This window comes from Mesorhizobium kowhaii, from assembly GCF_042431665.1.
GTDB lineage: Bacteria > Pseudomonadota > Alphaproteobacteria > Rhizobiales > Rhizobiaceae > Mesorhizobium > Mesorhizobium kowhaii.
In genome coordinates, this window is the sequence record NZ_JBHLYT010000053.1 from 965642 (window position 1) to 1080984 (window position 115343).

The following is a 115343-nucleotide window of genomic DNA, read 5'->3' on the forward strand; positions in this document are numbered from 1 at the left end:
GATCCTCGCCATGCCGGCCTGTTCGGCGCAGCATGGACGATCGGCTATGCCGCACGCGTCGCACCGACCGGTCTGGAGATGCTCACCCTCTCCAGCTTCACAGGGCCGTTCGGCGTGCTGGCGGGACCGGGCGAACCGGTCGAGGAAGGCGGACTGCGGCCGATTTTCCAGGCCATCAAGGGGCTTTGCGAACTGGCGGGCCTTACACACGTTGCAGCAAAGACGAGCGATGAGATCAAGGTGCTGGCGCTGGCCGGCCGCTCCGCCTCGGGTGAGACCGTCGTGTGGCTGGCGAACCTGACAGCTGGCGATATGCGGGTCGACATTCCAGCCCTTGGCCAAGGCAATCTCGTGATGACGCCTTACGCAACCGCCCGGATCGGCTGAAATCAGCTGCCGGAATTCATCACATAGAGGGCGCGCGAGCGTTCGAGATGCTTGATCATCGCCTTCTCGGCGCCGTCCGCATCCTTCTTCTCGATGCGCCCGATGATCTCTTCATGCTCGGTCAGCGTGAACTTTTCCTTGCCGGTCCAGATCAGCATTTCGGTGTGATATTCCTTCAGCCAGCCGAGCATGGCCTCGCTGACGGCGACATAGATCGGGTTGCCGGAGATCGCCGCGATCTGGGTATGGAACTTCATGTCGGCGGAGATGAAGGCTTCCGAGTCACCGCGAAAGCTGCGCTGTTCGGCAACGGTGGCTCTGAGCCGCTGCACATCCTCGGCAGTGGCCTTTTCGGCGGCTTCCCTGACCATACCGCGCTCGAAGAAGATGCGCGCGGTCTTCAGGTGCTCCAGCGTGTCCTTCGATGACGACAGGATCATCTTGGCCGCGCCATCGACCTGTTTGATGATCGACTTGGCGGTCAGCTGCAGCACCTTGGCGCGCTCGCCATGCGAGATGGCGACGAGGCCCATATTGCTCAGCGCCTGCATCGCCTCGCGGATCGCCGGCCGGCCGACCTCGAAGCGCTCCATCAGCTCGCGCTCCGAGGGCATATCGTCGCCCGGCATCAATTCGCCGCTGGTGATCAGGCGCTTCAGCCTCAAGAAGACCTCGTCGGAAAGCTTGCGCCGGACAATCGGTTCCGAACGGTTCATCGTCGCGAATCACTCCCTTGATCCAGCCCTATCTAACACTGCCGCCACAATTCCCGGAAATTGCCGTCGGCCGACTCGCCCAAAACTTCCAGCCGGATATGTCTTGCAATACTTATGTACTCATTATACCAGATTTCGAGCATCGGTGAACCTTTTTCGAACGCCTGGGCTTGAGACAGCGGACCATGATCACCCTCACCTATCGCATCGAAACGTCTGAAAGCATCGAGGCACTGGCAGCCAAGATCGCCAGCGACCAGTCGACCGGCACCTTCGTCGCGCTGCCCGGCGAGACCGAGGAGTTGAAGGCCCGGGTGGCGGCGCGCGTCCTGGCGATCCGGCATCTGCCCGATGCCGAGCGGCCGTCGCTTCCCGAGGACGGCGACGGGCCGTTCAAGCGCGCCGATGTCGATATCGCCTTTCCCTTCGATGCCATCGGCACCGACCTGTCAGCGCTGATGACCATCGCCATCGGCGGCACCTATTCGATCAGGGGCCTGTCGGGCATTCGCATCGTCGACTTGAAGCTGCCTGATGACTATCGCGGCGCCCATCCCGGCCCGCAGTTCGGCGTCGCCGGCAGCCGCCGGCTGACCGGCGTCGAGGGTCGCCCGATCATCGGCACCATCGTCAAGCCGGCGCTGGGGCTGAGGCCGCACGAGACGGCGGCGATGGTCGGCGAGCTGATCGCCGCCGGTGTCGATTTCATCAAGGACGACGAGAAGCTGATGAGCCCGGCCTATTCGCCGCTGGCCGAGCGGGTGAAGGCGATCATGCCGCTCATCCTCGACCACGAGCAGAAGACCGGCAAGAAGGTGATGTATGCCTTCGGCATCTCGCACGCCGATCCGGACGAGATGATGCGCAACCACGATCTGGTGGCGAAGGCCGGCGGCAATTGCGCGGTGGTCAACATCAATTCCGTAGGCTTCGGCGGCATGGCCTACTTAAGAAAGCGCTCCAGCCTGGTGCTGCATGCCCATCGCAATGGCTGGGACATCCTCACCCGCCATCCCGGCCTTGGCATGGACTTCAAGGTCTGGCAGCAATTCTGGCGGCTGCTCGGCGTCGATCAGTTCCAGATCAACGGCATCGCCTCGAAATATTGGGAGCCGGATGCATCCTTCATCGATTCCTTCAAGGCGGTGACCACGCCGATCTTCTCGCCCGATGATTGCGCCCTGCCGGTCGCCGGCTCCGGCCAGTGGGGCGGACAGGCGGCCGAGACTTACGAACGAACCGGCCGCACGGTCGATCTGCTCTATCTGTGCGGCGGCGGCATCGTCAGCCATCCGGGCGGGCCGGGCGCCGGCGTGCGCGCCGTGCAGCAAGCCTGGCAAGCGGCCGTCGACGGTATTCCGCTGGCGGACTTTGCCCTGAACCACCCCGAACTGGCACGATCGATCGAAAAGTTCGGCGACGGCAAGGCGGCCTGACGCCATGCAGAACCTGCTGCTCAGCTATTATGGCGACGACCTCACCGGCTCGACCGATGTCATGGAAGCGCTCGAACTCGGCGGCGTGCCGACGGTGCTGTTCATGAGGCAGCCGGACGGAGCTCTGCTTGGGCAGTTCAAGCATTGCCAGGCGGTCGGATTGGCCGGCACCAGCCGCAGCGAGACGCCACAGTGGATAGACACGCATCTGCGCGACGCCTTCGCCTGGCTGAAAACGCTGAACGCCGATATCTGCCACTACAAGGTCTGTTCAACCTTCGATTCCAGCCCGACGATCGGCAGCATCGGCCGGGCAATCGAGATTGGCCGCAAGGTCTTCAAGCAGGACAGCGTGCCGCTGCTGGTCGGCGCGCCGCAGCTCAAGCGCTACACCGCCTTTGGCCATCTGTTCGCCGCCTATCGCGACCAGTATTTCCGCATCGACCGCCATCCGGTGATGAGCCGCCACCCGACGACGCCGATGGATGAATCCGACCTGCTGATCCATCTGTCGCGACAGACCGGGCTTGCCTCGGGATTGCTTGACCTGGCGACGCTGCAGTCCGCCTCGCGGTCGCAAGCATTCGATCGCCTGATGGAGAATGGCGCGGCCATTGTGCTTGTCGACGTCGATAGCCGGGAGACCCAAGCCCTGGCCGGCAAAGAGATCTGGCGCGTCCGCAAGCCGGGCGGCTCTTTTGTCGTCGGCTCGTCCGGCATCGAGTATGCGTTGCTGGCCGAATGGGCGTCGAATGACATCGTCAGCGCTGGACCAGGCTTCACGCCGCCGGGCGCCGCCGACCGGATCGCCGTCGTGTCGGGCAGCTGTTCACCAACCACTGAACGTCAGATTCGGCATGCCCTGACCGACGGTTTCGACGGCATTGAGGTCGATCCTGTCGAACTGGTTTCGGAGGCTTCGGAGCAGGCGATCGCGCATGCGGCGGCAAGCGCTCGCACCAGTCTGCAAGCCGGGCGCAGCGTCATCCTCTACACCGCGCTTGGCCCCGCCGCCGACCGGGGCGCCGAAATCGACCGGCAGGAAGGCGCCCGCCACAAGCTTGGCCGCGGTCTCGGCGAGCTCCTTCGCGCGTTGACAATCGAACAGAAGCTGCGGCGCGTGGTCATCGCCGGCGGCGACACCTCAAGCCACGCGCTCGGCCAGATGGGCATCGACGCGCTGACGGTGCGCATGCCGCTGCCTGCCTCGCCAGGTTCCCCGCTGTGCGTCGCCCATTCTCGCATCAAGGCGATCAATGGACTGGAGGTTGCCCTTAAAGGCGGCCAGGTCGGAACGGATCGCTATTTTAGCGCCATTCGCGACGGCCTCGGAGGTTGATAGGATTGCCTAGTGCAGGTTTCCGTTTGATCGAATCGCTAGGTGTGGAGCCTCAACAGGTTGTCCTGGTGGTGGCTTAGCTTTCGTCTTCCTAGCCGCCAAATCACCATTTGTGCTACACACTGTAACACCTATTGTGATACAAATTTTGCCGCCAAAGACAAAATTTCATATCAAATTCAATCGCTTAATGAAAGCCGATGGTACCGTTGGCTGGGATCGAACCAGCGACCTCCGGATCCACAATCCGGCGCTCTAACCATCTGAGCTACAACGGCACGTTTGCTGAGCCAGACCAAGGTGGAAAGTTCACTTTCCGTGATCCGCTCTGTCGTTCGGCGATGCGTCCTTACGGGCTAACGGATCTTAATTCAAGACTTTTGCTAGGCAAAGGTCGCTTCCCCACAAACAGCATCGACTTTTCGCCGGGCAAAGAAAAAGGCCGGCGGGAGGAGGTGCCGGCCTTTTCCTGTTACGAGCCAGCGGGAGGAGGTGCTGGCTGGTCACCCCGAGGAGCAGAGGGAGGAGGTTCCGCTCGCCGGGTATTCCTTGATGGCTGCCATTATACGCCTGATCGTTTTTAAGAAAATGCGACCTTTTGTTGCATCTTCAGATCATGCGTAAATGTTAGGCAACCTTGATTTCCTTCATCGCCTTCTCGAAGGCGGTCTTGATCGGCTTGGAGACGTCCTCTGCCGCCTTGGAGGCGACGGTCTGGAAGTCCTTGGCCTGCTCGACGGTCATTTCGACGCGCTTGCGCAGGAAGGCGGTCTGCAGCTCGACGACTTCCGACAGCGACTTGGCGCCGATCAGGGCTTCGAGATGCGAGAAACCAGCCTCGGCATTGGCGCGGAGAGCGGAAATGGTCTTGAGCGACAGGTCGCTGGAAACGGTCTTGGCGGTCTCGTAGGTCGACTCCAGAGCCTTCTGGGTCTCCTCGGCACCGGTCTTCAGCTTGGCATAGGCTTCCTTCGACTGCTCAACGCCCTTTTCGGCGAAAGCGCGCATCTGGTCAGTGGCCTTGGAAGCGTCGAAGCTCGGGAATTCAACGTTTTCGATCGTGTCGGCAGTTTTGGTCCTGGACATTTTCCATCCTTTTCAGCAGCGGCTTTGACAGAAAGCCGTCTCGTTCATGTATGATGGCAATATAAAGGCAAATTTTGTGCATTGCAATATCTTTGTTGCAGTGCACCATAAATTTCTTTGGGCCGTTAACCAAGAGCCCAAATTCCAGCCTTTGCACGTTCTGGCTTGTGGACCTTCGCGCCGCCGGCTTTTATTAACAAAGCGTTAACCGCAATTTGCCGCTCCGTGAGGGTTCGCCAAGCGCATGCCGTCCGAATATTCCTTCCTTGACGTCGCCGTGCTCGACGCGGTCCGCCAGCGCTTTGCCGCCGGCGACGCGATCGCGATTCTTTCGACGGATCTGGAGCAGGTGATCTGGGCCAATGGGCCAGGAGCCGCAGTGTTCGGCTACCCCGATATCGAGGCGATCATCGGCGCCTCCGCGCAGCTGCCGCTGATCGCCAGACGCCAGATCATGGCGACCAGCGGATTTCCAGAGATCGGCCGCGACCGCGCCATCATGGTGCGGCTGGCAACCGGCATGACCAGCCGTGCCGTCGGCTTCCTGGCCTGTGCCGTGACCATGCCGGACGACGAAAAGGCGATCATGCTGACCGTGCCGGCGGCACAGACGGGCTCGCGCAGCGCCAGCGAAATTGCCGCTCGTGCCATCGGCGGCCTTACCGAAGACGGCCATTTCATTGCCTTTGTCGATGCCGCAGGCAACGTCGAGGCCGCCTCGGAAGGATTTTCGGCACTGGGCATCTTGCCGGAGACGCTGGCGGCGCTGGTTGCCGACGTCGCGGATGGGAGCGAGCGGATCGTCAAGCGCCTCGTTCCCGGCGGCGCGACCTCCTATCCGGCAGGGCTGGCAAGATTGACCGAGGAACGGCATCTGCTGGTGGTGATCGACGAGGACCAACTTGACGGCAAGGCTCCTGCCGAAGACAGCGTCGTGGAAGCGCAAGCGCCAGCCCAAGTAGAAACCGCGGCTGCGGAAAGCACGATTGCCCAGCCGGAACCGTCCCAGGACAACAGACCGGCAATCGACATCGAACACCCGGCCGTGGACGAACCTAGCGTTCCGGAAGCCGCCGAGATTATCCCGATGCCGACAGCGCCTGAGAATGCCGATCCAGCCGGGCAGCCGGCGGAGGCGGCGGATAACGACCCGGGGACTGCCGGCGCTACGCCAGCGCAGCACGATCATTGGTACTTCAATGCCGGTGAGGAGGATGCGCAACAGACCGACCGGGCCGCTGCAGCCGAGACTGTTGAGCCCCCTGCCGCCGTCGCGGAGGGTGCGGCGGAAAATCCGACGCAGCACGATACCAAGGCCACCCCGGTCGAACGCCCGGCCGTGCGATCGATCGACCGCACGGCTGCGCCGCTGCGCTTCGTCTGGCGCACCGATGCCGAAGGCAAGTTCAGCACGCTGTCTCCGGAATTCGCCAACATTGTCGGCAAGCCGGCCGCCGATGTCATCGGCCGGCGCTTCAGGGATGTGGCGGCCACCTTCGGCCTCGATCCCTCCGGTGAGATCGCCGGCTTGCTGGAACGACGCGATACCTGGTCCGGCCGCTCCGTGCTGTGGCCCGTCGCCGGCACCGATCTGAAGATCCCTGTCGACCTGGCGGCGCTGCCTGTCTATGGCCGCAGCCGTGCCTTTGAAGGCTTCCGCGGCTTCGGCGTTGCCCGGGCCAGTGACGCGGTCGTCGATCCGGAAGCCATCGGCATGGCGCTGGTGCCCAACGGCAAGGCCCCGGCGACACCCGAGCCGCAAGCCGTCGAACCCGTACCTGAACAGCCGAAGGCTGAAGAGCCGACGGCCGAGGAGCCGATGGCATCGGACCCGTTCAAGGGCGAGGTGCCGGCGCTAACCATCGTGCCGAAACCGGAGCGGCGCTTTGCTGACAAGGTGATCCGGCTGGCCGAACATCGCCAGCCAGCCAACGACAAGGGCCTGTCGACGCTGGAGCGCAGCGCGTTCCGCGAGATCGGCGAGCGGCTGAAGAAGGACAGTTCGCCCGCCGAGCCGCCAGAGGCCGAGAAGCCCAGCCTCGACAATCCCAGGGAACAGGCGACCGAGACACCTGCCGAAGCTGTGGCGGACGTGCCGACGGCGGAGACGGAAGCTCCGGCAGTCGGCGAGATTCAGTCAACACTCGATGCCGCCTCCGAGACCGATGTCGATGCCGAGGACGAAGCGGACCTGGCGCGGCTTGACGGCGGTCACCCGGACGAAGCAGGTCATGAGGAACCCTCCGACACTCTGCCGGGCTCGTTGCTCGGCTATGCCGACCGTGATGACGAACGCGGTCCTGTCGCGGACAACAGTGACCGGGCCTCGGTTTCCGAACCGGTGACGGCGAAACCAGAAGTGACCGAGCCCATCGCCACCGGCGAAGAGCCTGAAGCCACTGACGCGACACATGACTCCGTCGATGACGACAGCATGACATCGGCAGATTTTCGCGACGCCGAGGACAGTGAAGATTGGGTGCAGCCCGACGAGGAAGCCGCGGCCCCTGACGAACCGGCGGTTGCCTCCGCCGAGGCACGCGTCGAGCGCCCACGCCTTAAAGTGCCGCCGCTCAAGGTCGAAGGGTTCGTGCCATCGGCCTTTTCGGCCGGAGATGAGCACAAGGCTCCCGATACCTCGCTTCTGAGCAAGCTGCCGGTGCCGCTGCTCATCCATTCCGGCGACCAGTTGCACTATGCGAACGAGGAATTCCTCAACCTGACCGGCTATGAGGCGCTCGACGACCTGGCGGATGCCGGCGGCCTCGGCGCGCTGTTTGGCGACCCCTACGCCGACGATGGCACCTCCGACGGCACCGATCGCGCGTTGCGACTGAAGACGCGTGATAGGCAGGAATTCCCGATCGAGGCTATTTTGCGCTCTGTCCCCTGGCGTGACGGCAAGGCATTGATGCTGGTCGTGCGCCGCTCCGGCGAGGATGACGCGCCGGCGACCCTGCATGTGGTTGGCGACGAGCAGACGCAGCCCGACATTCCCGAGCTGAAGGCACGCATCGCCGAGATGCGCACCATCATCGACACCGCCACCGACGGCGTCGTGCTGATCGGCCGTGACGGCAGCATCCGCTCGATCAGCCGGCCGGCCGAGGCGCTGTTCGGCTTCGACAGCGACGAAGTGACCGGCAAGCCGTTCGCTTCGCTGTTCGCGATCGAAAGCCAGCGCGCGGCGCGCGACTATCTCAACGGACTGTCCGAGCCCGGTGTGGCGAGCGTGATGAATGACGGCCGCGAGGTGATCGGGCGCGAGGCGCAGGGGCGCTTCATCCCGTTGTTCATGACCATCGGCCGGCTGCCCAACGACAGCGGCTTCTGTGCCGTCGTGCGCGACATCACACAATGGAAACGGGCCGAAGAGGACCTGACGCAAGCACGCGCGGTGGCCGAGCGCGCGTCCTCGCAAAAGACCGATTTCCTCGCGCGCATCAGCCACGAGATCCGCACCCCGCTCAATGCCATCATCGGCTTTTCCGAATTGATGGTCGACGAGAAATTCGGTCCGGTCGCCAATGACCGCTACCGCGACTATCTGCGCGACATCAACCGCTCTGGCAACCATGTGCTCGACCTCGTCAACGACCTGCTCGACATTTCGAAAATCGAGGCTGGCCAGCAGGAGATGGCCTACGAGGCGGTGTCGCTCAACGACACGCTGGCCGAGACCGTGGCGATGATGCAGCCGCAGGCCAACCGCGAGCGCGTCATCATCCGCTCCAGCTTCGCTTCGCGGCTGCCGGAAGTGGTGGCCGACCTGCGCAGCGTGCGCCAGATCGCACTCAACATCCTGTCGAACGCCATTCGTTACACGCAGGCCGGCGGCCAGGTGATCGTCTCGACCGCCTATGAGACATCGGGCGACGTCGTCATGCGGGTGCGCGACACCGGCATCGGCATGAGCCAGGCCGAGATCGAGCAGGCACTGAAGCCGTTCAAGCAGATCAACGCGCTGAAGCGCGGGCGCGGCGACGGCACGGGGCTTGGATTGCCTTTGACCAAGGCGATGGTGGAAGCCAACCGCGCCCGGTTCACCATCAACTCGACACCGGGTGAAGGCACCCTGGTCGAGGTCGCGTTTCCGTCGACCCGCGTGCTCGCGGAATAGGCCGTGGACCCATGAATATGGTCGAGGAGCGCAAAGGTCGCCTCCGGCTGAGCGGCTTGACGTGGCAACTCGCAGCCGTTTCGGCGTCCTTCGGATATAGCGTATCTGCTCGGATCGGTTGCCTGGCGCCATAACCAGACTTTGCGGTTCCAGATCATAGGCACAGTAGCCGATTCAGGCTCGATGCCGTGATCGTCTCGACCTGACGGTCAGAATGGCAACAAGCAGGCAAACGGCCAGAACCATAAAGGGCGGCATTGCATGAGCGTACTCGCCATGGAGTATCACCGTCCCCGCAGCGGCCAGCATGACGGCACTCCCGAGCAGCGATCCGTAGAGGCGGAGAGGCCTGAAGATCAGCATGACAGCAGTCGTGAATTCGAAGATTGCCGTTAGATAGTGGAAGCTTTGCGGATAACCCACCGGGCGTAGTCCGCGGCAATCTCGGCAGTGACGAAGGTGTTCCCGTAGGCTCCAACCAGGAAGAACGCCGCAAGCAGCCAAGCGGCTCTGTTTCCCCAACGAATTTCAGGCATGGACGGCCATTCTCCGCAGGATTTTGGTCATCAACAGGCTGACCGCAGACATGCCGCGCTTTTCAAGGCGACGCGGGTTGAAGAGCGAGTACGCGACTCGCCAAACGCCAGCCATCCGGCGTCCGCTGGAGCCGATCCGTGTAGGTAACGCTCGCTACCGAGCCGTCCAACAGCAAGCCAAGGCCTTTCGACATCGCGTCGATCTCGTCGTTTGGGCCCTCCTGAACATATACGTTTGTCGTGTGATGGGCCTTGGCGTGGCCGTCCTGGCTTGCCATATGGCGGATCGCTTCAATTCCGGTGACGGGAGCAAATCCGAAAACGCTCGAGTCAAAGTGGGCATCCTCGGTGAAGACTTCGCCGAACCGGTCCCACGCGCGCTTGTCGACAAGGTGTCCCCAGAGCGACAGAATTTGATTGACCTCAATGATGTCGCTGATGGACGGTTTCACCGTTCATACTCCTTGAGTTGGGATGAGAGTCAAAATCCGGAACCTCTGGCCGTCACCAGTTGATCAGTCCGTTAGTGTTGAAGAATTGGCCAGTCGGTCCAGCATCATCCAGCAAGGCGTATTTGACAGATGCCCGAACGCCGTCCTCGATCGTGACGTAGCCGCCACCTCTATTTAAATCCGTCATGACGTAGCCGGGGCAGACCGAGTTCACCTTGATCGGTGTATCGCGCAGTTCGAAGGCCAACTGTACGGTCAGCATGTTGAGCGCCGCCTTGGAGGCAGCATAGCCAAGCCATTTGATATCGGGCGATGGATTGGCGGGATCGCCATTCCACCAAAGAGACCCGACGCTGCTCGACAGGTTGACGATGCGGCCGCTGGCCGCCTTGCGGATGAGCGGCAACAGTTTCTGCGTCACGAGCACGGTGCCGATGAAATTGACCTCATACGTTTCACGCAGGGTCTGCGTTGGGGCCACGCTTGGAAAATCGTCGGTGTCGAGCAGCAGAATTCCGGCGTTGTTGATCAGGATGTCGAGCCTGCCGAATTGTTCATCGATTGTTGATGCGGCTGCGTCGATGGTTTCCGGTCGATTGAGGTCGATCTCGATTGCCTCGACCGCCAACCCTTCCGCGCGTAGTGCTTCAGCCCTCTCCTGGCCAGTTGCAAGATCGCGTGCGCCCAGCAGGACAAACACTCCGTTTCGCGCAAGTTGGCGAACCGTTTCAAAGCCAAGACCGCGGGTCGCGCCCGTTACGAGCGCAATCTTTTCGTATGTGGACATCCATATCTCCAACGAGCGTGCCCCTCATGGGCAGCGCCTTTTCGCAAGCTGCCTAGCAGCGGGCGCTGGATCGCATGGAATATTATGTCTGTCAACGACAAATGTCATTCAGTGCCATTTGTCTCGAAATGCACGACGGTGGCGGCCTGGTCGAAGATATCGGGGAGTGACATTCCCTCTCGTCCTTCTACCCAGCTGCTGATTGTCGCCCGAATGAGCGCGAAAACGGTTCCTGATACCGTATAGGCGACAACACCGGGGAGCCGACACGGTCTGTCCGGTGAGGCCAGAATTCGAGCGACTTCGTCGATCAGCTCAGCGATCATCTGTTCCTTGCGCGCGGAAATGCTCCTGTTGGAACGGATCGCAGTCTCGATGGCGAGGAAGAAACGAGATTTCTCCTCGAAAACCGCGAGCATCGCCCGCGCTGAGGCGAGAAGCGCGACAACCGGCGGCTCCGACTTGAGCCGCTCCTCGAGTTCCTCCCGGATGATCGTCATACCGTCCTGCACCCAGCTGACGATCACATCTTCCTTGGTCGGGAAATAGCGCAACAGGGTACGAGGCGAAACGCCGACAGCGGCAGCGATATCGGCAACAGTAGTCGCCTCAAACCCGCGCTTGTGGATCAAGTCCAGCCCAGCCTCAAGCAACTGAGTCCGCGTGCGATCCTTCTTGTCTTCCCGAAGACCCAAGATTTTCTCCACACCGAAATGAGTAGAATTTCTTTTTGACACGCAATGCCATTTGTCGTCCAGAGACAGAAAATTGGAGGTGATTGCGGGCAACACTCAAGCAATTGCGGCATAGTCAAACCTTGGCCTGGAAACCAGCCCTGGAATCATAAAGAATTTCCAAGGGAGGTCTGACTTGATTCACAAGGCCCTTGCGGGGCCTTCGATGACCTATCGCCAGTCACCTGACTGATTTCCAATGAAGGATCATCCAGCCCTTTATCGCCGGACAAGCTACTTGGTGTTGCACGTGTTCCGTCCTGTTCGATGTGGTTGGAGCACAAAGAAAAGGCGCCCAAGAGGACGCCTTAAGAGATGGGATTGCTGTCACAACGGGGCTTGAGCGAATTCAGATCCTCGGGGGCTGAGGAACGGGATTTCTCCCTCAAGTTACGTGCGACTATCGACGCCGGGCCTTAACAACTCCTTACCGGGCTGCCAAAAAATTTACGAATGTGTACCACTCGTGAAATCTAGGTAAATTCTCGCGACATATTTGGTTAACCATGCCTGCCCGGTCACTCGGCCAGCTGCGGCAGGTTCTTGAACAGCTCCAGCGCCTCGGGGTTGGCGAGCGCTTCCTTGTTCTTGATGGCGCGGCCGTGCACCACGTCGCGCACCGCAAGCTCGGTGATCTTGCCGGACTTGGTGCGCGGGATGTCGGTGACGGCGACGATCTTGGCAGGCACGTGACGCGGGCTCGCCCCGCTGCGGATCTTGGAGCGGATGCGTTTTTCCAGATCGTCATCCAGTTTGACGCCCGTAGCTAGCCGAACGAACAGCACGACGCGCACGTCATTGTCGAAATCCTGGCCGATGCACAGTGCTTCCAGAATCTCGGGCATCTGTTCGACCTGGTTGTAGATCTCCGCCGTGCCGATGCGCACGCCGCCCGGGTTGAGCGTCGCGTCGGAACGGCCATGGATGATCATGCCGCCATGCGCGGTCCATTCGGCGAAATCGCCGTGACACCAGATATTGTCGAAACGCTCGAAATAGGCCGCCTGGTATTTCTTGCCCTCGGGATCGTTCCAGAAGCCGATCGGCATCGACGGAAACGCCTTGGTGCAGACCAACTCGCCCTTCTCCTTGCGGATCGGACTGCCATCGTCGTCCCAGACGTCGACGGCAAGGCCGAGGCCAGGCCCCTGGATTTCGCCGGTCCACACCGGCTGCGTCGGCACGCCGAGCACGAAGCAGGAGACGATGTCGGTGCCGCCGGAGACCGAGGCCAGGTGCACATCCTTCTTGATGCCGTCATAGACGAAGCGGAAATCCTCCGGCGACAGCGGCGACCCGGTGGAAGAAATCGCCCTCACGCTCGACAGATCATGCGTGCGGATCGGCTTGAGACCGGCCTTGCGCACGGAATCGATGAACTTGGCCGAGGTGCCGAAGAAGGTCATCTTCTCGGCATCGGCGAAGTCGAACAGCACATTGCCGTCGGGGTAAAAGGGCGAGCCGTCATAGAGCAGCAGCGTCGCGCCTGAAGCGAGCCCCGAAACCAGCCAGTTCCACATCATCCAGCCGCAGGTGGTGAAGTAGAAGAAGCGGTCGCCGTCGGTGAGACCGGCATGCAGCCGATGTTCCTTGACATGCTGGATCAGCGTGCCGCCGGCCGAATGGACGATGCATTTGGGGATGCCGGTCGTTCCCGACGAGAACAGGATGTAGAGCGGATGCGCGAACGGCAGCCGCTCGAAGGTGACGGGCTTGACGGCGAAGGGCGAAAGCGCCTCTTCCAGCGCCACCGCCTTGTCGATGATATCAGCGACATCGCCCGAGGTGCCGAGATAGTCGACGACCAGAACCTTGCGGACCGTGCCGAGCTTGGCCGCAACCGCCGCTATCTTGTCGGCGACCTCGATCGCCTTGCCATTGTACCAGTAGCCATCGGGCGCGATGAAGACGACCGGCTCGATCTGGCCGAAGCGGTCGAGCACGCCCTGCTCGCCGAAATCGGGAGAGCAGGACGACCAGACGGCACCTATCGAGGCGGCAGCCAGCATGGCGGCAACGGTCTCCGGCATGTTGGGCATCATCGCAGCGATGCGGTCGCCCTTCTTCACCTTGAGCGACAGGAAAAGCTGCTGCAGGCGCGAGGTCAGCGCATGCAACTCGTTCCAGGACAGCCGGCGCTCGACCTTGTCCTCGCCGCGAAAGACGATTGCCTCGCCCGAGCCGGTCTTCTTCAGGAGATTCTCGGCGAAGTTCAGCGTCGCTTCGGGAAAGAACGATGCGCCGGGCATCCTGTCGCCATCGACAAGCACGGGCTCGCCCCCATCGGTCCCCTTGTCGCCGACGATGCCGGAGAAATCCCAGACCAGGCTCCAGAACCCCTCGCGGTCCTCGACGGACCAGCGGTGAAGCTCCGAATACGAAGAAAACGCTTCGCCGGCTTTCACTGCCGCGGCCTTCATGAAAGCGGTCAACGGCACGGCGTCAATCTGGTCTTGCGTCGGGGTCCAGAGCGGTACTTCGGCAGCCATGATCGTTCCTCCACGGTCGCCACCGCTTATGCATATCGCAGCGCAGCAGAGCAAGATTTTGTTCGGTCGGTGCGACCAGATGTGCGCAAATGCCATCGCCGGGCCATAAAGACTTGAAATGCCTCAGCCCTAAGTCGTAGTGACGACTGGGAGTTACACCCGTCGGGCGATTTTTGTCGGAATGGAAGCATACGGAGCGATATGCCATCATCTTTGATCCGGCGCGGGATATGGGCGATCGGCGCTGCCGTGATCGTCATCGCGCTGGTCGTTGCCGCCCTGCCGCTGATCGCCTCCACCCGCATCGTGCGCGACCGCATCGCCTGGGAAATGAGCGCGTGGAGCGGCTTTCGGGTCGCCATCGACGGCTCGCCCCGCATCGAGGTCTGGCCGAAATTCCGCGCGATCCTAACCGATGTGACGCTTTCGCAATGGACCGACACCGAGGCGCCGCCGGTAGTCGAGGCCGAACGGGTCGAGATTGACCTTTCCGCCATGGCGGCCTTGCGCGGCGACGTAGAGTTTTCGACGGCGCGGCTGGTGCGGCCGACGATCCGGGTTCAGCGAACGCCGGCCGGCTTTTTCCTGCCCGCCGTCCCGACCGGCGGGCGCATCACGCGTTCCATCGACACGGCGAGGGGCGTGGTCAATGCCGACCCCGCCAAGCCCGACCTCGACAAGCTGCCGGCCGACACCTTCGGCACGGTGGAGTTTCGCGACGGCCGCATGGTGGCGTCCATCGCCGGCAAGGACGTCGAGATCCTGAGCAGCTTGTCCGGCCAGGCGAATTGGGCCGCGATGAACAGCAATGCGACGCTGTCGGCAACAGGGATCTGGCGCGGCGAAAGCGTCGCCCTCGACGTCGCCTCGCCGAAACCGCTTGTGCTGTTTGCCGGCGGTACGGCGCCGATCACGCTGTCCTTCAAGGCGGCGCCCGCCACCTTCTCGTTCGACGGCACGGCCAGCATGTCCGAAAACGCTTATTTCGACGGCCAAGCGAAATTCTCGGCACCTTCGCTGCGGCGTGTCCTGGAATGGTCGCAGGCCGGTATCGCTCCAGGTGCTGCGATCGGCTCGGTCAGCATTTCGAGCAAGATCACGGCGACGGCAGGGCGCGTCAAGTTCGACAACACCGCGATCGCGCTGGACAACAATCCGGGAATGGGCGCGCTGGACCTCTCGCTTGGCGAGGCGCAGCCGGTGATCTCCGGCACGCTCGCCTTCGACACACTCGACCTCAGATCGTTTCTGTCGGCCTTCACGCCGCTGGCGCCGACCGGAGACGCGGGACCCGGCGACATCGACACAAGCTTTGCCGACAGGATCAACCTCGATCTCAGGCTGTCGGCAGCGCACGCCACGGCAGGGCCTATCCAGTTGGCCGACGTCGCCGCCACCGCCCAGGTCAAGGATGGTCTTTCCGTCTTCGATATCTCCGATGCCTCGGCCTTTGGCGGCAACATCCAGAGCAGCCTTCGCTTCGACCGCAAGCCGGAAGGCTCGCAGGTCGAGATCCGGCTGCTGGCGTCCGACATCGACAGCGGTGCTTTCGCCACGGCGGCCGGGATGACGCGGCTGGTGCCGGTCGGCACGGGGACCATCTCGGTGATCCTCAAGGGACCGGGCAGAACCTGGGATTCCATCTTCGACAATGCCGACGGGTCGGTCTCTGCGACCTTCGGACCGGGTGCGTTGAGCAAGCTCAACCTGCCAGCCTTCCTCAAGCATACCGAACAAGGCGGCTTCTTCGCGCTCGATGACGTTTCCGACGGAACGCTGCCGATCGACGGTGCCGAGATCAAGGCCAGCATTTCGAAGGGCGTGGCGCGGATAGACAAGGCCGAAGCCAATTCGGCGAAGTACAAGCTCTGGCTGTCCGGGATCGCGTCCTACGCCGGACGAGGACTGGCCTTGTCCGGCGGAGTCATTCAGGCGGACCAGGCGGCAACGCAGACCAATGGCCAGGTAGGCCCCAACCAGTCATCGTTCTTCGTCGGCGGGACGTGGAGCACACCGTTCATTTCCCCGATCAGCCGTGGCGTTTCGGGGGAATAGGCCTCAGAGCCTCTTTGTCTTGACGCAATTCCCTAGGGAAAGCGCTATGCGCTTTTCCCGGGAAAACCGCTTCACACTTTTCCTGGAATTGCTTCAGCCGCGTTGTGCGGCCCGTTCGTCGAGTTGGCGCTGCACCTCACGCCGCTTGTTGGCGACCGAAGCGATGATGACGCCGACCGTGACGATCGCGATCAGAAGGGTGCAGGCCGCGTTGATCTCCGGCGTCACGCCAAGGCGGACCTGGCTGTAAATTTTCATCGGCAGCGTCGTGGCACCGGGGCCGGAGGCAAAACTGGCGACAACCAAATCGTCGAGCGACAGGGTGAAGGCAAGCATCCACCCCGAGACGATGGCCGGCAGGATGACAGGCAAGGTGATCTGGAAGAATGTCTTCACCGGCGACGCGCCCAGATCCATCGCCGCTTCTTCCAGCGAGCGATCGAAAGTGACCAGGCGCGACTGCACGACGACCGCGACAAAGCACATGGTGAAGGTGATATGCGCCAGGATCACCGTCGTCAGGCCCCGGTCCATGCCGACGGCGACAAACAGCAAGAGCAGCGACAGACCCGTGATGACGTCCGGCATCACCAACGGCGCGAAGATCATGCCGGAGAACAGAACCCTGCCTCGGAAACGGGTGTAGCGGGTCAGCGCCAAGGCGCCCATCGTGCCAAGAACAGTCGCCACGGTAGCCGAGACGAGGCCGACGCGGATAGTCACCCACGCGGCATCCATGAGGCCCTGGTTTTGGAACAGTGACACGTACCATTTGGTAGAGAAGCCGCCCCAGACCGTGACCAGCTTGGACTCGTTGAAGGAGAAGACGATGAGCAGCACGATCGGCAGGTAGAGAAAGGCAAAGCCGAGCGTGATCGATGTGATGTTGAAGCGGCTCCAGCTCGTGTTCATTTGTCCTGCTCCTGAGCGCGGGCCTGAGCCCTCTGGAACAACATGATCGGGACGGTCAGCAGCAGCAGCAGGACAACGGCAACAGCCGAGGACACCGGCCAGTCACGGTTGGCGAAGAACTCGTTCCACAACGTCTTTCCGATCATCAGCGTCTGCGAACCGCCGAGCAGATCGGGGATGACGAACTCGCCGACGGCAGGGATGAACACCAGCAGGCAGCCGGCAATGACCCCGGGCAGCGACAGCGGAAAGGTGATCTTCCAGAACGCGCTGGTCGGCGGGCAGCCAAGATCCTTGGCGGCCTCGATCAGCGAATAATCCATCTTTTCCAGCGACGAATAGAGCGGCAGCACCATGAACGGCAGATAGGAATAGACGATGCCGATGAAGATGGCCGTGTAGGTGTTGAGGATGATCAGCGGCTGGTTGATGATGTGCAGCGACAGCAGCAACTGGTTGAGCAAGCCTTCGGGCTTGAGGATACCGATCCAAGCATAGACGCGGATCAGGAACGAGGTCCAGAATGGCAGGATGACCAGCATCAGCAGCGTCGGCCTGATCGTTGCCGGCGCACGAGCCATGCCATAGGCAATTGGATAGCCGACCAGCAAGGTCAGCATGGTCGAGATGGCGGCGATGATGACGCTGGTGACATAGGCGTTGAAATACAGCGCGTCCTGCGTCAGCCAGACATAGTTGTCGAAATTGAGCTCCCTGAAGCCGGAGAAGAACCCTGAGACGCCGTCTTTGAAGTCGAGCACCGGCGTATAGGGCGGCATGGCGGTCGCCGTCTGTGACAGCGAAATCTTGAAGACGATGATGAAGGGGACGAGGAAGAAAAAAAGCAGCCAGACATAGGGGATGATGATGACCAGGCGGCTGACGAAACCGGCGCCCAGCCGCGCAAGGAATGGTTTGGCCGCTGCGGCAGACGGGCCGGCGGCATCGGTGATGACGGCGTTCGACATGGCTGCCCCCTACCGCGTCAGCACGACACCGGCATCAGGCCGGAAGGAAACCCAGGCACGGTCGTTCCAGGTCAGCGGATCCTCGGTCACACGCACCGCGTTCAAGGCGCTTGCCCGCACGATCTGCCCATCGTCCAATCTGACGTGATAGACCGTCATGTCGCCGAGATAGGCGATATCGTAGACTTCGCCTTCGAGTGCATTGACGGCGTCGGCCGGCTTCTTCGATGAAACCTTGATCTTCTCCGGCCTGATCGCAAACACGATATCGGCATTGGCGGCTGCGTGACCGCCATTCTCGACGACGATCTGGGCTCCACTCGGCCCGGTGATGCGGGTCGTGTTCGCCGACTGTTCAGCAACCTTGCCCTCGAACATGTTCACGTTGCCGACGAAATGCGCGACGAAGCGCGACGCCGGGGCTTCATAGACCTCCTCGGGCGTCGCAACCTGCACGACCTCGCCCTTGTCCATGATGGCGATGCGATCGGCCATGGTCATCGCCTCCTCCTGGTCATGGGTGACGACGACGAAGGTCAGTCCGAGCTCCTGCTGCAAATCCATCAGCTCGAACTGGGTCTCCTCACGAAGCTTCTTATCAAGAGCGCCAAGCGGTTCGTCGAGCAGCAACACTTTTGGCCGCTTGGCGACCGAGCGGGCCAGCGCGACACGCTGGCGCTGGCCACCTGAAAGCTGATGTGGCTTGCGCTTGGCGAACTGTTCGAGCTTGACCAGCTTCAGCATCTCGGCGACGCGCTTTTCGATGTCGGGGCCCGGCATGCCTTCCTGCTTGAGGCCGAAGGCGATGTTCTTCTCGACCGTCATATGCGGGAACAGGGCATAAGACTGGAACATCATGTTGACCGGCCGCCGGTAGGGCGGAATGCCGCGTAGATCCTGGCCGTCAAGCAGGATACGGCCGGCTGTCGGCTCCTCGAAGCCGGCCAACATCCTGAGCAGGGTCGACTTCCCGCAGCCTGAGGCGCCAAGCAGCGCGAAGAACTCGCGCTCGAAGATGGCCAGCGACAAATTGTTGACGGCGGTGAAGTCACCGAATTTCTTGGTGACGTTGTCGAACTGAATATAGGGCTTGGCGTTCGGGTCGTTCCATGGCGCGAAATCCCTGCGGATGCTGCCAAGCGATTTCATGTCCCACTCCGTCCCCTGATCTTGCTCAAAGAGCGCGACCCCGGCGGCAAGCTATCGCCGGGGTCGCGTCCGATTGCTATTGTCCCGTGACGACCTTGGTCCACGCCCTGGTGACGAGACGTTGCGTCTTGGGGTCGTATGGGCCCACGGTAAAGAGTTTACCCAGCATCGCTTCGTCCGGATAAACGGTCGGATCGTCAAGGATTTCCTTGTTGATCAACGGCTGAGACGCCTTGTTGCCATTGGCGTAGAAGACAAAGTTGGTGGATTTGGCGATGACTTCAGGTTTCATCATGTAGTTGATAAATTCATGCGCCTCGGCGGCATGCGGCGCATCAGCCGGGATCGCCATTTCGTCAAACCACATTTCCGCGCCTTCTTTCGGAATTGCGTAGGCGATATCGACCCCCTTCTTCGCTTCCGCGGCCCGGTCACGGGCCTGGAAGACGTCGCCCGAAAATCCGACGGCCACGCAGATGTCACCATTGGCGAGTGCGTTTATATATTCCGACGAATGGAATTTGCGGATCGAAGGCCGAATGCTCAACATGAGATCAGTGGCCTTGTTAAGGTCGTCCGGCGAGGTCGAGTCAGGCTTGAGCCCAAGATAATTCAGCACCGTCGGAAAAATGTCGGTAGGTGAATCCAGGAAGTAGACACCACAATTGGCGAGCTTGGCGATGTTTTCCGGCTTCAGAAGTGAATCCCAGCTGTCGATCTTGTCGACGCCTAGCGCTTCCTTGACCTTGGCGGTGTTGTAGCCGATGCCGGTGGTTCCCCACATGTAGTTGACCGAGTATTCGTTACCGGGATCGAACTTCGCGACCCGCTCCATCACTATGTTCCACATATTGGGAAGGTTGGGCAGCTTCGATTTGTCCAGCTTCTGATAGACCCCGGCTTGAATCTGACGGGCTAGGAACGGACTGGCCGTCGGCACCACGACATCATAACCGCTGCCACCGGCGAGCAGCTTGGTTTCGAGAATTTCATTGGAATCGTAGGTGTCGTAGACGACCTTGATGCCGGTTTGCTTGGTGAAATCATCGATGATCGAACTGTCGATATAATCCGACCAGTTAAAGACGTTGACGACGCGGTCTTCGGCATGGCCGCCGGCGGTGAAAAGCGTCAGAAATACCGAGGTCGCCGAAAGCCAGAGCGCTTTGCGGATCATGCTATTCTCCTTTGATGAGTGTTCCTTCGCCGGCTCGTCGCGGACCCCACGCGGCCGGGCATTTGTTTCAGACTATTGAGCTTTCCAGCAAGCAACAAGCACGAACTGCCGACACCATGCAGGCGGTCCGATAGGCGGCGGGTGGTGGCTTTGTGTCCCTGTCGCGGCCTGGGAGGCGTGCGGGTGCCATCAGAGGCTTTCGCCGTGGCGGGGGCAGAGATACGACGATGTGGTCCGGTCTCGATCTGACCGGCAGGGAGACTTGGCAAGATACGCCTGTCTTGTTGTTGCCGTAGTCTCAGCCTGCCCGCGCGGCAGCGAATTTGTCAATGGCAAAGCTGCACGCCGCATCAATTAGGCGATGGCACCCCGGTAACCCCTGCGCGCTCGGGCCGTGTCTGGCGCTTGAATTCGAGCCCGATATGGACGAGCAGCGCCGTCACCACCACCGCACCACCGATGATGGTACGCCCCGACGGCACTTCGGAATGGACAAGCCAAACCCATATCGGGCCGAGGATCGGCTCGAACGTGCCGAGCAGTGCGGCGACTGCCGCCGGGATCAGCCGCGCGCCGGTGGCGAAGAAGGCAAGGCCAAGGCCGAGATTGACCACGCCGAAGGCAAAGAGAAAGCCCATGTCACTGGCCGACACGGCGAATGTCGAAGCCTGCGAAGCAGCAAAGCCCGCCGCAAGCATGGTGCCGAGCCAGGTTGCCGGCGTCATGCGCACGCCGGAAAACCGCCGGGTGATGACAGTGGCGATCGAGAACATGACCGCAATCAAGAGCGCCAGCCCGTCGCCTATCGGTGAGACAGCGCCATCAAGCGATTCCGACACCATGATGGCGACACCGGTGATGACGGCGGCAATCGCCAGCCAGGTCGCGACAGTCACCCTCTCGCGAAACAACGTCCAGGCAAACAGCGCCGCCAGAAGCGGCACGCCGGCCTGCATCAGCAGGATGTTGGCGACGGTGGTGTAGGCAAGCGCGACGACGAATGCGGTCGATGCGGTGGCGAAGCAGACCCCGACGGCCAGGCCCGGCAGACCCATGTCGCGGAACAGTTTCAGCATGCCGCGCCAGCCGTCGCGCCAGGCCATGAAGCAGATCAGGAAGGCCGCTGCCCAGACGGAGCGCCAGAAAATAACCGTCCAGCTGTCACCGACGGCGATGAAGCGGGCAATGGTGCCGCCGAAACTCCACATCAGCGCCGAAAGGAACACCAAGAGCATGCCGACGCGTTCCTGACGCGGCGAGATGGTCGATAAAACAACGCTCGGCGATGATGCTGTGTCGGTCATGGGCGCGACTGTCGGGCTTTTGTGGACGGGACGATGCGCAAGGGACGACAAAAAGATACTCCGTTCGCGTAACGCAAAGGTGGGGCCCGGGGGTGCGCCAGAGACCGACGACAATTGTGGCACCCAGCCCGGCGTCACTGGGGCATGGCGTCACTGGGGCATGGCGTCACTGGAAGTCGAAGGCACTCAAGCCCGTCACCATCTCGTCGAGGCCGAGCGGACGCGTCACCGGCGGTTCGGCGCGCGCCAGACAGCCGACGCGTTCGCAAAGCCGGCAGGCGGGTCCGACCGGCGTTGCCGTAACGGTGCCCGCCTTGGTGGTTGTTGCCGCACCGGGAAGTGCCGCGCCATAGACGATGTCTTCGCGAAAGCCGATGTCGCACCCAAGCAGCAGCGCCGTGCGGCGCGGACGCTCCGAGAAGGCGCCTTGCGGTCCTTCCAGCGTGCGGGCGATGCACAGGAACTCGGCGCCGTCGGGCATTTCCACCGCCTCGACGAAGATCTGCCCGGGCTGGGTGAAAGCGACATGCACGGGCAGCTTGGGACAGCCGCCGCCGAAGCGGCTTTGCGGAAAGCCCTGGCTGCCGGCCTTGCGGAAGCGGTTGCCGGCATTGTCGACCTCCAGCATGAAGAACGGCACGCCCAGTGCGCCCTGCCGCTGCAGCATGGTCAGCCGGTTCGCCGCCTGTTCGAAAGAGACGCCGAAGCGCGAACGCAGAACGTCGATATCATAGCGGGCGCGCATGGCAGCCGCGTGAAAGGCCTGGTAGGGCATCATCAGCGCATGCGCGGCATAGCGGCCGAGCTCAAAGCGGGCGAGACGGCGGGCCTCGTCCGTGGTCAATTTGAGTGCCTGGATCTCGCCGGCAACCGCGACCGTCATGCGGATCAGGCAAGCCTCCATCGCCACTTCGCGCAGCTGGTCGAACGGTGACAGCCGTTCGGACAGGAACAGGCGCTGCGAATGGCGATCATAGCGGCGGCGCCAGTTCGGCATGGTGGCGACCGGCAGCACCTTGACCACGATGCCGTATTCGCGCTTCAGCCAGGCCTTCAACGCGCCGAACAGATCGTCGCCGGGATCGAGCACCGAGGTGAACGCCGCGGCCTCTTCCTCGAGTGCCGCAAAATGGTTGGGCCGGCGCTCGAAGATCTCGTGCACCTCGTCGATCGGCAGGCGGGCGCCGGAAAGTGCCGTCGCCCGACCTTCGCGCGCCAGGAGCTCGTTGAGGTCGGACAGGCGCTCGGCCTGCTCGCGATAGGCGCGGAACAGTTTTATCACCGCCGCGGACGCGTTGGGCGCCGCCTCGGCAAGGTCGATCAATTCCTGATCTCCCGGCAACTCGCCGACCAGCAGTGGATCGGTGAACACTTCCTTCAAGGCAGCGACGGACCCTCGTGCCTCGCCCTGCAGTTCGTGCGGATCGACCTTGTAGACGGACGCCAGCTTGAGGATCAGCTGCACCGTCAGCGGCCGCTGGTTGCGCTCGATCAGGTTGAGATAGGAGGGCGAGATACCGAGCCCCTCGGCCATCGCCGTCTGGGTCAGGCCCTTGGCGTTGCGGATGCGGCGGATGCGCGGCCCGGCGAAGATTTTCTGCTCAGCCATCGACTGTCCTTGACAAGAGTTTACATAACTTTCGCGGGCAACCTCGTTGCGTTGCCTTTTACAATCATAACAGATTTACAACGGCCCCCTGTCAAACACAACACAGGTTTTCCCTTATGTTCGGTCGATTTTCTTGATTTTTCTGGCCCATTTTGCACCGCAATGTAAATTCAGTCATATTCCGGCGCGCAGATGATTGGTGCCCGGACACGGTGCAGCAATCCTTCGGAGTGACCCATGACTAATTTTTACAACCTCGTCCCATCGGCGCCGGAAGGCCGCTTCGACGGCATCGAACGGCCCTATTCTCCGGAGGATGTGAAGCGGCTGCGCGGTTCGGTGCAGATCCGCCAGAGCCTCGCCGAAATGGGCGCCAACCGGTTGTGGAAGCTCATCCACGAGGAGGACTTCGTCAACGCGCTCGGCGCCATGTCCGGCAACCAGGCGATGCAGCAGGTGCGCGCCGGGCTGAAGGCGATCTACCTGTCGGGCTGGCAGGTTGCCGCTGACGCCAACACGGCTGGCGCGATGTATCCGGACCAGTCGCTTTATCCGGCCAATGCGGCGCCCGAACTGGTCAAGCGCATCAACCGCACGCTGCAGCGCGCCGACCAGATCGAGACCTCCGAAGGCAACGGGCTTTCGGTCGAAACCTGGTTCGCGCCGATCGTCGCCGATGCGGAAGCCGGTTTCGGCGGGCCGCTCAACGCCTTCGAAATCATGAAGGCCTTCATCGAGGCGGGCGCGGCCGGCGTTCACTATGAGGACCAGCTGGCTTCGGAAAAGAAGTGCGGCCATCTCGGCGGCAAGGTGCTGATCCCGACTGCAGCGCACATCCGCAACCTCAACGCCGCGCGCCTGGCGGCGGACGTGATGGGCACGCCGACCCTGGTCGTCGCGCGCACCGATGCGGAAGCCGCCAAGCTGCTGACGTCCGACATCGACGAACGCGACCAGCCTTTCGTCGACTACGGCGCCGGGCGCACGGTGGAAGGCTTCTATCACGTCAGGAACGGCATCGAACCCTGCATCGCCCGCGCCATCGCCTATGCGCCTCACGCGGATCTGATCTGGTGCGAGACCTCGAAGCCCGACCTGGCGCAGGCCAAGAAATTCGCCGAGGGGGTGCGCAAGCATCACCCCGACAAGCTGCTCGCCTACAATTGCTCGCCATCGTTCAACTGGAAAAAGAACCTCGACGACGCGACGATCGCCAGGTTCCAGAAGGAGCTCGGCGCGATGGGCTACAAGTTCCAGTTCATCACGCTCGCCGGCTTCCACCAGCTCAACTACGGCATGTTCGAACTGGCTCGCGGCTACAAGGCACGGCAGATGGCGGCCTATTCCGAGTTGCAGGAGGCGGAGTTCGCGGCTGAGGCCAATGGCTACACCGCGACCAAGCACCAGCGCGAGGTCGGCACCGGCTATTTCGACGCCGTGTCGATGGCGATCACCGGCGGCCAGTCGTCGACCACCGCCATGCATGAATCGACCGAGCACGCGCAATTCAAGCCGGCCGCCGAATAGCGAAAGAAAACACAGAGGAAACGCCCAACAGGGCTTGGAACACAAGGAGAAGACCAATGGCATCGATAAGCCGTGTCAAGGAACGCGCCGAAGAACAGTCCACCACGATGACCGTCGACCAGCAAGCGACGATCCGCATGCTGGCCAACGATCTGCACCGCCTCAACCAGTCGGTGATGAAAGCGGTCGAGGCAGGCGTCTCGGTCGAGCTCGTGCGCTCGGCACGGCACCACGGCGGCGACGGCAACTGGGGCGATCTTTTGATCCCGGTGATCGTCACGCAGCAGAGCCACGGCTGATCGAACTTACACAACCGACCCCTCACCTGCGCAGTCTCTGCGCAGGTGAATTTTCTTTTTATGAAACGCGCCCGTGGACAGTTCAGTACAGTAGCGTTGCTTGAAATTCACTGCTGCCGGAGATGATTTCGGGCCCTTTTATTTCAACTTGACATGGGCCGCGATCTCACGCCAATTGCTCCTGAGATTCAACTCTGCATTGAAATAGGGGCGAGCTTCTTGGCCGACTTGTGTGCCCAGTGAACCGCGAAGGCGAGACTCCAAGACACCTGAATTTTGTTGCCCGCGACTCGAACACCGAGATGATCCGCGATCCGTCGCGAGTGCTCGTCGTCTGCAGATCGCCAATCAATCGCGTGGTGATTTCGAAGATCGTCGAGCGATCCGGGCTCAAGCCAATCTCGGAATCTCCCGACATGGCGGCAAAGATCTTGCGGTCCCTCATTCCCGGTGCGGTTGTCCTTGATGGCGGCGCCGACAACAAGGACTGCGACAATCTGATGTCCAGCATCGACGCGTTGCGGCGGGCCTCCGGCAAATCGCTCCCGGCGGTGATCCTGCTTTCGACCAAGAATGGCACGCCGGAGAGCCTGGGCCTGTCGAGCGTCATCGACGTGGTGGTCGCCAAGCCGATTACACCCGAACGGCTGCAGCCGGTGATCGATCGCCTGATCAGCCGCTAGCGCGGTTCATCGTTTCATGGAAACGCAGAGCCGCTCTATCTCTTTGTTCTGACGCAATTCCGGACAGAGAACCGCTTCACACTTTTCCTGGAATTGCTTGAGATCTTGTTCTGACGCAATTCCGGACGCAAAACCGCTTCACACTTTTCCTGTAATTGCTTGAGATCAGCCCGGATTGGCGATGCTTTCGACCAGTCCGGGCAGTTGTCCGAGATCGGATATCTGACGGAACCTGGGTTCGGCCACCGGAGCCTCGACATGCTCCAGCACCCAGGTCAGTTCATGCGGCACGTGGACACCCCAACCGCCGGCCTCGATGGCCGGCACCACGTCCGACTTCAGCGAATTGCCGACCATCATGCTTTTTGCCGGACCATCGCCGTGGCGGCTGAACAGGCGGGCATAGGTGGCGGCACTCTTGTCGCTGACGATCTCGACCGCGTCGAACAGATCTCCGAGGCCTGATCCAGCCAGCTTGCGCTCCTGGTCGAAGAGGTCGCCCTTGGTGATCAGCACAAGGCGGAATGCGCCGGCAAGCTTCTCGACAGTCTCGCGCGCATGCGGCAGGGCCTCGATCGGATGACTCAGCATCTCGCGGCCGGCATCGAGAATCTCTGATATGACCGAAGCCGGCACGCGGCCTTGCGTGACCTCGATCGCCGTTTCGATCATCGATAGCGTAAATCCCTTTATGCCGAAGCCATAGACGGCAAGGTTGCGCCTTTCGGCCTCCAGCAATCGTGCCGAGATGCGCTCGGCTTCGCCGTGATCGGCAAGCATGTCGGCAAAGCGCTGCTCCGTCATGCGGAAGAACTGCTCGTTCTGCCAGAGCGTGTCGTCGGCATCGAAGCCGATCGTCGTCAGTTTGCTGTCGTGTGGCATTCAACGTCTCGATTGGATTGGGGCGGCCGAAACTAATCCGATTGGCGTGATTTTCAACCGTGTCGGCCAACGCCCGATGCGGCTCCCCTTCCCTTCCATAGTGGGGCACGGCTATACTCCACAATCCGCAACCCAATCTGGTGAATGATGCCGCCTGCAAAAAAGGAAGTCCGTCCGTCGAGCCGCGGAGGACGGGCTCGCACGCCTGCCTTCGTGAAAAACCAACGTGGCGTCAAGAACTGGAAGGAAGTCAGCGCCTGGCTGGAATGGCGCGGCATCGAGGACATCGAGTGCATCACACCTGATCAGGCCGGCGTTGCGCGCGGCAAGATGATGCCATCGAAGAAATTCACCTCCAACACCTCGCTGGCACTGCCGTCGGCTGTCTTCATGACGACGATTTCCGGCGGCTACCCCGAGGATGGCAACGGCTTCCATTATCCCGAGGACGACGGCGACCTCAAACTGATGCCGGACCTGTCGACGCTGACGGTGGTGCCCTGGGAAGAAGACCCGACGGCCGCGGTCATCTGCGACCTCGTCCACCAGGACGGACGTTCAGTCGAGTTCACGCCGCGCAATGTGTTGAAGCGCGTTGTGGCTGCCTATGACAAGCTCGGCCTGAAGCCGGTGGTGGCGCCCGAGATCGAATTCTATCTGGTGCGCAAGAATCCCGATCCGGACTATCCGCTGACGCCGCCTGTCGGCCGCTCGGGGCGCGCGATCGGCGGCGGCGCCGGCTATTCGATCGCCGGCGTCAACGAATTCGACGAACTGATCGACGACATCTACCATTTCTCCGAGAGCCAGGGCCTGGAGATCGATACGCTGATCCATGAGGAGGGCGCCGGGCAGCTCGAGATCAATCTGCGCCACGGCGACCCGATCGAACTGGCCGACCAGGTGTTCATGTTCAAGCGCACCATTCGCGAGGCGGCGCTCAAGCATGAGATCTATGCCACGTTCATGGCCAAGCCCATCCAGGGACAGCCTGGCTCGGCCATGCATATCCATCAATCGATCATCGACAAGAAGACCGGACAGAACATCTTTTCGGCTGCTGACGGCTCGGAAACCGAAGACTTCTTCCATTTCATCGGCGGCATGCAGAAGCATGTGCCGAACGCGCTGGTGATGTTCGCGCCCTATGTGAATTCCTACCGCCGGCTGACACAGGCGGCGTCGGCTCCGGTCAACAACAAATGGGGCTACGACAACCGCACCACGGCGTTCCGTGTGCCGCGCTCGGATCCGGCGGCACGGCGCGTCGAAAACCGCATCCCGTCCTCAGATGCCAACCCCTATCTGGCGCTGGCGGCATCGCTTGCTTGCGGGCTGATCGGCATCACCAACAAGATCAAGGCCGAGCCTCCGGTCCTGACCACAGCCAACGCCGACGAGATCGACCTGCCGCGTGGCCTGCTCGAAGCCGTCGACCTGTTCGAGGGCGATGAGGAACTCTGCGCGCATCTGGGCAAGTCCTTCGCCGCGACCTATGCGGCGATCAAGCGGGCGGAATTCGAGACGTTCATGGAAGTGATCAGTCCTTGGGAGAGGGAATATCTGTTGCTGAACGTTTAGGGCAGTAAGGCAGTAGGGCAGTAGGGGCGACCGACGATGGCGAAGATCGAGTCGTACAGGGATCTGATCGTCTGGCAGCAGGCAATGGACTTGGCGGTATCGATCTACGAGACGACAAAAGCCCGGCCGAAAGAAGAACTCTACGGAATGACAACTCAGCTGCGTCGGGCAGCTACCTCCGTGCCCGCCAACATCGCTGAGGGTTATGGTCGAGAGAGCCGAGCTTCCTATCGACAATTTCTGAGGATCGCGCAGGGATCCCTCAAGGAGCTGGAGACTCATCTGCTGATTGCGCAACGCGTCGGAATCGCCTCGCATGAGGCAGTTGAACCCTTGATGATCCGTAGCGAGAGCGTGGGAACGCTCTTGCGGCTTCTGATCCGCAAATTGTCACCTGAATAGTCCTACCTACTGCCCTACTGCCCTACTGCCCTACTGCCCTACTGCCCTACTGCCCTACTGCCCTACTGCCCTACTGCCCTACTGCCCTACTGCCCTACTGCCCTACTGCCATTGAGCATCATGCCCTACCAATCCCCGATCTCCCCCGGCCGTTCCTGGTATGAGGACACCGCCGGCCCACGGCCGGAATATTCGGCGCTCGACGGCGACCGGACATGCGACGTCGTCATCATCGGCGGCGGTTTCACCGGCCTGTCGGCGGCTGCTCACCTTGCCAAGGCGGGAACCAATGTCGCTTTGATCGAGGCGCATCGCTTCGGCGATGGTGCCTCTGGGCGCAATGGCGGCCAGCTCGGTACCGGCCAGCGCGCCTGGGTCGAGGACCTGGAAGCCGAGTATGGTTTCTCCCGCGCCAAGGCGCTGTTCGACCTTGCCGAAGAGGCGAAGGCGCATCTCCTTGAGTTCGCCGCCGCCAACCAGATCGATATCGACTATATGCCGGGCCAGCTCTCGGTGGCGCACAAGCCGCGCTTTGTTGACGACTACAAGGCGCATGCCGAGATCATGGCGAGCCGTTTTTCCTACCCGCATATTTCCTTCATGGATGCCAAGGAAACGGCGGAGCGGCTGGGCTCGACCGCCTATTTCGGCGGCACGCGCGACACCGGCACCGGCCACATCCACCCGATGAAGCTGGTGATCGGCACGGCGCAGGTGGCGGCGCAAGCCGGCGCGCAGCTGTTCGAAGAGACGCCATCGACCGGCATCATTTCCAGTGGCGGCAAGGTCAAGATTTCGACACCGAGGGGCACTGTGACAGCGCAGAAATGCCTGATCGCGGTCAACGCCTATGGCGGCACGCTCGAACCGGTGAGTGCTGCGCACATCATGCCGATCGGTTCGTTCATCGGCGCGACGGTGCCGCTGGGCGCGGACTCGCCAGTGCTGCCAGGTGGCGAGGCGGTCGACGATTCCCGCTTCGTCGTGCGCTACTTCCGCAGATCGAAGGACGGCCGGCTGCTGTTCGGCGGACGCGAGGTCTATGGCGTCAACGATCCGAAGGATATCCACATCCACATCCGCCGCCAGATCGTAGAACTCTATCCGGCACTCAGGGATGTCGAGATCACGCATGGCTGGGGCGGCTATGTCGGCATCACGGTGCCGCGAAAGCCGTTCGTGCGCGAAGTGATGCCCAATGTGATCTCGGCCGGTGGGTATTCCGGCCACGGCGTCATGCTGTCGAACTTCTTCGGCAAGCTCTATGCCGAAACCGTCGCCGGCAACCGGGACCGGCTGAAGCTGATCGAGGATCTGAAAATCCCGCCATTCCCCGGCGGCCGGCGCTTCCGCGCGCCGCTGCTGTTCCTGGCGCTCAACTGGTTCGCGCTGCGGGACAGGATCTAGAAGCCGTTCTGTCTCGATCGAATCGGGACGGGGCTCCATCTGATTTGTTGGAACATGATCTCCAGCGAAAACCGGATGCCACTTTTCGGGATCGTGCCCCAGGCGGACAGGATCGCTCTCATCTATGTAATATTGTTGTAATATTTGTTGCCGTAACGGCACATTGCAGAATCCCCGGCAAAGGAGCAGAATCCCTCACGAGGGCGCAGTGATGCCACAATTGCCGATATAAAGATGCCGGTTGTGGGTGACTGACGGGGAATTCTGCGGGCTTGCCCGCTTCGGTTCTTGGGACTGATGCAGATCTGGCGCCAAGTTCTTGGCATTCGATCGAAAGAACATCGGCCCGCTTATGGAGGTGGCAAGATTGAGAGAGCCCTTCAGTTTCGGTGCGCCGGGACGTCGGCGCTTTGCCATGCAGTTCGGATATGACATGCGGCCGTCCTTCTGGCAGGAGGTTCGCTCGAATTCGCATCTGGTGATCGCCGCGATCGGCACCGCCGCACTGCTTGGCGTCGCCGCGGTGGCGCTGTGGCTGGCATTGCCGGCCAATGACAGGCAGGCGGCGGCGAGCCCTGAGCAGACCATTCCAACCATTCCCGTGAAAACGACGAAAATCGCTCCGGTGGGAGCAGCTGTGGCTGCAGCAGCCGTGCCCCAGGCGGCGCGCAAGTCGGACAAGATTTTACCGACCGTGGCGGCCGCGCAAGCCACCATTCCGGCGCTGCCCGCCAATGATCCCCGTTGGACCGGTTCGCAGTCGAAGGCCGCGTCCGCTGCCGGTACGCCTGCTCCCGGCCAGGTGGCGAACCAGGCTGAACAAGCGCCGGACAAAGCCGCTGCAGCATTCGCGCAACCGGCAGCCGATACTGATGCCAGCACCGAACTTGACAAGGTTGCCACACCTACTGCGCCGGCGGGTAGCCATACCGATGGCGCGAAAACCGCCGCCATCCCCGCGGTTGAGCCGCAAGTGCCGTCAGAACAGCCCGCAGCGGCGGAAGGCGACGACAGCCAGGCCAAGGTGAAGCCACGCAAAGTCGCGGCAGCCGGCACCGGACGGATCCTGCGGGCCGTGACCATGCGCAGCGGCCCGAAGAAAAATGCCGCCGCCATCGTCACGGTGCCAGCCAAGACCTCGGTGCAGGTGATGAGTTGCAAGAAGTGGTGCCAGATCACCTACAACGGCAAGACCGGCTGGATATACAAGAGCTACATCAAGACCGGCGCCTGACGCCTGTCGCGACCCGCCGTCGAAACGCTGCCACCGTGGCGCACTTTGATTTGCCCATGATCCTTTCCGAAAATCGGTACCGATTTTCGGGGCATTGGCGCTTTCAGATGCAGCGTCCGCCGTCCACTTCCAGCGCCACACCGGTGATGAAGGCGGCTTCGTCCGACGCCAGCCAGAGTGCGGCGTTGGCGATATCGAGCGGTGTCGAAAGCCGGCCGAGCGGGATCGATGCGCGGAACTTCTCGCGGATCTCGGGTGTGTCGGCGCCCATGAACTTCTCCAGCATGCCGGTCTCGCCGGCAACCGGGCAGAGGCAGTTGACGCGGATGTTCTTCGGCGCCAGCTCCACCGCCATCGACTTGGTGGCGGTGATCGCCCAGCCCTTCGAGGCATTGTACCAGGTGAGGCCGGGCCGCGGCCGCAGACCTGCGGTGGAAGCCGTGGTCAGGATGACGCCGCCGCCTTGCCGATCCATGATCGGCACCACGGCGAGTGCGGCGTGGTAGATCGCCTTCATGTTGACGGCGGTGATCAGGTCGAAGGTTTCCTCGTCGACGTTGAGCATGTCGCCGTTGCGATGGGTGTAACCGGCATTGTTGACCATGATGTCGATGCGGCCGAAGGCGCTCTTTGCGGCATAGACCATCTCGTCGAATTCGGACCGCAGCGAAACATCGGTCTGGGTCCAGATCGCCGCCGCGCCGATTTCGCTGGCGACACGCTCGGCGCCCTTGGCGTTGAGGTCGGCGACGACGACCCTGGCGCCTTCCGCGGCAAAGCGCCTGGCGATGCCCTCGCCAAAGCCCGCCGCCGCACCGGTGATAACGGCAACCTTGTTTTCCAGACGCATGCTTTTCCCGCTCATGATTGGTGACGATCGACAGGTGTGCCTGCAGCACATGCAAAGCCACGACTTCTAACCGGGCCACGACTTCTAACCGGGTTGGTCGAAAGATGTGCGGCCATCGCCGATTTCTCCTTTGGCTTTCGCTTCGATCCCGCTCTATGCTGCAACTGCGAAGGCTTCCGGAGCCGCGCCTGTCGACAAGCCTCCGAGGTATCGGGCTGTCAAGAGGCAGGCGCAACACTCAGATGTGACACCATGGCACTGGAAAATTTAAATCGATTAGATTATATCAGCCGCGTCACAGCGACCGGCGTCAGAGCGGACAGACCATGACCAGCCAGATCATCCCAGTCGATCCTTTCGACTTCATCATTTTCGGCGGCACCGGCGATCTGTCGGAGCGCAAGCTTCTGCCGTCGCTCTACTATCGCCAGCGCGACCATCAGTTCTCCGAGCCGACGCGCATCATCGGCACGTCGCGCTCGAAGATGACCGACGAGGAATTCCAGGCCTTCGCCAAACAGGCGATCTCCGACCACGTCAAAGCGGCCGATATCGACGCCAAGGAACTGAAGACCTTCCTTGCCCGCCTTTCCTACGTTTCGGCCGATGCAACGACCGGCGCCGGCTTCGACAAGCTGAAGAAGGCGATCGGCGACAGCGACCGCATCCGCGCTTTCTACCTGGCGGTGGCGCCGGCGCTGTTCGGCGATATCTCGCACAAGCTGAAAGAGCACAAGCTGATCACGCCGAACTCGCGCATCGTGCTGGAGAAGCCGATCGGCCGCGACCTCGCCTCGGCGCGAGCACTCAACGACCTGGTCGGCGACGATTTCCACGAAAGCCAGATCTTCCGCATCGACCACTATCTCGGCAAGGAGACGGTGCAGAACCTGATGGCGCTGCGCTTTGCCAACGCGCTCTACGAGCCGCTGTGGAACTCCGCCCATATCGATCACGTGCAGATCACCGTGGCCGAAACCGTGGGGCTGGAAGACCGCGTCACCTATTACGACAAGGCCGGCGCGCTGCGCGACATGGTGCAGAACCATATGCTGCAGCTGTTGTGCCTCGTCGCCATGGAAGCGCCGTCGTCGATGGACGCCGACGCCGTGCGCGACGAGAAGCTGAAGGTGCTCAGGGCACTGAAGCGCATCAACGGCAACGAGGCGCCGAAACATACAGTGCGCGGACAATACCGTGCCGGCGCCTCGGCCAGCGGAGCTGTAAAGGGCTATGTCGAGGAGCTTGCCCACGACAGCAACACCGAGACCTTCGTCGCCATCAAGGCCGAGATCGGCACCTGGCGCTGGGCAGGCGTTCCGTTTTATCTGCGGACCGGCAAGCGGCTGGCGACGCGGGTTTCGGAGATCGTCATCGAATTCAAGCCGATCCCGCATTCGATCTTCGGCGACAGCGCCGGGCCGATCTTCGCCAACCAGCTGGTCATCCGGCTGCAGCCGGACGAAGGCGTCAAGCAGTTCATCATGATCAAGGATCCGGGTCCGGGCGGCATGCGGCTGCGCCAGATCTCGCTCGACATGAGCTTCGCGCAATCCTTCGACGGCCGCGCGCCGGACGCCTACGAACGGCTGATCATGGATGTCATCCGTGGCAACCAGACCCTGTTCATGCGTCGCGACGAAGTCGAGGCGGCGTGGAAATGGATCGACCCGATCCAGAACGCCTGGGAAAGCGCCAGACAGGAAGTGCAGGGCTACACAGCGGGCACCTGGGGACCCTCGGCCTCCATTGCGCTGATCGAACGTGACGGGCGGACATGGCACGAGAGCAATTGAACAGCGCCGCCTACAGCTGGAACGGCTTCGCCGAGCGCCAGGAGTTGGCGGCCGCCCTTGCCGGTCATGTCGCCGGCCGCCTGACCAAGGCGATCGCCGAGCGCGGCACAGGGCTGCTCGCCGTCTCCGGCGGCACCACACCGGCAAAATTCTTCGCCGCCCTTTCGGCGATGCCCATCGCCTGGGACAAGGTGATTGTGACGCTTGTCGACGAACGCTTCGTGCCGGCCTCCTCGCCGCGCTCCAATGCCGGGCTGGTGGCCGCCAATCTCTTGCAGAACGCGGCAAAAGCGGCACGGTTCGTGCCGCTCTATCACGAAGCCGTCGGCATCGAGGATGCGGCGGCGTCCGACAATGCGGCGCTGCAGTCATTGCCCTGGCCGCTCGATGTCGTCGTGCTCGGCATGGGACCGGACGGCCACACCGCCTCGTTCTTTCCGGATGCCGACGATCTGGCAAAGCTGCTTGACCCGTCGTCCGACAGGATCGTGCTGCCGGTTCATGCGGCCAGCGCCGGCGAGCCGCGGCTGACCTTGTCGCTGGCGCGCATCGTCGATGCCGGCTTCATCGCGCTGCACATCGAGGGCGAGGACAAGCGCACCGCCTTCGACAGCGCGGTTGCGCCTGGACCGCGAAAGCCAATCCGCGCCGTGCTCGACGCCGCAGCGAAGCCCGTAGAGGTTTTCTGGGCGCCCTGATTTGAACTTGCTGAGGGTCCCGGCAGACAGCCGGAGGGTGTTCCGGGACCTCGCCTGAAAGGACCGAGACCATGACCGCCAGACGCGACATCGAAGCCATCACCGAGCGCATCCGCCAGCGTTCCAGACCAGGCCGCGAGCGCTACCTCGGCCGTATCGCCGAAGCGTCGAACCGCACCGCCAACCGGGCCGTGCTGTCCTGCGGCAACCTCGCTCACGGCTTTGCGGTGTGCAGCCCCTCGGAAAAACTGGCGCTGGGCGCCGACAAGGTGCCGAACCTCGGCATCATCACCTCCTACAACGACATGCTGTCGGCGCATCAGCCGTTCGAGACCTTTCCGGCACTGATCAAGGACGCGGCGCGCGAGGCCGGCGGCATCGCCCAGGTGGCCGGCGGCGTGCCGGCAATGTGCGATGGCGTCACGCAGGGCCAGCCCGGCATGGAGCTGTCGCTGTTTTCGCGCGATGTGATCGCCATGGCCGCGGCGATCGGCCTGTCGCACAACATGTTCGACGCCGCCGTCTATCTCGGCGTCTGCGACAAGATCGTGCCGGGGCTGGTGATCGCGGCACTGACCTTCGGCCATCTGCCGGCGGTGTTCATTCCGGCCGGGCCGATGACGACCGGCCTGCCGAACGACGAAAAGGCCAAGGTCCGCCAGCTCTATGCCGAAGGCAAGGCAGGACGGGCCGAACTGCTGGAAGCCGAATCCAAGTCCTATCACGGCCCGGGAACCTGCACCTTCTATGGTACGGCGAACTCCAACCAGATGCTGATGGAGATCATGGGCCTGCACACGCCCGGCGCCTCCTTCGTCAATCCCGGCACGCCGCTGCGCGAGGCCTTGACCCGCGAGGCGACGAAACGGGCGCTGGCGATCACCGCGCTCGGCAATGCCTATACGCCGGTCGGCCGGATGATAGACGAGCGTTCGATCGTCAACGGTGTCGTCGGCCTGCATGCCACCGGCGGCTCGACCAATCACACCATCCACCTGATCGCCATGGCGGCGGCGGCCGGCATCGCCATCACCTGGCAGGACATTTCCGACCTGTCGGAAGCCGTGCCGCTGCTGGCTCGGGTCTATCCGAATGGTCTCGCCGACGTGAACCATTTCCACGCCGCGGGCGGGCTCGGCTTCCTGATCCGGGAACTGCTCGACGAAGGCATCCTGCACGAGGATGTGCAGACTGTGTGGGGCGAAGGCCTGCGGCCCTATGCGGTCGAGGCAAAGCTCGGCGCCGACGGCGGCGTGGTGCGCGAAGCCTCGCCGCGCGAAAGTGGCGACGAGAAGGTGCTGGCGCCGTTCAACAAGGCGTTCCAGGCAACCGGCGGTCTGAAAGTGCTTTCGGGCAATCTCGGCCATGCCGTCATCAAGACCTCGGCGGTAAAGCCGGAGCGGCGCCTCATAGAGGCGCCGGCCAAGGTTTTCGACAGCCAGCAAGGACTGAACGAGGCGTTCAAGGCAGGCACGCTGACCGGTGATTTCATCGCTGTCATCCGCTTCCAGGGGCCGAAGGCCAACGGCATGCCGGAACTGCACAAGCTGACCACGGTGCTCGGCATCCTGCAGGATCGCGGCCAGCGCGTGGCGCTGGTCACCGACGGCCGCATGTCGGGCGCCTCCGGCAAGGTGCCGGCGGCGATCCATGTCACGCCAGAAGCGGTCGAGGACGGGCCGATCGCCAGGATCCATGAAGGCGACATCATCCGGCTCGACGCCGACGCCGGAACGCTGGAAGTGCTGGTGCCGGCCGGCGACTTCGCATTGCGCCGGACGGCGGATGCCGACCTCATCGGCAATGAGTTCGGTTTCGGTCGCGAGCTGTTTGCTGGCTTCCGCCAGTTGGTCGGTCGTGCCGACCATGGCGCCGGCGCCTTCGGCACGGCGTGACGGTATCACTCTAAACTGGAAGGGCGGCTGATGGCCGCCCTTTTTTGCCACCGGTCAGATGGCGGTCACGGCGTAACGGTGATCTCTGTCCGCTCGCCAGCCTTCACCGTCACCGGCATTTCCTTGTCATGGCCTTCATCGGACATGTGCCGGACGACCACATAATCGCCGGCCGGAATGGCCTGCTGCCAGGTGTCGCCATAGTTCAGGCCAAGCGCCTTGCGGTTGCCCTCGATGTCCTTTTTCGGCGACAGGATCTCGATCGAGTAGGCGCCGGGGGCCGACATGGCCAGAACGCCGGCATTGAGCGGCACCTTGATGTCCTGATTGTCGCCGACCTTGATGCTGAACGGCTCCTCGACGGTCGCGAGATCAAGCGTGGTGACCGCGACATATTCGTCCGGCGGCAGCCAGAACTTGCTGTCCGGTCCATAGGAATGCTCGACATCGTCGCGTGAACCATCGATCTTCTTCTTCGCCTTGACGATTTCGAAGCCGAGGCCGGAACTGTCGGCCCTGTCGCCGCCGGCGATATAGTAGGCGTTGAACACGACATGCCCGACGCCGACGATGACGTCCTTTTCGATCTTCTGGCCGGCGGTGAGTTGGATGGTCTCGGTCACCGAGCCGCTGCCGATCTGGACCGTGACCTTCTGCTCACCCGCCGGCACGATGATTTTCGTGTCGCCATAGTGGGTGGTGTTGCCGCCCGGATAGGTGAAATCGACATGGGCCTCGTCACTGATGTCGGCGCCCTGGCTCGACCGCGGATGAATGAGCATGGTGCCTGCGTTCAGTGTGAACAGCGGCTTGTAGACCTGGCCGGCCTCGATCTTGAATTTCTGCTCCACCTTGGCCTCGTCGTCGCGTGCGACGACGATATAGTCGCCGGGCTCGAGATTGCCGTTGTAGGTGCCATATTCAGTGGTGACGGAATCGCCGCGTGAGCCGTCGGAGTTCGCCTTGTAGATCTCCCAGGCGTTGCCGTCGGTGATCGGCTCGCCACCTTCGGCCATCACCACCGTCGGCTGGAAATTGAATTCCGGTTTCGCGGGCTCAGGCGCCGGGGCGGGAGCGGGAGCCGGTTCAGGAGCGGGTGCTGGCGCCGGTGCCGCCACGGTCTCGACAAGCGCCTCCTGCAACGCCTTCTCGTCGGAGGCCTGGATGTATTTGCCGCCGGTGTTGTCGGCGAGGCAGGCGATCTGCTTGCCTTCGTCGGCGGTGAGGCCAAAGCCAACGACGTCGGCGGTGAAATCGACGCCGGACGCTTCGAGTTCCTTGCCAAGCGCGCAAGGGTCGCCGCCGCATGTTTCGAGCCCGTCGGTGATGAGGACGACGGTCGCCTTGTCCTCGGTGTATTTCAACGCTTCGGCCGCCTGCTTGACGGCAGCCGTCAGCGGTGTCTTGCCGAGGAATTTCAGGCTGTCGGCGGCGGCCGAGATGGCGCTTGCCGAGCCTGCCTGTGGCGGCACGATCAACTGGATGTCGTCGCAGCTGCCTTTTTCGCGATGGCCATAGGCCATGAAGCCGATCTCGTCGGCGGCGGGGACCGATTGAAGCACGGTTCTCAGCGATTCACGGGCGATTTCAAGCTTGGGCTTGCCGTCGATCTGCGCCCACATCGAGCCGGAAGCATCGAGAATGATGATGACCTTGTTTGCGGCGAAGCCGAATGTGGTCATCGACAAAAGGAGGATCGCCGCAGCGACGCTCCGTGCTAGTCCCGCCATCGAAATCTCCTCAAGTCCGCCCCGGTCCGGGCGGGAAAGCTATTTGACGCCACGTCACGACACAAGTCCGGGTGCGGGTGTGAGGCGGCGGAATGTCAAACTTTTGAGCGGAAGCGAAAATCCGCTCAGTAGGTCGTGCGCCGCTCTTCAGAAGGCGGCCTGCCGAATTGCAGCCGGTAGCTCTGGGCAAAATAGGAATGCGAGGTGAAGCCCGTGGCGATCGCCACATCGAGGATCGGCATGTTGGTCTGGCGCAGCAATTCGCGCGCCCGCTCCAGCCGCAGCCGCATGTAATAGCGGCCAGGCGTGACGCTGAGGTGGCGCAGGAACAGGCGCTCGACCTGACGCACCGACAGGCCGGCGGATTTGGCCAGCTGCACCGCCGACAGCGGCTCGTCGAGGTGGTCGGCCATTAGTTCGACGATGCGCCTGAGCTTCTCCGACTTGCCGGTGAGATCGCGTTCGGGCCCGACACGCTGGCGGTCGCCGGCCGAGCGGATGCGTTCGTGCTGGAACTGATTGGCGACGCCATTGGCGAGATTGGAGCCGAAATCGCCGCGCACGATCTCCAGCATCAGGTCGATCGAGGTGGTGCCGCCCGCGCATGTGTAGCGCTTGCGATCGATTTCGAAGACATTGCCCGTGCAGTTGATGTCGGGGAACCGTTCGACAAAGCCGGCGCGGTTTTCCCAATGGATGGTGCAGCGATAGCCTTCGAGCTGGCCGGCCTCGGCAAGCAGGTAGGAGCCGACCGACAGCGCGCCGAGCGCGTTGCCGCGCCGGCCCCAGCTGCGCAGCGCCGCAAGCACCTTGCTCTTGCCGGGAAATTCCGTCGTCAGTCCGACCGAAACGAAGAGGATGTCGACCGGCGGCAGGTCGGCAACGGCATAGTCGATCTTGAGCGGCAGGCCATTGGAGGCCATCACCGGATCGCCATCTGCCGACACCGTCGTCCAGCCGTAGAAGTCGCGGCCAAGCAAACGGTTCGCCGACCGGAACGTATCGATCGCCGCGGCCAGCGAGAACATGGAGAACTTGTCGACCAGCAGGAAAGCGAACTGCCGGCCACCTTGAACGGGATCAGTCATGACCGGCCGTTCTACAGGAACAGTTGGGTTCGGCAAAGCTGCGGCTTTCTGGTGGGTCAGAAGGACGGCCGTTTCAATCCGGCCGCAAGGTAGGCAGAGGCTAACGTATTGGCCATCAGCATGGCAATGGTCATCGGCCCGACACCACCGGGCACCGGTGTGATGGCGCCGGCGGCCTTCGCCGCTTCGGCATAGGCGACATCGCCGACGAGGCGCGACTTGCCCTCGCCCCTTTCCGGCGCCGGAATGCGGTTGATGCCGACATCGATGACGGTGGCGCCGGGCTTGACCCAATCACCCCTGATCATCTCCGGCCGACCGACGGCCGCGACGAGGATATCGGCGGTGCGGGCGAGCGCCGGCAGATCCCTGGTGCGGCTGTGGGCTATGGTGACGGTGCAGTTGGCGGCAAGCAGGAGGTTGGCCATCGGCTTGCCGACAATGTTGGAGCGACCGACGACGACCGCGTTGAGGCCGGACAGGTCCTTGCCGCGCACGCGCTCAATCAAAAGCATCGAGCCGGCCGGCGTGCAAGGCACGAAGGCGGTCTCGAGTTCGCCGGTGCCGAGCTTGCCGACATTGATGAAATGGAAGCCGTCGACATCCTTTTCCGGCGCGATGGTCTGGATGATCTTGCCGGCATCGATGTGGGCAGGCAGCGGAAGCTGCACCAGGATGCCGTTGATGGCCGGATCGGCGTTGAGATCGCCGATGATCTTCAGCAATGCCGGTTCGGAGGTCTCGGCCGGCAGCGTGTGCTGGACGGAGTGAAAGCCGCATTCCTTGGCCGTGCGCGACTTGGAAGCGACATAGACCTGGCTGGCCGGATCCTCGCCAACGATGACCACGGCAAGACCGGGCTTGGCCTTGCCCTTGGCGGCAAGTTCGGCCGTCAGAGTCTTGACCGTCCGCACCACGTCTTCGGCGACGCTCTTACCATCAATCACTTCGGCCATGGACCACCCTCAACACCGTTCCGCCCAAAGCGGCCGCATCCGAAAACATGAATGCGTCGCCCTGGATCCTTGTCTGACGCAGGCCGCGAAACCCGCGCCCCCGGATCAAGCCCAGGAGCGTGCCTTCGGCAACATGCAGCGCGGCATTTTCACGAAAATTCCAACACGCAATCCCGTCAAAGCGCCGTCCCATGCCGTTTACGCGAAACCGGCATGTTTTTGTTCGGCATCGCGACGTATTTTGTAGCTCAGAAGTAACGGCGACGCGTGCGGGTCTCGGTAAGTTCGCGGACCGCTTCGCGGAATTCGCGCAGGCTGGCGCGGATTTCGTCGATTGGGGCGTGCTGTTCGACATCCTCGGCGGCCCGCGGCGCCTCCACCGACGGCTCATGAGGCTGAGCTGCCTGCTGTGGCGAGGTGGGCTGTTGCGGATAAGGCGCGGAAGCGGGCTGGGGCGGATAAGGCAGCTGCCCGGCATGGGGACCCGGCTGCGGATAGGGATAGCCCGGCTGCTGCGGCACCTGCCAGGGCTGCGCCTGCGGATAGCCTATCGGCTGCCCATAGGGATAGGCCTGCGGACCCGAATACGGTCGCTGCGGCACCATGTGAGGAGGCAATGGCGGCTGCGCCGTCTGTTGCGGATAGGGGACATGGCCACCGGGCCGGAAAGGCGGCGGAGGATAGGCTGCCGCAGCCGGCTGCCGAGGCGCAAAGGCCTCTGTCGACTGGGAATAGGCGGGGTGCGTCAAATCTTCCGTTGGTTTCCCATCGGCAAAGGGCGAGACCCACTCACCGGTATCGACGGTGTCCTCAGGGGACTGCTTGCGGGACATGGCCTTGCGCAGCATCGACAGCAGCGCACTGATCCGACCGGGACCTTCGTCCGGCGTGATCTCAGCCTGCTGAACAGGCGGGGGTGGTGCAGGAGGTGCAGGTGGTGGCGGTGCCGCCGGCTGCGGTGCCGGTGGTTTTGGTGGCGTTGGGGGTGCTGCCTGATATGGCTTGTCTTCGTAAGGCATCCGGCGTTCGTCCATGCCGCGTTCGCGGCGCGATCGTGATGTCGCGGTGTCACGCAAGCTCTCATAGGCGCCACGCATGACGCCGAGGCCAACGCCGGAGGCAAAGCCCAGCAACAGGCCGGCAAGCGCCACCACGACCCGCGATGGCCCGTTCGGCTCGAGCGGCGCGAAGGCCTTCGAGATCACATTGATGTTGGCGGTGTTGATGTCCTTCTGCTCGCCGGTCTCCTTGGCGCGCAGCAGATACTGTTCATAGACGGAACGCTTGGCGGTGGCCTCGCGCTCCAGTTCGCGCATCGACACCAGATCGCTGTTGACGTCGCCGCTGCGGACTTTCAGCTGCGCCAGACGAGAGGCGAGATCCTGTTCGAGCTGGACTGCGCGCTTGAGGTCGACCTGCAGCGACGAGCCGATGCGCTGCAGCTCCGCGGCGATGCGGTCGCGTGCGCCGGCAAGCTGGGCATTGAGCGCCTGGAGTTCGGGGTGCCGCGGACCTAACCGGATGGCGGCGCGGTCAGCCTCCTGCTTGAGCGACGCATATTGCGAACGCAGATCGCTCATCGTGTTGGAGTTGATCTCCTCCGGCAAGGTGCCGGTGAGAACCGAGTTGACGTCGACCGAACGCGCCGAAGCCGCCCGGGCGTTGAGCTCCAGCGTGCGGGCGCGCGCAACCGACAGCTGCTCGTTGAGCTTCAGCATCTCGTCGTCACTGATGAGGTGGCCCTGCGCGTCGACAAGGTCGTGCGTGGCCCTGAAATCCTCGACCTTGCGCTCGGCCGCCTCGACGCCCTTGCGCAACTCATCAAGCCTGGCCGTCAGTTCGTCGGTGGCGCGGCCGGCGGTATCGGACTGGATCTGACCGAAGGTCTGCAGGAAGACATCCGTCATCGTGTTGGCGATGAGCGCCGATTTCTCGCCATTCTGCGTGGTGGCACTGACGGTGATGACGAAGGTCTTGCCGCCGCGCTCGACCGAGAGGCTTTCGGCCAGATTGCCGACAGCGAGCGCACGGCGGCGGGTGTCGTCGACACCACCCGGCCCGTCGTGCCGTGTCAGGATGGAGCGGATGAGCGACATGACGCCGAGACCGCCGCTGCCTTGCCCATTGAATTCCGGGTCGTTGACGAGATTGAGCTTGTCGACGACCTTGTTCAGAACAGTACCGGACGTCAGCACCCGGACCTGGTTTTCGACGATGGCCAGCGTGGCGTCGGAGGCGACGACCGACTGGGTGAGGTCGCGATCGGTGAGCTTCAGGTCGCGCGGATCGACGATCAGTTCGGTGGTGGCTTCGTATTTCTTCGGCGTCGACAGCGCGATGGCAATGCCGAGCCCGGCACCCAGTATTGTCGTCGCCACGATCAGCAGCTTCGACTTGCCAACACCGCGGACAACCTGCATCGGATCGATCAGCGGCTTCCATTGCTGGCTGTCCGCGCCGTCGTTGTGGGACGCGCGCGCATCGCCTGAATGGTAGGGTTCGGATGTGCGATCGGGGCGATAGGTGCCTGCGGTTTCAGCAGCAACAGACCCTGTCCGCGACGTGGTATGCGCGTAGCCTGGTGATGCCGATCTGGTTACTGAAAAATCGCCGGCTGATCGACCGCGTTCAGGCGGCACCTGCGCTGACGAAGCAGGCTCATAGCCAGCCTGATATCCATCTGTTCCGACAGCATCCGGCAGCTTCGGATTCGACAGCGCCTCGCGCTGTGACCGGGCGAGACGATGGCGCGTGGCGGCATCCTCGCGCCATGACGGATCCGCCCGGTCCCCGATCGAGACCAGGGACGCGTCGGGTTCGTCGTCGCCGCGCACAGCCTGGCCAAGCGCCAGCAGCGAACGCTCGCGCTTCCAGTCTTCACGGTTTTCCCTGTCAACCATCGTCTGGAGCTTTACCCTTGGCGGCCTGCAAACGGCGCTTCGCCATTCGTTAAGCCACGCTAAACAGGCATGGAAAACAAAAGGTTAATTTTCGCCCGCCGAAGCCGCGGTTTCACTCTCCGCTGGCACCTATTTTTCAACGCGCCCTTGGGCTCCAGAACGGCGCGTTAAGTTTTCCGATCTAAAGCTCTCCTTAGAGACATGACGCAAGCCAGTGACATACCGCAAAGGCGGCCCCTCGCCCGGATCGGCACTTTTTTGGCCGAACGACGGGGGCTTCTTCGCGACTACTTTTCGGCGATCAGCGGCGCCGGCGGGCGACTGGTGTTTTCACTCGCCTATTTCATCGCGCTGGCCAACACGCTGTCCATTTCCGAATTCGGCATGTTCGCCACCGCATCGGCGGCCGGCGTCATGCTGTCACGCATCCTCGCCTTCGGTTTCATCTCGGCACTCTATCGCACAGCCACCATCCGCCCCAATCTGATCGGCACCTTCACCGCCGGCTTCCTGCTGCTCGGCGTGCTGTCGCTGCCGCTGCTGGCCGCGGCCTCGTTCGGCGTCTACCTGATCTTTTTCGCCGACACCGTGCCGCTGTCGGTGTTTGCGGCAATCGTCTTTGCCGAAGCGCTGTTGTGGCGGCCGGTAGAGGTGGCGCTGATCGTCAACAATGGTCTGGGCAAGTTCGGCCGCGCCGCGCTGCTGGCCATCCTGGCGACGGCGCTGCGGGCGCTCGGCGCGGTGCTGTTCATGTTCTGGGCACAACACAGCGTCTGGATATGGTCGTGGTTCTATATCGGCGCCAATGCCGCCTCGCTGCTCATTGCATTCGGCTTCTTCTACCCGCGCCAGCGGTTGCGGCTGCGCATCGAGCTTTATCTCCGGCGACTGGCCGACTCCATCTACGTGGCCGGGGCCGAAGTGCTGTTTTATCTGCAGATGGAGTTCGACAAGCTGCTGGTCCTGGCGATCGGCGGACCGCATCTGGCCGGCATCTACGCCATCATCATGCGGCTGGTCGACCTGACGGCCATTCCGATCCGCACCTTCTCGATGATGCTGGTGCAGCGCATGATGCGCGCGCCGGAACTGCTGTCACGGCTGGCGGTCAAGTGCGGCATCGAAGGCGGTGTGTTCGCGGTCTCGACGCTGGCGCTGCTGACGCTGGGCATCGTGCTGCACTTCTTCCCCAATGCGCTCGGCAAGAATGTCGCCGAGGCCGCCCCTCTGGTGGCGCTGGCGATCTGCGTTCCGGGACTGCGCAATCTGGTCGAATACCAGGCCGAGCTGCTGTTCGCCCGCGGCCAGACGCTGGTGCGGGCGCTCAATCTCGGCCTGCTCGCCGGGCTGAAGGCGGTGCTGCTGATCTATGTGCTGACGACCATCCTCGATACACCGAACCTGGTGCTGTCGCTCAACGTCGTCTTCCTGCTTCTGTATCTCGCCTCGACGCTGCTCACCTATTCGGCGATGCGCAAGCCGGCAAAGCCAGTCTAGGAACCGCTTCGTTCGAGCATGATCTTTCCGAAAACCGGTTCCCACTTTTCGGGATCGTGCTTTAGTTAAGCCCGATCAGACGGCGGATGCGGCCGATATCGGTGCCGATGAAGGACTGCATGCCGATCGCCACCTGCTCCGGCGCCATGCCGGCAACGAAGCGGCGGAACTCGTCATCCGACAGCGCTTCGCCCGTCCAGTGGACGCGACAGAACTCCTCCGAGCCGTGGAAGTGGCCGGCACCCTCCAGCAGATCATCGACGTAGCGGCCGTAGATCATGCATTCGGAGAATTTGCGCGCCGAGCCGACGACCTCGACCCAGCCGCGCGCATGGACTTTCTCGATCTCCCCGCACATGGCCAGCACGGTGTCTCGCCGCCACGCGATCAGCGTCGAGATATAGTCATGGACCGATGTCCGGGATGGGTCGATGCCGAGTGCCGCACCGGCGTTGCGCGACCAGATGCGATGCTCGTCATGACCTTCATCTGCCAGCACTCCGTCGCGGCGGAACAGCCGCGCCTTGCCGTCGCGCCAGAAGGCGCCGCAGTCGAAAGGTTTGAGGAAGGCGACGTCGGAATCGCAGAAGATCAGCACGTCTTCGCCGGCATGCGCTGATATCGCGATACGGCGCAACTGCTGCACGTGCCAGCCGCGCAGCGGCTGGGTCTTCAGGCTGAGCCAGACGCGCCGGCGAAAAAGGCTGAGCGGATCGTCGAAGGCGTGCAGCCAGCGCGGCAGCAATTCCCGCTCATCGACGACGCTGCGACGGCCGTTTTCCAACTGACGGAAAAGCTGGATATCGCGATGTTCGACCAGGATATAGTGGTGCGCCGCACCGGAAACGTGGAGGTCAAGCGTTTCGCACAACAGCCGGCAGCGCTCGAAATCGGGCGCATAGCTTGCCGTCACTATTGCCGCCGTGGGTATCCGCCGAAGCAGGCTTGGCTCGACATCGGCGCCTGGCACGAACCGGCTGTTCAATGGATGCCTCCCGCAGCTTCCGGTGTGCGCGAGAATTTCTGCCTGACAACGCGTAGCAGGAACAGGGGATTGCCGACCACATAGCGGCGCCACAGGCGACCCGGTTCGACGGTCAACCGAAACAGCCATTCGAGCCGCAACCGGCGCATCCACAAGGGCGCCCGCGGCACCGCCCCGCTCAGGAAATCGAGCAATGCACCGACGGCGATCGGCAGCGTGCAGTGACGCGCGTCGATATGGCGTGCGATCCACAATTCCTGGCGCGGTACACCCATGGCGACGAGCAGCACGTCCGGCCGCAATTCTTCGATCCGGTCGACTATTCCCGCCTCCTCGGCAGCCGAGAAATAGCCGTCATGGATGACCACGAACCTGTGCTGCACTGCAAGCGCCGCAAGCTTGGCCGACGCCGCTTCGGCATTGACGCGCGTCGCGCCGAGCAGCCCGACCGTCAGCGGCGTCGTCGAGGCCTGCAGGAAGGCGGGGACGAAATCGGTGCCGTTGAGATTGTCCGGAAATGGCGCCCCATAAAGAAGTTTCGCCGCCAGATCGACACCGATGCCGTCGGGCAAGATGAGGAAATCATCGAGCGCCTCGGCAAAGACAGGGTCGGTGGAGGCGAGGTTGGCGTTGTGGGCGTTGAGGAAACTGACCTTGGTGAACCGCCGCTCGGCAATCAGGCGGTTCAGCAGGCTGACCGCATCGTTCCAGCGGATGGCGAGCACCGGGATACCGAGGATCGTCTTCAAGGTGTCGAGCCCCGACGCGGTGCGGGCGGCATGCATGTTCATGCAAATGCCTCCTGCCTGACCGGCCCGAGCTTCTCGACGCCGAGCCGGATGGCGGCATCGAGCGCCTTGACCTGCGAACGACGGAATGCGCTGCCGTCGACGTCGTGGATGTCGGCCGCCGCGGCCTCCAGGGCCCTGGCGAAGGCGGCCGGATCGTCGGTGACGACGCAATTGGCCGGGCGATGGTCGATGCCGCGCAGCGAGCGGCTGGTGACGACGGATGGCAGGCCGAGTTCGAAGGTTTCGATGGTCTTCAACTGGACGCCGCTGCCGGCGGTGCTGATCAGCGGAATGACGGCAGCGCTACGCACAAAGGCCTGGGCGTCCGGGACGCGACCGACAAATTCGATACCGGGATGCTTCGACGTGACGCCCGAAGGCATGCTGCCGGCGATGCGGATGCGGAAACCGGGCCGCAGATACGGCACCACCTTGCCCAGGAACCAGTCGAGGCCGATGCGGTTCGGCTGCCAGGTCCAGGTGCCGATCAGCGCCGCGTCGCAGTCGATGCGGCGCAAACCTTTCTGGGTCGACGCCTCGGTTCCGGTCACCAAGGGCAGCACCGCCGAGCGGTCGTCGGAGGCGACACCGAGTGCCACGCGGTCTTCCTCGGCCAGCGTGAAGACGAAGCGCGCGCGGCGGCAGAGACGCTCTTCCATGGTCTTGAGCAACCTCGCCTCGCGGCGAAACAGCAGACGCTGCAACAGGCTGCCGGCGGCAGCGGCATTCTCCTGCGCCGAAAGATGCTCGACATTGTGGGCGACGAAGATCGACGGCCGGTCGGCGAACAGCTTTTCGAAGGCACCGGCGAACTGCACGGAATTCAGCACGTAGCCGTCGAACGGACCGGCGCGTGCGACCGCGGCGAGAACGTGGCTGTCGGGCACTGCGCGCAGCTTGACCGAGGCGAAAGTTAGGCCCGAGAGCAGCGCCTTGCCGACCCAGGCCAGCTTTTGTCGTGCAGAGGCATTGTCCGTGCGCACGTCGATCGCACCCAGCACCACGGTGTTTTCGGGATCGTCCGCGGGTTTTCCCGGCCAGGTGAAGCCGATGACGGTGACGCGCGCGCCAGCGCGCCGCAAAGCAGCGATGATTGCAGCGTTGGCGATCTCATAGCCCGAGGCAAGAGCGCCGTCGGGCACGATCGATGTGGCGAACAGCAGATGCATCTCACCTATCCTGTGGTGTAGCCGGTAGCAAAGTGCGGTGAACCCTTGATTAAGCGAGCACGATCAACGAGCGAAAGCCGCTGCCCTGGTAGGCTTCTCCGTGTAAGGTGATTAACGAAACCTTATCACCGTGGTGCTACCAGAACCCAACTCACCATGTGGCTGGACACGGATGATCCCTTTGCCATCGGACGGTTCGGTATCGATCGCGGGGCGCTCGCCCCAGCTTGACGCCGAGGCTGTCGAAGCCGTCGTCACCTTGCCGACCTTCAAGCGGCCCGAGCAGGTGCTGGAAACGCTGGCGTCGCTGCGTGCGCAGCAAACCGACAGGCGCTTTGCCGTTATCGTGATGGAAAACGAAGCCGAGGAGCGCGCCGGCGCCAAGGCGGCGCTGCCGCTGTTCGAGCGCGGCGAGATTTCAGGTCTGGTCATCATCGCGCATCAGCGCGGCAATTGCAGCGCCTACAATGCCGGCTGGCAGACAGCGATCCTGCAATTCCCCAACTTCAGGCATCTGCTGGTCATCGACGATGACGAGATCGCCGATCCGCAGTGGCTGGAACGGATGTGCGGGGCAGCCGAAACGCTCGGCGCCGATATCGTCGGAGGTCCGCAAGTGCCCGACTTTGCCGACCCGGCCCATGCGCAATGGGCCGAGCATCCGGTGTTCGCGCCGCCCTACCGGGAGACGGGGCGGGTGCCTGCGCTCTATTCGTCCGGCAATCTTTTGGTCGGACGCAACGTACTGATCGCCATGGGCCCGCCCTTTCTCGACCTGAAATTCAACTTCATGGGCGGCGGTGATTCCGATTTTCTCAGCCGGTCCGCGCAGAGAGGCTTCGTGCTTGGCTGGTGCGCCGAAGGACAAGTGCATGAAACCGTTCCGGCCCGGCGTGTCGAGGCCGACTGGATCCGTGCCCGCAGCCTGCGCAACGGCGTGATCTCGACACTGGTCGAAAAGAAGAAACGCGCCGGCACGCCGCTGGCCGGCGCCATGGTGTTGCTGAAGAGCCTGGCGCTGCTTGCCGCCTCGCCGTTCCGCGGCATGCTCCGGCTGGCGCGGACAGGATCGCCGGCGATCGCCATCTACCCCGTTCATGTGGCGCTGGGCCGCGTGCTGGCCGAATTCGGATATGCCAATGAGCAATACCGCCAGCCTGAGAAAAACTGAGCGCGCCCCGCTCAGCGCCGCGTTCACGCGCGAAGGCGTGGCGACCGCGATCGCAGCACTGCTGTTCACCGTCATCATGGTGTCCTTCCGCCCGTTCCAGCCGGCCGGCGCCGAACTGACCGGCGAAGGCGGCGACATCGTCAACCAGCTTGGCTTCGGCTCGCTCGGCGCCATGTCGATCTTCTCGCTGATGGCTTTCGCCGATCCGCGCGTGGTGCGCTCGCTGCTCAGCCCGTCCTGGGTGCTGATGCTGGGCTTCTTTTTCCTGTCGGTGGTGCTGGCAACCGACCCGCCCTCGGCGATGCGCGCCGCTTCGTTCACGCTGATCGGCATTTTGACGATGGCGACGATCCTGGTCTTGCCGCGCGACGCCGAGGCTTTTTCGAAGGTCATCATCTTCACCGCCGTCGTGGTCATGGGCCTGTCCTTTCTCGGCCTCATCGTCTTTCCGCACGAGGCGTTGCACACCGCCGACTCACAGGAGCCTGAACATGCCGGCCTGTGGCGCGGCGTGTTCACCCACAAGAACATCGCCGGCCCGATCATGGCCTGTTTCAGTTTCGCCGGCCTCTACCTCTACCGGCGCGGGCAGCGGCTTTGGGGCGCGGCGATCTTCTGCGCGGCGATGATCTTCATGCTGCACACCGGCTCCAAGACGACGGCCGGCCTGGTGCCGTTCTCGATCCTGATCGTGATGTTTCCGAGCCTGATGGGCATGCGGCTCGGCACGCCGATCCTGTTTGCGCTGGCGATGATCGGCACGGCGGTCGGCACGCTCGGCATCGTCTTCCTGCCGCCGGTGAAACATCTGGCGGCGATCTATTTCCCCGATCTCACCTATACCGGGCGAACGACGCTGTGGGAGTTCGCCGGCTCCATGCTGGCGAAGAAACCTTGGACCGGTTACGGCTACGAAAGCTTCTGGGGCACGCCGCTGCTGCTCAACCAGGACCAGCCCTTCGACCGGCCGTGGGACATCAGAACCATCGTGCATGGACATGACGGCTATCTCGATATCGCCGTGCTGATGGGTATTCCGGCACTTTGCGTCGCGGTCTACACCTTCCTCATCGCGCCGTTGCGCGACTACATGCGCATCCCGCTGCGCAAGGAAAACATCTATCTCGGTGACTTCTTCATGATGGTGGTGCTGTTCACCGCGCTGAACGCTTTCCTCGAAAGCTTCTTCTTCCACCGCGGCGACCCTGTCTGGCTGTTCTTCGTACTCGGCGTGCTTGGCCTGAGGCAAGTGTCGCTGCGACCGATGGCAGTGCGCGATCCCGATCGCGGTGCGTGATCTCGATCGCCGTCCGCGATCTTCCGGTCCGTCCTGACGGGGCTTCCCCACTGAACCGCGAGCGTCTATGTGAAGGCCTTCCTTCGGAGGGCTTCCATGACGATCAGGCTTATTCTCGCCGGCTGCGGCAATATGGGTTACGCCATGCTCTCGGGCTGGCTGAAATCCGGCAAGCTTGCGCCTTCGGCGGTTTTCGTGGTCGAGCCCAATGCCGACCTGCGCAATCGCGCCGCGGCGCTGGGCTGCGGCACGGCAGCCGATGCCGGCAGCATTCCGGCCGATGCCGTACCCGATCTTGTCGTCATCGCGGTGAAGCCGCAGGTGATCCGCGACGTGACGGCCGCCTACAAGCGCTTCGGCGACGGCCGCACCACCTTTGTCAGCATCGCTGCCGGGACACCGGCTGCCACCTTCGAAGAAATCCTGGGCAGTCGCGCACCGGTGGTGCGCTGCATGCCCAACACGCCCGCGGCGATCGGCAAGGGCATGATGGTGGTGTTTTCCAACAGGCTGGTCTCCGACGACACCAGGCGTTTCGTTGCCGACCTTTTGTCGGCGAGTGGCGAAGTGGCAACCATTGACGACGAGGGCCTGATGGATGCGGTGACCGCCGTGTCCGGATCGGGGCCGGCCTACATCTTCCATTTCATCGAGGCCCTGACCGTGGCAGCCGAGAAGGCCGGACTACCGACCGCGACCGCCAAGCTGCTCGCCATGCAGACCGTCTACGGCGCTGCCTCGCTCGCCGCCGAAAGCGGGGAGGAGCCGGGCGTGCTGAGGCAGCAGGTGACCAGCCCCAACGGCACGACGGCAGCCGCGCTTGGCGTGCTGATGGGCGAGGACCGGCTGACCATTCTGCTTACCCAGGCTGTCGAGGCTGCGCGGCTGCGGTCGATCGAACTGGGCAAGTAGACCTCAGTTCGTCCCGTACAGCATCTCGTCCTGCAGCCGGCGCAAGGCGAACAGCCTCGTCGACTGGTCGGGCGCGGCATTGTCGGCGCTCAGCAATTCGCCTTTCCTGACCGGCTTCAACACCTTGCCACCCTCGAGCAGGCCGACCGGCACGGCGCGCTGGGCACGGGCTTCGCCGACGGTCATGGTCCAGGAGCGGTAGCAGGTCTCACCGATCGCATCAAAGGTCTCGCCGGCGGCGAGGTCGCGCTTGGCGACCGCGCACACCTCGGCCACCGGCCTTGGCAGCGGCACCATGTCGGGCTTGCCGAAAAGCACGATGCGGGCGGCGGTCAGCGGCACTTCCAGCGAGGTCAGATGATACGGCCGGAACAGGCTGTAATAGGGGCCGTGGCCGATATGCAGATCGTCCATGCGCTCGATGATGCGCGGATGCGTCGCCTCGACGATGACGAAGACACCGGGCGCGACGCCCTTGCCGACCGTGTAATCGACGACGCCTTTCTTCAACAGGAGCCCGCCATCCTCGCGCGGGATGAGCACCTTGGCGAGGTCGTCGCGATCGGCCTTCGGGCCGTGCATGCCGGGCACATCGGGCACCAGCCCGGTGGCGTTGGCGATGGCGCACATCTCGACCATGGTCTTCGAGCCGTCGACGAACTCGACCAGCATGCGCGGGTTCATGTTGCGGCGGATCGCTTCCGCGCGATAGTCATCCGGCACGGCATCGTGGTTGAGCGGATTGTTCTTGCCCTTGCCGGCCGAGACGATGGTTAGCCCAAGCGCCGACGCAAACTCGATCAGTTCCATGCAGCTTGACGGCTCGTCGCCGGCACCGACCGAATAGACGACGCCAAGCCGGTCGGCCTGCTGCTTCAGGTAGCAGCCGATGGTGACGTCGGCCTCGACATTCATCATCACCAGATGCTTGCCGTGCTCCATCGCCATCAGGTCGAAATCGGCGGCGACGCCCGGCTTGCCGGTGGCGTCGATGACGACGTCGATCAGCGGGTTGGTGACCAGCATCTCGTTGGAGGTGATGGCGATCTTGCCGCTCTCGATGGCGCCGGTGACTTTCGACGCGGTGTCGGCTTCGACCGCCATCGCTTCATCGCCATAGGCAATGCGGATGGCCTCGCGCGCGGTGTGCGGGCGGCGTGTCGAGATCGCGCAGACCGAAATGCCCGGCATCAGCATGCCTTGCGTGACCAGATCAGTGCCCATCTCGCCCGAGCCGATAACGCCGATGCGTACCGGGCGGCCCTCGGCGGAACGCCTGGCGAGATCGCGGGCAAGCCCGGTCAGGGCGACGTTGGTCATGCTGGAGCGTCCATGCTTCTCGGTTTGGAGGCGGCAATAGCAGGGAACCGCCCCCCTTTGCCAACGAAACCGCAAGCAGGCGGCAATTTCTCGTCGGTCAAAGCAGGAGCACGAAGGCATGACGATGGGGAACAGAGGAAGGCACGTCGATCGCGTCGTCGGCCGGCGGGGCTTCAGACCACCCTGACATAGCTCGTCATTCCCGACTTCTGATGCTCGATGATGTGGCAATGCAGCAGCCAGTCGCCGAGATTGTCGGCGACGAAGCCGAGGCTCACCTTTTCGTTGGGTTGGATGAGATAGGTGTCCGAAATCAGCGGCTGAACCTCGCGCGTCGAGGACGACAACACCTTGAAACTCATACCGTGCAGATGCATCGGATGCGATTGCGGCGTCAGGTTTTCCATGTCGATGACATAGCTTCTGCCGAGCTTCAGTTCGGCCAGCGGCGCGGTCGGATCGGGCGTATCGCCTGGCCACGGCACCTTGTTGATTGCCCAAAAACTGTAGCCAAGCGAACCGCAGATACCATCGCTCGGGACGTTTTCCGCCGTGGCGCTGAGCGCCAGGGAAATATGCTGGGCGGCGGCGAGATCCACCTCCGCCACCGGATTGACCTCCAAGGGTGCAACGTCGCGAATGTCACGCTTGAGCGAGCTTCCAATCGCGCGCAGGGTCGCGAGCACCTTGGGCTTGGTGCCCCTGACGTCTCGCAGGCTGACGATCGCGCCTTCGTCGTCGGGCATGCGGATGGCCAGCTCCATGCGCTGGCCGGGTCCAAGCAGCAAAGCATCGGGAGAAAAGCGCTGCGGCACCGGATTGCCGTCCAGCGCCATGACTGTCGCCTCAGCGCCGTCGACGCGAAAGGCATAGATCCGCGTGACGTCGGTGATGGCAACCCTGAGTCGCACCAGCCCACCGGCCGGCGCGTCATATTGCGGCTGATCGAGCCAGTTGGCGGTGCGCACGGTGCCGTAGGTGCCGGTTCTTGCCGCATCGCGCGGCCGGAACTGGTCGATGAACTGGCCGTCGTCGCCGAGGCGCCAGTCGCGCAGATTGATGACAATCTCGGCATCGAATGTCGGATCGCCGGGGTTTTCGACCACGATCACACCCGTCAGGCCGTGGCCCATCTGGGTCAGCGTGTTGCAATGCGGGTGGTACCAGAAGGTGCCGGCATCGGGCGGCGTGAAGGCGTAGTCGAAATGATCGCCGGTATAGACGTAGGGCTGGACCAGAAACGGCACGCCGTCCATCTTGTTCGGCACGCGAATGCCGTGCCAGTGGATCGTCGTCGGATCGTCGATGGCGTTGACGAGACGCGCGGCGAAGGGCTCGCCTTTTCTCATTCTGAGCACCGGCGGCATTCCGGCGTCGCCATAGGTCAGCACATCCCTGGTCTGGCCGACATCCATCAGCTTCGCCTGGATTTTGGCCGTCTGCAGCACCACCGGCTCAGGCCTGGCAGCGGCCCAGCCGCCAAACCTGCCCATAGCCGAGAGCCCTACCCCGCCGGCGCCGGCAATCGCTGCCGTTTTCAAAAGCCTGCGGCGTGTGAGTACAGTCATTTGGCGCTCCAACTGCAAAGACGACTGCCCCGAAGGTGTAACCGTCACGCCATGGATCACAAGCCGGCAACCAGCGCAAATGCTGTTGACGGCATAGCCGTGAACCAGTGTTGGACACCGGCGTCCATACGAAAACGACACGGTCGGAGCGAAACGACGGCAGAGCTTGCCGCGCTACTCCGCCGCCTCGGCATGGGGCACGGGAACATAGTTGAGGATGGGTCCGAGCCAACGCTCGACCTCGGCCAACGGCATCGCCTTGCGGCGCGCATAATCCTCGACCTGGTCGCGTTCGACCTTGGCGACGCCGAAATAATAGCTTTCGGGTTGCGACAGATAGATCCCCGACACCGACGAGCCCGGCCACATCGCATAGCTTTCGGTCAGGCTCACCCCCGCATTGCCCTCGCCGTCAAGCAGCCGGAACAGTGTGGCCTTCTCGGTATGGTCGGGCTGCGCCGGATAGCCGGGCGCCGGACGGATGCCGCGATAGGGCTCGCCGATCAGTTCGTCTGGCGCCAGATTCTCGTCGGCCGCGTAGCCCCAGAATTCCTGGCGCACCTTCTCGTGCATGCGCTCGGCGAAGGCCTCGGCGAAGCGGTCGGCCAGCGCCTTGACCATGATCGAGGAATAATCGTCGTTGGCGCGCGCGAAGCGCTCGGCGATCGCCACTTCCTCGATGCCCGCGGTGACGATGAAGCCGCCGATATAGTCGGGCTTGCCGCTGTCCGACGGGGCGACGAAATCCGACAGCGCGACATTGGCCTTGCCGTCGCGCTTGGTCAGTTGCTGGCGCAAGGTGAAGAACGTCGCCAGCTCCTGCGAGCGTGCCTCGTCCGTGAACAATTTGATATCGTCGCCGGCGGCATTGGCCGGCCAGAAGCCGATGACGCCGCGTGGCGCGAACCATTTCTCGGCGATGATCTTCTTCAGCATCGCCTGCGCATCCTCGAACAGCTGGCGCGCCGCTGGTCCCTGCACCTCGTCTTCGAGGATCTTCGGATAACGCCCCTTCAGCTCCCAGGTCTGGAAGAACGGCGTCCAGTCGATGTAGCGCGCGAGTTCGGCAAGGTCCCAGTTTTCAAAAACCTTCACGCCTGTGAAGGAGGGCTTTGGCGGCTCGTAGCTCGACCAATCGATCCGGTGCGCGTTGGCCCTCGCCTTGGCCAGCGGCAGCCGCTGCTTGTCGGCTTCGGAGCGGGCATGCGCATCGGCGACCTTCTTGTATTCGGCGCGCACCGCGTCGACATAGCCGCCCTTGGTCTCGTTCGACAGCAAGGAGGACACGACGCCGACCGCCCGGCTGGCGTCGGTGACGTAGACGGTCTGGCCCCGGGTATAGCGCGGATGGATCTTCACCGCCGTGTGCACGCGGCTGGTCGTCGCCCCGCCGATCAACAGCGGAATGTCGAAGCCTTCACGCTCCATCTCGGCGGCCATGTGCACCATCTCGTCGAGCGACGGCGTGATCAGGCCGGACAGGCCGATGATGTCGATCTTCTGCTCGCGCGCCGTCTGCAGGATCTTGGCCGCCGGCACCATGACGCCGAGATCGATGATCTCGTAATTGTTGCAGGCGAGAACGACGCCAACGATGTTCTTGCCGATGTCGTGGACATCGCCCTTCACCGTCGCCATCAGGATTTTTCCCGCCGTCTGGCGCTCGCCATTGTCGATGCCGTTCGCGGCGTTCGCCACCTTCTCGGCCTCCATGTGCGGCAATAGTCCTGCGACGGCTTGTTTCATCACCCGCGCGGACTTCACCACTTGCGGCAGGAACATTTTTCCCGCGCCGAACAGGTCGCCGACGACATTCATGCCGGCCATCAGCGGGCCTTCGATGACATGCAGCGGGCGCTCGGCCGCCAGCCGCGCCTCATCGGTGTCGGCATCGATGAATTCGGTGATGCCGTTGACCAGCGCATGGCTGATCCGTTGTTCGACCGGCAATTCGCGCCAGGCGAGATCGCGCTCCCTGGCCTCCTGGCCGGCCGTGCCCTTGAAGCGTTCGGCGATCTCCAGCATGCGTTCGGTGGCGGTACCGCCGGCCTTGGGCACGCGGTTGAGCACGACATCCTCGCAGGCCTCGCGCAGTTCCGGCTCGATCGTGTCGTAGACCGCAAGCTGGCCGGCATTGACGATGCCCATGTCCATGCCGCGCTGGATGGCATGGTAGAGGAACACGGCATGCATGGCCTCGCGCACCGGCTCGTTGCCGCGGAACGAGAAGGACAGGTTCGACACGCCGCCGGAAATGTGGACATGCGGCAGGGTCCCGGTGATCTCGCCCGTCGCCTCGATGAAGTCGACGCCGTAATTGTCGTGCTCCTCGATGCCGGTGGCGATGGCGAAGACGTTGGGGTCGAAGACGATGTCTTCCGGCGGAAAGCCGGCTTGTTCGGTCAAAAGCTTATAGGCGCGGGTGCAGATCTCGACCTTGCGTGCTTTGGTGTCGGCCTGGCCGTCCTCGTCGAAGGCCATGACGACCACGGCCGCGCCATAGGCGCGCACCAGCTTCGCATGATGCAGGAACGCCTCTTCGCCTTCCTTCATCGAGATGGAGTTGACCAGCGGCTTGCCCTGCACGCATTTCAGGCCGGCCTCGATGATCTCCCATTTCGAACTGTCGACCATCACCGGGACGCGGGCGATGTCCGGCTCGGCGGCGATCAGGTTGAGATACTCGACCATCGCCTTCTTCGAATCGATCAGCCCCTCGTCCATGTTGATGTCGATGATCTGGGCGCCGTTGGCGACCTGGTCGCGCGCCACGTCGAGCGCGGCGACATAGTCGCCCGCCGTGATCAGCTTGCGGAATTTGGCCGAGCCCGTGACATTGGTCCGCTCGCCGACATTGACGAAGGGAATCTCGTCGGTCAGCGTGAACGGCTCCAGCCCGGACAGGCGCATCTTCGGCTCAATCTCGGGGATGGCGCGCGGCGGATATTTCCGCACCGCCTCGGCGATCGCCCGGATGTGATCCGGCGTCGAACCGCAGCAGCCGCCGACGACGTTGACCAGCCCCTCGCGGGCGAAATCCTCGATCTGCGCGGCCATGAATTCCGGGCTCTCGTCATACTGGCCGAATTCATTGGGCAGGCCGGCATTCGGATAGGCACAGGTGAAGGTGTTGGCGACGCCCGAAATCTCGTCCAGATGCGCGCGCATGGCCTTGGCGCCGAGCGCGCAGTTGAGGCCGATGGTGAAGGGGCTGGCGTGACGCACCGAATGCCAGAAGGCCGTCGGCGTCTGGCCGGACAGCGTGCGGCCGGACAAATCGGTGATGGTGCCGGAGATCATCACCGGCAGGTGCACGCTTTTCTCGATGAAGATCTCGTTGCAGGCGAAGATCGCCGCCTTGGCGTTCAGCGTGTCGAAGATGGTCTCGATCAGGATGATGTCGGCGCCGCCGTCGATCAACCCGCGCAACTGCTCGCCATAGGCAAGGCGCAGATCGTCGAAGGTCACGGCGCGATAGCCGGGATTGTTGACGTCAGGCGACATCGACGCGGTGCGGTTGGTCGGCCCAAGTGCGCCGGCGACGAAACGGCGCTTGCCGTCCTGCTGCTGCGCCCTCAGCGCGGCGCGGCGCACCAACCGCGCGCCGTCGCGGTTCAGCGCATAGACGGCATCCTCCATGCCGTAATCAGCCTGGGCGATCGAGGTCGAGGAGAAGGTGTTGGTTTCGAGGATATCGGCGCCGGCCACGGCGTACTGATAGTGGATTTCCTCGATCGCTCCGGGCTGGGTCAGGATCAAAAGGTCGTTGTTGCCTTGCTGGTGGCAGGCGCAGCCGGCGAAGACCTCGCCGCGAAACTGGCCCTCGTCGAAGCCGAGGCCCTGGATCTGCGTGCCCATGGCGCCGTCGAGGATGAGAATGCGTTCGCGTGCCGCCGCCGTCAGCGCCGCAAGCACCTCCGAACCGTCGGGCTTTGCCGCGACGGGGCCGAACAATGCGTCCAGCGATGCAGAATTCTGCGACATTTTTTATCCCTTTGGCGACAAGCCTACTCATGTCACATAAGGATATCTTTATGTCAATATACGCCAAACGATCGGCCGTGTCACGCGCCGTGAGCTGTCTCCAGATGCCGGCTGGCTTTCAAGCGGCGACCAGATACTGTTCGGCAAAGAGGGTCGTCGCTATCCGCGATGGTTTCGGCCAAGAGCATTGATCCCGAGAAATGGAATCCGGTTTTCGGAAAAGATCATGCTCAAACAAGAAGACAGAGCCTTTCAGGGGAGGTTGCAATGACAGAATTCACGCCGAAATTCGATCTGGCCGGCAAGGTGGTGCTGGTCACCGGCGCCTCGCGCGGCATTGGCCGCGCCTGTGCGCTGGCCTGTGCCGGCTCCGGCGCCGACATGATCGTCGGCGTGCGCGGCAAGGCCGACGGGGCGGAGCTTGTCGCCGAGATCGAGCGCATGGGCCGGAGGGCGCTGGCGGTGCAGATGGATTTGACCGATCTCGCCACGGTGCGGGCCGCTGTCGCCGAGGCGCACGCCGCCTTCGGCCGCATCGACGTGCTGGTCAACAATGTCGGGCTCGGGCCGGAAAACCTGGCCGAAAACGTGACCGAAGAAGATTTCGACCTGACGGTGAACGTCAATCTCAAGGGCACGTTCTTCACCACCCAGGCGGTCGGCCGGTTGATGATCGCCCAAAAGTCCGGGCGCATCATCAACATCAGTTCGCAGGCGGGCACGGTGACGCTGAAGGGCGAGGCGATCTACTGCATGAGCAAGGCAGCGATCAACCATTTGACGCGCTGCCTGGCCGCCGAATGGGCGCAGCACAAGATCGCCGTCAACAGCGTGGCGCCGACCTTCATCTGGACCGACGGCACGCGGCCGTCCCTCGCCGAGCCCGACTTTCACGCCCATGTGCTCGGCCACATCCCGCTCGGCCGCATCGGCGACCCGATCGATGTTGCAGGAACCGTGGTGTTCCTGGCCTCGCCTGCAGCGTCGATGATTACGGGAGCGAACATACTGGTCGATGGTGGGTGGTCGGTGGCCTAGGAAGCCGGGTTGCGAATTCGAAAAGGGCGTAATCGAAGATGTAGCTCGTTCAGTCCATCCTCTTTTCGCGAGATGCGCGTATACTTTTCGAAAGCGAGGCGACATGTCCATCAATCGCAGGATCAAAGAGGCGGGCAACTTCACGCCATCCGAGATGGGACTTCTTGGGCGTGTCTTCGAGCAGGCGAAGCGCGAGGGCGACTCTCACGCCAGCCGAGAAGCGCTGGCCTCTCGCATCATCGCCAACTATATGGCCGGAATCACCGACGAGGCCGAACTCCTCGCCTTGTCACGGCAGCCGCTTGGTCGGTGACGCGGCACTGTGATTTCGACGGGATTGACCGGTGCTGCGAGAGAGGATTGACCTCTGAATTATGCTAATTAGGGCCAACCCTGATCTCGGCAACCGAACGAAGCTGCCGCCCGGCCTCGAAATTGCGGGGATCGAGCCAAGCCTCAAAAGCTGAGCGATGGGCCGGCCACTCGCTGGAAAGCATCGAATAGACGCAGATGTCGCAAGGCTTGCCCTTCAGGAACAAGCCCTGGCGCTGCGTGCCCTCATAGACGAAGCCGAGCCGATCGGCCGCCTTGCGCGAGCGCTGGTTGGTCGAAGTGCATGTCCATTCGAGGCGCCGGTAGCCGAGGTCGTCGAAGACATGGCGCAGGATCAGGTAGAGCGCCTCGGTGGCCAGCCGTGTGCGCTGCAGCGGCGGCGTGTAGAGCACATAGCCGAGCTCGACGACATGATGGGCGGGTTTTGCCTCCATGAGGCAGAGCCACCCCAGCGGCTTGTCGTCGAGGCCGGCGACGGCGAAGAAGGCTCGTTTCTTGTCTGCCACAAGTTCGGCGACGTGGTCGGCGAACGCTTGCTCACTGGCGAACGGGCCGACCTTCATGTCGACCCAGGTGGCATTCGTGTGCTCGTCATGCGAGAGCGGGTAGAGACAGGATGCGTCGCGCTCGGCGTCGAGCGGGCGCAGGCGGCCACAGCGACCGACCAGCACGACGGTGGCGGGAACCGGAGCGTCTCCCGGCGGGATCTCACCCGGTTTCAGATCTGATGACATTGTCGCCCCGACGCGCTGGCTAGTTCCAGTAGCGGAATACTCTGCCCATTCTGTTCGGCATCATGAAAATCTCCTCCGCACGGCGAAACCCGGCATTCCGCCCCATGCCGAGCCATGTGTCGGCGGTTTCAGGGAAATCGGCCAGAAGCATATGCCGTTCCATGGAAGCGAACTCCTCGTCGGAAACGGTCGACCATTTATCGCGCAGCAAGGAGAAGCGGGCGAGCCAGGCGGCGCGATTCCCTCGAACAGGGCCGGCTCCCAGATGACGAACAGGCCCACGCCGCCCAAAGCCCTGCGGGCGTGCCGCATCAACCTCGCCTTGCCCTCGGTCGCCAGGTGGTGCAGCGACATGCCGATCCAGATCACGTCGACGGGTTCCGACCAGTTCGCCATCGCTTCCGCGAAATCGCCGCAGCGCAGCTCGACCGGGCACGGGAGCCCCTCGAGCGCGCGATCGGCCAGCCTCAGTGACGCTTCCGACAGGTCGATGCCGACATAGCCGCCAATCGCGGTCGTCTTCAGCATCGCGGCCGAGGCAGCGGCATCGCCGCACGCCACGTCGAGGAATCGAAACGACCCTGGAGCATGCTCGACGAGCAGATCGCGCAGGAGCCCGTAGACCTCGCGATGGAACATGAGGTTTGCGGCCACGATCCTGCGATAAGTCTCCAGCTCCTTGTTGAACATGTCCTGGGAGCCGGTTGCCTCGTTAGCTGTCGTCACCGGCATGCTCTTGCTCGACGAACTTGCCATGTTATCCTCCCAAGGAACATTGATGGGACACCGCTAGGGGGCGGCACCCGCTGCGTAGAGATGCAAGGCGCGGAAGACCGCCGTGTGGCCAGGGGTCGCAATACCGAACTTGATGCCCAACTCGTGCATCCGCCCGGACAGCCAGGCGACCTCGATTGGCTTGCCCCTTTCGAGGTCGTTGGCCATCGACGATTTTACGTTCGGGGGGAATGCGGTCCATCTGGTCATGACGCGCCCTTCGAACCCCTCGGCCATCGGATGGCCAGCCGCCACCGCAACCGCCATCCCCTCGTCGCGCAGCTGCTCGACGAAGATACGTGCCTCGGGGTCGTCGAGGATCGGACCGATCCCGGAGCGCATGAGCGACGTCCCTCCGGAAAAGGCCGCGAGCGTCACGAACTTCTCCCACAGCACATTGTCGATGTCGGCAACCGGCTTCAGCTCGAGCCCGACAGCACGATCGCAGAGCGCCTGAAGGTCCTTGATGAGAGGTTCGCGGTGCCCGCCGACCAGGATGTGACGCAGCCCGCCAGCGTGAACGACTTCTCCGGGCTGTTTGATGAATGCGGACAAGTAGGTGGCTCCGCCAATCACCTGGTCGCCAGGAACATGACGACCGAGCGTCTCGACGCTGTCGATGCCATTTTGCAACGTCACGATACGCGTATTCCTGCTGATGAGCGGTCCCAACGCTGCGGCGGCCTTCTCACTGTCGTAGAGCTTGACCGCAAAAATCACGAGATCGACGGGACCGATGTCGGCCGCCGCGTCGCTCGCGGACACACTGGGGAGAAAGACGTTGCCGATATCGCTTTGAATTCGCAGGCCGCCCCGGCGCATTGCCTGCAAGTGGGCACCGCGAGCAATGAAGCTGACATCGCCCCCCGCCTCGGCGAGCCTTGCGCCGAGATAGCCGCCGATGCCGCCCGCCCCTATCATTGCGATCCGCATGCCGTCCCCTCGACGCCAGCTGCCGCCATTAGCCGCGCGAAGCTGGAATGGCATCCGCCGGCCCGGTCAATATTAGCATTTCCTTGAATACAGGGCCAGCCGACAACCCTACCTTACCGCCCGCCACGCCGCGATCATGGCGTCGGCGGCGATTTCGCCTTGCATGTCGTCGGTCGACCAGGAAATCACCGATACACGCATGACCTGGCGGCCGTGCCATTTGGCACCGCCTGCAAAACAGATCCCATCGGCCTGCAGGCGGGCAATCGTCTGCAGCGTCAGCCGGTCGGCCTCCTCGTCCGGGCGGTCGGCGCCGAAACGCACGACGAACTGATTCAGCACCACGTCGTTGGGCACGGCAATGGCGTTGTCGGCGCGCAGCCTATCGGCCATCGCTCCGGCCACCTTGCAATGGCGAGCGACCATCGCGGCGATGCCGTCGCGGCCGAGATGCTTGATCATCGCCCAGGTGGCGAAGCCGCGCGCCCGTCGCGACAGTTCGGGCACGTAATGGCTCGGGTCGCGCTCGTCCTCGAAAGTTGGCGGCAGGTAGCTCGCCGCGATCGTCATGGCGCGGCGATGGGCCTGTTCGTCGCGCACGATGGCGTAGCCGCAATCATAGGGTGTCTGCAGCCATTTGTGGCCGTCGCAGGCCCAAGAGTCTGCGGCATCGGCGCCCTCGGCCAGATGGCTGCGTTCGGGGCAGGCACGCGCCCAGAGACCAAAAGCACCATCGACATGCACCCAGGCACCGATGCGCCGGGCGATGGGAACGATGCCGGCAAAATCGTCGAAGGCGCCGGTGTTGATCTGCCCAGCCTGCAGGATGACGATGCAAGGGCCGGAGACCGTGGCGGCGGCAACGGCAAAATCGCCCGCCGCGATGCGGCCATTGTCGTCAGTCTTCACACGCACGACGCGGTCATGGCCAAGGCCTAGGAACTGCAGCGCCGAGAACACCGTGGCATGGGCGTCGTCGCCAATCAGCACCGTGATCGGCGGCGCGCCGAACAGACCTTGCGCCTCGACATCCCAGCCGACCTGCCGCAGGACTGCGCCGCGCGCCGCTGCTAGGCAGACGAAATTGGCCATAGTCGCCCCGGTAACGAAGCCGATGGAGCTTTCGAGCGGCAGGTCGAGCAGCTCGAGCAGCCAGCCGCCGGCGATCGTCTCGACGGCCGAGGCCGACGGCGTGGCGTGGTGATTGCCGGTGTTCTGACCCCAAGTGCTGGTCAGCCAGTCGGCACAAACGCCGACCGAATGGGAGTTGCCGCAGACCCAGGCGAAGAAGCGCGGACCTGTCATCTTGTGCAGGCCGGGCTCAGCCTTCGCGACAAGCTCGTCAACCACACCGAGCCCAGCGCTGCCCCGTTCGGGAAGCGGCTCGCGGAAACTGTCCAAGGCCTGCCGATAAGACATCAGCGGCCGTTGCGGCCCGGAGGCGATGGCGTCGCGAAAGCGGGTGGCGTGATCGGCTGCTCGCTGGAAGAGCTCGCCTGTGGAAGCCTCGCCCATGCCGCCATCCTCCGCTGCGGAGGGCCGCCGGCTCTCCAGGGCCTGCAACATCGGGTCGACGATCAGGGCGTCCAGTGCCATGACGATATCTCCTATAGCCAGTCGATGTTGTATTTGCGCGACACGGCCGCGTAGGCTTCGGGCATCGCGGCGCCGCTCGCCTCAGCGGCGGACAGCTCGCGGAAGAAGCCTTCGAAGCCGGCCGGCGAGGTCATGGTGAGAAACCGGCCGGTGCGCGGCACGACGCGCTTGTGTGCGTGCGGCACACCGCGCGGCGCAAACATCGCTCCGCCCGGCCCGACGCGGAACTCCTGATCGCCGCAGCGGAAGACATGCTCGCCCTCAATGACATAGAAGAACTCGTCCTCATTGGCGTGCCTGTGCAAGGGCGTGTCGAGCGGATCGATTTCCTCGACGATCGAGAAGGCGCCGCCGGTTGTGTCGGCCGCGGCTCTGACCAGGAAATCCGCGCCACTGAAGCGCAGCCGCTCGCCCTGCCCGGCATCGAGCTTGTAGGCGGATGATCTTGCCATGCCGCTTGTCCCCTCCTCCGCTTCGAGTGAGACACCGCTTAATTCACGCGAAAAAGGTTGCTCCGCCAGCCAGCGCTCCCCAAGGTGTCGGACGAGCCCTAAGCCCGGTTCCCGGCCGATCAGCCATCCCATCAGAGCGCGTCGCGTCCCGCCACCCGATTCCTGCATGGATACCCCCACAGGTCTGGAAACCCTTGTGACGCGAGTATCGTGAAACCCTTGTGACGCGAGTATCGTGCTTGGGCTCTGATGAATCCAATGATATCAATTCAGCATCATGCTGAATGAAATCGACCTATCGCGCGCTGATCTCAATTTGCTGAAACTGTTCGAGGTGGTGCTCCAGGAGCGCCATGTCGGGAGAGCCGGCGACCGTCTCCGGCTGTCTCCCTCGGCGATCAGCCACGGCCTGCGCCGGCTGCGCAAACTGCTCGACGATCCGCTCTTCCTGAAGACGCCGAAGGGCGTCGTGCCGACGCCGCGCGCGCTGGAGGTGGCCGAGCCTATCGCCAATATTTTGGCGCAGATCCGGCGAATGGTTGTGGCCGTCGAGCCGTTCCGTCCGGAGACGTCGAACCGGCGCTTCACCATCAGCGCCGCCGACGCGCTTTCGGCAGTGTTCCTGCCGCCACTTGTCGAGAAGCTGGCCACGGCCGCGCCCAATATCGACCTCACGGTGCTGCAAATGCTGCCCTATCGCAAGGGTGGGCCCATCGAGCGGACATGGCGGCCGGTTCTTGCCGAGATCGACGCCGGCCTGGTGGATATCGCCGTCGCGCCTCTGGACGACGTGCCGGCGCGCTTCACCCGGCGCGCTATGCTCAAGGAGCGCTTCGTGGTCGTGATGCACGCCGGTCATCCCTTTGCCGAGCAACCGACGCTAGAACGCTACTGCACTATGCGCCATTTGGTGGTGTCGTTCACCGGCGAGAGGAAGGGGGTGATCGACGAAACTCTGGAAGCGTGCGGCCTAGCGAGACGTGTGGTGACGACGGTGCCCAATTACACCATGGCGCTGGCGGCGGTCGCCGAGTCCGACCTCATCGCCGCAGTGCCGGCCGGGCTGGCGGCGGCGAGGCTGGGTCCGCGCCTCGGCCTAGTCAGCGTCGACCTTCCGCTGAACACTGGCCACGTCCCGATCTGCGTTATCGCCCAGAAAGCGGTAATGACGGATGCCGGCCTGACCTGGATGTTCGAGCAGGTTTGCGAGGCAGTGCAAACGCACTATGTCGAACCTTCCTCCCAACTGCCGGACTAGAGTCTTACCTGAGGGAGGCGACTACGCATCAAAAAAAGCGCCAACGGGTAAGCCACCAAGCCGCAGTTCTGGCAGCCACTATGCAGATGGTTACGATTGCGACTAGACCAGAATAGCCCGTTGAACGTCCCTCATAAGAAAAACCCCGGCCTCGCCCCAGGGTTTTCGCTTCAAGGAAAGGGCCTCAACGCCGGTCCACTCGCTAGCCGGCTTCGATCGCCCGTTCACGGCCAGTGGCGGTCAGGCCATCTTTGCCATTATCTTGGCCATATCTGCCGCGTCGAACGCTCTCAATGTCTGAGTTCTGATGTTGCCTAACGATGCGATCGATAAGGCTAGTGCGGTCGCAGCAATGTCGTCGTCGGCTTCGGCAATCGCCACAACATCATATTGACCAAGCGTCCACAACAGGGTGTGAACCTTGATGCCGTTCTTGCTGGCCATCGCCTTGAAGGCCTCAGCACGTTTCTGAGTATCCTTTATGCTCTTGATACCTTGATCTGTGAAACTCGACAGCAATACGTAATAAGCCATTGGTTCCTCCCACAATAGGGAGCGGGCGGGCGCTCACGGCGCGTCCGCCGTCTCCCGGAACTACGATAACACGAGTCAGGTGCGCGAACCACTTGCGGCAAGGAGGCTGGCCTGCCGAGTATCAACGGTCCGCTCGTTCGATCTTCGGACCACGGAAGAGCCTTCAGAGCCGTGCTATATGAGGCCCAAGGCGTGTTCGCAGCTCTGTCCCACGCTGCGCGAGGGAACGACCGTTACCACGGTAGCCACCAACTGCTCTGGCACGGCCAACTCACGCCGGCAATCCGGCCTTGATGAGCCCTTCGCGGAGAAGCTCCCGGTCTTCGGCGTGTTCAAGGAGGACGCTCTTGCGCATGTATTCGGCCGTCGAGAAATCGGGCCGCAACCGCAGGACCTCTGCCACTGCTGCCTGTGCCTCTGCGGTCCGTTCAAGCTGGGCGTAGCAGGCCGCGAGCCGCGCACTCGACCACGAACCTGACAAGGGCATCCGCTTGAACGCCTGTGCGGCCTCTGCAAAGCGCCGGAGCGAATAGAGCGCGATGCCGAAATGGGCATCGTACCAACCAGGACGTAGTGGGTTGAGGCGACAAGCAGCCTCCAAACTAACCAGTGCGTCTTCGGGCCTTCCACGAAAGGCCAGCAATCGGCCCTTCATGATCAACCCGTCTGTATCATTGGGGTTCAGGTCGAATGCCCGCCGGAGGTGTTGCTCGGCCATGTCGTACTCACGGCGGTAGAGACAGATCGTCGATAGTATTCGGTGGCAGCGGCTTTCCAGGGGGTCGAGTTCGAGCGCGTGCTTTGCCTCGGTGTACGCCGCGTCCAGCACCTCGGCCGGTGCCGCGGCGTGACCGTTCTGTGCCACCTTAACGAACGCACTATACGACCGCGCCACCGCATACCGCTCATCGAGAGCAACCGCCTTCTCGAACATCTCACGAGCTTGCTGATTGGCAGTTTCGGTGTCGTTCCGGAAATGGGCAAGGCCGCGCAACAAACAGTCGTAGGCCGCCAGGCTGGTTGTCGGCCTTCGGAGCGATTGCTGAAGCATTGCATCTTCAATTCGCCCAACCAGCGTTGATACAATGGTCTGCGCGACTTCGTCCTGCACTGCGAAGATGTCATCGAGACTGCGGTCATAACGTTCAGCCCAAAGATGCGCCCCGGTCGCCGCCTCGATGAGCTGCGCGGTGATCCGTACGCGTGCCCCGGCCCGCCGCACACTGCCTTCGAGGAGATATGAGACGCCAAGCCGGCGGCCGATTTCCGCCATCTCGATAGACTTGCCGCGAAAGGCGAAGGACGAGTTGCGGGCGATCACGAACAGCGAGCGGAAGTGCGCCAGGCCGGTGACGATGTCTTCGGTGATGCCGTCGCTGAAGTACGTCTCCTCCGGCTGCCCGCTCAGATTGTCGAACGGAAGCACTGCGATTGAGGGTCTGTCGGGCAAGGATAGCGGCGCACCGGCGGCAGGCGGTGCCGATCCCTTGGACCAGCACCAAACGCGGACCGGATGCGCGATGTTCTTCAGCTTGCGCTCGCCGGTGTCTTCAAAGGCGAAGTCAGTCTTGCCGGCCAGCTGCTTCTGCACCGCATCGGCAATGCAAATGCCCCCAGGCTCCGCCAGTGCCTCAAGCCGTGCCGCGATGTTGACGCCATCCCCGAGCAGGTCGCCGTCCTCCACGACAACGTCACCGACGTTGATGCCGATGCGGAACACGATGCGGTTCTCGGGCGGGACCTCCCGCTGATGCGCCGCCGTCCCTTCCTGCATTGCGACGGCACAGGCCACGGCCTCAACAACGGAGCCAAACTCCACGATTGCGCCATCGCCCATTAGTTTGGCAACACGGCCCCTGTGGTCTGCGATCAGCGGGTCTACCACTTGGGAGCGAAGGGTCCTGATCGACGCGAGTGTACGGGCCTCATCTGCTTCGATCAGGCGTGAATAGGCCACGATGTCGGCGGCCATGATCGCAGCGAGCCGCCGCTCCACCCGAACAACTGGCATAAGATGCCTTCCAGTACATCGCTAAGCGAACGCCCAATCTTCGCAGCTTCAAGCACGACCCGCAATCCGAACGGTAATGGGTTCAAGGTACGCGCTTCGCCAGCTTCGCGAGCGTCGAGCGTGAGCAGTTGGTGGCCTTCACGACGGTGTTCCAGCTCTGCCCCTTCCGCAGCATGTCCAAGATGGCCTCGTTGCGCTCTGCGTCCTCGGGCCGGCCCTTCATGCGCCCTTCAGCCTTGGCTTTGGCGATGCCCTGGACCAAACCACCGCTCCAGGTCGCCGCTGTCCTGCTTGCCTTGGTTGAGCCGAAGGACTTCCCTCCAGATGCCTTCGCTGTCCATCATGTCCACGAGATCGGCATTAAGCAGCCCAGCCAGTGCCAGAACCTGCCTATGAGAGAGGGGCTGGGGTCCTTCCCGGTGCTTTTGCAGAACTCTTGGAGTGCCGCGTCGGCGTAACGGTGACGGAACTTCGCCTCGGAGGGGTCTTTTGTCGCAAGGCTGACTTTGACCTCACGTCCAACTTTGCGACTTTTGTGACCTCGCCTACCGGTATTGCGACCGGAACATCAATCAGAACTGACGTCAGATCGGAGGGAACCCGTTGCCGAAGGTAGTAGACGCCAGTGTCGGGATGCTTCCAAGGTCCGGGCATTCGCAAGCTCATGTGTACCACCCCTGTGTACCAGACGGGCGGCAAATAGATCAACAAACACAGAACTTGTTGCCAATCAAGGGGATAGGCTGGTGCTGCGAGAGAGGATTGAACTCTCGACCTCTCCCTTACCAAGGGAGTGCTCTACCACTGAGCTACCGCAGCCGCCGATGGCGGGGCTTCTGCCATATCGAACCGGCAAGCGCAAGGCCAAGTGCAACGCTTCTGTGAAAGCCTTCGGCACCATGCGCCGTTTTGGCTCACCGGAACCAAAGTGGCACCATGCAGGCACGGAACGACCAGCAGCCGACACCATTCGAGCGAGAGCTACACCGCTTTTGCAACCATGATGGTGCCAATCTTGTTGCGAATTGAAATAGAGGGCGTGCCCTGGCCGCCCGCTCAGGTCTTCAGCTCGCGCTTGAGTTCGTTCAGGAAGCGCCAGTCCGTACCTTCCGCGATAATCCTGTCGGGTGTGGAGCTGATCAAACCGACTTCTTTCAGCCGCAGCGCATAGAAGCGGACGGCGTCAGTGGAATCGTAGTCCCGCCATTTCCGGTAAGGCAGCTCGCTGATCGCTGCGAACGCATCATCGTAGTGGCTGGCGAACCCGCCCGCCACCAGGCGCTCGGCAACCTGGGCCGGCGCGGCGGTGCATAGATCCGCAGCCTTGAGGATGGCGCGCAGCACACGCTTGGTAGCAACGGGATGCGCCGCCACAAAATCGCTGTTGGCGGACAGCATGCAGCAGAAATATTGCGACCAAGGCCGGTCCACAGTGCTGTTGATGATCACGTTCCCGACCTTGCTGCGCCGCAATTCCTGCGGGTCCGGCGGAAAGCCAAGGAACGCATCCACGTCACCGCGCGCGAACAGCTCCTTGGGCTTGATCGCCGGGTTCACAACCCAGTTGATGTCGTGCGCCGGATCGAGCCCGACATAGGCCGCGATGCTGGCGAGGAACAGATGCGGGCCCGTACCGAGCCCTTGGACGCCGACGTTCCTGCCTTTCAGATCGACGACGCTGTCGATCCCGCGCTTGGCAAACAGCTCGAAGCAGCCGGGATGGACCCCGCCGAGCAGAGTGATCCGCGCACCGGAGTCCAAGGCCACGATCAAATTTGTCACGAAGTTGAGGGTAAAGTCGATCTCGCCATTCGCCACCGCGGAGGCCTGGGCCGCACCGGCGCGTGAGACGACATAGTCAACCTCGGTGAAGCCCTCAGCACGCAGAAGTTCCTCTGCAACATACTGTGGCGCCACGCAGATGCTAGGAATCTTCGCCAAGCGAATGCGCGTGGTCTCCGGCGGTGGCTCGGCAAGAGCTCGAGTTGGAGCGCCGACGAGGCTGGCGGCGCCGGCGGCCGTCAGGCCGGCCAGGAAACTGCGGCGGTTCTGGATGCTCTGCATCGGAAAGCTCCCTCTCTTCCAAACCGCAGAAATCGACTGCGGCCGGAATCGAGCAAAAGAGATTCCGGCAGAGGCGGATAGTCGCGGGAGCGCGCCGAGTAGTTGCGAGTTGGAGCGCGCCCAGTCTCAAAACGGGAGTCTTACGCTCTCAGTCGCTGGCTCCGTTAGGCCCTGGCCAGCGATGAGCAACGATACGCCTTATCGGCGTTCGTGGCGAGGGCAAAGCTCTCAGCCAGCAAGATGCTCAGGTGGAACCCTCGCAGTTTCCAAAACGCGGGCAAACTGATTGTTTGGTTGAACGCAAAATGGCGGCTTCGGGATACCTCTTCGAGACGTTCGAGCTCACCTCAGTGGGCGGCTGGAAAGGGTGATGGGCGTGAATTCGGCCGAGCGCGAACGAGCTTCCGTAATGGTCGAACTCGGTCGTTCCGATTGATTGGGTTTTGACCCTAGGGCTCAATCGCGTGCTGCCTTCGCGCACGAAAACTGAGGGGGAAATGAAACTAGTTGGGCTTTGATCGCTGCAGGGCTGTTTTCATCAAACGCTTCGGCAGAACAGCCCAACGTCCAAAGCCTATTGGATCAATGTAACGCTGAAATCGCCACTGTCGAATGGATGTATTGCCTTGGATATGTCCGAGGGGCGTCTGATATCATGGTCTTGAACGGGGCAATCATCGAAAACAATCCTTCGATAGACCCCGTTTTAAAACGGCGGCCCCTCGATGAGGCCGGCATCGAGTTCCTGAACCATGGCAGGCCGGGCGTCAGGTTGCGCACTTAAGAGCACCCTAATAAGACATTGATCAGATAAACGAAGGGGCCAGCATATGACCGACGAAGCCGACCATCGCGCCGCTGAGTTAGCAGAACTAACCGTCGAAATTGTATCGGCATTTGTCAGCAACAACCCAATTCCAGCCGCAAGTCTGCCGGAACTGATAGCCTCGGTTCACCGGGTAATGTCCGGCCTCAGCCAGCCAGTGGCAGGGCTAGCCGATCCGCAAATCCCAGCGGTCAACCCTAAGAAGTCCGTGTTTCCCGACTACATCGTGAGCTTGGAAGACGGCCGCAAGTTCAAATCGATGAAACGCCACCTTGGTTTGCTTGGCATGACGCCAAAAGAATATCGCGCTAAGTGGAGCCTGCCTTCCGACTATCCGATGGTGGCGCCAAACTACGCCGCGACACGGTCTGCCCTGGCAAAGGCAAGTGGTTTAGGTCGCAAGGCTGCGCCGGACACGCCAGCCAAGAAGGCGCCTGCGACGCGAAAGGCGAAGTGACACGTCTTTCCATCGCCGAAGAGCTTGAGAGCGGCGGCGCCGGCTGAGGCTGCGGAAATAGAGGAAATGCGTCGGCGGGCGTGATCGCCACGGCTGCAGCGATTGAGGATGTTTCTGCGTTTGCGCACAGCGCCGGTAAGATTCCCAGCATAACCGTAACACCGCGACCCGACGGTTACGTGATCATCTTGCGGCCAGGCGACCATCAGAAAGTCACCCACCAAAACCGGTACTTCGTCCCCTACGACAGTGTCATTCCGTCCGGCGACGACAACTTCCACATCTGCCTGCATCCGACCGAGGAAGATGAAAACTGCTTTTTCGCGCCTGCAGACGCGATATAGCCCCCTGTAGGTTTGGTACTCACCTATCAGCGTCCACCCCGTCTATATTCGCCGGGATCGACAAAGTTCCCTGCCCACAAGTTGCGTTTGGCAATGCGGGCTTCGCGCTCTTCGGCAAGGTATCGAGGGGCCTGTTTGTCGGCGACCGCCAATCCGTGTTTCACCAGGTCGCGTCCGAGATCGATGCCTCCCACGAAGCAAACGCCGACATCGTTGTCATAGCGGTCCTTGCCTTCGATGATGCAGGATACATCCCCTGTGGCAATGAGATGGCGAATGTGGTCACGCGCATACCTGCCGCAGGGCCAGATATTGTCAGCGGCATCAAGACACGCCTGCGAAAGTTCGGGGGCATCGATACCGCGCAACTGAACTCGTTTCTTGTCATGCCACAGCGTGTCGCCGTCATGAGCAAACCAATGCTCTGCTGCGGACATGGGGCCACAGGTGAGCACGAAGGCGAGAGCGAGGGTCAACCTACACATGGCAGAGCAATGTGATTATTGCGCATTCTCGTCGTATCCGCGCTCCTGCTACTACTCCTGATTGGCTTGAACTGACTTTTACACACGCGCGACAGCGGGAGGCGTTTCGTCCCGTTATCTCAACTGTCACATGCGCCCTCCTAACCTCCGAGAATACTACTTCACCGGGCCACGTGTGATGGTCGTGAGTTCCGCGATCACGTCAAACGCCTTGATGCTCAACGTCGGGTCACCTTTCATCTCCGCAATAATTGGCCCGTCCACGAAGGCTTGCACTGCGGCGTCATCGTCGAATAGGTAGATCCCGCCGGCTTCGCTTTGGGCCTCGTTTATGATCCAGACCTTCCAGCGCAGGCCAGGTATGTCCGCGATGGGTTGAGCATAGGGCAGGTTTTCTCTCTCATACTCGACCCTCGGCCCATTGAGCTTGTAGTTGATTTGCAGGATTTTGGCCAACATGTCTTTCCTCCCTTATTGGGCCGAATTCACGGTCAATCCATAAAATTAGCACGAGCTATCCTATTAGAAAGGGCTAATGTTGCTGCCAGCCGGCAGTGACAGAATGCCGGTAAGGCCCGATGGCTTGTTGGTCACCCCCGAAAGGCTGTCGGGCCGCTACTGTGGACGCTAACCAGCGTAGGAAATGGCAGCGCTTCACGGTTGGAGCGTTGTTTTATAGCTTAACCCCGGAAATGAAACGGCGTCGGGCATCAGCGCTGGCCTGCCGGCGGGATGGCCCTTGAGGATGTCGAGAAAGAACGCGGTGGTCAGCGCGTTCGCCTGCTTGAATGCTGGCTCCGAGGAGTTCATGAACATCATGTGCCCGCCACGATCGAACACGGCCAACGCCTTGTCTTGACTGCTGATTTCGTCATACGCCCACAGAGCGTTGTGTTTAGGCGATACCGCGGCATCGTCGGAAGCAAACATTATGAGCGTCGGCACCTTGACCTCCGCAATGCCCGTGTCGCCAAAGGCATGCAGCTCGTCCGGAGCTCCGGCGACAAGAGCGGTTACGCGTCTATCCCAGATGGGCGGCATGGGCGCCGCAATCGGATCAGCGACACCATAGTGCGTCGCGACCGATTGCTCGTGGCCTACGAATTGGCATGTATCAGAGGCGTATGGGTCCTTTTTGTTTACGGCGCACCAGGCATCGAGTTCTCTGAAGTTGACCCGGGCGCCTCCCGCCTGGAACACAGTGGTTCCGCCGCTCGAATGTCCCCAAACACCGATGTGGGAGGTGTCGATTGTCCCGGCCAGCTTGCCGCCCGGGGCGGTCAATGAATCAGTGTATTCGATCACCCGGACCACATTGGCAGGGTGATCGTAGAGCAGCCAGATCGCCCTCCCATCTTCCCGGCTAACTCCTTCATCCAGTGGTCCGCCGAGTCCAGTATCATAGTCCGCGGCAGCGACGACGAAACCATACGATGCGAGTTGTCGACCCAACGTGCCGTATAAAGAGCCGTTACCGTCGAGCCCGTGGATCAAGATCACCAATGGATAGGGACCGGTTGTTGCCGCAGGCGCATCCATCGACACCATCAAGATTGCGGCGTTGGGATCGGGGGCGGGACCGGCGGCGGGATACCAGACCATGGTCGCCATGGGATGCTTGCCGGAAATGTCGGGGATAGTGAACTTCTGGAGACCGACTGCAAATGGCCCTGGCTTCGTGAAGTCCGCGGCGAACACGGGTGAAAGACCGGCCACTAGCCACAACACGACAAGCCCAGCCAACGGAAGGCTCAACCGGCCCATATTCTCACCTCTTAGCCGGCTCCGTATCGTCGGCCTTCGGATAATTTGGCGCAAATTGCTTTCATTGATCAGGCCGGGTTTGACCCATTGCGTAGCCGGCCGCAAGCGAGAATTTTTAGAGATCGCTAATGTTCCGTCAAGCCCGACCTAAGCGTCAGCCCTTCTTTATCGCCTCTCTCCGCACATTAGCTGACTCGGACCGACCGGCTGTTTGTTGGCTTCCGGGAGTAATCTCCTCCGCCTGCTGTTCGATGTTTTTTTGTCGCCCATAGACAAGCCTGCCCACGGCGACACCGGAAGGGCGTGATCGACAAGGTGTTCGGGAAGAAGAAGCCGCGCAAGCCGGCGAATGGTGACAACGCAACCAAACTGGTTCCGAGACCTTACACCAGTCGAAAACCGAAGGCGGGTTAAGTGGCTGATTTGGCGGCGGAAAAGGGTGTAACCGAATGGGCACCTCTCCCTTACCAAGGGAGTGCTCTACCACTGAGCTACCGCAGCCGCCAATGGCGGGGCTTCTGCCATATCGAACCGGCAAGCGCAAGGCCAAGTGCAACGCTTCTGTGAAAGCCTTTGCCGGATCGCTTTTGATGACATGGCGGCGCCACAATGTTGGCTATCCCTGAATGGCGGGCTGGCTGGTCGCCGGCCGGGACGGGACAATGAACGACAAGACAATTCCAGAGAAAAAGGGCGGCACGACCCGCAAGGACCGGCTCGCGGAGCAATTGCGGGCCAATCTGCAGAAGCGCAAGGCGCAGTCGCGTTCGCGCCGCACCGGGGACGCTGACAAGCAGCGCACCGGGGACGCCGACCAGCGGCCGGACGGGCTCGGCGCGGCAAGGGAAATACAAAAAGATTAACTCAAATCGGCCACTCTTGGTTCGGATAGCAGGAAATCCTATTTCTTGAACCAAGCCGGCCAATGGTCTAGACGGGCCGATACTCAAACGATTGAACCGGCCTTTTTGGCCGAGAGGGACGTTCTTCCATGGATCGCATCAGAATTGTCGGCGGCAATAAGCTTGCCGGAAGCATCCCGATCTCGGGCGCGAAAAACGCGGCCCTGCCGCTGATGATCGCCTCGCTTCTGACCGACGACACGCTGACGCTGGAAAACGTGCCGCATCTGGCCGATGTCGAGCAGCTGATCCGCATCCTCGGCAATCACGGCGTCGACTATTCGGTCAATGGCCGCCGCGAGAAGCAGAATGAGGGCTATTCGCGTACCATCAATTTCTCGGCCCGCAACATCGTCGACACCACGGCCCCTTACGAGCTGGTGTCGAAGATGCGCGCGTCGTTCTGGGTGATCGGCCCGCTGCTTGCCCGCATGGGCGAAGCCAAGGTGTCGCTGCCAGGCGGTTGCGCCATTGGCACGCGCCCGGTCGATCTGTTCCTCGAGGGCCTGCAGGTGCTGGGCGCCGATATCGACGTCGACACCGGCTATGTCATCGCCAAGACCCGGAATGGCCGGCTTGTCGGCAACCGCTACGTGTTCCCGAAGGTCTCGGTCGGCGCCACCCACGTGCTGATGATGGCAGCGTCGCTGGCCAAGGGCGAGACGGTGCTCGAAAATGCCGCCTGCGAGCCCGAGATCGTCAATCTCGCCGAGTGCCTCAATGCCATGGGCGCGAAGATTTCCGGCGCCGGCACACCAACCATCACCATCGATGGCGTCGAATCGCTGTCAGGCGCCCGCGTTCGCGTCATTCCCGACCGCATCGAGACCGGCACCTATGCCATGGCCGTCGCCATGACCGGCGGCGACGTCGTGCTTGAAGGCGCGCGCCCCGATCTGCTGCAGACGGCGCTCGACGTGATCGCCCAGACCGGCGCCGAGATCACGCCAACCAATTCCGGCATCCGCGTCAGGCGCAACGGCGCCGGCATTTCGCCGGTCGACGTGACGACGGCACCGTTCCCGGCCTTCCCGACCGATTTGCAGGCGCAGTTCATGGGCCTGATGACGATGGCCAAGGGCAAGTCGCGCATCACCGAGACGATCTTCGAAAACCGCTTCATGCATGTACAGGAGCTGGCCCGGCTCGGCGCCCACATCACGCTTTCGGGCCAGACGGCGATCGTCGACGGCGTGCCGAAGCTGAAGGGCGCGCCGGTCATGGCGACCGATCTTCGCGCCTCTGTCTCGCTGGTCATTGCCGGCCTGGCGGCCGAAGGCGAGACCACGGTCAACCGCGTCTACCATCTCGACCGCGGCTTCGAACGGCTGGAAGAAAAGCTGTCCAACTGCGGCGCAGTGATCGAGCGGATTTCCGCTTAGGCCAATCGCCAGGCCTAGCGGCGCGGTTGCGCGGACGGGAAAGACCGCCTGGAGCCTGTTTCATCTCGATTGGGATCGAGATGAGGCTCCAGATTCCTGTTTGAGCATGATCTTTTCCGAAAACCGGTTTCCACTTTTCGGGATCATGCTCTAACAGAAGGCTGAACAATCAACCTTCAGGTGCGAAATCCGCATGACCGCCCTTAAGCTTATCGCACTCGACGATCAGGATCTGAGCATCGTTTCGGCCCATGTCCAGGACGCCGTACTGAAAGTCAGTGACCTCGAATTCCTGCCTTCGGCCAAGCGTTTCGTGCTGACCATGAACCGCTTCGTCTGGGAGGCCAAATCAAGCCTGTTTCGCCAGCACAATGAGCGGCGGCAGGCGGTGCTGCATTTCGACCGAGTGCTCGGCGCCAAGACCAATGGCATTGCCCGCGACAAACCGGCCGAGATCCTGTCGCTGCTGGCGGTCAGTTTCATCGAGATCAGCAAGCCGGCCGGCATCGTCGAGCTGATCTTTTCGGGCGGCGGCACCATCATGCTCGATGTCGAGTGCATCGAGGCCCGCCTTGCCGACATCGGCGGCGCGTGGGAAGCCACCTCGCGCCCCGTCCACAAGGCTTGAGCGTCCGATGGCCATCACGCTTCGTCAGTCCGATGCCGATTTCGAGCAGCGTTTCGCCGCCTTCCTTTTGACCAAGCGCGAGGTGTCGGCCGATGTCGATGCCGCGGTGCGCGACATCGTTGCGCGCGTGCGCACCGAGGGCGATGCGGCGCTGATCGACTACACCCGGAAATTCGACCATGCCGACCTCGAAAGTCTCGGCATTGCCGTCTCGAAGGACGACATCGCCCGGGCTTACAAGGCCGCCGACCCAAAGACGATCGAGGCGCTGGAATTCGCACGCGACCGTATCCGCTCGCACCACGAGCGGCAGCGGCCCAGGGATGATCGCTATACGGATGCCGCCGGCGTCGAGCTCGGCTGGCGCTGGACGGCGATCGAGGCGGTCGGGCTCTATGTGCCGGGCGGCACAGCGAGCTATCCAAGCTCGGTGCTGATGAACGCCATACCGGCCGGGGTGGCCGGCGTCGAGCGCATCGTCATGGTGGTGCCGGCACCCGGCGGCATCATCAATCCGCTGGTGCTGGTGGCGGCCGATATATCAGGCGTGTCGGAGATCTATCGCGTCGGTGGCGCCCAGGCGATCGCCGCCCTTGCCTACGGAACCGAAACGATCAAGCCGGTGGCCAAGATCGTCGGCCCGGGCAATGCCTATGTCGCGGCGGCCAAGCGCCAGGTGTTCGGCACCGTTGGCATCGACATGATCGCCGGCCCCTCGGAAGTGCTCGTCGTGGCCGACGGCAGCAACGATCCGGACTGGATCGCCGCCGACCTGCTGGCCCAGGCCGAGCACGATGCGTCGGCGCAGTCGATCCTGGTCACCGACGATCCGGCCTTCGGTCGTGCTGTCGAACAAGCCGTGGAACGCCAGTTGCAGAGCCTGCCGCGCGCCGAGACGGCAGCGGCGAGCTGGCGCGATTTCGGCGCGGTGATCGAGGTCGCCACGATCGACGCCGCGCTGCCGCTGGTCGACCGCATCGCCGCCGAACATGTCGAACTCGCCATCGACGATGCCGAGGGTTTTCTGGCGCGGATGCGCAATGCCGGTGCTGTGTTTCTCGGCCGCCACACGCCGGAAGCCATCGGCGACTATGTCGGCGGCTCCAATCACGTGCTGCCTACGGCACGATCGGCGCGCTTCTCGTCGGGGCTTTCGGTCCTCGATTTCGTCAAGCGCACCTCGATCCTGAAGCTTGGACCGGAGCAGCTGCGGCTTCTGGCGCCGGCGGCGATCGCGCTGGCCAAGGCGGAGGGCCTTGACGCGCACGGACGCTCCGTCGCCATACGGCTGAACATGTAGGCCAATATGTCGGACTACGATCGAACCCGCGCCAAGCTGATCGATGTCGAACTCGACGAATCGATCGGCCGTTCGACGCCCGATGTCGAGCATGAACGCGCGGTGGCGATCTTCGACCTGATCGAGGAGAACAGCTTTCAACCCGTCAACGACGGAGGCGCCGGCCCCTACCGGCTGAAACTGTCGCTGGCCGAGCAACGCCTGGTCTTTGCCGTGGCGCGCGAGGACGGTGCTGCCGTTGTCACCCACATCCTGTCGCTGACGCCGCTCAGGCGCATCGTCAAGGACTACTACCTGATCTGCGAAAGCTACTACGACGCCATCCGCTCCTCGACGCCGAGTCACATCGAGGCGATCGACATGGGCCGCCGCGGCCTGCACAATGAGGGTTCGCAAACGCTGATGGACCGGCTCTCCGGCAAGATCGAGATCGATTTCGATACGGCGCGCCGGCTGTTCACGCTGGTCTGCGTGCTGCACTGGCGGGGCTAGCCCTGACACCCGGCGCCCTGCCCCGCTCGATCCTGTTCCTGTGCGGCATGAACGCCGTGCGCTCGCCAATGGCAGAGCTGCTGGCGCGGCGGGCGCTGCCGGCCACCATCTTCGTCGCCTCGGCCGGCGTTCGCGCCGGCGAGCGCGATCCGTTCGTCGATGCGGTGATGGCCGAGGAAGGCCTGTCGCTGGGCGAGCGCCATCCAAGGACGATGGACGATCTCGAGGACGACTATTTCGACCTGATCGTCACGCTGGCGCCGGAAGCGCATCACGCCGCGCTCGAACTCACCCGCTCGCTCGCCGTCGAGGTCGAATATTGGCCGACGCCGGACCCGACCAATGCCGGCGGCACGCGCGAACATATCATGGCCGCCTATCGCGATGTGCGCGAGCGGCTGAAAGCGCGGATCAGCCGCCGTTTCGCCGCTCCGGAGGCTGCCGATTAAGCGTGTTCACAAGCGGGCGATTATCATATAGGTTCCGCCGAAATTCCGGCCAGGCGCTGGAACTACCATCCAAGCAAAGGTATCGAATGCCGAAGGAAGAAGTCCTCGAGTTTCCGGGTGTCGTGACGGAATTGTTGCCCAACGCGATGTTCAGGGTGAAACTCGAAAACGAACACGAGATCATCGCCCACACGGCCGGCCGCATGCGCAAGAACCGCATCCGCGTGCTGACCGGCGACAAGGTTCTGGTCGAGATGACGCCATACGACCTGACCAAGGGCCGCATCACCTATCGTTTTAAGTAAGCAAAGCGCGACTGGTCCGCGATGAGCATTTTGCAGAAGCTGGTGCTTGCCTCGGGTTCGCCGCGCCGGATCGAGCTGTTGCAGCAGGCCGGCATCGAGCCGGACCGCGTGCTGCCTGCCGATGTCGACGAGACGCCGCTGCGTGCCGAGCATCCGCGCTCGCTGGCCAAGCGGCTGTCGAAGGAAAAGGCCGAGAAGGCGTTCGCGTCGCTGAAGGCTGAGGCCGACTATGCGCCTGGCTTCGTGCTGGCCGCCGATACGGTGGTCGCCGTCGGGCGGCGCATTCTGCCCAAGGCCGAAACCCTCGACGACGCCGCCAACTGCCTTGGGCTGCTGTCCGGCCGTTCGCACAGGGTCTATTCCGGCATCTGCCTGATCACGCCGGGCGGCAAACTGCGCCAACGGCTGGTCGAGACGCGGGTGCGCTTCAAGCGGCTGCCGCGCGAGGAAATCGACGCCTATGTGGCCTCAGGCGAATGGCGCGGCAAGGCCGGCGGCTATGCCGTACAGGGTCTCGCCGGCGCCTTCGTCGTCAAGCTGGTCGGCTCCTACACCAACATCGTCGGCCTGCCGCTCTATGAGACGGTGGCGCTGCTTTCCGGCGAAGGCTTCAAGGTGCATGGCGGCTGGCTGGCGGGTGCACGGCCGTGAATTCCGACTCCAAAGTCACGCCACTGCGGCCGAAGCGGCCCTGCCCCGAATGCGGCAAGCCGTCGGCGCGCGACACCTTTCCGTTCTGCTCGACGCGCTGCAAGGACATCGACCTCAACCGCTGGCTCAAGGGCGCCTATGTCATCTCCGCCCGCGACGACGAGGAAGAGCCGGACAACGACGGTCCGAAATAAGGCGGCGCCGCCGGTCAGGCGGCCTCGGTCTTGCGCCCCACGCGTGCCCAAGCCGGCAGCCAGTCGCCATGAGCGGCGAGAAGATCGTCGACCAGTGACCATATCTGGTCGAGATCAAGCTCCGCGGCGGTGTGCGGGTCCATCATCGCCGCATGGTAGATGTGCTGGCGGTTCTCTGTCATCAGCGCCCGCACCGTCAGTTCCTGCACGTTGATGTTGGTGCGGATCAGCGCCGTCAATTGCGGCGGCAGGTCGCCGATGTAAGTCGGCTGGATGCCGGAGGCGTCGACCAGGCACGGCACTTCGGCAGCGCAATCCCGGGGCAGCGAGGTGATGCAGCCATTGTTGCGGACATTGCCGTAGATCACCGAGGGTTCGCCTGTCCACACCGAATTCATGATCGAGGAGGCATATTCCTTCGACTCCTCGACCTCGATGCGCTGGGCCGAGCGGTAGGCCTGCGCCTGGTCTTTCCAGCGCTCGATCTGCTCGATGCAGCGTTTGGGATATTCGTCGAGCGGAATGCCGTATTTCTCGATCAAGTCGGGGCGGCCTTCCTTGATGAAATAGGGCGTGTATTCGGCGAAATGCTCCGAGCTCTCGGTGACGAAATAGCCCAGCCGCGTCAGCATCTCGTAACGCACCTTGTTGGGGCAGCGCGGATTCCAGCCGGGCTTGGGAGCGCGACCTTCGCGATAGGCGCGCACGAGATCGGGATAGAGGTCGCGGTAGGAACCGTCCGGCTGGCGATGCTCGAATTTCAGGTAAAAGGCCATGTGGTTGATGCCGGCCGAGCGATAGCGGATCTCTTCGTAGGGAAGGTCGAGGTCATGCGCCAGTTCCATCGCCGTGCCCTGCACCGAGTGGCAGAGGCCGACCTGCCTGATCTCAGGGTATTTCTCTGATATCGCCCAGGTGTTGATCGCCATCGGGTTGACGTATTGCAGCATGATCGCCTGCGGGCAGACGGCGAGCATGTCCTCGCAGATCTTCCACAGATGCGGCACGGTCCTCAAGCCGCGCATGATGCCGCCGACGCCGAGCGTGTCGGCGATCGTCTGGCGCAGGCCGTATTTCTTCGGCACTTCGAAGTCGGTGACCGTGCAGGGCTCATAGCCACCGATCTGGAAGGCGACGACGACGAAGTCGGCGCCCGCCAGCGCCTTGCGCTGGTCGGAATGGGTCTCAGCCTTCGCCTTGACGCCGAGCGTCGCGATCAGCTTGTTGACGACGATGGCGCTCTCTTCCAGTCGCTGCGGATTGATGTCCATCAGCGCGATCGTCGCACCCGAAAGCGACGGGCGCTGCAGCACGTCGCCGACAATGTTCTTCATGAACACCGTCGAGCCGGCGCCGATGAAAGTGATCTTGGGATTTCTTGCCACGCTAACCTCCGGCATATGTTCAGGCCACATCGAAAGCGGCCCTGACGAGCCGTTCGGTGTAGGCGGTCTTGGGATTGGACAGGACTTCGTCGACGGGGCCCTGTTCGACGATCTTGCCGTGCTGCATGACGATGACGCGGTGGCACAGCGCGCGCACCACCTTGAGGTCGTGCGAGATGAAAAGGTAGCTCAAGCCCCGCTCGTCCTGCAGCTTGCGCAAGAGGTCGATGATCTGCGCCTGGACGGAGAGGTCGAGCGCCGAGGTCGGCTCGTCGAGCAGGATGAATTCGGGTTCCAGGGCGATGGCGCGGGCGATCGCGATGCGTTGCCGCTGGCCGCCGGAGAATTCGTGCGGAAACCGCGACAGTATATCGCCGGGCATGCCAGCGCTGATCAGCGCCTCGCGCACCCGATCGACCCGCTCGCGCCGTGTCGCTCCGATGCTGTTGACGATCAGCCCTTCCTCGATGATCTGCCCGATCGTCATGCGCGGGTTGAGCGAGGAGAACGGGTCCTGGAAGACGATCTGCATGCGCGAGCGCAGCGGCCGCATCTCGGCTCGCGACAGGCCGTGGATCGGCTTGCCGTCGAAACGGATCTCGCCGCGCTTGGCGTCGATCAACCGGAGCAAGGCCTGGCCGAAGGTGGTCTTGCCGGAGCCGGACTCGCCGACCAGCCCAAGCGTCTCATGGCGGCAAAGTTGGAGGCCGAGATCGTCGACCGCGACCAGCTCGCGCCAGTCCGGTTTCAGGAAGCTGCCGTGGCGCAGCATGAACGAGACGCGCACGCCGCTCGCCTCGAGGATGGTGCCACAGCCATCGGGGAGCGGCTTTGGCCGCCCGCGCGGCTCGGAGGCAAGCAGCCGTCGCGTATAGGGATGCTGCGGATCGGCGAAAAGCCGTTCGGTGACATTGTGCTCGCACATTTCGCCATGCTGCATGACATAGACGTAGTCGGAGAACTGACGCACCACGGTCAGGTCGTGGGTGATCAGGATCACCGCCATGCGCAGCTCCTTCTGCAGGCTGCGGATCAGGTTCAGGATCTGCGCCTGCACGGTGACGTCGAGCGCCGTGGTCGGCTCATCGGCAATCAGCACATCGGGATTGTTGGCCAGCGCCATGGCGATCATCACCCGCTGGCGTTGCCCGCCCGAGAGCTGGTGCGGGTATTGCCTGAGCCGGGCAGTGGGGTCGGGGATCTGCACGTGCTGCAGAAGCTCGAGCGCCCGCGCCTGCGCCTGCCTGCGGCTTATCTTGCGGTGCACCCTGATCGCCTCGACGATTTGGCTGCCGACCGTATAGATCGGGTTGAGCGAGCTCATCGGCTCCTGGAAGATCATCGAGATGCGGTTGCCGCGCAATTTGCGCCGGGCACTCTCGGGGAATTTCAGGATGTCTTGCCCGTCGTAGCAGACGCTCGACCCGGGCGACACCGTGGCGCGCCGCGACAGCAGTCCCATGACGGTGCGCGCCGTCACCGACTTGCCGGAACCGGATTCGCCGACGATCGCGATCGTCTCGCCGCGATAGAGCTGGAACGAGATGTCCTTGACCGCTTCGACGACGCCATGCTCGACCTTGAAGGCCACGGCGACATTGCGGGCGTCGATGATGGGCTGGTCCTGGCGTCCGTCATGGTCGTGACGGACGATGGGCGCGAAGGATTCGGCGAGCGCGACGGTCATCTCTGCCACCTCAATAGGGGTCGACGGCGTCGCGCAAGCCGTCGCCCAGCGCGTTGAAGGCAAAGACGGTGGCGAGCACGAAACCGACCGGCGACAGGATCCAGGGATAGGTGCCGATGACGGAATAGGTCGCGGTGTCCTGCAGCATCAGGCCCCACGAGATCAGCGGCGGCTTGACGGCGAAGCCGAGGAAACCGAGGAAGGATTCGAGCAACACCACCGTCGGGATCGCAAGCGTCACGGCGACGATCACATGGCTCATCACATTGGGGAAGATGTGCTGCATGATGATGCGCCGGTCGGTGGCGCCAACGGCCATGGCGGCGCGCACATACTCGATGCGCGCCAGGGCCAGCGTCTTGCCGCGCACCTCGCGCGACATCTGCGCCCAGCCCAATGCCGACATGACGATGATGACGAAAGCGAGGAAGACGTTGGTGGGGGCGGTGACCGGTATCAGTGTTGTCAGCGCCAGATAGAGCGGCAGTTGCGGGAAAGCGAGCACCAGGTCGACGAAGCGCTGCATCCAGATATCGAACCTGCCGCCGAAATAGCCGGAGACCATGCCGACCGTGGTGCCGATGACGGTGATGATGAAGACGACCGTCAGCGCGATCATCAGCGAGACGCGCGAGCCATGGATGGCGCGCGACAGCACGTCGCGGCCGAACTTGTCGGTGCCGAGGAAATGCACCGGTTGGCCGTCCAGCGAGCCGAACAGATGCCGGTCCGCCGGCAACAGCCCGAAGAGCTTGTAGGGCGCGCCATGCGCGAAGAACCCAAGCAGCCTTGGGTGGTCATAGTCGGGGCCGACGACGGGCTGGAAGGTGACCGGATCGAGGTCCGCCGAATCGGCCAGCGCATAGACCCTCGGCCGCGCGACGACATTGCCGTCCTTGTCGTGGAAGCTCGGTAGCTGCGGCGGAGCGAAGCCGACATCGGTGACCTTCGGGTCCATCGGCGCCAGGAACTCGGCGAATACGGCCATCACCAGCAGCAGCACGACGAGGCAAAGCCCGGCCATGCCGGTCCAGGAGCGCTTCAGCCGGCGCCAGACCAGCGCGATGTAGCTCTCATTGCCGCGCTGCGGCTTGCTGATGGCTCCCTCGGCGGGTAGCGGCGGTGGCAGATTGTCGAGAGCCAGCATCTCAGCTTTCCCCGAACTGGCGCACGCGCGGATCGAGCAGGACGAGCAGCATGTCGGCGATGATGTTGCCGACGATCAGCGTCGCCGACAGCACCATCATGAAGGTGGCGGTGACATAGACGTCGCCAACAGCCATGGAGCCGACGATCGCCGGGCCAACAGTCGGCAGCGCGAAGATAATCGCCGTCTCGATCTCGCCGGTGAGCATATAGGGCAGCACCACGCCCTGATACATGACGAGCGGGTGCAGCGCGTTGGGCACGGCGTGGCGCATGACGACGGCCGCGCCTGTCAGCCCCTTGGCCCTGGCCGTCTCGACATATTGCGCGTTCAACGTGTCGAGCAGATTGCCGCGCATGACGCGCATATTGTAGGCGAGGCCGCCGAAGGTGGCGATCGCCACGACCGGCCAGACATGCTTGACGAGGTCGACGAACTTGGCCCACGACCACGGCGCGCCGCCATATTGCGGCGAGAAGAAGCTGCCGATCTCCGACACGTTGAACTGGAAGACCAGCAGATAGACGATGATCAGCGCCATCAGGAAGCGCGGCACCGTCATGCCGAGGAAGGAGATGGCCGACAGCGTCGAGTCGATCCAGGTGTATTGCCGGGTCGCCGCCCATATGCCAAAGCCGATGCCGAGAACCGAGGCCAGCAGATGGCAGACCAGCGCCAGAAGCAGAGTGCGCGGCAGGCGTTCGCCGACCACATCGGCGACCGGCTTGTTGTAGTAGAGGCTGTAGCCGAAATCGCCGCGGGTGATGATGCCGCCGATCCAGTTGAGATACTGGACGGGCAGCGGCTTATCGAGGCCATGCTCGATGCGATAGGCCTGGGCCTGCGCGTCGGCCTCGGCGAACGAGGCTCCACCCTGGTTGATCAGCTGCGAGCGGATGTAATCGGCATAGTCGCCCGGTGGCGCCTGGATGATGGCAAAGGTGACCAGGCTCAGAATGGCGAGGACCGGTATCGCCGACGCTATGCGCGTGAGCAGGAATCGCAACATGGACGGTCCGCTTCCTTGTCTCGCCGATCGCGCCCTTTGGTTGCGTCCGGAGGTTGGCTTTGTCCGGCCGCGCCAGCGGCGCGGCCGGAGTTCTCTTGGTCAGGGAGGTAAACCTAATTCATCAACCTAATCCATCGGGCCCTTGTCTCCGGGTTTGCCGGGAAGTTCTTCCGGGAACAATTCGTATTTCGCCTGCTTGTCGGCCGCGACAAAGACCCGTTCACGGATGATCGAATCCTCGGCCCAGTTGAACATGAAGATCGGCGTTCCCTGCGGAATGTTCGAGAAGCGCTTGTTGACGATCAGCGCGCCGGGATATTCCGTCAGGCCGACATTGTAGACGTGTTCCGTCGAGATCTTCTGGAACTGCTTCATCAGGCTGGCGCGCTGGTCATTGTCCTGCGTCGAGACGAACTTGTTGACGATGTCCACGAGGTCCTTTTCGAAAGGCATCAGATCGACCTCGCCGTTTTCCGGCGCGCGATGGTTCCAGCTGGTGCGCGGACCAACCGGGGCAAGTTGCTCGGTGTTCTGCACCACCGACGTCAGCTCCTGGTCGTTGCGTCGGACCAGCCAATCGAAGCGGCCGGAATATTGGGAGGCATCGCGCTGGGTGCCGTTGAGGCCGTTGAGCACGACCCGAAGCCCGAGCTTTTCCATCTGGCCGACAACACCTTCGGCAAGGCTCTTGTCGGTTGTGTAGTCGTTGTTGACCAGCATCACGATCTCGACATTCTTGCCGCCGGCGGTACCGGCCGGGAAGTTCACGAAACCGTCGCCGTCGGTGTCCTTGAGGCCGGCCTTGGCGAGCTCGGCCTTGGCGCCCTCGAGGTCGAAGGGGTAGTAGACGGTCGAATCGCGGTCATAGAAGCTGGTGCCTGACGACAGGCCGCCGGGATAGATGGCGGTGAACGGACCCTTGACCAGCGAGTCGCCGAGCGCCTTGCGGTCGAACGCCATGGTGACGGCCTTGCGGAAGTCCTCGTTGCGGTTCAGCTCGCGAACCGCCTGGCTGCGTTCGTCCGGATTGCCCCAGCCATTGGCGGAAAAGTTCATGCGTAGATTGTAGCCGATGAGCCGCGGGCCGAAGGCCAGGCGTGCGGGCGCATTCGCCTCCGCCGCACGCTTCAGCGAGGCGACGAAGTTTTCCGGCTGCTCCAGATTGGAGAAGTCGGCCGAGCCGGCGACCGCCTGGACGTCGCGGTCGGCCCAGGTCGACAGCTTGTACTGCAGTTCGTTGAGGTAGGGCAGCTGGTTGCCCTTCTCGTCGACCTTCCAGTAATAGGGATTGCGGCGCATGACGATGATGTCGTCCGCCCGGTATTCGACCGGCACCCAGGCGCCCATGACCGGCATGTTCATGAATTCCGGCGGGAAGGCATTCTTGAACTGGTCGTAAGTGTTCTTTGAATATTTCGGATGCTGCGGCTTCAGGATGTGCGCGGGGCCGGGACAGAAGGTGCCGTAGGCCATCGCATACAGATACTGCTTCGGGAAGGCTTCTTTGAAGGTCCATTCGACGGTGTAGTCGTCGATCTTCTTCAGCGTCGTGCCGACACCGAAGGTTTCCGGCGTCGCGCCGTTCAGCGGCGAGACGTTGGGATCAACGACCTCGTCGTCCCAGTAGAACATGACATCGTCGGCGTTGAAGGGCACGCCATCCGACCATTTGGCGCCTTCGACAAGGTGCATGGTCAACTTGTGACCATCGCTCGACCAGTCCCAGCTCCGGGCCAGGTTCGGCAGCGGTTCGGTGTCCTTCGCCTCGACCTGGAACAGCGGCGCGGTGCGCGTCAGGCACTCGGAAAGACCGATATCGATGCCGCCCCACCCTTGGGTCTGGCCGGCGCCGTAGTTCCAGCCTTCCGGCCGGCCGCCGATGACATGGCGCATCGTATCGCCATAGACGCCGATGCCGTCCTGCATGTTGCCCGTCTTGAAGACCAGCGGCTCTTTCGGCAGCCTGTCTTTCACTGGCGGCAGCTTGCCGGTCTTGACGTATTTCTCGGTGACCCAGTCGGGCTCGTGATATTCGGGGAGCGCCTTGAACTCCAGAATGGAGTCGCGCGCCACATATTTGATCTTGCCTTCGGCTGGGAACGGTGTCGGCGCAGGTGGAACCGTCGGCTCGGAAGCGTATGCATTGAGTGCCGAGACCGAGACGCTCAGCGCCAGTCCGGCAGCAAGGCCGATATTGCGTAAATTCCTCACTATCTCTCTCCCTCTTGTTTGTTCCGGAGCGTTTTTCACCTGCTCCGCTTCTCCTCGAATTCAAACGGCTTCGTCGCAGTGGATCTGCCTCCCGTAGATCCACCATCACCGCATGAGGTTTCAGCCGGCTTGTTTCAGCGCGGCCTTTTCGGCGCGCAATTCCTCGATCGAGCGCACACTGCGCCGCGCCGCTCCCGCCCACTCGCGGGTCTTCACCCCAGATGTCGACAGCCGCTCCTTGGCGGCTGGAACCGCGTGGGCATATTGCGGCAGCCAGGCTGCCTGGGCGACGACCATTTCGTCGACCATCTGCCAGACCTCCTCCGGGGTTGAAACCGCGCCGACCAGCGGGTCATGCAGCACGGCGAGCTTGAGCAGATCGATGTCGCCCGATATCGCGGCATGGACCGACATGCGCTGGACATTGATCGAGGAAATGCAGGTGGCGGCACAGGCTTCCGGCAAGGTGATGTCGGCGGCCATGTTGATGCCGAAGCGGTCGACGAAACCGGGCGACTCGATGATGGCGTCCTGCGGCAGGTTGGTGATCACCCCGTTGTTCTTGACGTTGAAGTGGCCGCGATAGACGCGGTTGGTCTCCAGCGCCTCCAATATGTGGCTGGCATGCTCGTTGGAGCGTTTCCCGGGATCGATCGGCTGTGACGCCGCTTCGAGGAACTGCGGATATTCCGTTTCGAACCAGTTGCGGGTTTCGGTCGAGTAGCGGAGATAGCCGCCCGTCTCGCCATGGATCCAGTCGGACATGTCGATCCAGCGCGTGATCTCGTCGGGCCGTTTGCGGTACCAGGGCAGATATTCTGAAAGATGGCCGTTGCTTTCGGTCGAATAGACGCCGAAGCGCTTCAAGACATCGATGCGCAGCTTTTCCTGCCTGGAATAGACCGGATGCGCCTCGAAGGCGGCGACCAGCTCGTCCTTGCCTATTCTGCGGCCGTTGAGCCGCAGATCGATGAACCAGGTCTGGTGGTTGATGCCGGAGCAGACATAGTCGAGCTCCTGCCTGGACTTCGCGCCCAGTACCTCGGCGATCTGCTCGGCGCCGTGCTGGACGCCGTGGCAGAGCCCGACGGTGTCGACCTTGCCATACTCGATCGCTGCCCAGGTGTTCATCGCCATCGGGTTGGCGTAGTTCAGGAATTGGGCGTTCGGCTCGGCGACCTCGCGTATGTCCTTGCAGAAATCCAGGATCACCGGAATGTTGCGCTGGCCATAGAGAATGCCGCCGGCGCAGATCGTGTCGCCGACGCATTGGTCGATGCCGTATTTCAGGGGAATTCTGATATCGTCGGCATAGGCTTCGAGGCCTCCGACCCGCACGCAGCTGATGACGTAGCGCGCGCCTTCGAGCGCCTTGCGGCGGTCGGTGGTCGCCGTCACCCTGGTCGGCAATCCGTTGGCCTCGACGATCCTGTCGAGGATCGCCTTGATCATCTGAAGATTGTGCGCGCTGACGTCGGTCAGCGCGAATTCGATGTCGGTGAATTCGGGCACGCACAGAATATCGGTGAACAGCTTCTTGGTGAATCCGACGCTGCCGGCACCGATGATAGCGATTTTGAAACTCATCAGCCGGACCTCATTTCATTCGAATGGCAGGCAAGGAACGACAAGGAAAGGTTCAGCCACATGCCATGACATGCGCACAGGACAGACCGGAATCCAGCCTGCCGACCTCCCTGTCCGCTCCTCGACTGCGGATCTCTCTCGCTTTTCGAGGGGGAGTATGCGCTTATTCGCGAGCGCGACCAGAGAAGGATTATGCTTTCAGGGGTAATTTTGTGCTGCATGATTTGATAGCCAACGGACAGTCCATGCGGACGATCTCGCTGCCACGCGGCCGCCAGCGCCTGCACGCCATGCCGACGAGCACGGGCTATGAAGTGCGCGAGGACGAGATCTACGACTGGGATGGGCGCAGGCGCGGCCAGACACCGTTCACCGTGCTCCAGCACACGATCAGCGGGACCGGCCGGCTGCGCTATGAGAACCGCAACTACCGCCTGCAGAAGAACGACACATTGCTGGTGCTGGTGCCGCACAACCACCGCTACTGGCTGGCCAAGGACGAGCGTTGGGAATATTTCTGGATTTCGATGAACGGCGAGGAGGCGCTGCGCATCCACAAATCCATACTCGGCACATCGGGTCCGGTGTTTCGGCTGCAGCCGGCTACGATCGACCATCTAGCCGATTGCAGCCTGCGCCTCATCAAGGGGGCCGCTTCGCCGGGTGCTGCTTCCGCCGTCGCCTACGAAGCCGCGATGGCGCTCTATGACGATGTCTTCGGCTCACATGCCTTTGCTGAAAAACAGAGCGCCATGCAGCCGGTCATCGACCACATCAGTGCCAATCTCGACAGGCCGCTGCCGGTGGCGGACCTGGTCCAGATCAGCGGCCTCAGCCGGGCCCATTTCTCGCGCTGTTTCGCCGAGAGCGAAGGCCTGCCGCCCGCCGAGTTCGTGCTGCAGCAGCGCCTGCAACGCGCGGCGAAGCTTTTGACCAAGGCGGATTTCCTGCCGGTGAAGGAAGTCGCCATCCTGTGCGGCTTCGAGGACGCGAATTATTTTTCGAAGGTCTTCCGCCGCTGCTACGGCATCACGCCCAGCCAATTCCGCACCACCGGCATGTATGCCAGCATGAGAACACCGGCCAGACGCGGCGTCAAGGTCTCGGACGAGACCTGACGCTGCCTTTGGGTCCTCGTTTCACGCATGTCGTTATCCCAAAAACCGCTGTGCACTTTTGGGCGACATGCCTTAGGCGGCGTGCAGGATGCCGCCATCCAGCCACTCGAGATCGGCCGGTGAAAGCGTGATGTCGAGGGCGCGCAGGCTGTCGTCCAGTTCGCCCAGCGTGCGTGGCCCGATCAGCGGAATGGATGGGAAGGGCTGATTGAGCACATAGGCAAGCGCAATATGGATCGGGCTCTTGCCCAGCCGCGCGGCGAGCTCGATCGCCCGGTCGCGGCGGCCGAAATTCCGCTCCGAGTACCAGACCCGCACCAGTTCCTCATTGTCGTGCCTGTCGCGCCCGGCGCGATCAGTGAAGAAGCCGCGCCCCTGGCTCGACCATGCGAAATTCGGCATCTGCCGAGCGGCCAGCCAGGCCTTCCATTCGTCGGTCGAGGAGGTCACGCAGCCGGCCCAGATCGGCTCCAGCATTTCGGCCAGCGAAAAGTTGTTGGACAATGCGCCGGGCTTCTGTTTGCCGGTGCGTTCGGCATAGGCGATAGCCTCGTCCATGCGCTCCATCGTCCAGTTCGAGCCGCCGAACGGGCCGCGGATGCGGCCAGCCTTGACCTCTCGATCCATCGCATCGACGAATTCACCGACCGGCACATCCGGATTGTCGCGGTGCATGAAGTAGACATCGACATGGTCGGTCTGCAGCCGGTCGAGCGACTGGGCAAGCTGCCTGCCGATCACATCGGGATAGCAGAGCGGCGAATGCGCGCCCTTGGCGATGATCACCGATTGCGCGCGCACGCCACGATTTTTCAACCACTCGCCAAGCAGCGCCTCGGTATAACCGCCGCCGTAGACATAGCCGGTGTCGAAGAGATTGCCGCCGGCCTCGAAAAAGGCATCGAGCAGGATCGATCCCGAGGAAAAGGTACGGAAATCCTCGAAGCCGAGCGCCACCACCGACGCCGGTTTCGACAGGCCCGGAATGATGCGCTTGCCGATCGCCGTTCCGCCGGAGCGCAAAGGCCGGCCGGAGATGGTGCTGGTGCGCTGCGGGGCCTTCTCGATCCCGTATTCCAGGCCCGCCGCCGCCCGCCATCTGTCGAGGACGCGCAAGGTGCCGAGACTGTCGGCCCAGCCCATGCCCGGCCAGGCGAATTCCTGCCGCCCGGCGAGAATGGCCTCGCCGGCGGCGTCGACCTCGAAGGAATAGACATGGCGCTTTTCGTTGACGCTGATGGTCTCGCGCGCGCCATCGGGTCCAATCACGTCGATCCGGCCCAGGCCGACATCGCGGTTGCCGCCGGCGAACCAGAAGTCGGGCACCTCGATGCGGCCCCTGGTGCCGAAGATTCTGAGCACATTGTCCTGGTTAAGCGAGATGCTGCAGGAGACTTCGGCAATGATGCCGCCCGGGAAATGCAGCAGCGCCGAGGCCCATTCGTCGACGCCGGACTGGCCGAGATGGGCAGCACCAACCACCTTATCCGGCTCGGCGAAGGGGAGGCCTGCCGCCGCCCCGGCAATCAGCCGCGCCATCGAGACCGGATAGCCGCCGACATCCAGAATGCCGCCGCCGGCAAGATCGTTGGCATAGAGCCGGTGCTCCGGCATGAAGCCCGGCATGGCAAAGCCGAAACTCGACTTGATCATCCTGATGTCGCCGATGACGCCCGACCTGATCAGCTCCACCAGCTTCAGCGTCTGCGGGTGCAACCGGTACATGAAGGCTTCGCCGAGAAAGGTGCCGGCCTTGCGCGCAGCGTGGATCATGGCGTCGGCCTCGAAGGCGGTCAGCGCAAGCGGCTTTTCGCACAGCACGTGTTTGCCCGCTTCCGCTGCCCTGATCGCCCATTGCGCATGGCCGGGATGCGGTATCGAAATGTAGATGGCGTCGATGTCGGGATCGGCGAGCAGCGCATCGTAGCCATCGAGGATGCGGGCGCCGGGAAAACTCTCGGCGAGGCCTGGCTTGGCGGGGTTGCGCGCGCCGATGGCAACCAGCTTGCCAGTGCGCGAAGCGGCCGCGCCACCGGCAAAGGCCTGGGCGATGCTGCCCGGGCCGAGGATGCCCCAGCGAATGGGCGTGGTTGAAGTCATTGTCATTCTCCTTGAAGGCTGGAAAGGGCGGCCGGTCAGCGCAGCCGCAGCCCTTTTTCGTCGAACAGGTAGGATTTGCGGATGGAAACGGTGATCTCGGACGTATCGGGAACCTTTGCCGCGTCGCGCTGGATCACCACGTCTTCACCATGCGCCGTTCTGGCATAGAGAAAACTTGTGCCGCCCAGGTGCTCGACCACGTCGATGCTTACCACAAGGTCGGTGTCGCCCTCTCCGGCGCTGCCGAAATGTTCGGGACGCACACCGACGATGACCTTGCTTCCTGTTTCGGGTGCAGCACCCGTCAGCGGCTGCGCGATACGGGTCTTCTCCTCACCCGCCAGCTCGACCACGACGCCATGTGCATCACGCCCGACAATGCTGCCGTTGATGAAGTTCATCTTCGGCGAGCCGACAAAACCGGCCACGAACTGATTGTCGGGATTGTCATAAAGATCGAGCGGCCGGCCGATCTGCTCGATATGGCCGGCGCGCATCACGACGATCCTGTCGGCGAGTGTCATCGCCTCGGTCTGGTCGTGCGTGACATAGATCATGGTGGTGCCGAGTTCCTTGTGCAGGCGCGATATCTCGACCCGCATCTGCACTCTGAGCTCAGCGTCGAGATTGCTCAGCGGCTCGTCAAAGAGGAACACCTGCGGCTCGCGTACGATGGCGCGGCCGATGGCGACGCGCTGGCGCTGGCCGCCCGACAATTGCTTGGGACGCCGCGTCATCAGCTCGTTTATGCGCAGGATCTGGGCGGCTCGCTTGACGCGTCGGTCGGTGTCGGCCTTCGGATTGCCGGTCATCCTCAATCCGAAGCTCAGGTTCTGCTCGACGCTCATGTGCGGATAGAGCGCGTAGGACTGGAAGACCATGGCGATGCCGCGGTCGGCCGGCTCGACATCGTTGACGAGCTTGCCGCCGATGGCGATCTCGCCGCCGCTGATGTCCTCGAGCCCGGCGATCATCCTGAGCAGCGTCGACTTCCCGCAGCCGGAGGGGCCGACGAAGACGACAAACTCGCCGTCCTTGACGTCGATGTTGGCGCCACGGACGACCTCGAAGACGCCAAAACGCTTGATGACATTGTTGAGCGTGACCGTTGCCATGCTAGAGCGAGATGAGGTTGGATTGGATCATTCTGTTTCCCGATCGGCGAGGCAACCCGGTAGGAGAGGCGCGAAGAGCGATGGGGTTCCATCGCTCAAGCGGCTCGACGCCGCGGGTGCCCGCCGACGGGAAACCCGAAGGGCCGGGCTGGTTTGGGCCAAATCCATCGGCCTTCGTCTTGGCCGTACTTCCAGTACGGCCTGCGACAAAGCCCTCGACCTTGGCCCAAACCATCACCGGCAGAATGATCCAATCCAACCTCATCTCGCTCTATCCTTACTTGACCGCGCCGGCGGCGATGCCGGCGATGAAATGGCGCTGCAGGAGCACGAAGACGATAAGCATCGGCACCGTCAGCATCACCGCGCCCGCCATGATGCCGCCCCACGACACTTTGGTAAGGCCGATCAGCGTGCCGAGCGCCACTGGCGCCGTCATCGAACCCGGCTGGCTGTTGATCAGGAGCGGCCACAAATAGTTGTTCCAGGAGGCTAGGAACAGGATGATGGCAAGCGCCGCCAGCATCGGCCGCGCCAGGGGCAGCGCGACGAAGAGGAAGATGCGCCATTCCTTCACCCCCTCGACGCGCGCCGCGTCGAAAAGGTCGTCCGGCATCATCGAGAAGCTCTGCCGCATGAACAGCACGCCCAGCGAATTGAACAGCGGCGGCACGATCAGCGCCACCCAGGTGTTGGCGAGCTTGAAATCGCGCGCCACCATGATGAATTGCGGGATCAGCACCACCGCATAGGGTAGCGTGATGGTGCCGAGGATGATGGCGACGACCACGCCCTTGCCGAAGAACCGGTAGCGGGCCAGCGCCCAGCCGGCCATCGACGTCAGCAGCACCGACAGGAACGTGTAGGTCACCGCCACCGAGACCGAAATGCCGATGGCGCCGACGAAGTCGGTGTCACGCTGCAGATTGTTGAAATTGTCCATGAAGTTGCCGTGCGGCAAAAGCTCGATGCCGGGGCTGAAGATGCCGTTGTCCGGCATGGTCGAGAACACCACCATCATCCACAGCGGAAACAGCCAGATCAGCGCCAGCGGCGTCAGGAACAGATGCAGCGCGATGCTGCGCCCCAGTCTGGCGGAAGATCGCGAACTCATTTCGGTTCCCTCGTCAGCCACAGCTGCACCAGCGTGATCGCGATCGCCAGCCCGGCCATGGTGTAGGCGACGGCCGACGCGTAGCCGAAATTGAGCGACCGAAAACCCTGTCGGTAAAGCAACAGGCCAAGCGTCTCCGTGCCGCCGCCCGGTCCGCCGCGCTCGGTGATCAGGAAGGGCTCGGTGAACAGCTGCATGGTGCCGATGATCGACAGCACGAGGCAGAACACGATGACGGGCTTCAAGAGTGGTAGAGTGATGAAGAAGAATTGCTTGAGCTTGCTGACACGGTCGAGCGTCGCTGCCTCGTAGACATCTTCGGGGATGGACTGCATGCCGGCGAGCAGGATGATGGCGTTGTAACCGGCCCAGCGCCAGGTGACCGCGATCATGATCAGCGCCATCGCCGGCGTGACGTTGGAGAACCAGTCGACGCTGGGCAGGCCGACGCTGTTCAAGAGCTTGTTGATGATGCCGAAATTGAGGTTGAACATCAGCCGGAAGACCGCCGAGTAGGCAACTTCGCCGACCACGACCGGGGCGAAGAAGGCGAAGCGATATAGGCCGCGCGCCTTGAGCAGCGGCGAATTCAACAGCACCGCCATAACGATCGCCAGCGTGATCATCACCGGCACCTGGATGACAAGGATGAGCAGCGTGTTCTTCAGTGCATTGAAGAAGGCGGGGTCGCCGATCAATCGGCCCCAGTTGAAGGTGGGGGCGAACCGCCACGGCACGGTGCGCGTCGCCTGGAAGGAGATCATGAAGGAATCGATGATCGGCCACACCCAGAAGATTGCAAAGATCAGCAGATAGGGCGCGAGGAAGCGATACGCCGTGGCATTCTGATAGCGCATTGGTGCCTCCTTTCCGCGTTCAAGGGGGTGGCGCGCCCGTGCCGAAACGCGCGGCGCGTTCGGTCCCGGGCAGCATCAATGCCGCCCGGGACCATCTCGTCCATATCAAGATTTGACGGGCAATCCGGTCGCCGCTGCGATCTGGCTTGCGGCATCGTCGAGCGCTGCCTTGGCGTCCGGATAGCCGCCGGCCAGATATTTGGTCTGCACGGCGCGGACAATGATTTCGGCGTCGCTCTGGAATTGCGTGCCGCGGCTCGGAACAACCTTGGGCAAGGTGCCGAGGATGTCCTTCCACACCGCCTGGCCACCCCAGTAGGGCAGGCCTTCCGAGACATAGGGGTCATTGAGCGCCGAGATCAGGGATGGCACCAGGCCGAAATCCTTCAGCATGGTGATCTGGCCTTCATTCGTTCCGAGCGTGTATTTCATATAGGCGTAGGCGGCCTCCTTGTTCTTGGATGCCGAGGTGATGGCCAGCGAGGAGCCGCCGAGATTGGCGGCGCGCGGGCCGTCGGCGGTGAGGCTCGGCATCAGGTAGACACCCCATTTGCCGTTTTCACCGGCCGATTCGGTGCGAACGGTGCCTTCATACCAGCCGCCATAGATCTGGGTGGCCACGGTGCCGGCGGTGTTATTGGTGATCTTGGTGCCCCAGTCGGCGGAGGAGACGATGCCGGCATCCTTCATCTCCTTGACCTTGGTCATGGCATCGATGCATTTGGGCTGGTTGACCGTGATCGACTGGCCGTCCTCGGCAAAATAGGCGCAGCCCTGTTCGTTGGAGATCATGCGGAAGAATTCGCTGTCGCCATTGAAATCGGCATTGGTCATCGAGACGCCAGGGTTGGCGGCCTGGATCTTCTTGCCGGCGGCGATGAAATCGTCCCAGGTCTTGATCGATGCCGGATCGACGCCGGCCTTTTCGTAGAAGTCGCGGCGGTAGAAGGCGGCGACCGGACCCGAATCCCACGGCATCGCATAGGCCTTGTCGCCGACTTCGAGCTCGGTGCGCTTGAAGTCGGGGAATTTCTTTTGGTCGTCGGCGGTATAGCCCAGCGTATGCAGGTCGACGAAGCAGTCGGGGAACTGGCTCCAGTAATTCTCGGCCTCGCCGTTCTCGATGGTGACGATATCAGGCAGGCCGACGCCGCCGGCAGCGCAGCCGGCGATCGACTTGTCGTAGGTCGGCTGGTTGCCGAGATCCTGGACCGTCACCTTGACGTCGGGAAATTGCTTGTTGAAGCCGGCAACGGTCGCCTTCAGCGATGAAGCCGCGACATTCCAGCTCCAGATCGTGATTTCGCCGGATTGCGCAAAGGCCGGGGCAGAGCCCAGGGCGAGCGCGAGCGCGGCGCAGGTCATTGTGATGCGCATTGAAATCCTCCCATTTCATTTGCTCTCTCACTGTGAGCGTGGCTAGACTATGCAGTGGGCAGGGCCTGTCGCCGTCAAAGGGAATATGAAATTGGCGGAAAGTAAGATGCCGGAACGGCCGTTTTACCAGCCTGGCGCCAGCAGCGTGGAAGGCCTGCCGCTGCTGCTGCAGATGTTTCACACCAATCCTCTGGTGATGCTCAAGCCGCATTGGCACGCCCAGGTCGAGGTGAATTTCATTGTGCGCGGCAGCGTGCACTACCGCATGAACGACCACGAGATTTCGCTGTCAGCCGGCGAGATGTGCCTGTTCTGGGGCGGCCTGCCGCACCAGATGGACGATTTGTCCGACGACGCCGTCTATGCCGGAGCGCATCTGCCGCTGGTGCATTTCTTCCGGCTGCACCTGCCCACGGATATCCGGCATCGGCTGATGACGGGTGCAACGCTGGTGACCGGTGCCACCGACCAATCCGACAACCATAATTTCGAGCGCTGGAACCGCTACGCCCGGTCCGGCGACCAGGCCAAGGCGGAACACGCCGTCAACGAATTGCTGCTGCGGCTGGAGCGGGTGCGGTTCGAGCCCTACCGGCTCGTATCCGCAACCCCGATCGGCCAGGAAACGGGCAGTCCCTTCGACCAGCAGTCGTCGCGCAATGTAGGGCGCATGTGCGATTTCATCGCCGAGAACTTCCTCTACGACATCGATTGCGTGAACATCGCAGCGGCCGCCGACATCCATCCCAAATACGCCATGAGCCTGTTCAAGAAGTCGACCGGCATGACGCTCAACGAATATGTCAACCTGCTGCGGCTGAGCTACGCGCAGGCGCTCTTGATGCACCAGGACGCCAATGTGCTGCGCGTCGCCATGGATTCGGGCTTCGGCTCGCTCAGCGCCTTCAACAAATCGTTCCGCAAACTGGCCGGCATGTCGCCCTCCGATTTTCGCAGAGGCGTGTCCGGCGCCAGATAGAACGCGGCGGCTGCGGGGCATGCCCTGGTGTCGCGCATGAGTTGCCGCATCTCGATCGTCGGCTAAAAGACGGGTCATGCCGTTGCGCCCCGCGATGGCAACGCGGACAAGGACGCCGCCGGCCGAAATAGGACCGCGCCGCGCGCCGTTCCGGCCGTCGCTGCGGCATCGGAACCGGGCCATTGCACGGCGTCTATTTTCCTGTCTGAAATTGCCACCTGGGCGCTGGACAGGCCGGATTCCCGTGCTATAACCCACGCGCTTTCAAGGGGCGCCCATGGCGCTTCATGAGATCCGGTGTACGAGATTTCGTTTGCCGGAACAGGCCCAGATAGCTCAGTTGGTAGAGCAGCGGACTGAAAATCCGCGTGTCGGTGGTTCGAATCCGCCTCTGGGCACCATCCTCTCTCCCCCCGCGCACTCTTTCGCCGAAGCCTCTACGCTTTGCTCCCTATAAGCGCCTGAATTCACTGCTATTTTCAGCATGAAAGACGTGCTTGGGCGAATTTCGTCGTAGCTCGGCAAACTTGGTCCAACGAGGCGAGCTGTTGGTATTTTTGTTGGTATCTGAGAGTCTGTTGGTATCGAAGCGCCAGACAGGAGGTCCCACAAATGGCTCTATCCGACGTGAAATGCCGCAACACCCGGCCCGCGTCCAACCTCCAGAAACTCTCCGACGGCGGTGGGTTGCAGCTGTGGGTGCAGCCATCGGGCACGCGGCTATGGCGCCTGGCGTATCGGTTCGACGGCAAGCAGAAGCTTTTATCCTTGGGCAGCTATCCTGTCATTTCTCTCGCAGATGCCCGCCAAGCGCGCGATGAGGCAAAGCGCCTTCTTAAGGCTGGTGCCGACCCAACGCAGGAGCGCAGGTTCCGCAAAGCCAGTTCGCCAAAAGACACCTTTCGGTCAATCGCGGACGAATATGTTGACAAGCTGAAGAAGGAGGGACGTGCCGACCGGACGATCAGCAAGGTCAAATGGCTGCTCGACTTTGCCTATCCGACAATCGGCGACAAGAGCATTCGAGAGATCGATGCGTCCACAATTCTCACTGCCCTTCGTCGCGTGGAGGTTCGGGGTCGGTACGAGTCGGCCAGGCGACTTCGTTCCACTATTGGCAGTGTGTTTCGATACGCAATCGCGACTGCACGCGCTGAGGCAGATCCAACGTTCGCCCTGAGGGGCGCACTCATCAGTCCAACGGTCACACCGCGTGCCGCCGTTACCGATCCGAAGGCATTGGGCGGCTTGCTGCGTGCAATCGAGACATTCGACGGACAGCCTACAACGCGAGCCGCCCTGAAGCTGATGGCGCTGCTGTTTCCTCGTCCCGGTGAGCTTCGCGCCTCAGAATGGGTGGAGTTCGACTTTGAAAATTCGGTTTGGATCATTCCGGAAGCGCGCATGAAAATGCGACGACCACACCGGGTTCCTCTTTCCAGGCAGGCGGTGACTATTCTGACCGATCTTACAAAAATCTCCGGCAATGGGACGCTGCTATTTCCAAGCGTGCGATCGGCTTCCAGGCCGATTTCCGACAATACCCTCAATGCGGCCCTGCGTCGTCTTGGCTACAGCAAACGAGAGGCGACGGCGCACGGCTTTCGGGCAACGGCATCAACCCTACTAAACGAATGCGGCAAGTGGCATCCCGACGCCATAGAGCGCCAACTGGCCCATATCGAAAACAACAACGTTCGCCGCGCTTATGCCCGCGCGGAGCACTGGGAAGAGCGCGTAAGGATGTTGCAGTGGTGGGCAGATTATCTGGACGAAATTGAGAGCGCTGATACCCGCGGCGGGCTGAGTCAAAAAAGTCTCAGAGCAAACGCACATCCGTGAACATGAAAGTCTGTTTGGGGCCGTGTATGGACGGCTCCAGTCTGGGATCCAAAAAGGGGACGTTATCCCCTCGTGCGATTTCTGTCAGTATGCTGGCATGACAATGCGCTGTTTTCTTGACATATCGCCATATCGATAGCGACTTTCAGCGTCAATGAATAATCTCGAAGTCCCGAATCATGGAGCATTTCCAGATGAACCCCGACATCGTAATCTTGCTGCCGGGGCTCGTCGGTTCTGTTCTATCGAAGGACGGAAGAGATATCTGGAATTACTCGGGCGCGGCGGGATGGCGTTTGAAGTTCGACAACGCACTTCAGCAGCTTGAACTTCATGCACCAGAGGATGAGACCCTCGACGACCTCGGTGATGGAGTGACGGCCCGGGCTCTCGTCGATGATTTGGTGCTCATCCCTTATCTATGCAAATGGGGCGGCTATTCCGATCTCACTGGCGGGCTCCTCGATCGGAAAGGTCTGGTGCATGGCAGGAATTTCTTCCAGTTTCCGTATGACTGGCGACGGAGCAATCGTGTGTCCGCGCGCAAGTTAGCCGAGCGGGCGCACGGGTGGCTGTCAAAGTGGCGTACCGCTAGCGGAAATGCGGACGCTCGGATCGTATTTATCGCCCACTCGATGGGCGGCCTCGTCGCTCGCTACTTCATCGAGTGTCTGGAAGGCTGGAAAGTGACGCGGTGCCTCGTGAGCATAGGTACTCCCTTCCGCGGGTCGGGAAATGCCGTGTCCTTTCTCTGTAACGGCTTCACGATGGGGCCCGGGCCTCTTGCGTTTGACGGCACGGAGGCACTGCGCTCATTCGATTCCGTATATCAACTGCTGCCGATTTATCCATTTGTTTCGCTTCCAGGCCTAACTGACCCTGTTCGCATAAGGGATGTCGACTTGCCCAATATTGACCGCGGACGAGCAATCGAAGCGGCCGAATTCCATCAGCAGGTCACAGAAGCCGTCAAAGCGAATGCTAGAATTGAAGCTTATTTAGCCATCGGCTCGATTGTGCGGCCTATTGTGGGGACGGATCAATCGACGAATGAGTCTGCCAAGCTTAAAGGCGGCAAGCTGGAGATCTTGAAATCGCACCCGAGCGGAACACACATGGGTGACGGAACGGTCCCTCGAGTTTCCGCTTCTCCGATCGATCTCGACGAGAAATATTGTACCTATATTCCCAATCAGCATTCGCTTCTGCAAAGCGATAGTGCGTGCATCAATCACTTGCACGGCGTACTGACGGCCCAAGCAATCAACGATGCCAAGTTCCGGGCCTCCGATGAGCACCCCATTGATTTGTCCGTCGGCGAAGTTCAGCTCGCCTCCGACCCCATCGTCATAGCAGCAACCCCGTTCCGCTATGTTCAGTACCTCGAAGCCTCGATCAAAAACATGGATCGCCCAGGGGACATCGTAACGACACGCCTTACCCCTACAGGCGAAAACGAGGAGTATCGAGCCGAAGTCCGCTTGGGCGCAGGAGCGTTTCAGATCGAAGTCACCGGCCAAGGGCTGCGGCCAGTGCGGGACGTCCTGATGGTCGTGGATTGAATGCCCATGGGAGACAGAGGAACCATTTGGCTTTGGAGGTTCGACCAAGGCATCGTCACGGAACGGCGTTTCCTGCGAGGACAGCCTCAGCCTGGGGATAATTGGCGCAAGGTAGCCGAAAGCATCTACAGCTATGCGGGGGACATCTACCAACTTTCAGTCCGGTTCAGAGACGGGAGGCTTGCAGCGCGGGGGCAGGTCGAAAGCGAGAATGTACGCGAGTCGATTCTCAACATTCTCGGAAGCTACGAGTTTGCCGGCGAAGTGCGGACCGTTATCGAAGTCACCGCGCGTTTCAAGTCGGCGACGACACATCGCCACGAGGCCACGCAACGGCCGCCGTCAGACGCGCCGGCAACGGATTTAAGCAACTCGGTCGAGCGCTTTCCAGCCATCACCGCATTCGATGTCCCCAAGCCCGGTGAAGTATTTCGATTCAGCGTCAACCTGCTGCGCTCGAAACATCAATGGACGATAGGCGACAGCGTCGTCATCCGCGACCTGGACTCAGATTGGTCCGACCTGGATCTAGCAGTCGAAATAGTATCGCAAGAGTTGACGTTTGAAGCTGGCGCGAATGTCGGCACCATCAAGATCATTCGCAACGCAGACTCGGTTGCAGCGAGCTTTGAAGCCCGGGTTTCCTCTGATACCGCTTCCCAGTCCGTCCTGATCGATGCGGTGTTTCACTACAACGGCCGCTACAGCGGAAGAGCGAGGCGGGACTTCGAGCTGGTGAATGTCTCTGCTCCCGGGGCGTCTACCTCGGGGGTGCCGCACAGAGCGCCTGACGGCGTGATTGACGTGGACAGGAAAGCCGACTCTCCCGAGCTCTTGCTGGCGATCCTAAGTGCGAGCCAGCCTAACAGATATATTTTCTATTGTACGGCACCGAAGGCGCGAAAGGCTGGAGGGAAAGGGGCGAGCGGCATCGTGGACTTGGGTCTGGACGGCGGCCAGAAATTCGCGCAGTCCCTGCTTGTCGAATGTCCCACACTGCCGCCAAAGTGCCATGAGAGCGCGCTTCGCGGCATTGGAGAGCGTATCTGGCAGAGCGTGCCAAGCGTGTTCAAAGATGTGTATTGGGATTTGCGGGAAGAGATAGGACCAAACTTCCCGATCCAGATCGTGACCGATGAACCATATGTGCCCTGGGAGATGATGCGACCGGACGAGGGAGACAATCCTGACGAGCACGATCATCTTTTCATGAGCCATCCGATCAGCAGGTGGTGCATAGACTTCGAGCGCGGGATGCCGAATACCTTTGGACACGGCATCATCGCCACCTGCGTGCCGGAGTACCGCAGCGGCGCAACGCTTCCTGCAGCGCGAGAGGAGGAGGCTTTTCTAGTCAGCAGCTACGGTGCCAAGAAATTCGGCAACACGTGCGGCGAATTCAAATCATTTTGGACAACCAAGTTGCCCGAGGATCACGTAACGCTGCTCCATTTTGCAGGCCACGGGTATCCAGCAATGGACGGCCAGCCAGCCCGCATCCGCCTCTCCGATGGCGACGTATCCACAAACGACATCCATAGCGGGGTCACCTTGGGCAAACGTGATACCACGTTTGTCATCTTGAACGCATGCGACGTGGGCTCAAGCGATGTCAAGCTCGGACTGGTCGACAACTGGGCAAGCAAGCTGACGGAGCGGCGCTTTGGCGGCCTGCTCGCTCCGATTTGGAAGGTTCAGGACGAGACTGCATCGATGGTCGTCCGAGATTACGTCACCAACCTCATGGATGGCGACACCGTGGGCAACGCGATGCTAATCGCGCGCGTGGCCGGTCGCAGGGCATCTGCGACACCGTTTGCCTATATTTGCTACGGCGATGTCATGGCCCGGGTGGCCCAGGCTGTCAAGTGACCGCCCTGATTGGCTCTACCAGCAAAGTGGCAGGTATCTTGTTTCTGACCTCCGCCATCAGATCGCCACTCTCTTCAGGCGTTCGTATAGAAACCACCAGCGAGAAGTTCACTTCCCTGTCGTAGCGCTCTGCGCTGGTGATCTCGCCCCACCAGCCGTGCACCGGCGATACCGAAATGGCATCGCGAGCCGCAAGCTTATACGCTTCGCCATGCCAGATGTCCTGGATCAGCGATCCACGCTGCCGATCGCCGAGCAGCCAGCCGTCATCGGTAGCATTCTGCAAATTGTCAGGCGGCTCTGCCCAGTTTACTCGCCGCTTGGCGCTTGCGTCACTTTCACCGAAACGCTTAACTTCGAACTTCAGCCGATGGGATGGGTATCTGTCCAGCCGGTCTCGCGACGCTGCATGGGGCTCAGGTTCGACGAAATATGAAAGCGTGCACCGCATCTCGACCTGAGTGTTTCTCAGACTGCGCAAGATCTCCGTGGGCCATGGCAGCTTGAAGTACTTCATTTCCTTCAGCCTGATATGCCCGTCCGCCATCTCGTACGGCTGCAGCTTATCTTCCACGACTAGCGTCAGAGCGTTCCCTGCGCTCGCGAAAAGACGCTCTTCGTTCGGAACGCCCCAGCCAAAGCGGCTAATGATCTGGGCGCAAGCTCCCGAGGAACGGCCCAATTCCCTTCTCGCGTTTCGATAGTGGGCCAACATGGCAGGCGTCCAGTCAGCAGCGTTGGCCATCAGCGCGCGGACTGTCTCCATCCGCATTGCAGGATAGCGGGCGAGCAGTTTGGCCGCGAGGTGGGATGCGAGCGCGGTCGCAGTGCTCGTCTCACCGGAATAGGCAAACGGCTCGGCCGGCGTGTTGATACCTGTGGTGAGGACCATGTGATTGTGGGATGGCCGGCAAAAGACATCGCCGTCCTCGATGAGAAAATTGCCGCCTTCCATCACGATGTCCGGCTTGCAGAAGCGGACTGCCTCATTGAAGGAAGGCCAGCCCTCAGAGGTCCTCGACGTCGGGGCAAGGTCTCCAACGGGCGCCAGCAGCCTCCCCCTGCCATGACGCTTCAGCGAAACAGCGCCGACAGCCAGCGCATTCAATGACTGAGCTGGGGACTGAACGGGGAACGCGATGTTGCGTCTGTCGTAGTCGGCCTTCTGATATGGCTCATCATCGTGGTGGGGCGCATTCCCCACCGCGACTACAAACAGCCGGGTGCGGTTTCCATCTCCAAAAGCGAGGTCGTCGACCACGGACGAGGTTGATGTGGGCACCCCTTTCTCGGACTCTCCTGCCGCTGTCTGGGCCAGACAGAAAACGCGCGTTGCTGCATCTGCCTCGACAACATCGACAGCCCGGCGGACGGCATCGCGCGCAGGCACCCTGACCCCACTGTCTGGTCCGTTAACGACAACCGATTCAAGCGCCGTGCTCGCAATAATCGGCATCGTACCGCTCACGAGCACATCCATATCACCATATTGCGCCAACCCAGCCATTCGGGTTCCGTGACCGTTGTGGTCCGCGTTGTCCCAGGTAGGGTCGGCGCTGAAGCAGCGATTGCCTGGAAGCATGGGCCGCAACAATGGATGGGTGCGTTTCACGCCAGTGTCGAGAACGGTGACACGTGGTGCATCTGCCGGGGGCGCGACGATGCGCTGGGCGATTGCGTCCAACGCCAAAGCGCGCCTCACTTTCGGCATCTCGGAGAAATCCGATGCAAATGACGAGGCGCTGCGCAGCGACACGATAGCGCCGGATGCGCGCAAGACCTGATTCAGTTCTTCCGCCGCTGCATGAACGGTCCTGACGATGGATTCGACGAAGACTGTGGCATTTCCAACGGTCTCTATCGAACTGTCGTTGAGGGCCCTGAGAAAATATTGTTCAAGGTCGGGCCGCAGCCAAACTTCCCAATCGTGCTTCGTGCGCCTACGGGGAAACCTGTTAAGCGGATCAGTCCAGAGGTCCTGGAGCGTCGCCTCACGGATCGTGTCGCTGGATTCGAAAAGCCAGAAGTTGCGAGGCCGACTCCTGCTGCCGTCATCGTCGTCATCATAGTCCTGAATGCCGGCATCACCGCCTTCCCACTCCCCGTACTTGTGAAGAGCCTCTTCCAGAGACTTCAACATAGAGCGGGTCGCAAAGAAAACGGCGCGGTCGCACTGGATGGAGTTCCGCTCCTCGTCGGCCTCATTGCTGCCCGGAGCCCGGCGCACGTTCAGGAGCTTGAGCCCTCGGGTCGTCGACCTCTGCTTTTTGGACACTTCAAGCCGCTCCGCCGGGCGGCCCTCGATCGCGATCGGGATTCCGCGAAACTTGCTTGGAACTCTGTTCGCCTTCTGCGCTTCATTGAAATCATCAAGTAGAGAGCGCATATCGGAGACTTGGCTCAGCAAGTTTTCAGCATGCAGACGCCGGTCTGCAACCCTTTCCCGACGTTTGGCCCCACCCCCGCCAGGCGCTGTGAAATTCTTCGAGCGGACTCCTAAGCCGCGTAAATGGACATGCCTGTATAAATTGCTGTCTGCCATATGAGCTGAAACACATCCCCCAAGGAATGACCGAATCGGTCACTCAGCGGTGTGTATTGTAGCTCTGTCCTGCAGTGACCGGAACAAGACATCAGTCGTAAGCACAGAATTATGGTCTAGCACTGCGTCCCGGGCAGCATCCTCAGCCGCCGCCACGAGATCAGCCTGACTGAGACCTCCACAGGCCGCTTCGATTTTTTCCCAATCGATGGTTTGGAGCTTGAACATCGGCAGCTGATTGGCGAGCACCCGGCGAGCCTCTTCGGCCGAAGGCTTCGCGTAAACGAAGGCGGCATGAAACCTTCGAAATATCGCTGGATCGAGAAGCGTGCGATGATTTGTGGCTGCAATGATCACGCTTCTGGAGTCATCCTCCTCCAGGAACTGCAGGAAAGACGTCAGCATCCGCCGCGCTTCGCCGATATCATTGTCCGCGCCGCGGCTGGCGGCCAGAGCATCGACCTCATCAAAAAGGTACACGCCCCGCATGTTCTTCATCGCGTCGAATATCAGCCTGAGCTTTCCGGCTGTCTCGCCCATGTATTTGGTGATCACCCCATCGAGCAAGATCGTGAACAACGGAAGGCCCAGCTCGCCGGCGATGGCCGCAGCGGTCATGGACTTGCCTGTTCCTGGAGGCCCGGAGAGCAGAAACTTGCGCCGCGGTTCCAGCCCCTTCTCACGCAGAGATTCCGCTTCCTGATGCTCCCTGACGAGTCGACGCATTCGCCGCTGCAGATCCGATGCGAGAACCATGTCTGCGAGGCGCACCTGCGGATAGGACGCGCGCACTAGGCCGGCAAGTTCTCCCCTCGGGGCCACGATCGGCATTGGAGATGATGGTTTTTGGCGGTCGGCACGGATACGGTCGACGATGGTGCTGATCTCTTGGGCAACTTTGGATTTGCCCGCCTTCTGCGCATCCAGTGCGATGTGTTCAGCGATTGACAGAAAGAGGCTGTCGTCGCGCGCGGCGTGACTGCGGATCATTGCAATGATCTGGCGCGCATTGGTCATGGATCAGCCCTTCTCTCAGCCAAAAGGGTACTTATAGCGGCCTCGACGTCCGGAATCGTTAGCATAAATTTTTGCAATATATGCAACGATTCGTCCACTGAGTTTCCATTTTGTCGCACCCCTCCAACCCCCAGTCTCCGAGCGTCGCCGGCTACAATATCCCGCGCCAAGAAGTTCTCGACTTGCAATTTAACCGGCGCCGAGAATGCCTTGTTTGACATCGACCTGCTTAAGGTCGCCTTTGAGATTCCGATGTCGCGAGCGCATTCGGACATGCTCCAACCTGCTCCAGCCAACACCATGGCCAGCTTTGCCACAAGGGCTGGATCGCGTATACGCCTTGGTCTTCCTCGCATAAGACAAATATTGCATATATTGTTGCATTAATCAAGCGTGGAAAGGGGCTGTCCGCATTGGTGGCCTCCGGCACCGTTGAGCGATAACAAAACGACATGGACTGCAACCGTTCGTTGCCACCATAGGGCAGTGCGCTGCTTTGGCCGCTTTCAGCGAGTGGCATGGTAAAGCACAATGGCCGTCTTCAAGCGCAAAGTTACCGTTCACGTCGTGACCACACAGGAAGCGCGTGGCGTATTGTCGATATTCCTCAATCGGACCTAGGCGTTGATTGGCGCCGTGATTTCTCCGACGTGTCTGAGGTTGGCATGCCGTCCTTTTTGGCCTTGGCAAACGCGCGGTCGCTTTCCAGGAACTCCGCCAGCATGAACGGGATGAGCTCGGCCACCGTTTCAGACTCGCCATAGGTCTGGCGGTAAAGCGTCGCATAGTCGTTCAGTGCTTGGCCCAGGCCGGCGCTTACAGTGATGATGATCTTGGAAGGGGTCCGGTCCGGAAGCTTCCCGAGTTTCAGGTTGGCCATGACTACTCCTGTTCAACCCGAATACGGCCGCAGCACGAGATCCTTATGTACGATGACGCGCAGCGGCCAACCGGGACGGACGATGATGGTGGGTTGGATGTTCAGGTTCTTTTCGGTGATGCGCTGGCCGGCCTGACTGACGTTCTGCTGAGTGGATTCCCGGATTGCCTTGACAAGATCGCTTTCGTTTTCCCCAAAACTCAGCTCGGTGCCGACGCCCAGTAGAGTGGCTAGCGCAACGCCCTTGATCAGCTGCCATGTGTGGAAATCCACCTTGTCCTCAAGCCCCGCATAACCGGCGGTGTCTGTGGCGGGCAGATTGTCGATTTCGATCGACGAGCCGTCGGGCATCACAATTCGCTGCCAGACCAGCAGCGCACGTTTTTGGCCAAAGGCGACGACGCTGTCATAGGTACCGATCAACCGTGAGCCTTGCGGGATCAGCAAGGTGCTGCCGGTGACCGAGTCGTGCACGCTCTCGGTGACCTGCGCGACGACCAGACCGGGCAAATCAGAATTAATGCCGGTGATCAGGCTTGCTGCAATCACGCTGCCGGCCATCAGCTGATGGGGCGAAGCCGGCGTCTGCAGCGCATGCGGATTGTAGATCCCATTTGTGCTCTGCTGGCTGATAAAATCGAGCTTACGCTGCTGATTGTTCTGGTCACCCTCGGCTGGTGCAACGGAACCTCGCGTACCTACCGCATCGGGTTGCCCAAGCGGTGCTTCAAATGGTGGCCGGGCTCCCCGCGCGTTGTCGGCGACATTCGTCCCACTGGGCCGGTTCTCGATCCGGAACAAGACTTGCGACTCACGCGCCTCAATTGCCTGCTGAGCAAGCCGCTGCTCCTCGGCGGAAACCTCCTGCCCCGGCGCGATGCCAAGTTGGCGCTGGCGTTCGAGGATAGGGCGGCCGAGGTCGCCAGGCAGAGGTGGTCCAAGCGCCGGCGGCTTGGGCTTGATTCCGGAATAATCCTTGGGAAGCGTTTCAAGTCCTTCGGCAGTTGGCTTACGCTCGGTATTGTAGAGTTCTTCCGCCTGGTCTTTGATGCGCCAAGCCGGTCCTTGGAGCGCCATCATGGTAACGCCGAATATGGCGCTGGATCCAACCGCGGTGATAGCAATGATCACGCCGCGTTTGAACCGGACTGCGCGCCGAGGCGAGGCCCGCAATTGCAGTTGCTCGGGGTCGAGTTTCGGCGGAGCATTTGAGCGGGAAGTATCAGTCATGAGCCTCCCCCTCACCTACCAAGACGCGGAAAGAAGGCTATCCGCCGCGGCGGTTGCCGGCCATCAGTCCTCGTGATTCGCACGACCTGCTGCTGTTTGGTGCCGAGGCGCAGTTCAGCAGCGGCGAAGAGGCGATCGACGATGTAATAGTTGCCGCGCATGCGGTAATTGACGAGTTGGCTATCCCCGTCAGGACCGACGACGAAGAGCGGCGGTGCCTCGCCCTGATCAATCCGGCGCGGGAATTCGATATAAACCTTGCTGCCATCGTCGAAAGCGCGCTTCGGTCTCCAAGCCGGCGTGTCGCCAGTAATCGAATAGCGGAAGCGAACGTTCTCCAGTGACACATTCGACGCAACCGGCGTGCCAGCCTCGGCTTGAGCGTTGCTTCGGCGCAGCGCGATGATCTGGTCCTCGCTGTAGGTCCAGGAGATTGCCGCCATTGCGGTCTTCTCGGTGCTTTGAAGTTGCAGATGGTAGGTCCGCCGGTCCGTTGTGATGACCAGATTGGTGCTGAGCCCCGGCGCGAAGGGTTTTACCAGCACATGGGTGCGCTGGTTGTTACCGGTGCCGCTGACGGTATCGCCGATGACCCAGCGCACCGTGTCGCCGGCCGACACGGATGTCAGTTTCTCCCCTGACTGCAGGGCGATATCGCTGACGCGCTCCGGCGCCGCATAAAGCTGATAAAGCGCGCCATCGGCGAAGGGATAGACCTGCACCGCGTTGACATAGCCATACCTGGTGGGCTGCTGCGTCGCCGCCTTGTTGGCGTCGGCGACACGTTCTTCAGGGGAGCGCTTGTCCTCGGCGACCTTGCCCGGCTCGGGTTGCAGCTGGCCAGGAAGCGGCAGCGGCTTTGGCACCTCGACTATCTTGACCGGCTTCCCCGGCGCCTTCTCGATTGCCGCCGGTCTGAAATCAGCAGCGTCATAGGAAATCTCAGGCGGCAGCACCGGTTTCGATGCACAGGCTGGTAGGACAGCTGCTGAGACCGACAGGATCAGTGCGGCACGGAACGATGGGGCTCTATTTGTCATTGGCTGGCTCCTTCGGGGAAACGGATGTCGGCGCGGCGCTGTCGAGCTCACGCGACCAGTCGACGGCGTTGATGAAGACGCCGAGCGGATTGTTGCGCAGCTGGTCCGTGTTGCTTGGTGGGCGGATCACGATGGTAAGGATCGCGGTCCAGCGCGTCGTGCTGGCCAAGCTGCCGCGTTCAAAAACCTGCTCGGTCCATTTGACCTGGAACGAGCTATTGGATGCCCGAACCACGCTGGTCACCTGCACCGACACGCTGCGCGTTCCGATCTGACCGAAGGGATCGTTCGCCTTGGCGTACTCGTTGAGGAAGAGTGCTGCGCGGTCGGTAGCAAAGTCATAGGCTGCCAGCCAGTTCTGCCGCACCAGCACCGGATCGGTGGAGACCGAACGGACATTCTGGATGAAGCGGCCGAGATGCCAGGCGATCTGGGCATCGGAGGGTTCGTAATCCCGGACTGCTGGCGCAACGGCGCGCGCCTCGCCGAAGCGGTCGACCTCGACGACGTAAGGCACGACGCGGCTTTGCATCGACTGCCATACAAGTCCGCAGGAAAGTCCAGTCGCCAAGACCAGACAGCCCAGGGCCATGAGCCGCCAATTGCGGGCCTGCACCCGAGATGAGCCGATACGCTCGTCCCAGAGCTGGGCGGCTTTCTGATACGGCGTGACCGGTTCGGGTGTCTTGCCGTAACGTTGAACGGGTCGCTTGAAGAGCATCTAGTCGTCCTTGTCATTGAGAGAGGGATTGGCGCTGCCACCCGGCCTGTCGCCATCACGGACCGCCTGCACTGCGGCGTGTCGATGGGCACGGGCGGTCTGTTCGGAACGCAATTGCCTTGCCCAATTGGGAGCGGCATCAGTGGCTGTACCGGCTGGGCTTCCGGCCATTGACGCGGTCGGCGTACCGCCAGTCGCGGTCCAGGCGGCTTCGCGGCCGGCGTCGGCGCTGCGCCCGAACGTTCCCGCGGCAGATCGTGCAGCTCGCATCGCGGCGCCACCGGCGGCACTGGTCACACCCTGCAGTCCAGCAGCCACACCGGACCGGCCAGAGTCGAGCGAGGTTGCGCGCCCCAGCTGCCAAGCCGTGGAAGCAATCGATCCCATCGAGGTGCCAGCACGGACTGCGGCGAGACTGCCGCCGGTTGCCATGCGCGCGCCGGCAAATGTCGCGCCTCCGGCAACGAGTGATGCGCCGGCGGCAGCCGCAGTGGTTCCGAGTGCGGCGCCAGCGCCAAGCTGCGGCGCGCCAGAGACAAGACCCGAAGCGATACCTGGCCCGAAGATGCCGAGCCCAAGCAGCGACAGCGCACCAAGCACTTGTGACATGGCGGCGGCCAGGTCCGGCTCCTTGCCTTGCAGCGCGGAAGCGAACTCGCCGAAGAGCGTGGAGCCGATGCCCACGATGACGGCGAGCACCATCACCTTAATGCCCGACGAGATCACATTGCCGAGCACGCGCTCGGCCAGAAACGCCGAACGGTTCCAGAGTGCGAATGGAACCAGAACGAAGCCCGCCAAAGTGGTGAGCTTGAACTCGAGGATGGTGATGAACAGCTGGATGGAAAGAATAAAGAAGGCGATGATGACCAGGAACCAGGCCACAAGCAGCACGAAGATGGTGAGCGCATTGCCGAAGATTTCTGGGAAGCCCAGGAGCTGGCTTGCCTGATCGAGCAGCGGCCAGGCACCCTCGAAACCGGTCGCGGCAATGCGGCCCGGATGCAAAAGATTGTCGGCGGAGAGATTGCCAGAGGACGCGTTGATGCCGAGACCGGCAAAGGACCGATAGATGATGTCGGCAAGGTTCTTGAAATTGTTCAGGATGAAGGCGAACACGCCGACATAGAGTACCTTGCGGATGAGCCGGCCGGGAACGTTGGGTTCGCCGCCGAGTGCCCAGGCCAGGCCGGCAAGTGTGATGTCGATGCCGATCAGGGTCGTGGTGAGGAAGGCGACATCGCCCGAGAGCAGACCGAACCCGCTGTCGATATAGCGGACAAAGGTCTCCATGAAGCGATCGATGACCCCAAGGTCGTTCATGCCGCCTTCCTCGTCGTGAAGAATCAGTTGCCGGGATAGGCCGTACCGGTGCCCAGGAAGCGCTTCGTCGTCTCGCGGGCGGCTTCCTCGGACTGCGCCTTGCGGGCGGCATCCTCGGCCTCAGCCCGAAACTGCGTCGCCAAGAGCGTCTGAATCTGCATCTGCTGCTTGGTCGAAAACGCGATCAGCTGGTTGGTGGCTTGGCTTGCTTCAAGTGCACCGGCAGCGCCTTGGCTGCGGTTGACGAGATCGGCAAGCAGGTCGCCGTCGCCGCGGACGTTCTCGACGATCTGCGACTGGACGCCCATGGTCTGGCGAAACGAATGCATGGCGCTCTGCCAGCGCTCGCGTGCAGCGCCCGCCACATCGCTGACCTTTATCGTCGCGTCATAGCTTTCCGGGTATTGATTGCGCCATTGGTCTTGAAGCTTGTCGAGATCAAAGCTCAGGCCACTCGCCTGATCCATCAGCCCGTCGATGCGATGGAGCGCACCGGTGAGTTGGCCAACGGAAGAAAAATCCAGATGCTGAAGGTTGCGCGCCATGTTCTGCAGCATGGTCGCCTGGTTCTGAAGCGATTGGATCTGGTTGTTGATCTGCTCCAGCGAGCGTGCCGCCGTCAGCACGTTCTGCGTATAGTTAGACGGATCGAACACGATGAGGGCGTAGGCTGGCTGGACGTAGTCGGCCATCGGCTTGGCGATCAGGGAAACGGTGATCAAGCTGGTGAAAAGGCGACGTCCCATCATGGTGATTGCTCCTTGTCTGGTTGAGGGAATTGCTGGAGAAGCTCGGCTGCCCAATCCAGGCCGCGTGCATTCAGGAAACGAGAGGCAAAGCTGTCCTGTCCGTGCTCGGACAGGACCCTTTCGATAAGGGTCTGCGTGGCCGGATCGGAAGCACCGCACAGCGCGAGTGTGATCGGGCCGAGCCCGAGCTCGAAAAGACGGTTGCCGCGGCGCGACTGCAGGTAATAGTGCCGCTTCGGCGTGGCGCGAGCGATCAGTTCGATCTGCCGCTCGTTCAAACCGAAGCGTTCGTAGGCTGCCCGCGCTTGCGGCTCCACCGCACGATCATTGGGAAGAAAAATACGCTGTGGGCAGCTCTCGATGATTGCGGGCGCGATTGCAGAGCCCGCGATGTCGGCAAGCGATTGGGTGGCGAAGACAACCGACACGTTCTTCTTTCGCAGCACCTTCAGCCATTCGCGGATGCGGGCGGCAAAAAGCGGGTTGTCGAGATAGACCCACGCCTCGTCGAGCATGAGCAGCGTCGGCCGCCCGTCAAACCGCTCCTCGAGGCGATGGAAAAGATAGGTGAGCACCGGCAGGACAGCGCCTTGGCTGTGCATCAGCTCCTCGGTCTCGAAGCATTGCACATCCGATAAGGCCAGCCGATCGACATCGGCATCGAGCAGCCGGCCGAAGGGACCGTCGAGCGTGTAGGGCATCAACGCAGACTTGAGCGCATTGGACTGAAGCAGGACCGACAGGCCGGTCAGCGTGCGTTCCTGCGCCGGCGTCGTGGCAAGGCTGTTGAGTGCCGACCAGATTGCCTCCTTCACCTCCGGTGTGACGGTGACGCTCTCATGGGCAATCAGAGCTGCGATCCATTCGGCCGCCCAACCGCGGGTAGCCTGGTCGCTGATGTTTCGCAGTGGCTGGAAGGCAAACGCACCGTCCGCGCCGAGCACATGATGCTCTCCACCCATCGCAAGTGTCGCCGCACGCGCCGAATTGCCTTTGTCGAAGACATAGACCTGCGCGCCGGCATAGCGCCGGAACTGCAAAGCGATCAGTGCTAGCAGAACCGACTTGCCGGCGCCGGTCGGTCCAACGATCAGCATGTGGCCGACGTCCTCGACATGAGTGGAAAGCCGGAACGGAGTCGACCCGCTGGTCTCGGCAACGAGAAGCGGCGGGGCTTCGGTCTGGGTAACATTGGCGAGATGCTCGTTCGTCGCCGGCCCGGCCCACACCGATGACAGCGGCATGAGATGGGCAAGATTCAGTGTGTGAATGAGCGGCTGGCGAACGTTGGCGTAGACATGACCAGGCAACGAGCCGAGCCACGCTTCCACGGCATTGACGCTTTCACGGATCGTAGTGAAGCCAAGTCCGTTGACGATGCGCTCGACCGCGCGAAGTTTCTCCTCGGCGGCTTGGTGGTCCTCGTCCCACACCGTCACAGTAGTGGTGAGATAGCCGAATCCGACATGATCGCCGCCCAGTGCTTGAAGTGCTTCGTCTGCATCGAGTGCCTTGTTGTCGGCGTCGCTGTCGATGAGAGGAACGGGTTCGTTGGTCACGACCTCGCGCAGGATAGCCACGATCGATTTACGCTTGGCAAACCACTGCCGGCGCAATCGCGTCAGCGTCTTGGTGGCTTCCGTCTTGTCGAGCGGAATGAAACGCGTCACCCAGCGATAAGCGAAATCCTGGTTGTTGAGTGCGTCCAGAATTCCGGGCCGCGTGAGGTTCGGGAATCCGAGGATGGTAAGTGTGCGAAGATGCTGCTCACCCAGCATCGGCTCCAAGCCGCCGGTGAGCGGCGCATCGACCAGCATGCTATCCAGATACATAGGCGTTTCCGGTACGGCGACTGGATGGCGGCGGGTCGAGATTGTGCCGTGCAGGTAAGTCAGCGTCTCGGCATCATCGAGGGCGCGCATTTCCGGCATGAAGCCCGACAGTAGACCCAGAACCCGGTCGGTCTCGTCACGGAACCGCGCCAGCTCCTGGCGCCAGTCTCTTTCGCCTTCGGAATGATGAGAGTCGACCAGCGCGCTTTCCGCCCGCGCCTGGCCGTCCGGCGGCGGCATGAACAGCAAGGTCAGGTGATAGCGGCTCTCGAAATGCGCGACCTTGCCCTCGAAGGCCCCGCGCCGTTCTTCGTCGACCAGCCACGACGCCGCATCGGGGAACCGCGAATGCGGATAGCCCAGCGCTTCTATGCGCTCCGCCTCGAAGAACAATGCCCAGCCGGAGCTAAGGCGTCTGAGCGCATTGTTCGCCCGTGCGCAGATCCCGATGAGTTCGGCTTCGGTCGCGCTTTCGAGATCGGGACCCCGGAACCGCAACGTCCGCTGAAAGCTGCCATCCTTGTTGAGCACGATGCCCGGCGCGACCAGTGCGGCCCAAGGCAAATGGTCGGCAAGCCGGTCGGTTTTGCCGCGATACTCCGAAAGGTTCAGCATGCAAACCATCCCTTCATGCGAAGATGACGGACAAGCACGCTCGCGAAGTCCGGATCCCGGCGCGCGGCAAAGACCGCGAGCGTGTGGCCGGCAATCCAGAGTACCAGCCCGGCGATCCACTGCTGCAGGCCAAGACCGATGGCCGCAGCCACCGTGCCGTTGAGGATCGCAACCGCTCGAGGCGCACCGCCCAGCAGGATCGCCTCAGTCAATGCCCGGTGAACAGGAACCTCGAAGCCCTCAATATGCTGCTCTCCGCTGGCCATCAGACGAGTGCCCCACCGCCGAAGGAGAAGAAGGAGAGAAAGAAGCTCGATGCCGCGAAGGCGATCGACAGACCGAAGACGATCTGGATCAGCCGGCGGAAGCCGCCCGCCGTATCACCGAAGGCAAGCGTCAGGCCGGTGGTGATGATTATGATCACCGCGACGATCTTGGCGACCGGCCCTTGCACCGATTCCAGTATCTGCTGCAGCGGCTGCTCCCAGGGCATGCCGGAGCCCGCGGCGAAAGCCGGTGCCGTGAGAAAAAACGCGAACGCGGCGGACGAAAGAAAGCGAAGCTTCTTGCGCATGAGATGACCTTTCAGAGCTGCTGGAGTTGCGGAAGCGTGAGCGGGGTGACGGCGTAATCGCCGCTGCCGTCAAG

Annotated in this window: 98 protein-coding genes and 3 tRNA genes (2 of these 101 running past the window's edge); 39 read left to right on the plus strand and 62 right to left on the minus strand. The window is 62.2% G+C overall.

Going from position 1 to position 115343, the window contains the following annotated elements; translation table 11 throughout:
* On the plus strand, positions 1-387 hold the 3' portion of the coding sequence (gene apnL, locus ACFFNA_RS31875) for a D-apionate lactonase (RefSeq protein WP_378923746.1). The gene continues 1452 nt to the left of window position 1, outside the view; the window shows 387 of its 1839 coding nt (coding positions 1453-1839); the start codon falls outside the window, past its left edge; the stop codon is at positions 385-387.
* 2 nt (positions 388-389) lie between these two features.
* Here the strand turns inward: apnL and ACFFNA_RS31880 are convergent, their stop codons facing one another.
* Positions 390-1103 carry a transcriptional regulator NanR gene (locus ACFFNA_RS31880; protein WP_111546066.1) on the minus strand — a complete coding sequence of 238 codons (714 nt, stop codon included), beginning with the start codon at positions 1101-1103 and terminating at the stop codon, positions 390-392.
* A gap of 185 nt (positions 1104-1288) precedes the next feature.
* On the opposite strand from ACFFNA_RS31880, the gene oiaX reads away from it, so the two are divergent.
* On the plus strand, positions 1289-2539 hold the full coding sequence (oiaX, locus tag ACFFNA_RS31885) for a 3-oxo-isoapionate-4-phosphate decarboxylase OiaX (RefSeq protein WP_378923747.1): 1251 nt from the start codon (positions 1289-1291) through the stop codon (positions 2537-2539).
* Positions 2540-2543: 4 nt separating this feature from the next.
* Entirely contained in the window at positions 2544-3878 is a 1335-nt protein-coding gene (locus tag ACFFNA_RS31890; RefSeq protein WP_378923748.1) for a four-carbon acid sugar kinase family protein, read from the plus strand.
* Positions 3879-4079: 201 nt separating this feature from the next.
* Here the strand turns inward: ACFFNA_RS31890 and ACFFNA_RS31895 are convergent.
* Both ACFFNA_RS31895 and ACFFNA_RS31900 read right to left on the minus strand, forming a co-directional pair.
* Positions 4080-4156 (minus strand) — tRNA-His (locus ACFFNA_RS31895).
* A gap of 349 nt (positions 4157-4505) precedes the next feature.
* On the minus strand, positions 4506-4964 hold the full coding sequence (locus tag ACFFNA_RS31900; RefSeq protein ID WP_095088547.1) for a phasin: 459 nt from the start codon (positions 4962-4964) through the stop codon (positions 4506-4508).
* A gap of 244 nt (positions 4965-5208) precedes the next feature.
* Between ACFFNA_RS31900 and ACFFNA_RS31905 the strand changes: the two genes are divergently transcribed.
* On the plus strand, positions 5209-9084 hold the full coding sequence (locus tag ACFFNA_RS31905) for a PAS domain S-box protein (RefSeq protein WP_378923749.1): 3876 nt from the start codon (positions 5209-5211) through the stop codon (positions 9082-9084).
* Positions 9085-9258: 174 nt separating this feature from the next.
* On the opposite strand, the gene ACFFNA_RS31910 is transcribed toward ACFFNA_RS31905, so the two are convergent.
* From ACFFNA_RS31910 to ACFFNA_RS31930, 5 genes are all read right to left on the minus strand, one after another.
* On the minus strand, positions 9259-9507 hold the full coding sequence (locus tag ACFFNA_RS31910) for a hypothetical protein (protein ID WP_378923750.1): 249 nt from the start codon (positions 9505-9507) through the stop codon (positions 9259-9261).
* A gap of 175 nt (positions 9508-9682) precedes the next feature.
* Positions 9683-10072: a nuclear transport factor 2 family protein gene (locus tag ACFFNA_RS31915; RefSeq protein ID WP_111546714.1), complete on the minus strand. Its 390-nt coding sequence runs from the start codon at positions 10070-10072 to the stop codon at positions 9683-9685.
* A 52-nt stretch (positions 10073-10124) separates the two neighbouring features.
* On the minus strand, positions 10125-10859 hold the full coding sequence (locus tag ACFFNA_RS31920) for an SDR family oxidoreductase (RefSeq protein ID WP_111546815.1): 735 nt from the start codon (positions 10857-10859) through the stop codon (positions 10125-10127).
* A 104-nt stretch (positions 10860-10963) separates the two neighbouring features.
* A complete protein-coding gene (locus ACFFNA_RS31925; protein ID WP_245446170.1) occupies positions 10964-11650 on the minus strand; it encodes a TetR/AcrR family transcriptional regulator in 687 nt (228 codons plus the stop codon).
* Positions 11651-12111: 461 nt separating this feature from the next.
* On the minus strand, positions 12112-14082 hold the full coding sequence (locus ACFFNA_RS31930) for an acetoacetate--CoA ligase (protein WP_378923751.1): 1971 nt from the start codon (positions 14080-14082) through the stop codon (positions 12112-12114).
* 201 nt (positions 14083-14283) lie between these two features.
* Here ACFFNA_RS31930 and ACFFNA_RS31935 point away from each other — a divergent pair, with 201 nt between their 5' ends.
* Positions 14284-16137, plus strand: a complete 1854-nt coding sequence (locus ACFFNA_RS31935; RefSeq protein ID WP_378923752.1) for an AsmA family protein — start codon at positions 14284-14286, stop codon at positions 16135-16137.
* A 93-nt stretch (positions 16138-16230) separates the two neighbouring features.
* Here the strand turns inward: ACFFNA_RS31935 and ACFFNA_RS31940 are convergent, their stop codons facing one another.
* The 6 genes from ACFFNA_RS31940 to ACFFNA_RS31965 all read right to left on the minus strand — a co-directional run bounded on the left by ACFFNA_RS31940 (position 16231) and on the right by ACFFNA_RS31965 (position 23256).
* A complete protein-coding gene (locus ACFFNA_RS31940) occupies positions 16231-17049 on the minus strand; it encodes an ABC transporter permease (protein ID WP_378923753.1) in 819 nt (272 codons plus the stop codon).
* Positions 17046-18017, minus strand: a complete 972-nt coding sequence (locus tag ACFFNA_RS31945) for an ABC transporter permease subunit (protein WP_378923754.1) — start codon at positions 18015-18017, stop codon at positions 17046-17048. Before ACFFNA_RS31945 ends, ACFFNA_RS31940 begins: the two co-directional genes overlap by 4 nt.
* A 9-nt stretch (positions 18018-18026) precedes the next feature.
* Positions 18027-19166, minus strand: a complete 1140-nt coding sequence (locus ACFFNA_RS31950) for an ABC transporter ATP-binding protein (RefSeq protein ID WP_378923755.1) — start codon at positions 19164-19166, stop codon at positions 18027-18029.
* 76 nt (positions 19167-19242) lie between these two features.
* On the minus strand, positions 19243-20343 hold the full coding sequence (locus ACFFNA_RS31955; RefSeq protein WP_378923756.1) for a polyamine ABC transporter substrate-binding protein: 1101 nt from the start codon (positions 20341-20343) through the stop codon (positions 19243-19245).
* 350 nt (positions 20344-20693) lie between these two features.
* Complete coding sequence (locus tag ACFFNA_RS31960; protein ID WP_378923757.1) at positions 20694-21647, minus strand: DMT family transporter; 954 nt, start codon at positions 21645-21647, stop codon at positions 20694-20696.
* Between the two features lie 166 nt (positions 21648-21813).
* Positions 21814-23256 carry a helix-turn-helix domain-containing protein gene (locus tag ACFFNA_RS31965; RefSeq protein ID WP_378923758.1) on the minus strand — a complete coding sequence of 481 codons (1443 nt, stop codon included), beginning with the start codon at positions 23254-23256 and terminating at the stop codon, positions 21814-21816.
* Between the two features lie 237 nt (positions 23257-23493).
* On the opposite strand from ACFFNA_RS31965, the gene aceA reads away from it, so the two are divergent.
* From aceA to ACFFNA_RS31980, 3 genes are all read left to right on the plus strand, one after another.
* Positions 23494-24783, plus strand: coding sequence for an isocitrate lyase (gene aceA, locus ACFFNA_RS31970; RefSeq protein WP_378923759.1), 1290 nt, complete (start codon positions 23494-23496; stop codon positions 24781-24783).
* A gap of 56 nt (positions 24784-24839) precedes the next feature.
* Positions 24840-25082, plus strand: a complete 243-nt coding sequence (locus ACFFNA_RS31975; RefSeq protein WP_111546723.1) for an SMc00767 family acetate metabolism repressor — start codon at positions 24840-24842, stop codon at positions 25080-25082.
* 239 nt (positions 25083-25321) lie between these two features.
* Positions 25322-25765 (plus strand): ANTAR domain-containing protein, encoded by a 444-nt coding sequence (locus ACFFNA_RS31980; RefSeq protein WP_378923760.1) that lies wholly within the window; start codon positions 25322-25324, stop codon positions 25763-25765.
* Between the two features lie 165 nt (positions 25766-25930).
* On the opposite strand, the gene ACFFNA_RS31985 is transcribed toward ACFFNA_RS31980, so the two are convergent.
* A complete protein-coding gene (locus ACFFNA_RS31985) occupies positions 25931-26647 on the minus strand; it encodes an HAD family hydrolase (protein ID WP_378923761.1) in 717 nt (238 codons plus the stop codon).
* A 144-nt stretch (positions 26648-26791) separates the two neighbouring features.
* On the opposite strand from ACFFNA_RS31985, the gene ACFFNA_RS31990 reads away from it, so the two are divergent.
* The 4 genes from ACFFNA_RS31990 (at position 26792) to ACFFNA_RS32005 (ending at position 31271) form a co-directional block, all read left to right on the plus strand.
* Positions 26792-28228 (plus strand): glutamine synthetase family protein, encoded by a 1437-nt coding sequence (locus ACFFNA_RS31990; RefSeq protein WP_378923762.1) that lies wholly within the window; start codon positions 26792-26794, stop codon positions 28226-28228.
* A gap of 36 nt (positions 28229-28264) precedes the next feature.
* Positions 28265-28630 (plus strand): four helix bundle protein, encoded by a 366-nt coding sequence (locus ACFFNA_RS31995; RefSeq protein WP_378923763.1) that lies wholly within the window; start codon positions 28265-28267, stop codon positions 28628-28630.
* 120 nt (positions 28631-28750) lie between these two features.
* A complete protein-coding gene (locus tag ACFFNA_RS32000) occupies positions 28751-30037 on the plus strand; it encodes an NAD(P)/FAD-dependent oxidoreductase (protein ID WP_378923764.1) in 1287 nt (428 codons plus the stop codon).
* A 367-nt stretch (positions 30038-30404) separates the two neighbouring features.
* Positions 30405-31271 carry an SH3 domain-containing protein gene (locus ACFFNA_RS32005; RefSeq protein ID WP_378923765.1) on the plus strand — a complete coding sequence of 289 codons (867 nt, stop codon included), beginning with the start codon at positions 30405-30407 and terminating at the stop codon, positions 31269-31271.
* 103 nt (positions 31272-31374) lie between these two features.
* On the opposite strand, the gene ACFFNA_RS32010 is transcribed toward ACFFNA_RS32005, so the two are convergent.
* Complete coding sequence (locus ACFFNA_RS32010; protein ID WP_378923766.1) at positions 31375-32121, minus strand: SDR family oxidoreductase; 747 nt, start codon at positions 32119-32121, stop codon at positions 31375-31377.
* 326 nt (positions 32122-32447) lie between these two features.
* On the opposite strand from ACFFNA_RS32010, the gene zwf reads away from it, so the two are divergent.
* The 3 genes from zwf (at position 32448) to edd (ending at position 36510) form a co-directional block, all read left to right on the plus strand.
* Positions 32448-33917, plus strand: a complete 1470-nt coding sequence (gene zwf / locus ACFFNA_RS32015) for a glucose-6-phosphate dehydrogenase (RefSeq protein WP_378923767.1) — start codon at positions 32448-32450, stop codon at positions 33915-33917.
* Positions 33899-34615, plus strand: coding sequence for a 6-phosphogluconolactonase (pgl, locus tag ACFFNA_RS32020; protein ID WP_111546730.1), 717 nt, complete (start codon positions 33899-33901; stop codon positions 34613-34615). The genes zwf and pgl overlap by 19 nt, the downstream gene beginning before the upstream one ends.
* A 71-nt stretch (positions 34616-34686) precedes the next feature.
* Positions 34687-36510 carry a phosphogluconate dehydratase gene (gene edd, locus ACFFNA_RS32025; RefSeq protein ID WP_378923768.1) on the plus strand — a complete coding sequence of 608 codons (1824 nt, stop codon included), beginning with the start codon at positions 34687-34689 and terminating at the stop codon, positions 36508-36510.
* A 65-nt stretch (positions 36511-36575) separates the two neighbouring features.
* Here the strand turns inward: edd and ACFFNA_RS32030 are convergent, their stop codons facing one another.
* From ACFFNA_RS32030 to ACFFNA_RS32045, 4 genes are all read right to left on the minus strand, one after another.
* Positions 36576-38240 (minus strand): vWA domain-containing protein, encoded by a 1665-nt coding sequence (locus ACFFNA_RS32030; RefSeq protein ID WP_378923769.1) that lies wholly within the window; start codon positions 38238-38240, stop codon positions 36576-36578.
* A gap of 125 nt (positions 38241-38365) precedes the next feature.
* Positions 38366-39328 carry a GlxA family transcriptional regulator gene (locus tag ACFFNA_RS32035; protein ID WP_013530232.1) on the minus strand — a complete coding sequence of 321 codons (963 nt, stop codon included), beginning with the start codon at positions 39326-39328 and terminating at the stop codon, positions 38366-38368.
* Between the two features lie 56 nt (positions 39329-39384).
* The gene (gene folD, locus ACFFNA_RS32040) at positions 39385-40284 is read right to left on the minus strand and encodes a bifunctional methylenetetrahydrofolate dehydrogenase/methenyltetrahydrofolate cyclohydrolase FolD (protein ID WP_378923770.1); all 900 of its coding nucleotides are present in this window, start codon (positions 40282-40284) and stop codon (positions 39385-39387) included.
* Positions 40285-40532: 248 nt separating this feature from the next.
* Complete coding sequence (locus tag ACFFNA_RS32045) at positions 40533-43184, minus strand: GumC family protein (RefSeq protein ID WP_378923771.1); 2652 nt, start codon at positions 43182-43184, stop codon at positions 40533-40535.
* A 201-nt stretch (positions 43185-43385) separates the two neighbouring features.
* Between ACFFNA_RS32045 and ACFFNA_RS32050 the strand changes: the two genes are divergently transcribed.
* Positions 43386-44681: a lipopolysaccharide biosynthesis protein gene (locus ACFFNA_RS32050; protein WP_378923772.1), complete on the plus strand. Its 1296-nt coding sequence runs from the start codon at positions 43386-43388 to the stop codon at positions 44679-44681.
* A gap of 61 nt (positions 44682-44742) precedes the next feature.
* On the opposite strand, the gene ACFFNA_RS32055 is transcribed toward ACFFNA_RS32050, so the two are convergent.
* Genes ACFFNA_RS32055 through ACFFNA_RS32065 form a run of 3 tightly spaced genes read right to left on the minus strand, consistent with a single transcriptional unit; the run spans position 44743 to position 47626 of the window.
* Positions 44743-45666, minus strand: a complete 924-nt coding sequence (locus tag ACFFNA_RS32055) for a DUF6492 family protein (protein WP_111546736.1) — start codon at positions 45664-45666, stop codon at positions 44743-44745.
* Positions 45663-46457, minus strand: coding sequence for a WecB/TagA/CpsF family glycosyltransferase (locus ACFFNA_RS32060; RefSeq protein WP_111546737.1), 795 nt, complete (start codon positions 46455-46457; stop codon positions 45663-45665). Before ACFFNA_RS32060 ends, ACFFNA_RS32055 begins: the two co-directional genes overlap by 4 nt.
* A complete protein-coding gene (locus tag ACFFNA_RS32065; protein ID WP_111546738.1) occupies positions 46454-47626 on the minus strand; it encodes a glycosyltransferase family 4 protein in 1173 nt (390 codons plus the stop codon). The genes ACFFNA_RS32060 and ACFFNA_RS32065 overlap by 4 nt, the downstream gene beginning before the upstream one ends.
* A gap of 172 nt (positions 47627-47798) precedes the next feature.
* On the opposite strand from ACFFNA_RS32065, the gene ACFFNA_RS32070 reads away from it, so the two are divergent.
* From ACFFNA_RS32070 to proC, 3 genes are all read left to right on the plus strand, one after another.
* Positions 47799-48797, plus strand: coding sequence for a glycosyltransferase family 2 protein (locus ACFFNA_RS32070; protein ID WP_378923773.1), 999 nt, complete (start codon positions 47799-47801; stop codon positions 48795-48797).
* Entirely contained in the window at positions 48766-50094 is a 1329-nt protein-coding gene (locus tag ACFFNA_RS32075) for an O-antigen ligase family protein (RefSeq protein WP_378923774.1), read from the plus strand. Before ACFFNA_RS32070 ends, ACFFNA_RS32075 begins: the two co-directional genes overlap by 32 nt.
* 96 nt (positions 50095-50190) lie before the next feature.
* Positions 50191-51006 (plus strand): pyrroline-5-carboxylate reductase, encoded by an 816-nt coding sequence (gene proC, locus ACFFNA_RS32080; RefSeq protein WP_378923775.1) that lies wholly within the window; start codon positions 50191-50193, stop codon positions 51004-51006.
* A 3-nt stretch (positions 51007-51009) separates the two neighbouring features.
* On the opposite strand, the gene ACFFNA_RS32085 is transcribed toward proC, so the two are convergent.
* The 3 genes from ACFFNA_RS32085 to metH form a co-directional block, all read right to left on the minus strand.
* Positions 51010-52326 (minus strand): NAD(P)H-dependent oxidoreductase, encoded by a 1317-nt coding sequence (locus tag ACFFNA_RS32085; protein ID WP_378923776.1) that lies wholly within the window; start codon positions 52324-52326, stop codon positions 51010-51012.
* A gap of 173 nt (positions 52327-52499) precedes the next feature.
* Positions 52500-53894, minus strand: a complete 1395-nt coding sequence (locus tag ACFFNA_RS32090) for a multicopper oxidase family protein (protein ID WP_378923777.1) — start codon at positions 53892-53894, stop codon at positions 52500-52502.
* Between the two features lie 174 nt (positions 53895-54068).
* The gene (gene metH, locus ACFFNA_RS32095) at positions 54069-57878 is read right to left on the minus strand and encodes a methionine synthase (protein WP_378923778.1); all 3810 of its coding nucleotides are present in this window, start codon (positions 57876-57878) and stop codon (positions 54069-54071) included.
* Between the two features lie 267 nt (positions 57879-58145).
* Here metH and ACFFNA_RS32100 point away from each other — a divergent pair, with 267 nt between their 5' ends.
* Positions 58146-58916, plus strand: coding sequence for an SDR family NAD(P)-dependent oxidoreductase (locus ACFFNA_RS32100; protein WP_378923779.1), 771 nt, complete (start codon positions 58146-58148; stop codon positions 58914-58916).
* A gap of 103 nt (positions 58917-59019) precedes the next feature.
* Positions 59020-59229, plus strand: coding sequence for a hypothetical protein (locus ACFFNA_RS32105; RefSeq protein ID WP_378923780.1), 210 nt, complete (start codon positions 59020-59022; stop codon positions 59227-59229).
* A 64-nt stretch (positions 59230-59293) separates the two neighbouring features.
* Here the strand turns inward: ACFFNA_RS32105 and ACFFNA_RS32110 are convergent, their stop codons facing one another.
* The 5 genes from ACFFNA_RS32110 to ACFFNA_RS32130 all read right to left on the minus strand — a co-directional run bounded on the left by ACFFNA_RS32110 (position 59294) and on the right by ACFFNA_RS32130 (position 63738).
* Positions 59294-59983, minus strand: a complete 690-nt coding sequence (locus ACFFNA_RS32110; protein WP_378923781.1) for a GNAT family N-acetyltransferase — start codon at positions 59981-59983, stop codon at positions 59294-59296.
* A 60-nt stretch (positions 59984-60043) separates the two neighbouring features.
* A complete protein-coding gene (locus ACFFNA_RS32115; protein ID WP_378923782.1) occupies positions 60044-60739 on the minus strand; it encodes a class I SAM-dependent methyltransferase in 696 nt (231 codons plus the stop codon).
* Between the two features lie 33 nt (positions 60740-60772).
* Positions 60773-61744, minus strand: coding sequence for a ketopantoate reductase family protein (locus ACFFNA_RS32120; RefSeq protein WP_378923783.1), 972 nt, complete (start codon positions 61742-61744; stop codon positions 60773-60775).
* A gap of 54 nt (positions 61745-61798) precedes the next feature.
* Positions 61799-63205 carry a pyridoxal phosphate-dependent decarboxylase family protein gene (locus ACFFNA_RS32125; protein WP_378923848.1) on the minus strand — a complete coding sequence of 469 codons (1407 nt, stop codon included), beginning with the start codon at positions 63203-63205 and terminating at the stop codon, positions 61799-61801.
* 92 nt (positions 63206-63297) lie between these two features.
* Positions 63298-63738, minus strand: coding sequence for a cupin domain-containing protein (locus ACFFNA_RS32130; RefSeq protein ID WP_378923784.1), 441 nt, complete (start codon positions 63736-63738; stop codon positions 63298-63300).
* A gap of 316 nt (positions 63739-64054) precedes the next feature.
* Here ACFFNA_RS32130 and ACFFNA_RS32135 point away from each other — a divergent pair, with 316 nt between their 5' ends.
* Entirely contained in the window at positions 64055-64996 is a 942-nt protein-coding gene (locus ACFFNA_RS32135) for a LysR family transcriptional regulator (protein WP_378923785.1), read from the plus strand.
* A gap of 240 nt (positions 64997-65236) precedes the next feature.
* Here ACFFNA_RS32135 and ACFFNA_RS32140 read toward each other — a convergent pair whose 3' ends face one another.
* From ACFFNA_RS32140 to ACFFNA_RS32160, 5 genes are all read right to left on the minus strand, one after another.
* Complete coding sequence (locus ACFFNA_RS32140; RefSeq protein WP_111546752.1) at positions 65237-65530, minus strand: GYD domain-containing protein; 294 nt, start codon at positions 65528-65530, stop codon at positions 65237-65239.
* A gap of 271 nt (positions 65531-65801) precedes the next feature.
* Entirely contained in the window at positions 65802-67502 is a 1701-nt protein-coding gene (locus ACFFNA_RS32145; RefSeq protein ID WP_245446174.1) for an adenylate/guanylate cyclase domain-containing protein, read from the minus strand.
* Positions 67503-67623: 121 nt separating this feature from the next.
* Positions 67624-67803, minus strand: a complete 180-nt coding sequence (locus ACFFNA_RS32150) for a helix-turn-helix domain-containing protein (RefSeq protein ID WP_378923786.1) — start codon at positions 67801-67803, stop codon at positions 67624-67626.
* A gap of 482 nt (positions 67804-68285) precedes the next feature.
* Positions 68286-68360, minus strand: a tRNA-Thr gene (locus tag ACFFNA_RS32155).
* A 237-nt stretch (positions 68361-68597) separates the two neighbouring features.
* A complete protein-coding gene (locus ACFFNA_RS32160) occupies positions 68598-69605 on the minus strand; it encodes an ABC transporter substrate-binding protein (protein WP_378923787.1) in 1008 nt (335 codons plus the stop codon).
* A gap of 830 nt (positions 69606-70435) precedes the next feature.
* Between ACFFNA_RS32160 and ACFFNA_RS32165 the strand changes: the two genes are divergently transcribed.
* Both ACFFNA_RS32165 and ACFFNA_RS32170 read left to right on the plus strand, forming a co-directional pair.
* Positions 70436-70888 carry a Ros/MucR family transcriptional regulator gene (locus ACFFNA_RS32165; protein ID WP_378923788.1) on the plus strand — a complete coding sequence of 151 codons (453 nt, stop codon included), beginning with the start codon at positions 70436-70438 and terminating at the stop codon, positions 70886-70888.
* Positions 70889-70968: 80 nt separating this feature from the next.
* Positions 70969-71232, plus strand: a complete 264-nt coding sequence (locus ACFFNA_RS32170) for a hypothetical protein (protein WP_378923789.1) — start codon at positions 70969-70971, stop codon at positions 71230-71232.
* A gap of 26 nt (positions 71233-71258) precedes the next feature.
* Here ACFFNA_RS32170 and ACFFNA_RS32175 read toward each other — a convergent pair whose 3' ends face one another.
* The 3 genes from ACFFNA_RS32175 to ACFFNA_RS32185 form a co-directional block, all read right to left on the minus strand.
* On the minus strand, positions 71259-71669 hold the full coding sequence (locus ACFFNA_RS32175) for a thermonuclease family protein (RefSeq protein WP_378923790.1): 411 nt from the start codon (positions 71667-71669) through the stop codon (positions 71259-71261).
* Positions 71670-71873: 204 nt separating this feature from the next.
* The gene (locus ACFFNA_RS32180; protein ID WP_378923791.1) at positions 71874-72176 is read right to left on the minus strand and encodes a YdhR family protein; all 303 of its coding nucleotides are present in this window, start codon (positions 72174-72176) and stop codon (positions 71874-71876) included.
* 195 nt (positions 72177-72371) lie between these two features.
* The gene (locus tag ACFFNA_RS32185; RefSeq protein WP_378923792.1) at positions 72372-73460 is read right to left on the minus strand and encodes an alpha/beta hydrolase family protein; all 1089 of its coding nucleotides are present in this window, start codon (positions 73458-73460) and stop codon (positions 72372-72374) included.
* A 683-nt stretch (positions 73461-74143) separates the two neighbouring features.
* Between ACFFNA_RS32185 and ACFFNA_RS32190 the strand changes: the two genes are divergently transcribed.
* The 9 genes from ACFFNA_RS32190 to yacG all read left to right on the plus strand — a co-directional run bounded on the left by ACFFNA_RS32190 (position 74144) and on the right by yacG (position 79784).
* Positions 74144-74344, plus strand: a complete 201-nt coding sequence (locus ACFFNA_RS32190) for a hypothetical protein (RefSeq protein ID WP_378923793.1) — start codon at positions 74144-74146, stop codon at positions 74342-74344.
* 128 nt (positions 74345-74472) lie between these two features.
* On the plus strand, positions 74473-75765 hold the full coding sequence (gene murA, locus ACFFNA_RS32195) for a UDP-N-acetylglucosamine 1-carboxyvinyltransferase (protein ID WP_378923794.1): 1293 nt from the start codon (positions 74473-74475) through the stop codon (positions 75763-75765).
* A gap of 193 nt (positions 75766-75958) precedes the next feature.
* On the plus strand, positions 75959-76393 hold the full coding sequence (locus ACFFNA_RS32200) for a DUF2948 family protein (RefSeq protein ID WP_111546775.1): 435 nt from the start codon (positions 75959-75961) through the stop codon (positions 76391-76393).
* Between the two features lie 7 nt (positions 76394-76400).
* A complete protein-coding gene (gene hisD, locus ACFFNA_RS32205) occupies positions 76401-77693 on the plus strand; it encodes a histidinol dehydrogenase (protein WP_378923795.1) in 1293 nt (430 codons plus the stop codon).
* Between the two features lie 6 nt (positions 77694-77699).
* Complete coding sequence (locus tag ACFFNA_RS32210; RefSeq protein WP_111546777.1) at positions 77700-78185, plus strand: UPF0262 family protein; 486 nt, start codon at positions 77700-77702, stop codon at positions 78183-78185.
* The gene (locus ACFFNA_RS32215; RefSeq protein ID WP_378923849.1) at positions 78173-78634 is read left to right on the plus strand and encodes an arsenate-mycothiol transferase ArsC; all 462 of its coding nucleotides are present in this window, start codon (positions 78173-78175) and stop codon (positions 78632-78634) included. Before ACFFNA_RS32210 ends, ACFFNA_RS32215 begins: the two co-directional genes overlap by 13 nt.
* 86 nt (positions 78635-78720) lie before the next feature.
* Positions 78721-78939 carry a translation initiation factor IF-1 gene (infA, locus tag ACFFNA_RS32220; protein WP_006200926.1) on the plus strand — a complete coding sequence of 73 codons (219 nt, stop codon included), beginning with the start codon at positions 78721-78723 and terminating at the stop codon, positions 78937-78939.
* A gap of 21 nt (positions 78940-78960) precedes the next feature.
* Complete coding sequence (locus ACFFNA_RS32225) at positions 78961-79590, plus strand: Maf-like protein (RefSeq protein WP_111546779.1); 630 nt, start codon at positions 78961-78963, stop codon at positions 79588-79590.
* Positions 79587-79784 carry a DNA gyrase inhibitor YacG gene (gene yacG, locus ACFFNA_RS32230; RefSeq protein ID WP_378923796.1) on the plus strand — a complete coding sequence of 66 codons (198 nt, stop codon included), beginning with the start codon at positions 79587-79589 and terminating at the stop codon, positions 79782-79784. The genes ACFFNA_RS32225 and yacG overlap by 4 nt, the downstream gene beginning before the upstream one ends.
* Positions 79785-79798: 14 nt before the next feature.
* Here yacG and ACFFNA_RS32235 read toward each other — a convergent pair whose 3' ends face one another.
* From ACFFNA_RS32235 to ACFFNA_RS32260, 6 genes are all read right to left on the minus strand, one after another.
* Positions 79799-81169 carry an alpha-glucosidase/alpha-galactosidase gene (locus ACFFNA_RS32235; protein ID WP_378923797.1) on the minus strand — a complete coding sequence of 457 codons (1371 nt, stop codon included), beginning with the start codon at positions 81167-81169 and terminating at the stop codon, positions 79799-79801.
* 19 nt (positions 81170-81188) lie between these two features.
* Positions 81189-82856 carry an ABC transporter ATP-binding protein gene (locus ACFFNA_RS32240; protein WP_378923798.1) on the minus strand — a complete coding sequence of 556 codons (1668 nt, stop codon included), beginning with the start codon at positions 82854-82856 and terminating at the stop codon, positions 81189-81191.
* Positions 82857-82866: 10 nt separating this feature from the next.
* Positions 82867-84003 carry an ABC transporter permease gene (locus tag ACFFNA_RS32245; protein ID WP_378923799.1) on the minus strand — a complete coding sequence of 379 codons (1137 nt, stop codon included), beginning with the start codon at positions 84001-84003 and terminating at the stop codon, positions 82867-82869.
* A gap of 1 nt (position 84004) precedes the next feature.
* The gene (locus tag ACFFNA_RS32250) at positions 84005-85012 is read right to left on the minus strand and encodes an ABC transporter permease (RefSeq protein WP_111546782.1); all 1008 of its coding nucleotides are present in this window, start codon (positions 85010-85012) and stop codon (positions 84005-84007) included.
* A gap of 126 nt (positions 85013-85138) precedes the next feature.
* A complete protein-coding gene (locus tag ACFFNA_RS32255) occupies positions 85139-87223 on the minus strand; it encodes an ABC transporter substrate-binding protein (protein ID WP_111546783.1) in 2085 nt (694 codons plus the stop codon).
* A gap of 120 nt (positions 87224-87343) precedes the next feature.
* Positions 87344-88810, minus strand: coding sequence for an alpha-glucosidase/alpha-galactosidase (locus ACFFNA_RS32260; RefSeq protein WP_378923800.1), 1467 nt, complete (start codon positions 88808-88810; stop codon positions 87344-87346).
* 65 nt (positions 88811-88875) lie between these two features.
* Between ACFFNA_RS32260 and ACFFNA_RS32265 the strand changes: the two genes are divergently transcribed.
* A complete protein-coding gene (locus ACFFNA_RS32265) occupies positions 88876-89928 on the plus strand; it encodes an AraC family transcriptional regulator (protein ID WP_378923801.1) in 1053 nt (350 codons plus the stop codon).
* A 72-nt stretch (positions 89929-90000) separates the two neighbouring features.
* On the opposite strand, the gene ACFFNA_RS32270 is transcribed toward ACFFNA_RS32265, so the two are convergent.
* From ACFFNA_RS32270 to ACFFNA_RS32290, 5 genes are all read right to left on the minus strand, one after another.
* Positions 90001-92028 carry an aldo/keto reductase gene (locus ACFFNA_RS32270; protein WP_378923802.1) on the minus strand — a complete coding sequence of 676 codons (2028 nt, stop codon included), beginning with the start codon at positions 92026-92028 and terminating at the stop codon, positions 90001-90003.
* Between the two features lie 35 nt (positions 92029-92063).
* Complete coding sequence (locus tag ACFFNA_RS32275; RefSeq protein ID WP_378923803.1) at positions 92064-93143, minus strand: ABC transporter ATP-binding protein; 1080 nt, start codon at positions 93141-93143, stop codon at positions 92064-92066.
* A 277-nt stretch (positions 93144-93420) separates the two neighbouring features.
* Positions 93421-94257 carry a carbohydrate ABC transporter permease gene (locus ACFFNA_RS32280; protein WP_111546824.1) on the minus strand — a complete coding sequence of 279 codons (837 nt, stop codon included), beginning with the start codon at positions 94255-94257 and terminating at the stop codon, positions 93421-93423.
* The gene (locus ACFFNA_RS32285; RefSeq protein ID WP_378923804.1) at positions 94254-95114 is read right to left on the minus strand and encodes a carbohydrate ABC transporter permease; all 861 of its coding nucleotides are present in this window, start codon (positions 95112-95114) and stop codon (positions 94254-94256) included. Before ACFFNA_RS32285 ends, ACFFNA_RS32280 begins: the two co-directional genes overlap by 4 nt.
* Before the next feature lie 105 nt (positions 95115-95219).
* Entirely contained in the window at positions 95220-96491 is a 1272-nt protein-coding gene (locus ACFFNA_RS32290) for an extracellular solute-binding protein (protein WP_378923805.1), read from the minus strand.
* A gap of 85 nt (positions 96492-96576) precedes the next feature.
* Between ACFFNA_RS32290 and ACFFNA_RS32295 the strand changes: the two genes are divergently transcribed.
* From ACFFNA_RS32295 to ACFFNA_RS32315, 5 genes are all read left to right on the plus strand, one after another.
* Entirely contained in the window at positions 96577-97470 is an 894-nt protein-coding gene (locus ACFFNA_RS32295) for a helix-turn-helix domain-containing protein (protein WP_208647137.1), read from the plus strand.
* Positions 97471-97795: 325 nt separating this feature from the next.
* Positions 97796-97871: transfer RNA gene (locus tag ACFFNA_RS32300), tRNA-Phe, on the plus strand.
* 211 nt (positions 97872-98082) lie between these two features.
* A complete protein-coding gene (locus ACFFNA_RS32305) occupies positions 98083-99312 on the plus strand; it encodes a tyrosine-type recombinase/integrase (RefSeq protein ID WP_378923806.1) in 1230 nt (409 codons plus the stop codon).
* Positions 99313-99506: 194 nt separating this feature from the next.
* The gene (locus ACFFNA_RS32310; protein WP_378923807.1) at positions 99507-100874 is read left to right on the plus strand and encodes an alpha/beta hydrolase; all 1368 of its coding nucleotides are present in this window, start codon (positions 99507-99509) and stop codon (positions 100872-100874) included.
* Between the two features lie 6 nt (positions 100875-100880).
* Positions 100881-102746, plus strand: coding sequence for a CHAT domain-containing protein (locus ACFFNA_RS32315; RefSeq protein WP_378923808.1), 1866 nt, complete (start codon positions 100881-100883; stop codon positions 102744-102746).
* Here ACFFNA_RS32315 and ACFFNA_RS32320 read toward each other — a convergent pair.
* From ACFFNA_RS32320 to trbB, 12 genes are all read right to left on the minus strand, one after another.
* The gene (locus ACFFNA_RS32320) at positions 102739-105288 is read right to left on the minus strand and encodes a S8 family peptidase (RefSeq protein WP_378923809.1); all 2550 of its coding nucleotides are present in this window, start codon (positions 105286-105288) and stop codon (positions 102739-102741) included. The two genes, ACFFNA_RS32315 and ACFFNA_RS32320, sit on opposite strands and share 8 nt — an antisense overlap.
* A 39-nt stretch (positions 105289-105327) precedes the next feature.
* Positions 105328-106305: an AAA family ATPase gene (locus ACFFNA_RS32325; RefSeq protein WP_378923810.1), complete on the minus strand. Its 978-nt coding sequence runs from the start codon at positions 106303-106305 to the stop codon at positions 105328-105330.
* Between the two features lie 607 nt (positions 106306-106912).
* Positions 106913-107185: a DUF2274 domain-containing protein gene (locus ACFFNA_RS32330; RefSeq protein ID WP_378923811.1), complete on the minus strand. Its 273-nt coding sequence runs from the start codon at positions 107183-107185 to the stop codon at positions 106913-106915.
* A 12-nt stretch (positions 107186-107197) separates the two neighbouring features.
* Positions 107198-108415, minus strand: coding sequence for a TraB/TrbI/VirB10 family type IV secretion system protein (locus ACFFNA_RS32335; RefSeq protein WP_378923812.1), 1218 nt, complete (start codon positions 108413-108415; stop codon positions 107198-107200).
* A gap of 11 nt (positions 108416-108426) precedes the next feature.
* Positions 108427-109455 carry a P-type conjugative transfer protein TrbG gene (gene trbG, locus ACFFNA_RS32340; protein WP_378923813.1) on the minus strand — a complete coding sequence of 343 codons (1029 nt, stop codon included), beginning with the start codon at positions 109453-109455 and terminating at the stop codon, positions 108427-108429.
* Positions 109445-110176 (minus strand): conjugal transfer protein TrbF, encoded by a 732-nt coding sequence (gene trbF / locus ACFFNA_RS32345; RefSeq protein WP_378923814.1) that lies wholly within the window; start codon positions 110174-110176, stop codon positions 109445-109447. The genes trbG and trbF overlap by 11 nt, the downstream gene beginning before the upstream one ends.
* Complete coding sequence (gene trbL, locus ACFFNA_RS32350; protein ID WP_378923815.1) at positions 110177-111499, minus strand: P-type conjugative transfer protein TrbL; 1323 nt, start codon at positions 111497-111499, stop codon at positions 110177-110179.
* A 23-nt stretch (positions 111500-111522) separates the two neighbouring features.
* A complete protein-coding gene (trbJ, locus tag ACFFNA_RS32355; RefSeq protein ID WP_378923816.1) occupies positions 111523-112248 on the minus strand; it encodes a P-type conjugative transfer protein TrbJ in 726 nt (241 codons plus the stop codon).
* The gene (trbE, locus tag ACFFNA_RS32360; protein ID WP_378923817.1) at positions 112245-114695 is read right to left on the minus strand and encodes a conjugal transfer protein TrbE; all 2451 of its coding nucleotides are present in this window, start codon (positions 114693-114695) and stop codon (positions 112245-112247) included. The genes trbJ and trbE overlap by 4 nt, the downstream gene beginning before the upstream one ends.
* A complete protein-coding gene (locus ACFFNA_RS32365; RefSeq protein ID WP_378923818.1) occupies positions 114689-114961 on the minus strand; it encodes a VirB3 family type IV secretion system protein in 273 nt (90 codons plus the stop codon). The genes trbE and ACFFNA_RS32365 overlap by 7 nt, the downstream gene beginning before the upstream one ends.
* On the minus strand, positions 114961-115269 hold the full coding sequence (locus ACFFNA_RS32370; protein ID WP_095088699.1) for a TrbC/VirB2 family type IV secretion system protein: 309 nt from the start codon (positions 115267-115269) through the stop codon (positions 114961-114963). The genes ACFFNA_RS32365 and ACFFNA_RS32370 overlap by 1 nt, the downstream gene beginning before the upstream one ends.
* Positions 115270-115280: 11 nt before the next feature.
* Positions 115281-115343, minus strand: partial view of a P-type conjugative transfer ATPase TrbB gene (gene trbB, locus ACFFNA_RS32375; RefSeq protein WP_095088701.1) — the end only. It continues 906 nt past the right edge of the window; the window shows 63 of its 969 coding nt (coding positions 907-969); its start codon lies beyond the right edge, outside the window; the stop codon is at positions 115281-115283.

What these genes read in the sequence shown, in the direction of transcription:
- ACFFNA_RS31880 (WP_111546066.1), bottom strand. Translation starts at nt 1,103, where the DNA reads ATGAACCGTTCGGAACCGATTGTCCGGCGCAAGCTTTCCGACGAGGTC.
- oiaX (WP_378923747.1), top strand. Translation starts at nt 1,289, where the DNA reads ATGATCACCCTCACCTATCGCATCGAAACGTCTGAAAGCATCGAGGCA.
- ACFFNA_RS31890 (WP_378923748.1), top strand. Translation starts at nt 2,544, where the DNA reads ATGCAGAACCTGCTGCTCAGCTATTATGGCGACGACCTCACCGGCTCG.
- ACFFNA_RS31900 (WP_095088547.1), bottom strand. Translation starts at nt 4,964, where the DNA reads ATGTCCAGGACCAAAACTGCCGACACGATCGAAAACGTTGAATTCCCG.
- ACFFNA_RS31905 (WP_378923749.1), top strand. Translation starts at nt 5,209, where the DNA reads ATGCCGTCCGAATATTCCTTCCTTGACGTCGCCGTGCTCGACGCGGTC.
- ACFFNA_RS31920 (WP_111546815.1), bottom strand. Translation starts at nt 10,859, where the DNA reads ATGTCCACATACGAAAAGATTGCGCTCGTAACGGGCGCGACCCGCGGT.
- ACFFNA_RS31930 (WP_378923751.1), bottom strand. Translation starts at nt 14,082, where the DNA reads ATGGCTGCCGAAGTACCGCTCTGGACCCCGACGCAAGACCAGATTGAC.
- ACFFNA_RS31935 (WP_378923752.1), top strand. Translation starts at nt 14,284, where the DNA reads ATGCCATCATCTTTGATCCGGCGCGGGATATGGGCGATCGGCGCTGCC.
- ACFFNA_RS31940 (WP_378923753.1), bottom strand. Translation starts at nt 17,049, where the DNA reads ATGAACACGAGCTGGAGCCGCTTCAACATCACATCGATCACGCTCGGC.
- ACFFNA_RS31945 (WP_378923754.1), bottom strand. Translation starts at nt 18,017, where the DNA reads ATGTCGAACGCCGTCATCACCGATGCCGCCGGCCCGTCTGCCGCAGCG.
- ACFFNA_RS31950 (WP_378923755.1), bottom strand. Translation starts at nt 19,166, where the DNA reads ATGAAATCGCTTGGCAGCATCCGCAGGGATTTCGCGCCATGGAACGAC.
- ACFFNA_RS31955 (WP_378923756.1), bottom strand. Translation starts at nt 20,343, where the DNA reads ATGATCCGCAAAGCGCTCTGGCTTTCGGCGACCTCGGTATTTCTGACG.
- ACFFNA_RS31960 (WP_378923757.1), bottom strand. Translation starts at nt 21,647, where the DNA reads ATGACCGACACAGCATCATCGCCGAGCGTTGTTTTATCGACCATCTCG.
- ACFFNA_RS31965 (WP_378923758.1), bottom strand. Translation starts at nt 23,256, where the DNA reads ATGGCTGAGCAGAAAATCTTCGCCGGGCCGCGCATCCGCCGCATCCGC.
- aceA (WP_378923759.1), top strand. Translation starts at nt 23,494, where the DNA reads ATGACTAATTTTTACAACCTCGTCCCATCGGCGCCGGAAGGCCGCTTC.
- ACFFNA_RS31975 (WP_111546723.1), top strand. Translation starts at nt 24,840, where the DNA reads ATGGCATCGATAAGCCGTGTCAAGGAACGCGCCGAAGAACAGTCCACC.
- ACFFNA_RS31985 (WP_378923761.1), bottom strand. Translation starts at nt 26,647, where the DNA reads ATGCCACACGACAGCAAACTGACGACGATCGGCTTCGATGCCGACGAC.
- ACFFNA_RS31990 (WP_378923762.1), top strand. Translation starts at nt 26,792, where the DNA reads ATGATGCCGCCTGCAAAAAAGGAAGTCCGTCCGTCGAGCCGCGGAGGA.
- ACFFNA_RS31995 (WP_378923763.1), top strand. Translation starts at nt 28,265, where the DNA reads ATGGCGAAGATCGAGTCGTACAGGGATCTGATCGTCTGGCAGCAGGCA.
- ACFFNA_RS32000 (WP_378923764.1), top strand. Translation starts at nt 28,751, where the DNA reads ATGCCCTACCAATCCCCGATCTCCCCCGGCCGTTCCTGGTATGAGGAC.
- ACFFNA_RS32010 (WP_378923766.1), bottom strand. Translation starts at nt 32,121, where the DNA reads ATGCGTCTGGAAAACAAGGTTGCCGTTATCACCGGTGCGGCGGCGGGC.
- zwf (WP_378923767.1), top strand. Translation starts at nt 32,448, where the DNA reads ATGACCAGCCAGATCATCCCAGTCGATCCTTTCGACTTCATCATTTTC.
- pgl (WP_111546730.1), top strand. Translation starts at nt 33,899, where the DNA reads ATGGCACGAGAGCAATTGAACAGCGCCGCCTACAGCTGGAACGGCTTC.
- edd (WP_378923768.1), top strand. Translation starts at nt 34,687, where the DNA reads ATGACCGCCAGACGCGACATCGAAGCCATCACCGAGCGCATCCGCCAG.
- ACFFNA_RS32030 (WP_378923769.1), bottom strand. Translation starts at nt 38,240, where the DNA reads ATGGCGGGACTAGCACGGAGCGTCGCTGCGGCGATCCTCCTTTTGTCG.
- ACFFNA_RS32035 (WP_013530232.1), bottom strand. Translation starts at nt 39,328, where the DNA reads ATGACTGATCCCGTTCAAGGTGGCCGGCAGTTCGCTTTCCTGCTGGTC.
- folD (WP_378923770.1), bottom strand. Translation starts at nt 40,284, where the DNA reads ATGGCCGAAGTGATTGATGGTAAGAGCGTCGCCGAAGACGTGGTGCGG.
- ACFFNA_RS32045 (WP_378923771.1), bottom strand. Translation starts at nt 43,184, where the DNA reads ATGGTTGACAGGGAAAACCGTGAAGACTGGAAGCGCGAGCGTTCGCTG.
- ACFFNA_RS32050 (WP_378923772.1), top strand. Translation starts at nt 43,386, where the DNA reads ATGACGCAAGCCAGTGACATACCGCAAAGGCGGCCCCTCGCCCGGATC.
- ACFFNA_RS32060 (WP_111546737.1), bottom strand. Translation starts at nt 46,457, where the DNA reads ATGAACATGCATGCCGCCCGCACCGCGTCGGGGCTCGACACCTTGAAG.
- ACFFNA_RS32065 (WP_111546738.1), bottom strand. Translation starts at nt 47,626, where the DNA reads ATGCATCTGCTGTTCGCCACATCGATCGTGCCCGACGGCGCTCTTGCC.
- ACFFNA_RS32070 (WP_378923773.1), top strand. Translation starts at nt 47,799, where the DNA reads ATGATCCCTTTGCCATCGGACGGTTCGGTATCGATCGCGGGGCGCTCG.
- ACFFNA_RS32075 (WP_378923774.1), top strand. Translation starts at nt 48,766, where the DNA reads ATGAGCAATACCGCCAGCCTGAGAAAAACTGAGCGCGCCCCGCTCAGC.
- proC (WP_378923775.1), top strand. Translation starts at nt 50,191, where the DNA reads ATGACGATCAGGCTTATTCTCGCCGGCTGCGGCAATATGGGTTACGCC.
- ACFFNA_RS32085 (WP_378923776.1), bottom strand. Translation starts at nt 52,326, where the DNA reads ATGACCAACGTCGCCCTGACCGGGCTTGCCCGCGATCTCGCCAGGCGT.
- ACFFNA_RS32090 (WP_378923777.1), bottom strand. Translation starts at nt 53,894, where the DNA reads ATGACTGTACTCACACGCCGCAGGCTTTTGAAAACGGCAGCGATTGCC.
- metH (WP_378923778.1), bottom strand. Translation starts at nt 57,878, where the DNA reads ATGTCGCAGAATTCTGCATCGCTGGACGCATTGTTCGGCCCCGTCGCG.
- ACFFNA_RS32100 (WP_378923779.1), top strand. Translation starts at nt 58,146, where the DNA reads ATGACAGAATTCACGCCGAAATTCGATCTGGCCGGCAAGGTGGTGCTG.
- ACFFNA_RS32105 (WP_378923780.1), top strand. Translation starts at nt 59,020, where the DNA reads ATGTCCATCAATCGCAGGATCAAAGAGGCGGGCAACTTCACGCCATCC.
- ACFFNA_RS32110 (WP_378923781.1), bottom strand. Translation starts at nt 59,983, where the DNA reads ATGTCATCAGATCTGAAACCGGGTGAGATCCCGCCGGGAGACGCTCCG.
- ACFFNA_RS32115 (WP_378923782.1), bottom strand. Translation starts at nt 60,739, where the DNA reads ATGGCAAGTTCGTCGAGCAAGAGCATGCCGGTGACGACAGCTAACGAG.
- ACFFNA_RS32120 (WP_378923783.1), bottom strand. Translation starts at nt 61,744, where the DNA reads ATGCCATTCCAGCTTCGCGCGGCTAATGGCGGCAGCTGGCGTCGAGGG.
- ACFFNA_RS32125 (WP_378923848.1), bottom strand. Translation starts at nt 63,205, where the DNA reads ATGGGCGAGGCTTCCACAGGCGAGCTCTTCCAGCGAGCAGCCGATCAC.
- ACFFNA_RS32130 (WP_378923784.1), bottom strand. Translation starts at nt 63,738, where the DNA reads ATGGCAAGATCATCCGCCTACAAGCTCGATGCCGGGCAGGGCGAGCGG.
- ACFFNA_RS32140 (WP_111546752.1), bottom strand. Translation starts at nt 65,530, where the DNA reads ATGGCTTATTACGTATTGCTGTCGAGTTTCACAGATCAAGGTATCAAG.
- ACFFNA_RS32145 (WP_245446174.1), bottom strand. Translation starts at nt 67,502, where the DNA reads ATGGCCGCCGACATCGTGGCCTATTCACGCCTGATCGAAGCAGATGAG.
- ACFFNA_RS32160 (WP_378923787.1), bottom strand. Translation starts at nt 69,605, where the DNA reads ATGCAGAGCATCCAGAACCGCCGCAGTTTCCTGGCCGGCCTGACGGCC.
- ACFFNA_RS32165 (WP_378923788.1), top strand. Translation starts at nt 70,436, where the DNA reads ATGACCGACGAAGCCGACCATCGCGCCGCTGAGTTAGCAGAACTAACC.
- ACFFNA_RS32175 (WP_378923790.1), bottom strand. Translation starts at nt 71,669, where the DNA reads ATGTCCGCAGCAGAGCATTGGTTTGCTCATGACGGCGACACGCTGTGG.
- ACFFNA_RS32180 (WP_378923791.1), bottom strand. Translation starts at nt 72,176, where the DNA reads ATGTTGGCCAAAATCCTGCAAATCAACTACAAGCTCAATGGGCCGAGG.
- ACFFNA_RS32190 (WP_378923793.1), top strand. Translation starts at nt 74,144, where the DNA reads ATGAACGACAAGACAATTCCAGAGAAAAAGGGCGGCACGACCCGCAAG.
- murA (WP_378923794.1), top strand. Translation starts at nt 74,473, where the DNA reads ATGGATCGCATCAGAATTGTCGGCGGCAATAAGCTTGCCGGAAGCATC.
- ACFFNA_RS32200 (WP_111546775.1), top strand. Translation starts at nt 75,959, where the DNA reads ATGACCGCCCTTAAGCTTATCGCACTCGACGATCAGGATCTGAGCATC.
- hisD (WP_378923795.1), top strand. Translation starts at nt 76,401, where the DNA reads ATGGCCATCACGCTTCGTCAGTCCGATGCCGATTTCGAGCAGCGTTTC.
- ACFFNA_RS32210 (WP_111546777.1), top strand. Translation starts at nt 77,700, where the DNA reads ATGTCGGACTACGATCGAACCCGCGCCAAGCTGATCGATGTCGAACTC.
- infA (WP_006200926.1), top strand. Translation starts at nt 78,721, where the DNA reads ATGCCGAAGGAAGAAGTCCTCGAGTTTCCGGGTGTCGTGACGGAATTG.
- ACFFNA_RS32225 (WP_111546779.1), top strand. Translation starts at nt 78,961, where the DNA reads ATGAGCATTTTGCAGAAGCTGGTGCTTGCCTCGGGTTCGCCGCGCCGG.
- ACFFNA_RS32240 (WP_378923798.1), bottom strand. Translation starts at nt 82,856, where the DNA reads ATGACCGTCGCGCTCGCCGAATCCTTCGCGCCCATCGTCCGTCACGAC.
- ACFFNA_RS32245 (WP_378923799.1), bottom strand. Translation starts at nt 84,003, where the DNA reads ATGCTGGCTCTCGACAATCTGCCACCGCCGCTACCCGCCGAGGGAGCC.
- ACFFNA_RS32250 (WP_111546782.1), bottom strand. Translation starts at nt 85,012, where the DNA reads ATGTTGCGATTCCTGCTCACGCGCATAGCGTCGGCGATACCGGTCCTC.
- ACFFNA_RS32260 (WP_378923800.1), bottom strand. Translation starts at nt 88,810, where the DNA reads ATGAGTTTCAAAATCGCTATCATCGGTGCCGGCAGCGTCGGATTCACC.
- ACFFNA_RS32265 (WP_378923801.1), top strand. Translation starts at nt 88,876, where the DNA reads ATGACATGCGCACAGGACAGACCGGAATCCAGCCTGCCGACCTCCCTG.
- ACFFNA_RS32270 (WP_378923802.1), bottom strand. Translation starts at nt 92,028, where the DNA reads ATGACTTCAACCACGCCCATTCGCTGGGGCATCCTCGGCCCGGGCAGC.
- ACFFNA_RS32275 (WP_378923803.1), bottom strand. Translation starts at nt 93,143, where the DNA reads ATGGCAACGGTCACGCTCAACAATGTCATCAAGCGTTTTGGCGTCTTC.
- ACFFNA_RS32280 (WP_111546824.1), bottom strand. Translation starts at nt 94,257, where the DNA reads ATGAGTTCGCGATCTTCCGCCAGACTGGGGCGCAGCATCGCGCTGCAT.
- ACFFNA_RS32285 (WP_378923804.1), bottom strand. Translation starts at nt 95,114, where the DNA reads ATGCGCTATCAGAATGCCACGGCGTATCGCTTCCTCGCGCCCTATCTG.
- ACFFNA_RS32290 (WP_378923805.1), bottom strand. Translation starts at nt 96,491, where the DNA reads ATGCGCATCACAATGACCTGCGCCGCGCTCGCGCTCGCCCTGGGCTCT.
- ACFFNA_RS32295 (WP_208647137.1), top strand. Translation starts at nt 96,577, where the DNA reads ATGAAATTGGCGGAAAGTAAGATGCCGGAACGGCCGTTTTACCAGCCT.
- ACFFNA_RS32305 (WP_378923806.1), top strand. Translation starts at nt 98,083, where the DNA reads ATGGCTCTATCCGACGTGAAATGCCGCAACACCCGGCCCGCGTCCAAC.
- ACFFNA_RS32310 (WP_378923807.1), top strand. Translation starts at nt 99,507, where the DNA reads ATGAACCCCGACATCGTAATCTTGCTGCCGGGGCTCGTCGGTTCTGTT.
- ACFFNA_RS32315 (WP_378923808.1), top strand. Translation starts at nt 100,881, where the DNA reads ATGGGAGACAGAGGAACCATTTGGCTTTGGAGGTTCGACCAAGGCATC.
- ACFFNA_RS32320 (WP_378923809.1), bottom strand. Translation starts at nt 105,288, where the DNA reads ATGGCAGACAGCAATTTATACAGGCATGTCCATTTACGCGGCTTAGGA.
- ACFFNA_RS32325 (WP_378923810.1), bottom strand. Translation starts at nt 106,305, where the DNA reads ATGACCAATGCGCGCCAGATCATTGCAATGATCCGCAGTCACGCCGCG.
- ACFFNA_RS32330 (WP_378923811.1), bottom strand. Translation starts at nt 107,185, where the DNA reads ATGGCCAACCTGAAACTCGGGAAGCTTCCGGACCGGACCCCTTCCAAG.
- ACFFNA_RS32335 (WP_378923812.1), bottom strand. Translation starts at nt 108,415, where the DNA reads ATGACTGATACTTCCCGCTCAAATGCTCCGCCGAAACTCGACCCCGAG.
- trbG (WP_378923813.1), bottom strand. Translation starts at nt 109,455, where the DNA reads ATGACAAATAGAGCCCCATCGTTCCGTGCCGCACTGATCCTGTCGGTC.
- trbF (WP_378923814.1), bottom strand. Translation starts at nt 110,176, where the DNA reads ATGCTCTTCAAGCGACCCGTTCAACGTTACGGCAAGACACCCGAACCG.
- trbL (WP_378923815.1), bottom strand. Translation starts at nt 111,499, where the DNA reads ATGAACGACCTTGGGGTCATCGATCGCTTCATGGAGACCTTTGTCCGC.
- trbJ (WP_378923816.1), bottom strand. Translation starts at nt 112,248, where the DNA reads ATGATGGGACGTCGCCTTTTCACCAGCTTGATCACCGTTTCCCTGATC.
- trbE (WP_378923817.1), bottom strand. Translation starts at nt 114,695, where the DNA reads ATGCTGAACCTTTCGGAGTATCGCGGCAAAACCGACCGGCTTGCCGAC.
- ACFFNA_RS32365 (WP_378923818.1), bottom strand. Translation starts at nt 114,961, where the DNA reads ATGGCCAGCGGAGAGCAGCATATTGAGGGCTTCGAGGTTCCTGTTCAC.
- ACFFNA_RS32370 (WP_095088699.1), bottom strand. Translation starts at nt 115,269, where the DNA reads ATGCGCAAGAAGCTTCGCTTTCTTTCGTCCGCCGCGTTCGCGTTTTTT.